This is a genomic window from Methylobacterium sp. BE186 (assembly GCF_031457035.1).
GTDB classification, from domain to species: Bacteria; Pseudomonadota; Alphaproteobacteria; order Rhizobiales; family Beijerinckiaceae; genus Methylobacterium; species Methylobacterium segetis.
The window spans coordinates 57,672-156,417 of record NZ_JAVDVV010000011.1 but is presented as its reverse complement, the minus strand read 5'-3'; the positions used below and the strand labels follow the sequence as shown (position 1 = coordinate 156,417).

At 70.9% G+C, this 98,746-nt stretch carries 82 protein-coding genes and 1 pseudogene (1 of these 83 running past the window's edge); 43 read left to right on the top strand and 40 right to left on the bottom strand.

Annotation, left to right across the window (positions count from 1 at the left end; genetic code table 11):
• A partial coding sequence (locus J2X36_RS13865; protein WP_310350575.1) for an autotransporter-associated beta strand repeat-containing protein occupies nt 1–6,955 on the bottom strand: 6,955 nt, incomplete at its 3' end.
• A gap of 722 nt (nt 6,956–7,677) precedes the next feature.
• Between J2X36_RS13865 and J2X36_RS13860 the strand changes: the two genes are divergently transcribed.
• The 4 genes from J2X36_RS13860 (at nt 7,678) to J2X36_RS13845 (ending at nt 12,130) form a co-directional block, all read left to right on the top strand.
• Nucleotides 7,678–8,496 (top strand): 2OG-Fe(II) oxygenase, encoded by an 819-nt coding sequence (locus tag J2X36_RS13860; RefSeq protein ID WP_310350574.1) that lies wholly within the window; start codon nt 7,678–7,680, stop codon nt 8,494–8,496.
• Nucleotides 8,497–8,501: 5 nt separating this feature from the next.
• Nucleotides 8,502–9,293 carry a methyltransferase domain-containing protein gene (locus J2X36_RS13855; RefSeq protein WP_310350572.1) on the top strand — a complete coding sequence of 264 codons (792 nt, stop codon included), beginning with the start codon at nt 8,502–8,504 and terminating at the stop codon, nt 9,291–9,293.
• A 153-nt stretch (nt 9,294–9,446) separates the two neighbouring features.
• Nucleotides 9,447–10,820: a B12-binding domain-containing radical SAM protein gene (locus J2X36_RS13850; protein ID WP_310350570.1), complete on the top strand. Its 1,374-nt coding sequence runs from the start codon at nt 9,447–9,449 to the stop codon at nt 10,818–10,820.
• Entirely contained in the window at nt 10,817–12,130 is a 1,314-nt protein-coding gene (locus J2X36_RS13845; protein ID WP_310350567.1) for a B12-binding domain-containing radical SAM protein, read from the top strand. Before J2X36_RS13850 ends, J2X36_RS13845 begins: the two co-directional genes overlap by 4 nt.
• Nucleotides 12,131–12,165: 35 nt before the next feature.
• Here J2X36_RS13845 and J2X36_RS13840 read toward each other — a convergent pair whose 3' ends face one another.
• A complete protein-coding gene (locus J2X36_RS13840; RefSeq protein ID WP_310350564.1) occupies nt 12,166–12,594 on the bottom strand; it encodes a hypothetical protein in 429 nt (142 codons plus the stop codon).
• Nucleotides 12,595–12,843: 249 nt separating this feature from the next.
• The gene (locus J2X36_RS13835) at nt 12,844–13,017 is read right to left on the bottom strand and encodes a hypothetical protein (RefSeq protein ID WP_165937950.1); all 174 of its coding nucleotides are present in this window, start codon (nt 13,015–13,017) and stop codon (nt 12,844–12,846) included.
• 143 nt (nt 13,018–13,160) lie between these two features.
• Between J2X36_RS13835 and J2X36_RS13830 the strand changes: the two genes are divergently transcribed.
• Nucleotides 13,161–13,943 (top strand): L,D-transpeptidase, encoded by a 783-nt coding sequence (locus J2X36_RS13830; protein ID WP_310350561.1) that lies wholly within the window; start codon nt 13,161–13,163, stop codon nt 13,941–13,943.
• 33 nt (nt 13,944–13,976) lie between these two features.
• Here the strand turns inward: J2X36_RS13830 and J2X36_RS13825 are convergent, their stop codons facing one another.
• Nucleotides 13,977–14,276 carry a hypothetical protein gene (locus J2X36_RS13825; protein WP_405029785.1) on the bottom strand — a complete coding sequence of 100 codons (300 nt, stop codon included), beginning with the start codon at nt 14,274–14,276 and terminating at the stop codon, nt 13,977–13,979.
• A gap of 270 nt (nt 14,277–14,546) precedes the next feature.
• On the bottom strand, nt 14,547–14,849 hold the full coding sequence (locus J2X36_RS13820; protein ID WP_132256064.1) for a hypothetical protein: 303 nt from the start codon (nt 14,847–14,849) through the stop codon (nt 14,547–14,549).
• A gap of 187 nt (nt 14,850–15,036) precedes the next feature.
• On the opposite strand from J2X36_RS13820, the gene J2X36_RS13815 reads away from it, so the two are divergent.
• A complete protein-coding gene (locus J2X36_RS13815) occupies nt 15,037–15,393 on the top strand; it encodes a hypothetical protein (RefSeq protein ID WP_310350558.1) in 357 nt (118 codons plus the stop codon).
• A gap of 12 nt (nt 15,394–15,405) precedes the next feature.
• Here J2X36_RS13815 and J2X36_RS13810 read toward each other — a convergent pair whose 3' ends face one another.
• The 3 genes from J2X36_RS13810 to J2X36_RS13800 all read right to left on the bottom strand — a co-directional run bounded on the left by J2X36_RS13810 (nt 15,406) and on the right by J2X36_RS13800 (nt 18,127).
• Nucleotides 15,406–15,981: a hypothetical protein gene (locus J2X36_RS13810; protein ID WP_310350557.1), complete on the bottom strand. Its 576-nt coding sequence runs from the start codon at nt 15,979–15,981 to the stop codon at nt 15,406–15,408.
• Between the two features lie 371 nt (nt 15,982–16,352).
• Nucleotides 16,353–16,613 (bottom strand): DUF6894 family protein, encoded by a 261-nt coding sequence (locus tag J2X36_RS13805; RefSeq protein ID WP_132256061.1) that lies wholly within the window; start codon nt 16,611–16,613, stop codon nt 16,353–16,355.
• A 329-nt stretch (nt 16,614–16,942) separates the two neighbouring features.
• Entirely contained in the window at nt 16,943–18,127 is a 1,185-nt protein-coding gene (locus tag J2X36_RS13800; RefSeq protein WP_310350554.1) for a hypothetical protein, read from the bottom strand.
• Nucleotides 18,128–18,241: 114 nt separating this feature from the next.
• On the opposite strand from J2X36_RS13800, the gene J2X36_RS13795 reads away from it, so the two are divergent.
• The 3 genes from J2X36_RS13795 (at nt 18,242) to der (ending at nt 21,155) form a co-directional block, all read left to right on the top strand.
• On the top strand, nt 18,242–18,850 hold the full coding sequence (locus J2X36_RS13795) for an NnrU family protein (RefSeq protein ID WP_132257246.1): 609 nt from the start codon (nt 18,242–18,244) through the stop codon (nt 18,848–18,850).
• Between the two features lie 113 nt (nt 18,851–18,963).
• Entirely contained in the window at nt 18,964–19,674 is a 711-nt protein-coding gene (locus J2X36_RS13790; RefSeq protein ID WP_132257248.1) for a tetratricopeptide repeat protein, read from the top strand.
• 131 nt (nt 19,675–19,805) lie between these two features.
• Nucleotides 19,806–21,155: a ribosome biogenesis GTPase Der gene (gene der, locus J2X36_RS13785; RefSeq protein ID WP_132257251.1), complete on the top strand. Its 1,350-nt coding sequence runs from the start codon at nt 19,806–19,808 to the stop codon at nt 21,153–21,155.
• Between the two features lie 15 nt (nt 21,156–21,170).
• Here der and J2X36_RS13780 read toward each other — a convergent pair whose 3' ends face one another.
• Nucleotides 21,171–23,156, bottom strand: a complete 1,986-nt coding sequence (locus J2X36_RS13780; RefSeq protein ID WP_310350550.1) for a cache domain-containing protein — start codon at nt 23,154–23,156, stop codon at nt 21,171–21,173.
• A gap of 391 nt (nt 23,157–23,547) precedes the next feature.
• On the opposite strand from J2X36_RS13780, the gene J2X36_RS13775 reads away from it, so the two are divergent.
• The gene (locus J2X36_RS13775) at nt 23,548–24,474 is read left to right on the top strand and encodes a sulfite exporter TauE/SafE family protein (protein WP_405029784.1); all 927 of its coding nucleotides are present in this window, start codon (nt 23,548–23,550) and stop codon (nt 24,472–24,474) included.
• A 7-nt stretch (nt 24,475–24,481) separates the two neighbouring features.
• Here J2X36_RS13775 and J2X36_RS13770 read toward each other — a convergent pair whose 3' ends face one another.
• From J2X36_RS13770 to J2X36_RS13700, 15 genes are all read right to left on the bottom strand, one after another.
• Nucleotides 24,482–25,624, bottom strand: a complete 1,143-nt coding sequence (locus tag J2X36_RS13770; RefSeq protein WP_132257257.1) for a carboxylate-amine ligase — start codon at nt 25,622–25,624, stop codon at nt 24,482–24,484.
• A gap of 91 nt (nt 25,625–25,715) precedes the next feature.
• Nucleotides 25,716–26,138 (bottom strand): type II toxin-antitoxin system VapC family toxin, encoded by a 423-nt coding sequence (locus J2X36_RS13765; protein ID WP_310350547.1) that lies wholly within the window; start codon nt 26,136–26,138, stop codon nt 25,716–25,718.
• A complete protein-coding gene (locus J2X36_RS13760) occupies nt 26,135–26,389 on the bottom strand; it encodes a type II toxin-antitoxin system prevent-host-death family antitoxin (protein ID WP_310350546.1) in 255 nt (84 codons plus the stop codon). The genes J2X36_RS13765 and J2X36_RS13760 overlap by 4 nt, the downstream gene beginning before the upstream one ends.
• Before the next feature lie 59 nt (nt 26,390–26,448).
• The gene (locus tag J2X36_RS13755) at nt 26,449–26,856 is read right to left on the bottom strand and encodes a dihydrofolate reductase (RefSeq protein WP_132257262.1); all 408 of its coding nucleotides are present in this window, start codon (nt 26,854–26,856) and stop codon (nt 26,449–26,451) included.
• Between the two features lie 60 nt (nt 26,857–26,916).
• On the bottom strand, nt 26,917–27,669 hold the full coding sequence (locus tag J2X36_RS13750) for an SDR family NAD(P)-dependent oxidoreductase (RefSeq protein WP_310350542.1): 753 nt from the start codon (nt 27,667–27,669) through the stop codon (nt 26,917–26,919).
• Nucleotides 27,670–27,679: 10 nt separating this feature from the next.
• Complete coding sequence (gene purF / locus J2X36_RS13745; protein ID WP_132257264.1) at nt 27,680–29,170, bottom strand: amidophosphoribosyltransferase; 1,491 nt, start codon at nt 29,168–29,170, stop codon at nt 27,680–27,682.
• Nucleotides 29,171–29,347: 177 nt separating this feature from the next.
• Nucleotides 29,348–29,971, bottom strand: a complete 624-nt coding sequence (locus tag J2X36_RS13740) for a CvpA family protein (protein WP_132257266.1) — start codon at nt 29,969–29,971, stop codon at nt 29,348–29,350.
• Between the two features lie 117 nt (nt 29,972–30,088).
• A complete protein-coding gene (gene radA / locus J2X36_RS13735) occupies nt 30,089–31,519 on the bottom strand; it encodes a DNA repair protein RadA (protein WP_310350535.1) in 1,431 nt (476 codons plus the stop codon).
• A gap of 55 nt (nt 31,520–31,574) precedes the next feature.
• Nucleotides 31,575–32,624 (bottom strand): alanine racemase, encoded by a 1,050-nt coding sequence (gene alr / locus J2X36_RS13730; protein ID WP_310350580.1) that lies wholly within the window; start codon nt 32,622–32,624, stop codon nt 31,575–31,577.
• A 294-nt stretch (nt 32,625–32,918) separates the two neighbouring features.
• Nucleotides 32,919–34,406, bottom strand: a complete 1,488-nt coding sequence (locus tag J2X36_RS13725; RefSeq protein ID WP_310350531.1) for a replicative DNA helicase — start codon at nt 34,404–34,406, stop codon at nt 32,919–32,921.
• Between the two features lie 254 nt (nt 34,407–34,660).
• The gene (gene rplI / locus J2X36_RS13720) at nt 34,661–35,227 is read right to left on the bottom strand and encodes a 50S ribosomal protein L9 (protein ID WP_132257276.1); all 567 of its coding nucleotides are present in this window, start codon (nt 35,225–35,227) and stop codon (nt 34,661–34,663) included.
• A 25-nt stretch (nt 35,228–35,252) separates the two neighbouring features.
• A complete protein-coding gene (locus tag J2X36_RS13715) occupies nt 35,253–36,251 on the bottom strand; it encodes a DUF2232 domain-containing protein (protein WP_132257279.1) in 999 nt (332 codons plus the stop codon).
• A gap of 127 nt (nt 36,252–36,378) precedes the next feature.
• Entirely contained in the window at nt 36,379–36,630 is a 252-nt protein-coding gene (gene rpsR, locus J2X36_RS13710) for a 30S ribosomal protein S18 (RefSeq protein WP_066921788.1), read from the bottom strand.
• Between the two features lie 3 nt (nt 36,631–36,633).
• Nucleotides 36,634–37,089 carry a 30S ribosomal protein S6 gene (gene rpsF / locus J2X36_RS13705; protein WP_310350512.1) on the bottom strand — a complete coding sequence of 152 codons (456 nt, stop codon included), beginning with the start codon at nt 37,087–37,089 and terminating at the stop codon, nt 36,634–36,636.
• 311 nt (nt 37,090–37,400) lie between these two features.
• The gene (locus J2X36_RS13700) at nt 37,401–37,775 is read right to left on the bottom strand and encodes a PH domain-containing protein (protein ID WP_132257283.1); all 375 of its coding nucleotides are present in this window, start codon (nt 37,773–37,775) and stop codon (nt 37,401–37,403) included.
• A gap of 137 nt (nt 37,776–37,912) precedes the next feature.
• Between J2X36_RS13700 and J2X36_RS13695 the strand changes: the two genes are divergently transcribed.
• From J2X36_RS13695 to J2X36_RS13665, 7 genes are all read left to right on the top strand, one after another.
• Nucleotides 37,913–38,680 (top strand): pyridoxine 5'-phosphate synthase, encoded by a 768-nt coding sequence (locus J2X36_RS13695; RefSeq protein WP_310350511.1) that lies wholly within the window; start codon nt 37,913–37,915, stop codon nt 38,678–38,680.
• Nucleotides 38,677–39,090, top strand: a complete 414-nt coding sequence (gene acpS / locus J2X36_RS13690) for a holo-ACP synthase (protein WP_310350508.1) — start codon at nt 38,677–38,679, stop codon at nt 39,088–39,090. Before J2X36_RS13695 ends, acpS begins: the two co-directional genes overlap by 4 nt.
• A gap of 140 nt (nt 39,091–39,230) precedes the next feature.
• Nucleotides 39,231–40,040: a signal peptidase I gene (lepB, locus tag J2X36_RS13685; protein ID WP_132257289.1), complete on the top strand. Its 810-nt coding sequence runs from the start codon at nt 39,231–39,233 to the stop codon at nt 40,038–40,040.
• 10 nt (nt 40,041–40,050) lie between these two features.
• Nucleotides 40,051–40,812 carry a ribonuclease III gene (gene rnc / locus J2X36_RS13680; RefSeq protein WP_310350505.1) on the top strand — a complete coding sequence of 254 codons (762 nt, stop codon included), beginning with the start codon at nt 40,051–40,053 and terminating at the stop codon, nt 40,810–40,812.
• 33 nt (nt 40,813–40,845) lie between these two features.
• Entirely contained in the window at nt 40,846–41,820 is a 975-nt protein-coding gene (gene era, locus J2X36_RS13675; RefSeq protein WP_132257293.1) for a GTPase Era, read from the top strand.
• Between the two features lie 83 nt (nt 41,821–41,903).
• Nucleotides 41,904–42,824: a class I SAM-dependent methyltransferase gene (locus tag J2X36_RS13670; RefSeq protein WP_132257295.1), complete on the top strand. Its 921-nt coding sequence runs from the start codon at nt 41,904–41,906 to the stop codon at nt 42,822–42,824.
• Complete coding sequence (locus tag J2X36_RS13665; RefSeq protein WP_310350502.1) at nt 42,821–43,594, top strand: pseudouridine synthase; 774 nt, start codon at nt 42,821–42,823, stop codon at nt 43,592–43,594. The genes J2X36_RS13670 and J2X36_RS13665 overlap by 4 nt, the downstream gene beginning before the upstream one ends.
• Nucleotides 43,595–43,601: 7 nt before the next feature.
• On the opposite strand, the gene J2X36_RS13660 is transcribed toward J2X36_RS13665, so the two are convergent.
• Both J2X36_RS13660 and J2X36_RS13655 read right to left on the bottom strand, forming a co-directional pair.
• Complete coding sequence (locus J2X36_RS13660) at nt 43,602–46,577, bottom strand: patatin-like phospholipase family protein (protein ID WP_310350497.1); 2,976 nt, start codon at nt 46,575–46,577, stop codon at nt 43,602–43,604.
• A 10-nt stretch (nt 46,578–46,587) separates the two neighbouring features.
• Entirely contained in the window at nt 46,588–47,223 is a 636-nt protein-coding gene (locus J2X36_RS13655) for a hypothetical protein (protein WP_132257301.1), read from the bottom strand.
• A 406-nt stretch (nt 47,224–47,629) separates the two neighbouring features.
• Between J2X36_RS13655 and J2X36_RS13650 the strand changes: the two genes are divergently transcribed.
• From J2X36_RS13650 to dxr, 7 genes are all read left to right on the top strand, one after another.
• Nucleotides 47,630–48,700, top strand: a complete 1,071-nt coding sequence (locus tag J2X36_RS13650; RefSeq protein WP_310350493.1) for a 30S ribosomal protein S2 — start codon at nt 47,630–47,632, stop codon at nt 48,698–48,700.
• Between the two features lie 121 nt (nt 48,701–48,821).
• Nucleotides 48,822–49,748, top strand: coding sequence for a translation elongation factor Ts (gene tsf / locus J2X36_RS13645; RefSeq protein ID WP_310350490.1), 927 nt, complete (start codon nt 48,822–48,824; stop codon nt 49,746–49,748).
• A gap of 146 nt (nt 49,749–49,894) precedes the next feature.
• The gene (gene pyrH / locus J2X36_RS13640) at nt 49,895–50,617 is read left to right on the top strand and encodes a UMP kinase (protein ID WP_310350485.1); all 723 of its coding nucleotides are present in this window, start codon (nt 49,895–49,897) and stop codon (nt 50,615–50,617) included.
• Nucleotides 50,618–50,763: 146 nt separating this feature from the next.
• Complete coding sequence (gene frr / locus J2X36_RS13635) at nt 50,764–51,327, top strand: ribosome recycling factor (protein ID WP_109891218.1); 564 nt, start codon at nt 50,764–50,766, stop codon at nt 51,325–51,327.
• Nucleotides 51,328–51,504: 177 nt separating this feature from the next.
• Complete coding sequence (locus J2X36_RS13630) at nt 51,505–52,278, top strand: isoprenyl transferase (RefSeq protein ID WP_310350578.1); 774 nt, start codon at nt 51,505–51,507, stop codon at nt 52,276–52,278.
• Complete coding sequence (locus J2X36_RS13625) at nt 52,278–53,150, top strand: phosphatidate cytidylyltransferase (RefSeq protein ID WP_132257409.1); 873 nt, start codon at nt 52,278–52,280, stop codon at nt 53,148–53,150. Before J2X36_RS13630 ends, J2X36_RS13625 begins: the two co-directional genes overlap by 1 nt.
• 12 nt (nt 53,151–53,162) lie before the next feature.
• The gene (dxr, locus tag J2X36_RS13620; RefSeq protein WP_310350480.1) at nt 53,163–54,341 is read left to right on the top strand and encodes a 1-deoxy-D-xylulose-5-phosphate reductoisomerase; all 1,179 of its coding nucleotides are present in this window, start codon (nt 53,163–53,165) and stop codon (nt 54,339–54,341) included.
• A 7-nt stretch (nt 54,342–54,348) separates the two neighbouring features.
• Here dxr and J2X36_RS13615 read toward each other — a convergent pair whose 3' ends face one another.
• Nucleotides 54,349–54,993 (bottom strand): TetR/AcrR family transcriptional regulator, encoded by a 645-nt coding sequence (locus tag J2X36_RS13615; protein ID WP_310350478.1) that lies wholly within the window; start codon nt 54,991–54,993, stop codon nt 54,349–54,351.
• A 215-nt stretch (nt 54,994–55,208) separates the two neighbouring features.
• On the opposite strand from J2X36_RS13615, the gene J2X36_RS13610 reads away from it, so the two are divergent.
• From J2X36_RS13610 to lpxB, 10 genes are all read left to right on the top strand, one after another.
• Nucleotides 55,209–56,435 carry an HlyD family secretion protein gene (locus J2X36_RS13610; RefSeq protein WP_310350474.1) on the top strand — a complete coding sequence of 409 codons (1,227 nt, stop codon included), beginning with the start codon at nt 55,209–55,211 and terminating at the stop codon, nt 56,433–56,435.
• Nucleotides 56,436–56,450: 15 nt separating this feature from the next.
• Nucleotides 56,451–58,022: a DHA2 family efflux MFS transporter permease subunit gene (locus J2X36_RS13605; RefSeq protein WP_310350473.1), complete on the top strand. Its 1,572-nt coding sequence runs from the start codon at nt 56,451–56,453 to the stop codon at nt 58,020–58,022.
• 181 nt (nt 58,023–58,203) lie between these two features.
• Entirely contained in the window at nt 58,204–59,361 is a 1,158-nt protein-coding gene (gene rseP / locus J2X36_RS13600; protein ID WP_132257317.1) for an RIP metalloprotease RseP, read from the top strand.
• A gap of 459 nt (nt 59,362–59,820) precedes the next feature.
• Nucleotides 59,821–62,397, top strand: a complete 2,577-nt coding sequence (bamA, locus tag J2X36_RS13595; RefSeq protein ID WP_310350470.1) for an outer membrane protein assembly factor BamA — start codon at nt 59,821–59,823, stop codon at nt 62,395–62,397.
• Nucleotides 62,398–62,447: 50 nt separating this feature from the next.
• Nucleotides 62,448–63,509 (top strand): UDP-3-O-(3-hydroxymyristoyl)glucosamine N-acyltransferase, encoded by a 1,062-nt coding sequence (gene lpxD, locus J2X36_RS13590; protein ID WP_310350468.1) that lies wholly within the window; start codon nt 62,448–62,450, stop codon nt 63,507–63,509.
• A gap of 340 nt (nt 63,510–63,849) precedes the next feature.
• Entirely contained in the window at nt 63,850–66,060 is a 2,211-nt protein-coding gene (locus J2X36_RS13585) for an ATP-binding protein (RefSeq protein ID WP_310350465.1), read from the top strand.
• Between the two features lie 126 nt (nt 66,061–66,186).
• Nucleotides 66,187–66,651 (top strand): 3-hydroxyacyl-ACP dehydratase FabZ, encoded by a 465-nt coding sequence (fabZ, locus tag J2X36_RS13580; RefSeq protein ID WP_132257328.1) that lies wholly within the window; start codon nt 66,187–66,189, stop codon nt 66,649–66,651.
• Entirely contained in the window at nt 66,648–67,460 is an 813-nt protein-coding gene (lpxA, locus tag J2X36_RS13575; protein ID WP_310350459.1) for an acyl-ACP--UDP-N-acetylglucosamine O-acyltransferase, read from the top strand. The genes fabZ and lpxA overlap by 4 nt, the downstream gene beginning before the upstream one ends.
• 8 nt (nt 67,461–67,468) lie before the next feature.
• On the top strand, nt 67,469–68,350 hold the full coding sequence (locus J2X36_RS13570; RefSeq protein WP_132257334.1) for an LpxI family protein: 882 nt from the start codon (nt 67,469–67,471) through the stop codon (nt 68,348–68,350).
• Nucleotides 68,347–69,504, top strand: coding sequence for a lipid-A-disaccharide synthase (gene lpxB / locus J2X36_RS13565; RefSeq protein WP_310350455.1), 1,158 nt, complete (start codon nt 68,347–68,349; stop codon nt 69,502–69,504). Before J2X36_RS13570 ends, lpxB begins: the two co-directional genes overlap by 4 nt.
• On the opposite strand, the gene J2X36_RS13560 is transcribed toward lpxB, so the two are convergent.
• The 3 genes from J2X36_RS13560 to gltX form a co-directional block, all read right to left on the bottom strand.
• Nucleotides 69,492–71,870: an EAL domain-containing protein gene (locus tag J2X36_RS13560; protein ID WP_310350452.1), complete on the bottom strand. Its 2,379-nt coding sequence runs from the start codon at nt 71,868–71,870 to the stop codon at nt 69,492–69,494. The genes lpxB and J2X36_RS13560 overlap by 13 nt on opposite strands.
• Before the next feature lie 422 nt (nt 71,871–72,292).
• A complete protein-coding gene (gene gltA / locus J2X36_RS13555) occupies nt 72,293–73,582 on the bottom strand; it encodes a citrate synthase (protein ID WP_132257341.1) in 1,290 nt (429 codons plus the stop codon).
• A 216-nt stretch (nt 73,583–73,798) separates the two neighbouring features.
• Nucleotides 73,799–75,226, bottom strand: a complete 1,428-nt coding sequence (gene gltX, locus J2X36_RS13550) for a glutamate--tRNA ligase (protein WP_132257343.1) — start codon at nt 75,224–75,226, stop codon at nt 73,799–73,801.
• Nucleotides 75,227–75,383: 157 nt separating this feature from the next.
• On the opposite strand from gltX, the pseudogene J2X36_RS13545 reads away from it, so the two are divergent.
• Nucleotides 75,384–77,641 (top strand): annotated as a pseudogene (locus tag J2X36_RS13545) (ComEC/Rec2 family competence protein).
• Here the strand turns inward: J2X36_RS13545 and lexA are convergent.
• From lexA to J2X36_RS13515, 6 genes are all read right to left on the bottom strand, one after another.
• Nucleotides 77,635–78,357, bottom strand: a complete 723-nt coding sequence (gene lexA / locus J2X36_RS13540; protein ID WP_310350447.1) for a transcriptional repressor LexA — start codon at nt 78,355–78,357, stop codon at nt 77,635–77,637. The pseudogene J2X36_RS13545 and the gene lexA overlap by 7 nt on opposite strands.
• 113 nt (nt 78,358–78,470) lie before the next feature.
• Complete coding sequence (glp, locus tag J2X36_RS13535; RefSeq protein ID WP_310350444.1) at nt 78,471–79,700, bottom strand: gephyrin-like molybdotransferase Glp; 1,230 nt, start codon at nt 79,698–79,700, stop codon at nt 78,471–78,473.
• Nucleotides 79,697–80,182 (bottom strand): cyclic pyranopterin monophosphate synthase MoaC, encoded by a 486-nt coding sequence (gene moaC, locus J2X36_RS13530; RefSeq protein ID WP_310350442.1) that lies wholly within the window; start codon nt 80,180–80,182, stop codon nt 79,697–79,699. Before moaC ends, glp begins: the two co-directional genes overlap by 4 nt.
• Before the next feature lie 13 nt (nt 80,183–80,195).
• Nucleotides 80,196–81,026: an indole-3-glycerol phosphate synthase TrpC gene (gene trpC, locus J2X36_RS13525; protein ID WP_245516776.1), complete on the bottom strand. Its 831-nt coding sequence runs from the start codon at nt 81,024–81,026 to the stop codon at nt 80,196–80,198.
• A 9-nt stretch (nt 81,027–81,035) separates the two neighbouring features.
• Nucleotides 81,036–82,049 carry an anthranilate phosphoribosyltransferase gene (gene trpD, locus J2X36_RS13520; RefSeq protein ID WP_310350440.1) on the bottom strand — a complete coding sequence of 338 codons (1,014 nt, stop codon included), beginning with the start codon at nt 82,047–82,049 and terminating at the stop codon, nt 81,036–81,038.
• Nucleotides 82,050–82,110: 61 nt separating this feature from the next.
• Nucleotides 82,111–82,740 carry an aminodeoxychorismate/anthranilate synthase component II gene (locus J2X36_RS13515; protein WP_132257360.1) on the bottom strand — a complete coding sequence of 210 codons (630 nt, stop codon included), beginning with the start codon at nt 82,738–82,740 and terminating at the stop codon, nt 82,111–82,113.
• 263 nt (nt 82,741–83,003) lie between these two features.
• Here J2X36_RS13515 and J2X36_RS13510 point away from each other — a divergent pair, with 263 nt between their 5' ends.
• Nucleotides 83,004–84,695, top strand: coding sequence for a methyl-accepting chemotaxis protein (locus tag J2X36_RS13510; protein ID WP_310350435.1), 1,692 nt, complete (start codon nt 83,004–83,006; stop codon nt 84,693–84,695).
• Between the two features lie 114 nt (nt 84,696–84,809).
• Here J2X36_RS13510 and trpE read toward each other — a convergent pair whose 3' ends face one another.
• Together trpE and J2X36_RS13500 are read right to left on the bottom strand one after the other, a co-directional pair.
• Complete coding sequence (gene trpE / locus J2X36_RS13505) at nt 84,810–86,330, bottom strand: anthranilate synthase component I (RefSeq protein ID WP_310350433.1); 1,521 nt, start codon at nt 86,328–86,330, stop codon at nt 84,810–84,812.
• Between the two features lie 7 nt (nt 86,331–86,337).
• The gene (locus J2X36_RS13500) at nt 86,338–88,239 is read right to left on the bottom strand and encodes a peptidyl-prolyl cis-trans isomerase (protein ID WP_310350430.1); all 1,902 of its coding nucleotides are present in this window, start codon (nt 88,237–88,239) and stop codon (nt 86,338–86,340) included.
• Nucleotides 88,240–88,424: 185 nt separating this feature from the next.
• On the opposite strand from J2X36_RS13500, the gene tpiA reads away from it, so the two are divergent.
• The 6 genes from tpiA (at nt 88,425) to J2X36_RS13470 (ending at nt 94,128) form a co-directional block, all read left to right on the top strand.
• Nucleotides 88,425–89,186 (top strand): triose-phosphate isomerase, encoded by a 762-nt coding sequence (tpiA, locus tag J2X36_RS13495; RefSeq protein WP_132257369.1) that lies wholly within the window; start codon nt 88,425–88,427, stop codon nt 89,184–89,186.
• Between the two features lie 151 nt (nt 89,187–89,337).
• On the top strand, nt 89,338–89,766 hold the full coding sequence (secG, locus tag J2X36_RS13490) for a preprotein translocase subunit SecG (RefSeq protein WP_310350427.1): 429 nt from the start codon (nt 89,338–89,340) through the stop codon (nt 89,764–89,766).
• 180 nt (nt 89,767–89,946) lie between these two features.
• Nucleotides 89,947–91,575: a CTP synthase gene (locus J2X36_RS13485; protein WP_310350425.1), complete on the top strand. Its 1,629-nt coding sequence runs from the start codon at nt 89,947–89,949 to the stop codon at nt 91,573–91,575.
• An 81-nt stretch (nt 91,576–91,656) separates the two neighbouring features.
• Entirely contained in the window at nt 91,657–92,109 is a 453-nt protein-coding gene (locus J2X36_RS13480) for a DNA polymerase III subunit chi (protein WP_310350423.1), read from the top strand.
• 58 nt (nt 92,110–92,167) lie between these two features.
• Nucleotides 92,168–93,757, top strand: a complete 1,590-nt coding sequence (locus J2X36_RS13475; protein WP_310350422.1) for a S10 family serine carboxypeptidase-like protein — start codon at nt 92,168–92,170, stop codon at nt 93,755–93,757.
• Entirely contained in the window at nt 93,754–94,128 is a 375-nt protein-coding gene (locus J2X36_RS13470) for a hypothetical protein (RefSeq protein WP_132257381.1), read from the top strand. Before J2X36_RS13475 ends, J2X36_RS13470 begins: the two co-directional genes overlap by 4 nt.
• Nucleotides 94,129–94,131: 3 nt before the next feature.
• Here J2X36_RS13470 and J2X36_RS13465 read toward each other — a convergent pair whose 3' ends face one another.
• The gene (locus J2X36_RS13465) at nt 94,132–95,925 is read right to left on the bottom strand and encodes a hypothetical protein (RefSeq protein ID WP_310350419.1); all 1,794 of its coding nucleotides are present in this window, start codon (nt 95,923–95,925) and stop codon (nt 94,132–94,134) included.
• Between the two features lie 216 nt (nt 95,926–96,141).
• Here J2X36_RS13465 and J2X36_RS13460 point away from each other — a divergent pair, with 216 nt between their 5' ends.
• The gene (locus tag J2X36_RS13460; RefSeq protein WP_310350418.1) at nt 96,142–97,644 is read left to right on the top strand and encodes an NAD(P)/FAD-dependent oxidoreductase; all 1,503 of its coding nucleotides are present in this window, start codon (nt 96,142–96,144) and stop codon (nt 97,642–97,644) included.
• Nucleotides 97,645–97,648: 4 nt separating this feature from the next.
• Here the strand turns inward: J2X36_RS13460 and J2X36_RS13455 are convergent, their stop codons facing one another.
• Nucleotides 97,649–98,746 carry the 3' portion of a GNAT family N-acetyltransferase gene (locus J2X36_RS13455; protein WP_310350417.1) on the bottom strand. It continues 27 nt past the right edge of the window, so the window shows 1,098 of its 1,125 coding nt (coding positions 28–1,125); its start codon lies off the right edge, out of view — the gene reads right to left on this strand; the stop codon is at nt 97,649–97,651.

The window sequence follows — 98,746 nt, the reverse complement described above, 5'->3', positions numbered from 1 at the left end:
AGCCGGCGCTGCCGGCATAGCTTCCCGTCAGCGCCAGCCGGTCCGTGGTCAGCCCGTTCTGAAGGCTGATCCGGCCCGTCCCCAGGTTGTTGAAGGTGCCAACCCCGAATGTGCCGCTGTTGGCGTTGCCCTGGGTGATGCTGAGGGTGCCGGCATTGTTGAGGGTGCCGATCCCGCTGACGCTGCTCGATGTCGCGAGGTTGAACAGCCCGCTGTTGTCGAGCTGGCCGATGCTGCCGCCGAGGTTGCCCAGGAGGTCGATCCGGCCGCTGTTGGTGACGGTGGCGGCGTTGAGCGTGCCGCTCGCCGCGAGCGTGCCGCTGTTGTCGAGCGTGCCCGCCCCGAGGCTGCCGCCCGCCATGATCAGGCTGGCGCGGTTGGTGAAGGTGCCGACGCCCGTCAGTGCGTTGCCGTTGAGTGCAACGGTGCCGTCGTTGACGAAGTCGGTGATCGGGCCAGCCAGCGACCCGTTCAGGCCGACGCTTCCGCCGGCGCGGTTGGTGAAGCGCTCGAGACCGTTGAGCGCCCCGCCCGCCGCCGTGACGGTGAACTGGCCGGCATTGTCGATCGCGTCGGTGCCCGCGAGCGTCGAGATCCCTTGGTATGTCCAGGTCGCGCTGTTGTTGATCGTGGTCGTCGAACCCGCCGCGCTCGCGATGTTGCCGAAGAACCTGCCGTTGTTGTTGACGGTGACGGTCCCGCCGCTGTTGCCGAACACGAAGCCGCCGGTGCCGACCGTGCCGGCATTCGTGAAGGTCGCTCCGCCGCCCGCGGCCTGGATCGTCAGGCCGTCCTGAATGAGGCCGTTCGCGCCGTTCTGCGTGGTCGTGTTGCCGCGCAGGTTTAGCAGGCCCTGGACGAGGCCCGTGTTGGTGAAGAGCGGCGTCGTGATGGTCGGCGTGAAGACAGGATCGCCCGAGGCCGCCGGGACGATGAGCGTGCCGCTGTTGGTGAAGGAGGTGGTCGCAGTGCTCGTGCCACCGGCCGTGAAGGTCCCGCTATTGACGGTCGTCGCCGTGTTCAGCGTCGCAGGTGTGCTCTGCGTATAGGTCGCAGCCGCGGCGTTGGTGAAGCTTCCGGCGTTGAGGATGCCGCCGCCGTGGTTGAACGAGCCTGCATTCCCCGCGGTCGGAGTCGTCACGACGCCGGCGAGAAGGTTGAAGGTCGCACCCGCGGTATTCGTCAGAGACGTCGTCGCGTTCAGCGTGCCCGACGAAGTGAAGGTGCCGTTGTTGGTGACGGTCGGCGTGGTCACCAGGCTTCCGGCCTGAAGCGTGGTGGTGCCGTTGTTGGTCAGGTTGCTGCTCCCCGTGATCGAGCCGCCGTTGAGCACGACGAGATTCGTGCCGGCGTCGACCAGGGTCTGCCCGGTGTAGGTACCGGTGCCCCCGAGCTGCAGCGTGCCGCTCCCGACCCGCGTGCGCAGGCCGCCGGCGCCATTCAGGGCCGAATTGATCGTCGCGGTGAGGCCGGCGCCCACGTTGACGAAGGTGCGGGCTGGGTCGGACGCGGAATCGCCGGTCAGGGTGAGCGTGCCGCCCGTGATCACGTAGCCGTCGGTCGTGAATTGCAAGCCTTCGGCCCCGACGGCACCCTGGATCGTCACGGTGCCGGCGGTCCCGCCGAACACGCCGACTTGGTTTCGCCAAGGCCCGTTGACCTCTCCGCCGCTCGCGCTGCCGGGCGTCGCCGCCGCGCCGGTATTGCTGCCGTCGTTGGTCCAGTTCGTGTTCGTCGCGTTCCAGGTTCCGGTCCCGCCCTGAGCGCCCGCGCCGGCCTGCGATCCCGCCGTCACGCCGGTCAGGTCGGCGCCATCCCAGAACTGGACGCTCTGCCCGCCCAGGGAGACCTGTGCGTTGACTTGCGTGGCCCCTCCCGGATTGGCAGCCAGATAGGTCACGGTGCCGGCCGGGCCGACGATGTTGGCTGCCGCGAAATTGCCGGTCACGGTCGCGGCGTCGAAGAGGCGGTAGACGCCGCTGACCGGCGCTCCGGTCAGAGTGAGGGCCGCATTCGTGTTGACGGTCAGGCCGCCGTTGACGACGACGAGGTCGCTCGTCTGGTTGCGGATGCCCGCTGCGCCCGAGAGGTCGAAGAGCGAGGCCGAGCCGGCGGCGAGGGAGAGGTTGCCGCCGATCGTCAGGGTACCCGCGCTTCCGGCGCCGTTGCCGGGAGCGAGCGTACCGCCCGCATTGACGAACACGTTCGCGTCGATGCGACCCGTCGTGGTCGAGGTGGCCGGGAAGGTCGTACCGCCGTTGCCCGATCCCTGCAGCGTGCCGTTCGCGTTGACGTTCACGGTCGCCGTCGGCGCGGCGGTCACGACGTCGCCGAAGCGGCCGTCTACCCGAAGCACGCCCGCGTTCACGTTCACGGTGCCCGTGTAGTTGTTGGTCGCCGTGTTCGACCCGGTCAGCGTAAAGGTGCTCGCGCCCACCTTGTTCAGCGTGCCCGCGCCGGCAAACTGGCCCGCGTAGACGGTGTCGGTCGTCCGGGCCCCGGTCGTGAGCGCGGCGCCGAGGGTGACGAGACCCTGTGCGTTCGCCGTGGCGGCGTTCGCTGCGCCCGCGAGGCTGGCCGCCGTGGGCTGAGCCACGCTCTCGAGTGATCCGATGGTCTCGGCCGAACTGACGAGCAATCGCGCGGTCGCATTGTTGTCGATCAGCACCCGGCCGGTTGCGACCCCGGTCGCGAAGTCCCGGATGGCGTCACCGCTGACCACCTGCAGCGTACCGGCGGCGATGCGGGTGTCGCCCGTGTAGGTGTTGATGCCCCCGAGCTGAAGCGTCCCTGCCCCGACCTTCAGGAGACCGGTCTGCACGCCTGCCGGACTCGCCAGCGGAACGTTGATCTGAGTGGTGTCGCCCGCGCCGATGACGTTGACCGAAGAGAGCACGGTGGTCGGGCCGGCTGCCGGAGCGGTCAGGCCGAAGGCGCCGATGCCGGTGTCGCCGGTCAGGACCAGAGTGCCGCCTGCCGCCGGGGCGAGCACATACCCGGTCTGCTCGAAGTCGAGCCGCTCGAAATTGAGCGGGCCGAGAGACCCGTTCACCGTCACGGTGCCGCCCGGTGCATTCACGCCGGAGGTGTTCGCGACGAAGATCCCGTATCCGCCCTGCCAGACGTCGTTTATGTTGCCCGCATTCCGGGCGTCACCCCAATTCGTGTTGCCCGTGGTCGCGTTGTTGCCCACCCACGTGCCGTCGCCGCCCTGCGCACCCGCTCCCGTTCCCGAGAGGTCGGTGCCGTCCCAGAATTGGGTAAAGCGGCCGCCGCCCGCCGCTCCGCCGATCCGCACGTCGACGCTGCCCGGGCCGTAGATCAGGCGCGCCGCAGAGCCGTTGCCGTCGATGGTGTAGTTCGCGGCCGTCGTTCCGCCGCTGCCCACCGTGAACAGCCGGTAGAGGCCGGCGCCGGCCGCGCCGGTCCCGGTCGCGTTCGTCAGCGTCAGCGTGCCGGCGGCGACGTTCAGCGCGCCGCCGACCTGAATGAGATCGTTCGCACCACCGACGAATCCGGCTTGAGCGAGGTTGAACACGGTGTTGGCGTTGGGGCCGCCGGCACTGGTGACGTTCAGGTTGCCGTTGATCGTCAGGGTTCCCGCGACGGCGGTCGGGGAGGTACCGAGGGCTGCCGAGGGCACCGGACCTGTAGGGGCGATCCCTCCGGCCGAGAGCGTGCCGCCGCCGATCAGGTTGACCGTTCCTGCGATCACTCCGTTGCCGCCCAGCGTCCCGCTATTGGGAGTGCCGTTGCCGAGGCCCACGTTGATGACCGAGCTGTTGGCTACGACAGGCGGAACAGCCAGGGGCTCCGCGACTGGGTTGCCGAACGTGCCGTCGACGAGGAGCGTCCCGCCGGTGACGTTCGTCGTGCCGCTGAACTGGGCGCTGCCCACGTTCGCGCTCGCGATGGTCAGCGTGCCCGCACCGAGCTTCAGCAGTTGAGCCGTCGTGTCGCCGGTGATCACGTTGCCGTTCGCCGCCGAGAAGGTCAGGAACTTGGACCGGTTGATCTCGAGCGTGCTGTTGGAGCCGATCGCAAGGCGGCCGGTGTAGGTTTCCGGTGCGCTGGCCCCCGAATCGGCGATCCGCAGGCGCCCCGAATCGATCTGGAGCGCGTTGCCGTTCGCCACGCTGGTCCGGATCGTGCCGTTGTTGGTCAGGGTCGTGATGCCGGCGAGGGTGCCGGCGATCCGCAGGCCGATCGCGCCCTCAATGATGTTCCCGGTCGCAACGGTGACGCTGTTGGCCGTGTTCGGGCCGGTGAGGAACAGGCCCGCATTGCCCGCGCCTCCCGCCGTGACGTTGCCGTTGGTACTGATCGTCATCACGCCGCTCGGCGCCGTGGCGACGATGCCCGAGCCGTTCGTGGTCGTCACCGGGCCGGCATTGATGGTGACGGCGCCCGTTCCAGCGGTGCTCGCGTTGATGCCGATCGTGCCGGACGTGACCTGCCCGGAGCGCGTCACGAAGATGTCGCCCGCGCCCGCACCGGTCACGCGCGCGTCGATGCCGATGCCGTTCGCGCTCGTCGTCGCGCCAGCCCCCGCGACGGTGATGCCGCCGGTCCCCGAGGCGAGCGCCACAATGCCGCCGGCCGTGCCCGACACGGCGCCTGCGCCCGTGATGGTGAGGAGCCCTGAGCCGGCATTGGAGGCGCCGACGCCGAGACCTTGCGTCGCGATGCCCGCGGCCGCGAAAGCTGCCGTGTAGGTCGGGCTGTTCGGGAATTGTGTTGTGATCGCGCCGTTGCCGGTCGTCGCGCCGCCGAGAGAGACCGTCGCGCCGTTGGCGTTCGCGCCGTTCGTCTGCGCGAGGAATGCGCCGTTCGAGCCTGTCACCACGGTGCCCGCGCCGGTCGTGATGCTGGTCGCGCCCGTACCCTGATTGCCGGCGAACAGCGCGTTGCCCTGGTAGGGGTCGGTCGGATCGATGCCCGCCGCGGTCACGGTGCCGCCGGTGCCGATCGCGATGGTGGCGAGACCGATGCCCGCCGCCGATTGCTGATCCACCACGACGCCGGAAGTGCCGGTCAGAACAGCGGTGTTGCCGAAGGTCTGAGTGGCGTCGCCACCGTTCGTGATCGAGGCGGCTGCGGGCTGGTCGCCGCGCACCGTCACGTTGTTGCCCGCGGTCAGGGTGGCCGCCCCGGAGCCGTTCGCCGTGAGGAGCACGCCCGCGCCGTGGTTCGCGCCGCCCGCGGTGGCGCCGCGTACGGAGACATTGTCCTGCAGGGTGACCGCGGCGCTGCCGGCACCGCTGGTGGTGACGGAGATGGCCGCTCCGGTCGTGCTGGTGACAGGGCCGCCGGCCACGATGCTGACGGAGCCGCCGTTGTCGGTGTTTGCCCGGATGCCGAAGGGGGCACCAGCGACGGTGCCGAGCGCCCCGCCTGCAGCGGTCGTGCCGAGCGTGATCGTGCCGGACCCGGTCTCGGCGAGAATGCCGCTGCCGGCCGTGCCGGTGATGGAGCCGCCCCCGGTGACGGTCAGACTTTGGGCGGTGCCCGGACGGGAGAAGAAGACACCGTCGCCGCCGCCAGTGATCGCGCCCGCGTTGGCGATGGTCCCGCCTGCTCGCGCGAAGACGCCCGACGTCTTCGCATTGACCGAGCCACTCGCGTCGAGCGTCAGGGTTCCCCCGTTCAGCTGCACGCCATCCACATCCCCTGCGGATGACGTCGCCGTGACGGCTCCGGACACGCCAATGCTCGTGCCGCCTCGATCGACGAGAGCGGCCGGGTTGCTGCTGTTGAAGCCGGTTCCAGCCGTGTTCAGGCTCCCGGAGATGATCACGCCGCCGGAAGCGACCTGCACGCCGCCATTGGTGAGAGCACCCGAGAGGGTGGTGGTGCCGGCTCCGGTCTGCGTGATCAGGCCCGTTCCCGAGACGTCGCCCGCATAGGTCAGCGCATTGTTGCGGTTGAAGGCGAGCGTGCCGGCGACGGCGGCATTCCCGACAATCGCGCCCGTGGCGCCTCCGCCGCCGATCTGCAGCGTTGTTCCCCCCGCAACCGTGGTCAGGCCCGTGTAGGTGTTGGCGCCGGTCAGCGTCAGGCCGCCGCCCGCCAGTGTGAGACCGCCGCCCGTACCGGTGGCGTTGCCCGCGTAGGTCGTCGAGCCGCTGGTGATGGTCAGTGTCTTGCCGCCGAGATTCACGCCGCCCGCGCCCGAGAGCGTGGTGACGGAGGTGCCTGCGGGGGTGACGCCTGAGATGTCGAAGGTGCCCGCGACGGCGACACCGCTCGATTGCGCGATCGTGCCGGCGCCCGACAGCGCCAGCGTTCCGCCCGAGATCGTGGTCGCGCCGGTGTAGGTGTTGACGCCCGAGAGAGTCAGCGTACCGGCGCCGTTCTGCTCGACGCCTCCCGTCCCGCCGATGTTGTTGCCGATAGAGATAGTGCCGGCGGTGGCACTGTTGGTGATCCCGGTCCCGCCGAAATCCACATTAGCGCCGGAGATCGAGTAGCTCTGAGCGTCCGCGTTGAACGTCCAGGCGCTTGGCGAAATTGCCGCGGTCACATCGACCGCTCCGACACCAGTACTGGAAAAAATTGCTGAGCTTCCTGCGCCTGTAGGCGCAGCGTTCGTGGTCCAATTCGCGTTGTTGTTGTAGTCGGCCGGTGCACCGGCGCCGATCCAGGTCTGAGCGTTGACCGGACTGGCAGCCCCCATGCCCAGCGGGGCGGCGAGGCTTGCGAGCACGAGCATCGAGCCCGCTGGCAGGCCCTTGGGCTGCAGCGCCGCTACGACCTTCGCGGCCGCCGCGCGCCAGCTCCGGCGGCGCCCAACACGAGCCGCCGGGCGGACCTTGGCGGTGCGCGCCCGCCGCGTCTCGATCAGGCGGGCGAGCAGGGAGGCCGGCGCCTCGACGGCCAGAACGAGGAGGCGAGCCAGCCGCTCCCGCACCAGCCCCGGCGAGGATGCGAGATGCAGGACGGTCGGGCCGTGCATCGGCCGGACGACGATCCCGACGAGCGCCGTGGAGGCATCGAGCGCGCGACGAAGCGGATGCAGCGCGTGACGAGACGCAAGACCGGCTTTAGACATCATTCCCCCAAGCATGCCTGCGGCAGCACGCATGTGTACAATCTTCGCTTGTATTGTTGATTAATGCCTCGCCGCGTTTCGGGCAAATTGGACTGATCTCAAGATCGATCAGTATTGATTTCACAATTTTTGAGACGTTGTCTCTCCCGCGGGCAGCCTTATGGCGTCACGCTGGCTAATATCGAGATGAGGCGCTTTATAAGTCTGATTGTTATGATCGAGTCTGCGCCGCAGGAGAAGCAGATTCCAACTCCTGTGTCGCCTCTCTGCAACAGAATCTCGGGCGACGCGCGCATCGTAGAAACTTGTGAAAATCGAAAGTTGAGGTCGAATTTTGCGAAGAATAAGACCTCGAAGAATGAATTACTGTGCGTTGAATTCGGCAAGAATAGCTTCGGGATGCAACTATTGATTACGGGCTCTACCGAGCCTGGTCGGCCAACCCGGATCGGTGGATGGATGGCGCGCTCTCAAAGCCCCGTCGGGCCGCCCCGAACGGTGTTCCGCTCCTTCCGACCTCAACGCCCTTCGCCGGGCCGGGGCGGAGGCACTTCTGGCCGCGCCTCGGATTGCGGGACGGCGCGCGGCCGCGCTATCCCGCGTGCGGTGGGTGGGACGAAGCCTCGATGACGTTTCTCCGGACGGTTGCCTTCGATGCGGGAGAGGCGGCATCTCACGCGACGGCGCTCGGCCGGCTGCGCGCCGACGAGATCCAAGCGGTCGTGGTGCGCAACGTCCTCGGCCGGGCCGAGTGCGCAGAGATCGTCGCGGATCTGGAGACGAACGCGCAGAACTTCCCGGCCACCGCGTTCCCGGCGCCGTTCCGCTCGTCCTTCTACGGCATGAACCTCAACCTCGCGGATCCGGATCTCGCCGCGTATTTCGCGATGGTCCCCCCGTTCACCGAGAGCCTCGCGGCGCTCATGGCGCCCTATGGCGGCTTCGAGTCGCGGATCACGGGGCTCCTCTCGGCGATCGATGGCGGCCGGCCCTACGGCCCGCCGCCGGGGCCGGGGCGCGCGGGCCCCTACATGGTCACGACCCTTCGCTCGCACCGCGAGGGCGGCTACATCCCGCCGCATTTCGACAACGAGCAGCGCATGCGGCCGAGCTACCGGCATCTCGAGACGCTGGTCGTGGGCGACATCTTCTCCTTCGTCCTCACCCTCTCCAGGGCCGAGCGGGGCGGGATGCTCGAAGTCTTCGACGCGAAGGCCGAGGCGTGGTCCGCCCGGTTCCTCAACCGGGACCGCCCGGCGCCGAAGCCGGACATCGCGACCTTCGCCCGGCACGCCTTCGACGTCGAGGCCGGAACGCTCGTGCTGCTGCGCTCGGGCCGCTACCTCCACCACGTCGCGCCGGTCGGCGGCGCGACCCGGCGCTGGACCGCCTGTTCCTTCATGGCCGAGACGCGGGCGAAGGACGGCGTCTATTGCTGGGGGTAGGGCGGATGGCGCGGGTCCCCGCCTATTTCGACGCGTTCCTCGCGGCGATCGCGGAGGGCGCCCGCATCGACCATGTCCATCTCGGCCACTGGGACGAGCCGGAGCGGGTCGGCCCCGAGGAGGCGCGCGCGACCTTCCCGGCGGCGCAAGCCCGCCTGAGCCAGCACCTCGTGGCCGAACTCGGCATCGCGCCCGGCCACCGGGTGCTCGATGTCGGCTGCGGCTTCGGCGGTACGCTGCGCGCGATGCGGCGCGGCCATCCGGGCGCCGAACTCTACGGCCTCAACATTGATGCCCGCCAACTCGCCGTCGGCCTGCGCGCCGAGGCCTCCCCGGCGAACGCGTCCTGGATCGCCGCCGACGCCTGTCGCCTGCCCTTCGCCGACGCGACGTTCGACCGGCTCCTCTGCGTCGAGGCCGCCTTCCATTTCCCGAGCCGCCTCGGCTTCCTCAGGGAGGCCCACCGCGTCCTGAGCCCCGGCGGCGTCCTCGTCATGAGCGACCTCCTGCTCCGCCAGCCGGCTCTGCCGCCCGCGACGCTCGCGGCCTTCGCCGACAGGCTCGAGCGGGATTACGGCCCCTGGCCGGCGATGTGGGCCACGGACGCGGAGATCGCGCACGATGCGGCGCGCGCAGGGTTCAGCCTTCGGACCCGGGATGCCACGCGGAACACCGGGCCGAGCTATCACGTCGTCGCGCCAAACGGCCGTCCGGGCCTCACGGGCGGCGTCGTGCTGCGCGAGCTGCATCGCAGCAACTGCCTCAGCTACCTCTACCTGCGCCTCGACAAGCGCTGATCGGCCAATTCGTCCGCGCCGGGCCCGAGTTGCGTCGGACCTGCAATGCAGAGGGACGAGGACGAGCCGATCGACAAGTCTCTTGCAATGCCATCACATTGCCCCTCTCCCTCTCGATAGAGTAGGACGGCCTGCCTACCGCCTTCGAGCCCCATGTCCGGATCGAATCCTGCCGCACGGCGCGTCGCGCTCGTCTGCCTGACCCCGCGCCCGGACGCGCAGGAGCTCGGCCCCTTGCGGCTGCCGAGCTTCGGCATCCGGCGCATCCACGCGTCCCTCCTCGCCGATCCCGACCTCTCCGGGATCCGGGTCGCCCTCGTCGACCGGCGGGCCGAGGACGTGGCGGGCTATGTCGAGGAGATCCTCGCCATCGAGCCCGATCTCATCGGCTTCTCGATCTACGTCTGGTCGGCGCCGACCCTGATCGCCGTGGCACGCGCCCTGCGCGAGCGCCGCCCCTCGCTCCCGATCGTGTTCGGCGGTCCCTCCGCGCGCTCGGCCTTCTTCGATCTGGAGCCCTATAGCCCGGCGCTTACTTATCTCGACGCTCTGGTCGAGGGCGACGGCGAGGAGATCATCCAAGACATCGCGAAGCTGCCCGCCTTCTCGCGCGCCACCTTCGAGAGCGTGCGCGGCCTGACCCTGCCCGGAGCCGCGGGCTGGGTCAGGACGGAGAGGCGCCCGCAGATCGCCTCGCTCGACCGCATCGCCTCGCCCTACGCGCACGGGCTGATGCCGCGGGGCGGCGTCGCCTACCTCGAGACGTTCCGCGGCTGCCCCCTGTCCTGCCGCTTCTGCGAGTGGGGCTCGAAGCAGAACACCAAGGCGGCCTTCTCCGCCGAGTACGTCGCCCGCGAGCTCGACGCCTTCCGCCGCCACGAGGCGCCGGCGGTGTTCCTGCTCGATGCGGGCCTCAACCTGAATATCGGCGCGTTCCGCAACTTGCGCTTGGCCAACCAGCGCTCGGGCTTCCTCAAGGAGACGCTGCTCTGGGCCGAGATCTATCCCTCGATCGTGCGCGACGAGCATCTCGCCTTCATCGAGGAGATCGGCACCGCCTATCTCGGCGTCGGCATGCAGTCGATGGATCCGGCGGTGCTGCGGCTGCACGACCGCCCCTCGGATTCACCCCGCTTCGAGGCCGCGGTGCGGGCGCTCGCCCGCGTCACCAACATCGAGCTGCAGATCATCGCCGCGCTGCCCGGCGACACGCCGGAGGGGTTCCGCCGGACGCTCGACTACGCGCTCTCCCTGCCCGCCGCCGTGCGGGTCTACCATTGCCTCGTCCTGCCCGACGCGCTGCTGACCCGAAGCCGGCCGGAATGGGACATCCGCTTCGACCCCGTGACGCTGACCCTGCAATCCTGCGCGGGCTGGAGCGAGGAGGCGGTGGCGCGCACGCGCGCGGAGCTGCGCGCCCGCGCCCTCGCGGCCGGCGGCAAGGCGGGCGAGTTCTGGTGGTCCTTCCCCCGGCAGCAGGAGCGCCAGCCGTCACGCCCCTCCTGGCGCCAGGCCGCCGGGCGGTGAGCGCATTCCGCCCGGGCCGGCGCGTCGCGCTCGTCGCGCAGTACCCGGAGCGCGATCCGGCGATGCCGAGCTTCGTGCCCAATCTCGGCCTGCGCATGGTCGAAGCCTCGATCCGCGCGGCCGGATTCCCCGATCTCGCCTGCCGGACCTGGGATCTGACGGGCGGCGAGGCGGGCGCCATCGCCCGCGAGATCCTGGCCTTCGACCCCGACATCGTCGGCTTCTCGGCCTATCTCTGGTCGCTGCCCTTCCTCTGCCGGGTCGCGCGGCTGATCAAGGAGGACGATCCCCGGCGCCTCGTCGTGTTCGGCGGCCCTTCGGCACGCCCGGTGATGTTCGCCAAGCCCCCCTTCTCGGGCTTCCGCGATGCGATCGACCTCCTCGTGATCAACGAGGGCGAGGAGACATTCCGCGAGGTCGTGTCCCTCACGGAGCGAACCCCGGTCGGGCTCGGCGCCCTGCGCGGTGTCGCCGTCAAGGACGGCCCAGGCTGGCGCGAGACCCCGGCCCGCCCGCTCGCCGATCTCGACAGCCTCGCCTCGCCCTACGCCCTCGGCCTCGTCCAGCACGGCGGGCTCGGCGTGCTGCAGACCTATCGGGGCTGCCCCTTCACCTGCTCGTTCTGCGAGTGGGGCACGATGGAATCGCCCAAGCGCGTCCGCGCGGTCGATCACCTCGACCGGGAGTTCGCCGCCATCGCGCGCCACGACGTCTACGCCGCCCTGCTCGTCGATGCGGGGCTCAACCTCAACCGCAACGCCTTCCTCAACCTGAAGCGGGCCGCGGAGGAGAGCGGCTTCTTCGAGACGCACGGCCTGATCTGCGAGGTCTATCCGGCGGCGGTCCGCCAGGAGCACCTGGATTTCCTCGCCTCGGTCAGCAACGCCTATGTCGGGATCGGCCTGCAGAGCTTCGACAGCGCGGTCCTCGCCCATGTCGACCGCAGCTACGACGAGCGGCGCTTCGACGAGACCTTCGGCAAGCTCGATGCGGTGGCGAGCCTCGCGGTCGAGATCATCCTCGGCCTGCCCGGCGACAATCCGGAGACCTTCCGGCGCAATTTCGAGCGCGCGCGCCGGCTCCCGTGCGCCCTGCGCGTCTATCACTGCGTCGTGCTGCCCTCGGGGCTGATGGTCCGCTCGCCGCCCGAGCACCGGCTCGACTACGATCCCGTCTCGCTCAAGATGCGCTCCTGCACCGGCTGGAGCGAGGCGGCCCTGGAGGCCGAGTGCCGGTTCCTGACCCGCCAGGCGACGCTCAGCGGCGGCCGCACCGGCGAGTTCTTCTGGACCTTCCCGCCGCCGCGCTGAAGCGTGGCCGCCGGGCTGAAGCGCGGCCGCCGGGCTCAGCGCGCCTTCTTCGTCTCGGCCGGCTTGATGCTGCCCGTCTCCGCCACGCGGTCCCGGGCCTGATCCAAGCGCTTCTTGAGGCTGGCCGTATCGCGCTGGGCAGCGGCGAGCTGCGCCTTCGCGGCCTCGCGCGCGGCGACCGCCTGGCCGAGTTCCTCCCGCAATCCCGCGAGCTTCTCCTGGCCGCTGCGCGCGATCTCGGCATTGGCCTGCTCGACCTGCCGGAGGCTCGCCGTCAGGCGCCCGCGATCCGCCTGCAGGAGCTCGACCTGCTCCGCGAGATCGCGCTGCGACCAGGCCTTGCCGGCGAAGGCGCCCCAGCCCGCGAGGGCCGCGAGCCCGAGAACGGCCGCAACCGCCGTCGTGGCATCCAGGCGGACCAGGGCGGCATGCGCCCAATGGGGGAGGGCGGGTAAGCGCCTCATGTAGAACTCCACAGCCATGCTCTCGGCAAGCAACAGGATCGGCCGATCAGCATCGGGAGAATGACGCGACAGGATTAAGGGAGGCTTACGGACCGGATGAGACGCCCGGAATTACTTCGCGGAACCGGTCCTTTGTCCGACCGAAGACGCTCGGACGTCCGATGCGACGGCGCGCGATTCTCGCGGCCGGGCCGCTTCGACAGGTTCGTCAACGCAGGCAGCCATCCTCGGCGCCGCGCCACCGGCCGATCAGCCGAGGACCAGCCAACAGGCCAATTCGGCCGTCAGCGCACCCATCGTGCAGGCCGCGATGAAGGCCCGGTCCGACACGAACGCGACGGGCGATGCCGCGATCCGTCCCGCTTCGAGCCGCCAGGACCGGGACAGCGGCAAGGATCGAGGGATGTACACGCGCGCCTCCATCGTTCGCCCACTCCGAAGGGAGTACGGGTTGCGCCGCTCGAAGGTTTCAGGCCTGTTCGGGAATGTGCACGGTCCGCTGCCGGAACCGCCCGAGCGTAGCGAGGCGGAGGCGGACCTTCGGCGTGGGATGCGGGAGGCGGTCCATGACACAGGCTCTACGGGGTCCGGGCATCGGTCGAGGCGCGGCAGGCGGCCTCGGGCGCCTCGCGGCAGGTCTCCTCCTCGGCTTGTCGCTGCCTCTCGCCGCCGCCGCCGAGGTCGTCATCCGGATCGACAAGGCGGGTCAGCGGATGTCCGTGTCGGTGAACGGCCAGGAGCGACACCTCTGGCCCGTATCGACCGGCGCCTCCGGCTACGACACGCCGAGCGGCACCTTTCGGCCCTCGCGCATGAGCCGGCACCATCTCTCGCGGGAATGGGACAACGCGCCGATGCCCTACGCGATCTTCTTCACCGCCGAAGGACACGCGATCCACGGGACGAACCAGAGCCGGCATCTCGGGCGGCCCGCCTCGCACGGCTGCATCCGACTCTCACCCGGGAATGCCAGCCGCCTGTTCGCCCTCGTCGGAGCGGAGGGGCTGGCGAACACGCAGGTGGTGGTGGAGGGCGAGGACGGGCTGATCGCGAGCCGCGGTCCGGGCATCGATCCGCTGGCGGCGCTTCAGCAATCGGCCGCGGCGCGAGCCCGGTGGCAAACGGACGGGACGAGCCTCGGCGGTGGGGCCGGCTCGGCGCGGGCGCCGAAGGCGAGCGCGCCGGAGGGCCTGGCGCCTGCGGCGGCACCTGCCCCGACGGTCGAGGCCGCCGTCGGTGCGGCGCCCGCCCCCTCGGTCCCCGCGCCTGTTCCCGAGCGCGACACCGTGCTCGGGAAGCTGCTCGACCGGGGCGCGAAGATGGCGAGGCCGATCTGCACGGCGTGCTGAGCAGGGCCGGGAACGGCCCGCCCGGGGATCGGCTCAGTAGCCGTATTCGTAGGGGCCGGGTCCGTAATAGCCGTAGGCCGGAGCCGGATAATAGTAGCGGGGCGCCTGGGACGCCGCGATCGCGCCGCCGATGATGCCGAGCGCCGCACCCGCGGCGAGCGCACCGCCCACGCCGGGGCCGCGGCGATAGCCGTGATGGCGATGGCCGCGATAGACGTAGCCGTTGTGATAGCCGCCCCGGTAACCCGGGCGCGCTTCCGCCGCCGGCGCGACGAGCAGGGACCCTGCGAAGGCCGCCGCGACGGCCGAAAGAGCCAATTTCCTCACGATCATTCCCTTCCTGCAAATCACGGCCGGATCAGAGCGTTGCTCCGCTGAACCGAGGCTGAACCTCGGACGATCCTGTTGAGCCATCGTTTCCGTCCGGTCGATTGCTGCGGGCAGCGTGAAGGAAGCGCAAATCGATCATCTCACCTTCTAGCCTTTGCTGAGGAGTTGCCCGGCCGGGCGCCGCCCCGCGGCAGCGATCACGCTGGCTCGCCCGCGATGACTGGCTCGGCCGCACCCGTTCCCGCGCCGCGACCGGACGGCGGCCGGGCCGGCTCACTCCTCCGGCGTCAGGGTCGACACGAAGGCATTGCCCAGGCGCGTCGTCGACCTGACCGTCGCGGAGGGCTCGATCCGCGCGATGATCTGCGATCCGTCCCCGTTGCAGAACATTTCCTTGATGTCCGCTTCGCCGAGCCCGAGGTCGCGCGCCAGCAGGTCGTTCACGACGGCGAAGTTCTCCTCCGTGTCGATCGTGAAGCCGAGCGACCGGTGGGGCTTGTAGAACAGCACCCGGTCGCCCGGGCACAGGAACCCCTTGATCGTCTCGAAATCGTAGGTCGGTTCACGCGCCAGCAACCTGCGAACCTCCAGCGTTGTCGAAAGCGTTATCGAAGCGGCGGGTTTGTTGCCGCGGCTCGGACCGACGTCAATGAGCGGTGACGCATGAATCCGAGCTGAGCCATTACTCGACATGAAAACGTAATGGGGCTCAACGCCTTGTGCCGTTCGATGTAAGGTCGTTCGCAAGGAGGCTTTTTCCTGGATGAGCAACAGTCAGAAACCGCTGCCCGAGCAACTCGACACGGTGGCCGAGCTGACGGCAAGGCTCGCCGATCAGGCGATGGCCGAGATGATGTCGCAGCGTGCCGTGTCGGATCGAACGGTCCGGTCCCTCGCGGACGGCGTGCTGCTGCTCGATCAGCATGCCCATCCCATCCCGCGCCTCGCCCTCGACCTGCTCATGCGCATCCACGGCGAGCGCTTCGCCGAGGGGGCGGCCGCGGCGGACGATCCCGTTCCCGAGGCGGGCGGTCACGAGCCGCGCCGCGACGGGGAATTGGGCCCCGGTCGCAAGGTCCTCAAGCTGTTCCGCTCGTTCCGCGCGAAGGGCCGCCCCTGAGAGCGGCCGGGATCAGGGGCCCGGCTTCTGCGCGTCGACGAGGCCGAGACCGCGCAGGATGTCTCCGAGCGGGCCGGCGAGGGCGACGGGCTGAGGAGCCGGCGCCGCCTGCGGCTCGTCCGCTTGCTTCTCCGCTTGCTTCGCGGCCGGCTGCACGGAGGCGACGGGCTTGCGCCCCGGCGCCTTGCGCGCGGCGTGGGCGGAAGGCGCGCGCTTCACCGGCAGGGCCGAGGGACCCGGCTCCCGCTTCAGGGCGGCATCCTGCACGAGAGGCAGATGAGCGGGCGTCTGCGGCCCGGAGGTCGAGGCCGCTGCCGACTGAACGAGGGTTCCGGTCGTCGCGGGCTCTGCCGAAGCGGGCATCGTCGGGGGAGGAGCGGCCTCGGCGCGCAGGCTCGGCTCGGGCTTCAGCCGGGCGGGCGGGTCGCTCCAGGCGCGGGCGGCGAGCGGTGCGGCGGCGACCGAGACGGCCGCGCTTCCCGGAGCGGCGCCGGCTCCCGGACCCGTGAGCGAGGCCGTGCGCGATCCCGCCGTCAGAACGAGCGCGGACAGGGCAGAGGCGCCGAGTATCGCGAAGCTCATCTTCATGATGGGACAACTCAAGGCCAAGCTTTCACGTTCCGTATTCGGTACTCTTCCGGACGCCCGACGAGCGAACGTCACGGCTCTAACCTCGGAACGGCCTGGGCCTCGGCTTCGGGATGGGGACGATCTGCCCGCTGATCGGATCGAGGATGGTCGCGCTCATCTCTGGTGTCCTGTCGCGTGATCGTTGGATCACAGGACGAAAAGGTAACCGGAGGGTTGAGACAGAAGGGACGTGCCGGGGATAACTCAGCCAGTACGGGACCCTACGGAGGGAACGAAGGGACGATCTTCGTTCCGGTCTCGGCCTTCTGATCGGCAGCCCACGAGGCTCGCGCGCGGCGTAGACGGCGTGGCGGCGAAGGCGATCCGCCTCAGGCGGCCGATCTCAGCGCGCTGCGCGCCCGCTCGATGGCGCCCAGCTGGATATGGCAGGAGAGGACGGATCGTTTCTCGTCGTCGAGGATCTCGATGCGCAGAGGGCGGCCGAGGTAGCGGTGCGGTTGATCCGCCGCCACTTCGCACAGGGTCCGCAACGCTTCGCCCAGGGCAGCGTCGTGGTCCGCGCATTCCGTTCCTTCGTCGTCGCTGATCAAGAATTCAGGATCCAAAAATTCAAAGAAATACAGGGCCATTGATTGACCTTTCTGCCAAACAGCTTGATGTGGAGGGAACCTGAACGCGGACACGCGACGAATCAGGTGCCGAAGTCATCTTATGAAGTATGTTAAGACGTAATCAACCGGTAGAGGCCGAAGAGAATTGTACTAATACCACCGATCTAATCCCCGCCGGTCCAGTCTCGCCGACAGCGGCGCGGCGAAAAGGTCAGTAGGGACCGAATCTTAGCCGGCGGGACTCGCGAAGGGGCCGCATCCACGGGCCGCGCGCGCCACGCCAAATGAGTCGCCCCGCGCCCTCCTGTGGCCTCCGGGATACGCCGGGTCGGGCTCAGCGGCGCGGGTCAGGGCCAAACCTTGATGGCGACCGGGCGGCGCAGCAGGTCGCGCTCGGAGGTGATGCGGCACCCCTCGGTGCGCAGGGTCGCGTAGGTGAGGATCGCGGTGTCGCCCGCATCGTCGAAATTGCGGCCCTCGGCGGAGGGGTCGAGCAGGGACGGATAGGCGATCAATCCCCCCGGCGCCGTGCAGGGATCGTCGTAGAGCGTCGCGCCGGCCATCAGGAGCCGGGGCTTGTCCCAGGCCAGGAGGTCGCGCGAGCTCGTCCAGTAGAAGCCGGATTGCGGGAATTCGCCCCCCGCCTTCGCCATGAACACGGCGATGAAGGCGCCCGTGCCGCGGTGGCGCACCACCGCGCCGACCGGGGCCGGGAACGGGGCCACCGGCCTGCAGGTGTCCGGCAACCTCGCCCGGGCGGCGTAGGGATCGGGGAAGGCCGCGGCGAAGCCCGCGCCCGTCCAGGCGCGCCAGCTTGTCGGGTCGTCCGGCGTCGCGGTCCGGAACAGGCAGACGCCGCTATCCTGATCGCTGCCCGGCCGGTCCCAGCCGGTCGTGGAGGCGAGCATGTAGCGCCAGCGCCCCTGGGCGACGATGTTCGAGGGATTGAAGAAGCCGCGGTGCCGGCCCTGGTCGACCTCCTGGCGGAAGGGGGCTGCGGCGACGACGGCGGGTGGGCTGGCGCGCCGGAAGCTGCGGCCCCCATCGCCGGAGGCGGCAGCCGTGATCGTGTTGTACCAGCACGCCATGTAGGTGCCGGCGGGGCAGCGGCCCTCGTGCTCGTTCGCCTGATACTCGTGGTGCAGGAGGGCCGCGACGGCCCGCCCGTCCTCGGTCCAGGTCGCCGTGATCCAGGAGCGGTCGTCGTAGAGGGCGGGATCCGATTTCTCGCCGGATTCGAGCACCACGGCGCAGTCGAGCTTGAGATGATCGAGGTCCGGACCCCGCAGGGCCCGGTTGCGGTAGTGCATCCCGAACATCGCCACCGCGCCGCCCGCGTCGCGGAAGGCGCGGGCCGGTGCGTCGGGAACGTCCGCCCCGTCGCAGGCATCGCGCCCCGCCTTGAAGATCGTGCGCGGCGGGCCGACGAGGGTGAGGCTGGAGAGCGGCGGCTCCTGTCCCGCCGCGGCGGGGCCGGGAAGCGTGAGGAGCGCGGCGAGGAGGAGTGCGGGAGGGGTCGGGCGGCGCGTCATCGGGTCGGCCTGGACAAGCGGCTCAGACTCGCTTCAGAACCGTTACGATGAGCTTGACCGGGCCCGCCCGTCCGGCGTCCTCCACACTTTGGTCCCGCCCGGCGAAGGCACATCATGACCCTCCTGATCCTCGGCCTCGTGCTCTTCCTCGGCACGCACGGCTTCTCGATGGCGCGGGCCAAGCGCGCCGAGCTCATCGGCCGCGTCGGCGAGGGGCGGTTCAAGCTCGGCTACACGCTGCTCTCGCTCGCCGGCCTCGTCCTGATCGGCATCGGCTTCCACGAATACCGGGCGTCCGGCTACATCCCGGTCTGGAACCCGCCGGTCTTCACGCGCCACCTCGCGGTGCTGCTCACCCTGTTCGCCTTCATCGCGCTGGCCTCGACCTACCTGCCCGGCCACATCCGGGCGCGGGCGAAGCACCCGATGCTGCTGGCCGTGAAGATCTGGGCAACCGCCCATCTCCTCGCCAACGGCGATCTCGGCTCGATCCTGCTTTTCGGCGGCTTCCTCGCCTGGGCGGTCATGGCTCGCATCAGCGCCAAGCGCCGCGCGCTCACGGCGGGGCAGGTCGCGGCCCAGCACGGAGGGGAGGCGGCGCGGCCGGCGGGCTGGCGCAACGACGCCATCGCGGTCGCGGTCGGCGTCGCCGTCTGGTTCGTGTTCGGGCGCTACCTGCACTACCCGCTGATCGGCGTGTACGCGTGGCCCGGCATGGCCTGACGGTCCGCCACGGCGCCCACGGGACGGTCGCCAAGCCGCGAGGTCTGTGCTAGGCGCGGGCGCTCACGAACCAGCTTAAGGCGGCCAGCCCCACGGGCCCGGCCTGAGAGACGATGGCCGACAACAACGAGTTCTTCCGCGAGGTCAACGAGGATTACCGTCGGGATCAGGTCGCGCAGATCTGGCGCCGCTACAGCGGCGTGATCATCGCGCTGGCGGTGCTCGTCGTGGCGGCCGTCGGCGGCTGGCGCTATTGGCAGAGCGCGCAGCGCCACGCGGCGGAGGCGGCCTCCGAGCAGCTCGACACGGCCAACCGCCTCGCCCGCGAGGGCAAGTCGGACGAGGCCGACAAGATCTTCACGGGCCTGGAGACGAACGGTCCCGCAGGATACCGGCTCCTGGCGCAGCTGCGCTCCGCGGTCGAGGCCGCCAAGCGCGACCCGGCCAAGGGCGCCGCCGAGTTCGACGCCATCGCCGCCGATACGGGCGCGGGCGACGGCCTGCGCGACCTTGCCCGCCTGCGCGCCGCGCTGCTGCGCCTCGATTCCGCCGATCCGGCGCCCGCGCTGGCGAGCCTGCAGGGCCTCGCGGCCGGCAGCCCCTTCCGCCACACCGCCCGCGAGATGCTCGGCCTCGTCGCGCTCAGGCGCGGCCAGTACGAGGAGGCGGGCCGCTGGTTCGACCAGCTCACCACCGACCCCGAGACGCCGCAGAACCTGCGCCAGCGCATCGAGGTCTACGCCGCCCTCGTCGCCGGCGGCCCGGTCACCGTCACGGACGCCAAGCCCGAGCCGGCCGCGCCGCCCCCGCCGATCACCCGCTGAGCGAACCGGCCGGCCGACCGGCCGGTTGAGAAGAGCGGGTTCCTGTCGAACCTCGAGACCGTTTCCGCCCCGGCGGAGCGGCCCCGGCGGGCCTCGCGATGCCCGCCCACCCAACGGACGAGACCTCAGTCATGGACCTGCCGACCGTCGCCATCGTCGGACGGCCGAATGTCGGCAAGTCGACCCTGTTCAACCGTCTCGTGGGCAAGAAGCTCGCCCTCGTGGACGACCGGCCCGGCGTGACCCGCGACCGGCGGGAGGGCGACGTCAATTTCGGCGGCCTCCTGTTCCGCATCATCGACACGGCGGGGCTGGAGGAGGCGGATTCCGGCTCGCTCCTCGGCCGCATGCGCGCGCAGACCGAGGCCGCGATCTTGGAAGCCGACGTCGTGCTCTTCGTCATCGACGCGCGGGCGGGCGTGCTGCCGGCCGACCAGCCCTTCGCCGAGATGGTGCGCCGGGCCGGCTGCCCCGTCATCCTCATCGCCAACAAGGCCGAGGGCGGCGCGGGGATGAGCGGCGCCTACGAGGCGTTCTCCCTCGGCCTCGGCGACCCGATCCCCTTCTCGGCCGAACACGGCGAGGGCATCGGCGAATTGCACGAGGCGCTCCGGGAGGCGCTGCCGAAGCCCGACCCGGAGGACGAGGACGAGGAGGGCGATCCCGCCGGTCGCTCCCTCAAGGTCGCCATCGTCGGCCGCCCCAACGCGGGCAAGTCGACGCTCATCAACCGGATGCTGGGCGAGGAGCGCCTCCTCGTCGGCCCCGAGGCGGGCATCACCCGCGACTCGATCTCCCTCGATTGGGAATGGCGGGGCCGCAAGATCAAGCTGCACGACACGGCCGGGATGCGCCGCCGCGCCCGCATCGACGACAAGCTCGAGAAGCTCGCCGTCTCGGATGGCCTGCGCGCCGTGCGCTTCGCCGAGGTGGTCGTGGTGCTCCTCGACGCCACGATCCCCTTCGAGAAGCAGGATCTGACCATCGTCGACCTCGTGGAGAGCGAGGGCCGCTCGGTCGTGATCGGCCTCAACAAGTGGGACCTCGTCGCCGACCAGCCGGGCCTCCTCAAGACCCTGCGGGAGGATTGCACCCGGCTCCTGCCCCAGGTGCGGGGCGTCGCGGTCGTGCCGCTCTCCGGGCTCGCGGGCGAGGGCATCGACCGGCTGATGAAGGCGGTGGTCGAGGCCGCCGAGGTCTGGAGCAGCCGCGTCTCGACGTCACGCATCAACGATTGGCTCAACGAGGCGACGAGCCGCAACCCGCCGCCGGCCGTCTCGGGCCGACGCATCAAGATCCGCTACGCCACGCAGGTGAAGAGCCGCCCGCCGCATTTCGCCCTGTTCGGCAACCAGCTCGACGCGCTGCCGAAATCCTATACCCGCTATCTCGTGAATGGCCTGCGCGACGCCTTCGACCTGCCCGGCACCCCGATCCGCCTCTCGCTGCGCACCTCGAAGAACCCGTTCGACAAGGGCTGAGCCCGAGACGCGCCCTCAGGCGGCGCGGACGGCCCCCAAAAAGTCGCCGACCTGACCGCGCAGGCGCTCGGCCTGCTCGGCCAGCTCGGAGGCGGCGGCGAGCACCTGCGTGGCGGCGCCCCCGGTCTCCTCGGCGGAGCGGGACACCCCCGCGATCGTCGCGCTCACATCGTCCGTGCGCCGCGAGGCCTGCGCAACCGAGTCGACGATCCGGCACGCGGCCTCGTCCTGCTCGCCCGCCGCCCGAGTGATGTCGAGGGCCGTCTCGTGAACCGAGCCGATCGTCCGGGCGATGCCGGTAATCGCCGCGACCGCACGGCCCGTCGCCGCCTGCACGGCGGCGATCTGCTCCCCGATCTCGGCCGTCGCCCGGGCCGTTTGGCCAGCCAGATCCTTGACCTCGGCCGCGACCACCGCGAAGCCACGCCCCGCATCTCCGGCGCGCGCCGCCTCGATCGTGGCATTGAGCGCCAGGAGGTTGGTCTGTGCGGCGATCCCCGAGATCAGGGCGATCACGTCGCCGATCCGGCTCGCGCCGTTGGAGAGGTCGGCCACGATCCCGGCCGCGGAGGTGGCTTCGTCCACGGCGGCCTGGGCGGACTCGGCCGAGAGCGCGATCTGCCGCCCGACCGTGCCGACCGAAATGCCGAGGGCGGAGGCCGAGGCGGTGACGAGCGAGACGTTCCCCGCGGCGTCCCGGGCGGCCTGCGCGACGTGGTGCGATTGCTCGGCCGTCGCGCCGGCCGTCGCCGTGAGCTGCCCGGCCGTGGCCTGCATCTCGACGGCGGCGGACGAGACCCGTGCGACGACGTCGCCGACCGAGCGCTCGAAGCCGCGCACGAGGTCGTCCACCACGAGCGCCCGCCGCTCGCGCGCGGTCCGGTCCGCGGCCTGCTCCGCCCTCAGCCGCTCGGCCTCGACGAGCCCGTCCTGGAATACCGCGACGGAGCGGGCCATCGCGCCGATCTCGTCGCGGCGCTCCGTGGAGGGAACCGTGCCGGCTAGGCGGCCCTCGGCGAGACCCCGCATCGTCCGGTTCAGGGCCGCGACCGGGCGTCCGAGATGGGCCGTCAGGCGCCACGCCACCGCGGCCGTGCCGGCGATGACCAGCGCGAACACGCCGAGGAGCAGGAGCAGCGCCCGCCTCTGCTCGGCCTTGAAGTCCGAGATGTCGAGGGCGACCTCCACTGTCCCGATCGCCTCGCCCGCGTAGTTGCGGAGCGGTCCGGCCAGAACCGCGCTCGGGCGTCCCTCCAGACGGGTTTCCTGCCATTCCGCGAGGCCGGCCCCGGCGGCGGCCGCGGCGTGGGCGGCCGGGGTCAGGAGCGTCTTCTCGGCGAAGGTCGCGGCGAGGGTGGCGGGGGTGTCGCCCTTCACGAGGTGCATCGCGATGTCGACGCCGAGTTCAGCCTTCATCCGCGCCAGGAAGGGGACGCCGAGGGCGCTCCCCATGTCGGCGATGCCGACGAAGCGATTGTCCTTGAAGATCGGAACGACCGCGAAGATGCCGAGCGTCTCGCGCGCCGGCTCGATGCCGGCCACGGTGCGATGGTCCCGGATCGTGTCACGGATCATCGCGCGCCGCGCCAGGATCGAATCGCCCCAGGTCTCGGGCGCGTGGATCCGCACGTAGGCGCGCCCATCCGGCAGGTGCAGGTTCAGGAAGGTGATCTTGAGGTCGTCCCGCAGCGGCGCGAGCGCCCCTCCGTAGCGCGACAGCAAGGCCTGGCGGTCCTGCCGGTCGAGGGCGTCCGCCACGCTCGGGTCGCGGGCGAAGAGGTGCGCTAGGGCGAGGCCCTTCGCGCCTTGGTCGTCCATCGCCTTCAGGACGGCCTGATACCGTTGGTTCAGCTCCGACCGGATCGCGTCCGCGCCGGCCGCCTGCTGCTGCCAGTAGGCGGCGAGCCCGACGATCGCGGCGGCGCCGAGCGAGCAGGCGAGCAGCGCGGCCGTGAGCTTGCTGCCGATCGAGGCCAGCATCGTGACGGAACCAAGTTTCATGGTCTGAAGTTTCCCGGTCTTGGCGCAGGACAGTCCGGGTCTATAGTGGCCAAGTTCAGTTAATTCCGGCTCATCGGCGGCAGAAACATTGGTCTTTGTCGGCGGCATCAGCCGGATTGATTGAGCAGATTTGCCGGAATGCCAAAGAGGCTTGCGTAGGAAATGTCCTCGCAGGTGGCCGCAGGCAGGGAAGGGCAGGACAGCGGTGGGGCGGAGGCGGCGGGCAGGCCACGCGCACCCGCAGCCGGAACAATCCTCCGAATTCCTCGTCTCCTCCGAGCGAGGATAAAAATATTCTCCTACAGACCGATGCATCATTGAAAACCGCGGCTCTTGCCTCGCGCCGGAGAGACTTTATCTCCCGCGGCCGACCGCGCCGAGCCGCACCCTGATGGTCCAGACCTCTCCCGCGCCCGCCGCGGCGTCCGGCAACCGCGCCAAGCTTCGCGCCGGCCCGTTCCGCCTGATCCTCGCCGGCCTTGCGATGGCCGCCCTCGCAGCGACGGCTTTCCTCGTCGACCGCTACGCGGGCGGGGACTGGGGCACGGCGTTCCACGCGGTGGGCGAGACCCTGAGCGGGCGCGACTTCTGGATCGCGGTGGCGGTCGGCCTGTTCGCGCAGGTGGTCGACGGTGCGCTCGGCATGGCCTACGGCGTCACCTCGACGAGCTTCCTCCTGTCCACGGGCGTGCCGCCGGCGGCCGCGTCCGCCTCCGTCCACATCGCCGAAATCTTCACGACCGGCTTCTCCGGCCTGTCGCATTGGCGGCTCGGCAACGTCGACAGGGGGCTCTTCAAGCGCCTGCTCATCCCCGGCATGATCGGCGCGGTGACGGGCGCCTACCTCGTCACGTCGATCGAGGGCGACGTGCTGCGCCCCTGGATCACCCTCTATCTGCTGGTGATGGGCCTCTACATCCTCGTGAAGGCGTTCCGGACGATCCGGCTGCGGACGAAGCCGCCGACCTACATCGCGCCGCTCGCCCTGGCCGGCGGCTTCGTCGACGCGGTCGGCGGCGGCGGCTGGGGGCCGGTCGTGACGACCTCCCTCGTCGGCGGCGGCCAGGACCCGCGCATGACGATCGGCTCGGTCAACGCGGCCGAGTTCTTCCTTGCGGTGACGAGCGGCGTCTCCTTCACCCTGTTCGGGGGCTTCACGCACGTCTCTGTCATCGCGGGCCTGATCATCGGCGGCCTGTTCGCGGCGCCCCTCGCCGCCCTGCTGGTGCGGACCCTGCCGGCGAAGGTGCTGATGATCACGGTGGGTCTGCTGATCGTCGGGCTGAGCGCCTTCAACCTCTGGACAATGCTCGCCTGAGGCGCATTCAGGCGGGGGAGGGGGGTGCCTCGCCCTTCGCCGTTCGGGCGAGCCAGTCGACGACCGCGTCGAGGGCCTGCCGGTTGGTGTGGCCGGCCTCGCGCGCCGCCTCGAAGGCCGCGATCTGGCCGTCCGCGCTCGTGCCCTCGGCGACGATGCGGCGGGCGTTGCCCACCTCGTCGACGCAGCCGAGGGCCTCGGCATCCTCCCCGATGAGGCCGAGGAGTCCCTCGAGCGCCTCCGCATAGGGCAGGGCCCGCTCGCTTTCCTCGTCGATCATCTCGGCGTCGGTGCCGCTGCGCTGCGCCCGCCACAGATTCTCTTCCGCGAGCGCCCGTGAGACGCCGTCGAGCCGCGCGTTCAGCTCCGGCCGCCGCACCACCAGGCGCACGAGGCAGCGGAACAGGGCGGCGATCGTCAGCGCATCCTCCAGACGCGTGCAGGAATCGGCGATGCGCAGTTCGAGCGTCGGGAACTTGATCGAGGGCCTGAGCGACCACCACAGGAAGCTCGCGTCCTGGATCGAGCCCGCCTTCGTCATGATGCGCAGGTAGCGCTCGTAATCGGCCGGGCTCGGGAAGAGTTCGGGAAGGCCGGTGCGCGGAAGTTCCCCGAAGGCGCTCAGGCGATAGGCTGTGAGCCCGGTCGGTTTGCCCTGCCAGAAGGGGGAGGAGGCCGAGAGCGCGAGCAGGATCGGCTGGAACGGCAGCAGGCGGTTCATCAGGTCGATGCGCGCCTCCGGATCGGGCACCTCGACATGGACGTGCATGCCGCAGATCAGGCTGCGCCGCCCGGCGAGCCCGACATCGCGCAGGATGCCCGTGTAGCGGTCGCCCTTCGTCGGCAATTGCCGCGCCCAGTCGGCGACGGGGTGCGTGCCGGCGGCGAAGACGAGGAGTTCGTGCCGGGACCCGATCTCGGCGAGCGCCGCGCGCTGGCGGCCCAGCACGGCGCGGGCCTGCGCGAAATCGGTCGAGGGCGGCGTGCACACCTCGACCTGGCACTCGAGAAGTTCGCGCCCGATCTCGGGCAGAGCTTCGGCCGCCTCGGCGTGGAACGCCTTCACCGAGTGTCGCGGCGTGCCACGGGTCTCGGCATCGGCCAGAAAATATTCTTCCTCGATGCCGAACCGGTAGGCGTGGGAATTCATGGCAATCCCTGCAGAGACGGCCGAGGGATGTAGGGCGCGCCCTGAGCGCGACGGCCTGCCATCCCCAATTTTTTGTGCGAAGCCGTTCCGCTCACGCGGCCACGACGTCGATGCCGAGAGCCTTCGCGCAGGACGCCATCTTCACGTCAAAGGTCATCAGAGCCGCCGAAGCCCTGCGGCACAAGGCGAGGTTCAGGTTGTCCGGCGTGCGAAGGGTCAGGTCGAGGCGCCGGAGAAAGGTGCCGGCTTCCGCCACGTCCGGGGCGGGCGTGTCGATGGCGCCGGCCACCATTGCGGCCCAAGTGTCGAGATGCCCGAAGGCTTCCCGCGCTGCGGACATGTCGAGACCGCCCGTCCGAAGGCGCCGCGCGATCGCCGAAGCGAATTCAGCTTTCGCGAAATCGCCGACGACAACGAGGGGTGCTTCGCGGGCGAGATAGGTTTCCGCACGTGCCGTGAGAGCATCGGCGGTGAGCAGCGCGACGAGAACGCTCGCGTCGAGATAGATCCTCACCGTTCCGCGTCATCGTCGCGCAGCCTGCTCAGGAGGCTGCCCGCGTCGCACTCGGCAGAGCGCCGTCTGTCTCGGCGTTCTCGCAGCCAAGCGAGGTCTGCCTCCGTTACCGGGTGGCCCCCTCCTCGGATCGGCTTCAGCTCGGCGGCGGGCCGGCCCGCGCGCGTGATCACCACGCCCTCGCCGGCGAGCGCGCGGTCGATCAGGTCGGATAGGCCTCTCTCGGCGTCGGAGATCGTGTGCTCGCTCATGGCATCCCTCGACAGGGCGCCTGAGTACCGGGCGACGCGTCGGTGCAAGTCCAGGGGCGTCAGGCGCGCAGCGGCCCGCCCACCAGCCATGCCGGGTCGAACCAGCGGTCGGCCTCGCCGTCGTAGGGGAGCCGGGTGACGTCCCAGTGCTGGATGTACGGCGCGTAGACGTTCCAGACCGCGATGCCGCCGCCGACGAAGATGCGCCGGCCCGGATAGCGGCTCAGCACCGCCTCCGGATCCTCGTGGGAGCGGATCACGTCGATCGTGCGGTCCCGGAAGGCGAATTCGGGCACGGAGGCCACCGTCTTCGGGCCGGCGATGAGCACGTGCCCCATGGTGAGCGCGAAGAAGCGCGTCACGTCCTCCACGAAGAGCGGGTCGGTGTTGCCCTCCCAGGGCAGGTGCCCGTTGAGGCCGAGTTGCCCGCGCTGCCCGATGGCGCAGATGCAGCGAACGTCGATCATGTCCGGTCCGTCTTCCCTTCCTACCGTCGTGTGGTCGAACCCGCGCCCGCCGCACGCGGTTCAGGCGGGCCCCTGCGGCGTCAGCACCGAGTCGGTCGGGAAGTCGTAGATCTTGCCCGTCTCCGTCCAGTCGGGATGCGCGAGGCGCACGAAATAGGGGGCGAGATCCTCCGGCGTGCGCAGGCTCTCCGGATCCTCGCCGGGGATCGCCGCCCGGCGCATGGCGGTGCGCAACGGCCCCGGGTTGAGGAGCATGGCCCGGACCGCCGTCGTCTCATTCTCGGCCGCGTAGGTGCGCACCATCGCGTCGAGAGCCGCCTTCGAGACGGAGTAGGGCCCCCAATAGGCCCGGCATTTCTGGGCGGCGCCGGACGTGACGAAGATCGCGCGGCCCGCATCCGACATCCGGAGCAGCGGGTCGAAGGAGCGCAGGAGCCGCCAGTTCGCGGTGACGTTGACGTCCATCACCTGCTGCCAGGTCTTGATGGGGATATGCCCCAGCGGCATCAGGCTGCCGAGGATGCCCGCATTGCCGACGAGGATGTCGAGCCGCTTCCAGCGCTCGTTGATGGCCGCGCCGAGCCGGTCGATCGCCTCGTAGTCGGTGAGGTTCATCGGCACGAGCGTCGCGCTCGACCCCGCCGCGCGGATCGCGTCGTCGAGCTCCTCGAGCGCGCCCTGCGTGCGGGCGAGGGCGATCACGTGGGCGCCCGCGCCGGCGAGCGCCACGGCGGCGGCGCGGCCGATGCCGCGCGAGGCGCCGGTGACGACGGCGATGCGCCCGTCGAGGGGCTTTGACGAGAGATCGCTCATGGCGGCGCGCTCAATCCGCCTCGGCCAGCATCGCGAGGCGCTTCGGGCCCGCGATGGCGAGATCCGTCAGGCTCGTCGGATAGTCGCCCGTGAAGCAATGGTCGGTGTATTGCGGGCAGGCGCCGTCGCGGCGCGCCTCGCCCATCGCCCGGTAGAGGCCGTCGATCGACAGGAAGGCCAGCGAGTCGGCGCCGATATATTGGCGCATGCCCTCGAGGTCATGGGTCGCGGCGAGCAGCTTCTCGCGCTCGGGCGTGTCGATCCCGTAGAAGTCCGGGTAGGTGATCGGCGGCGAGGCGATGCGGAAATGCACCTCGCGGGCGCCGGCCTCCCGCATCATGCGCACGATCTTCACCGAGGTGGTGCCGCGCACGAGGCTGTCGTCGACGAGGACGATCCGCTTGCCCTCGATCGCGGCGCGGTTGGCCGAGTGCTTCATCCGGACGCCGAGCTCGCGCACGGACTGGGTCGGCTGGATGAAGGTGCGCCCGACATAGTGGTTGCGGATGATGCCCATCTCGAAGGGCAGGCCCGTCTCCTGCGCGAAGCCCAGGGCCGCGGGCACGCCGGAATCCGGCACCGGCACGACGACGTCGGCGGGCGCTGCCGCCTCGCGGGCGAGCTCGATGCCGATGTTCTTGCGCACACCGTAGACGCTCTTGCCGTTCACGACGGAATCGGGCCGGGCGAAGTAGATGTATTCGAAGATGCAGGGCCGCATCGGCCGCTTCTCGGCGAAGCGGATCGACTCGATGCCCTCCTCCGAGATCACGACGATCTCGCCGTTCTCGACGTCGCGCACGAACTTGGCGCCGATGATGTCGAGGGCGCAGGTCTCCGAGGCCAGGATGTAGCGCCCGTCGAGCTCGCCGAGGACCAGGGGGCGGATGCCCATGGGATCGCGGGCGCCGATCAGCTTCTTGTTCGTCAGCGCCACGATGGCGTAGGCGCCCTCGATCTGGCGCAGCGCGTCGATGAAGCGCTCGATGATCCGCGGGGCGCGGCTGCGCGCGGCCAAGTGCAGGATCACCTCGGTGTCCGAGGTCGATTGCGTGATGGCGCCGTCGCGCACGAGGTCGCGGCGGATCGAGAGGGCGTTGGTCAGGTTGCCGTTATGCGCCACCGCGAGGCCGCCGCCGGCGAGTTCCGCGAAGAGCGGCTGCACGTTGCGCAGGATGGTACCGCCTGTCGTCGAGTAGCGGACATGGCCGATCGAGGAGCGGCCTTTCAGGCGCTCGATGGTCGAGCGGTCCGAGAAGGAATCGCCGACGAGACCCGGCCGGCGCTCGGAATGGAAGATCTCGCCGTCGAAGGAGACGATGCCCGCCGCCTCCTGGCCGCGGTGCTGCAGGGCGTGGAGGCCGAGCGCGACGACGGCGGACGCGTCCGGATGCCCGAAGATGCCGAAGACGCCGCATTCCTCGCGCAGCGTATCCCCATCGCGGTCGAGCCCGTCGACGACACCGAGAGGGTGGCGGGCGGGCGCGGAGCGGTCTGACATGCCTTTGGTGATCCCTCGTGGCCGCCGCCGCTGGCTACGCGCGCGATCCGACAGCTGAACGCGAACGATGCGGCAGGCAAGGCCCTAGGCCGGCATCGTCAAGAGACCGTTATCTAGTCGGCGATTCGGGCGCAACCAAGCCGCGGGGCGCGCGGAGCGGCCCGCGCGGCGAGCAGGTCAGCGCCGCGGTGCGGGCGTGGCTGCGGGCTGGCCGCCGGCCTCGGAGCGGCGCTGGGCCGGCGCGTCGGTCTCGGCGGGCGCCTCGACGGGCTCGTTCGGCGGCGTCTCGATCTTCGGCTTCTTGAACTGCTTGAGGAGCCCTTCCGGGTTCTCGGGCAGCTGCGCCACCAGGGCCTCGCCGGATTTCTCGAGCATCGGGCGGGTCTTGGCCTGCGCCGCCCAGTCCGGCACCTTGCCCTGCACCAGCCAGGCCAGGAACACCCAGCCGATCACGCAGATGAGGAAGCCGCGGGCCGCGCCGAACAGGAAGCCGAGGGAGCGGTCGACGGCGCCGATGCGCGAATCGAGCACCACGTCCGAGACCTTCACGGTGATGATCGAGACGACGATCAGCGTGCCGAGGAAGATCGCCGCGATCGAGGCGACGAGGGCGACGGTGTCGCTCGTCACGTGCTGCTTCACGGTGGGCAGGAGCAGGGGGTAGAAGGACCACGCCACCGCGGCCGCCGCCACCCAGGCGATGATCGCCAGCACCTCGCGGGTCACGCCGCGCACGGCCGCGAGCAGCGCGGAAATCACGACGATTCCGAGGACAACGAGATCGAGAACGGAGAACGGCATCGCGTCCTGTAAGCTACGCGGGGATATGCGAGGTCATCGCCGGATTCGTGCGGCTCCCCCGGACCGCGCCCTCTCTATACCCCGCGGAAACTCGGCCGTCACCCTGGCACGACGGGCTCAATCCTCCTCGACGAAGCGGCCCCGCCCGCGCTCCGATCCGGCCCGGCGGGGGGCGCCCGCGGCGATGCCGGAGACGAGATCGGCGATGTGGCGCAGGGCCTCCGTCGGGAAGGCGCGCTCGCCGGGCTCGCCGCGCCCCTGCGGGGTCAGCGCCTTCGAGAAGCCGAGCTTCTGCGCCTCCTTCAGCCGGGCGGTCGCCTGCGCGACGGGCCGGATCGCGCCGGACAGGCCGATCTCGCCGAAATAGACGCTCTCGTGCGGCAGCACGGCGCCTGACAGGGAGGAGACGAGGGCGGCGGCCACCGCGAGGTCGGCCGCGGGCTCGGTGATGCGCAGCCCGCCCGCGACGTTCAGGTAGACGTCGTGGGTGCCGAGGCGGATGCCGCCATGGGCCTCGAGCACGGCCAGCACCATCGAGAGCCGGTTCGGGTCCCAGCCCACCACCGCGCGCCGCGGCATGCCGAGGGCGGAGGGGGCGACGAGCGCCTGGATCTCGACGAGGAGCGGGCGCGTGCCCTCCATCCCGGCGAAGACCGCCGTGCCCGGCGCGGCGTGGTCGCGCGCCGCGAGGAACAGGGCGGAGGGGTTCGGCACCTCGGCGAGCCCCCCGTCCGTCATCTCGAAGACGCCGATCTCGTCGGTCGGGCCGAAGCGGTTCTTCACCGCGCGCAGGATGCGGAAATGGTGGCCCTGGTCGCCCTCGAAGGAGGCGACCGCGTCGACCATGTGCTCGACGACCCGCGGCCCCGCGATCTGCCCGTCCTTGGTGACGTGGCCGACGAGAATCACGGCCGTGCCCGTGGTCTTGGCAAAGCGGATCAGCGCCTGGGCGGAGCTGCGGACCTGCGTGACCGTGCCGGGGGCCGATTCCACCGTCTCGGTCCACATGGTCTGGATCGAGTCGATGATGGCGAGCGCGGGCGGGCGCCCCTGCGAGAGCGTCTCGACGATGTCCTCGACGTTGGTCTCGGCCGCGAGCTCGACGGGGTGCTGGGCGAGGCCGAGGCGCTCGGCCCGCAGCCGCACCTGGCCCACCGCCTCCTCGCCCGAGATGTAGGCGACGCGCTCGCCCGTGGCGGCCATGGCGGCCGAGGCCTGCATCAGCAGCGTCGACTTGCCGATGCCGGGATCACCCCCGAGCAGGATCACCGAGCCGCGCACGAAGCCGCCGCCCGTCACCCGGTCGAGCTCGGCGATCCCGGAGGCCACCCGCGGCGCCTCCTTGGCCTCGCCGGTCAGGCCCTCGAGCGGGAAGACGCGGCCGCGCGCCCGCGCGGGCCGGGTCGCCGCGGGGCCGGATTGCGGGCCGCCCCCGGGCACCTCCTCGACGATCGTGTTCCAGCCGTTGCAGGCCTCGCAGCGCCCGCGCCAGCGGTTGTAGACCGCGCCGCAGGACTGGCAGACGAAGGTCTGTTGGATCTTGGCCATGTCAGCGCGAGGTCACCGTGGGGCCGGGCCGCCGGGATGCGGCGCGAGGAGCGGGTCAGCCCCCAACATAGTGACGAACATAACGGGAACCTAGCCCTGTCAGGATCTCGTAGCCGATCGTGCCGGCTGCCGCGCCGACCGCGTCGACGTCGAGGCTGTCGCCGATCAGCGTCGCGGTCGCGCCCCGCACGGCGCCCGGCGCCTCGGTCACGTCGACGACGACGAGGTCCATCGAGATCAGGCCGAGGACGGGGCAGGGCACGCCGTCGACGAGGGCGCGGCCCGTGCCGCTCGCCGCGCGGGGATATCCGTCGGCGTAGCCGAGGGACAGGGCAGCGAGGCGGCGGCGGGCCGGCGCCGTCCAGCGCCCGTTATAGCCGACGCTCTCGCCCGCCTCGACGGTGCGGACCTGCGCGATGGCGGCCTCCAGACGTACGACCGGCCGCATCGGGTTCGGCCGGCCGGGCGTCGGGTTGCCGCCGAACAGGGCGTAGCCCGGCCGCAGGAGGTCGTGGTGTGCGTGGCGCCCGAGGAAGATGCCGGACGAGTTCGCGAGCGAGCCGGGAATGCCGGGCAAAGCCGCGCGGAGCGTCGCGAAATCGGCGATCTGGCGCGCGTTGACCGGGTCCTCCGGTCGCTCCGCGCTGACGAGATGGGTCATCAGGAGGTCGATCCCGGCTCGGGCGATCGCCGGCCCGGCGAGCGCCAGCGCTTCGGGAAGACGCAGCCCGAGACGGTTCATGCCGGTATCGACGTGGAGCGCCGCCGGATGCCGCCCGCGCGAGACCTCGCCCCACTCGTCGAGTTCCTCGCGCGAGCCGAGCACCGGCCGCAGCCGCGCCGCGGCGTGGGCCGGGCCGCTGCCGGGCAGGAGACCGTTCAGGACCGAGATCTCCGCCGCCGGCAGCAGGGCGCGCAGGCGCAAGCCCTCGGCGAGATGCGCCACGAAGAAGCTTCGGCAGCCCGCGCGCCAGAGGGACGGCGCGACGCGCGCCAGCCCGCAGCCATAGGCGTCGGCCTTGACGACCGCCGCGCAGGGCACGCCCGGCGCCTCGGCGGAGAGACGGCGCCAGTTGGCCGCGACCGCCCCGAGATCGACCGTCAGGCGGGCACCGTGAGCGGCCGGACCGGCATCGGGGCCGGAATCGGGGTCCGGAACTTCGCGAGGCGCCGCCTCGGCTGAGCGTTCGCGCGCGATGATCAGGGTCCCTCCGAGGCGGGCGGCCAGGGGATCTCGCGGGTCATCAGGTCCTCGAACCGGTAGGGGCAGGCATCCGTGCCGCCTGCTCCATCGCCCAGGCGGACAGATCCGCCTCGTAGGCCGTATTCGTGACGTCGATGACCGACGGCCTCAGGCTCGCCACCGCCATTCTCCTTCCCATCGTCCTGCCCGACCCTATCACATCCGCTCGGGCATCCGGTCGTCCTGCGCGAGGTTCGAGAAGCGGGTGATGTTGGCGTCGAATTGCAGCTCCACCGTGCCGGTGGGTCCGTGACGCTGCTTGCCGAGGATCACCTCGGCCTTGCCGTGGACGCGGTTCATCTCCGCCTCCCAGGCGAAGAACTCTTCCGTGCCCTCGCGGGGCTTCTTGTTGTTGACGTAGTATTCCTCACGGAACACGAACATCACCACGTCGGCGTCCTGCTCGATCGAGCCCGATTCACGCAGGTCCGAGAGTTGCGGGCGCTTGTCGTCGCGGTTCTCGACCTGACGCGAGAGCTGCGAGAGCGCGATGATCGGCACCGAAAGCTCCTTGGCGAGGGCCTTCATGCCGGTCGTGATCTCGGTCATCTCCTGCACGCGGTTGTCGCCCTTCTTCGAGGAGCCGGACAGGAGCTGCAGGTAGTCGACGATGAGGAGGTCGAGCCCCTTCTGCCGCTTCAGGCGGCGGGCGCGCGCGGCGAGCTGCGCGATCGAGATGCCGCCCGTCTGGTCGATGTAGAACGGGATCGTCTGCATGTCCCGCGCCGCATCGGTGATCTTGTAGAAATCCTCCGGCCGGATGTCGCCGCGGCGGATCTTGTAGGAGGGCACGCCCGATTGCTCGGCGATGATGCGGGTGGCGAGCTGCTCGGCCGACATTTCGAGGGAGAAGAAGCCGACGATGCCGCCGTTCTTGGTCTCGATCGTGCCGTCTGGCCGCTTCTCGCCCTGGTAGGCCTTGGCGATGTTGAAGGCGATATTGGTGACGAGCGAGGTCTTGCCCATGGCCGGGCGCCCCGCGAGGATGATCAGGTCGGAGGGCTGCAGGCCGCCCATCTTGGCGTCGAGGTCGGACAGGCCGGTGGCGATGCCGGAGAGCTTGCCGTCCCGCTGGTAGGCCTTGGCCGCCATGTCGACGGCCGCGGTCAGCGCGTCCGAGAATTTCTGGAAGCCGCCGTCGTACTTGCCCGACTCGGCGAGCTCGTAGAGGCGGCGCTCGGTCGCCTCGATCTGGTCGCGCGGCGCCGCCTCGACGGGCGCCTCGTAGGCGCCGTTCACGAGGTCCTCGCCGATCGTGATCAGGCGGCGCCGGATCGCGAGGTCGTAGATGGCGCGCCCGTACTCGCCCGCGTTGATCACCGTGGTGGCGTCGGCGGCGAGCCGCGCGAGGTACTGCATCACGGTCTGGCCGCCGAAATCGGCGTCGCCGAGATAGGTCTTCAGCGTGATCGGGGTCGCGAGCTTGCCGGCCTTGATCAGGCTGGTCGCCACCTGGAAGATCTGCTGGTGCGCCTCCTCCATGAAATGCTCGGGCAGGAGGAAGTCCGACACCCGGTAATAGGCGTCGTTGTTCACGAGGATCGCGCCGAGGAGCGCCTGCTCCGCGTCGATGTTGTGGGGCGCGACCCGGTACTCGGCCTGCACCGTCTCGAGCTTCGCCGTGAGGGCGTTCGGTAGGGCCATCGCCAACTCGCTCCGATTCTCGTGGCGGCTCGGCCGAGCCGTGATCCGACAACAGGGGCCGACCATGGCACCGTCATGGTTGACCGATGCTTTCGCCCATTCCGCCCGGGACGGCCCCGCGCAAAAAAGGTCGCCCGCCGCTCATGCAAGCGGCGGGCGACCATGCTGGAACAAATGTGGAACGTGTCAACCCTCGGTCCGAACGCTCCCCGTTCTCCACCGATCCGCGGTGGAGAACTCGCGGTGGAGCGCCCTCAGGCGGTCTCGTCCTCGCCGCTCTCGGCCAGCGCCGCACCGACCTCGAGGCCGAGGTCGTCGAGATTGAACTGCTCGCGCTCGGTCACCGACTCGCCGCGGGCCTGACGCTCGGCCTCTTCCGGGCTGCGGGCGACGTTCACGGTGACGCTCACCTCGACCTCGGGGTGCAGCACGACCGGGACCGTGTGCAGGCCGAGCGTCTTGATCGGCTGGTTCAGGGTGAACTGGTCGCGGGAGACCGAGAAGCCCTCCTTCGTCACGACCTCGGCGAGGTCGCGGGTCGAGACCGAGCCGTAGAGCACGCCCGTCTCGCCGGACTGGCGGATCAGGGTGAAGTTCTGGCCGTTCAGCTTCTCGGCGACGCTCTCGGCGTCCTTGCGGCGCTCGAGGTTGCGGGTCTCGAGCTGGGCACGCTGCGTCTCGAAGTGCTTCTTGTTGCCCTCGGTGGCGCGCAGCGCCTTGCCGCGGGGCAGCAGGAAGTTGCGGGCAAAGCCCGGGCGGACCTTCACGGTCTCGCCCATCTGGCCGAGCTTGGCGACGCGTTCGAGCAGGATCACATCCATTGGGGTCTTCCTTCTTGGTCTGGTGTCAGGATCTGGCCGCGCCGGCACGGCGCAGGTTCAGGGCGGTATCGGCGATGCCGAACAGGGTGAGGGCGAACAGGGCGATGCCCTGGGTGATGAACAGGATCAGGTAGAGGCCGAACAGCAGGGCCCCCCGGCCCGCGCGGCCGCGGCTGCGGTCGTGGAAGGCGGCGAGCCCCTGGAGGGCGAAGGCGGCGCTGAGCGAGCCCGCGAGCGCGGTGCCGAGCAGGCCCGGATAGCCCGGCAGGAAGCCGAGCAGCACCGCGGCCCCGAGGAGGGCGAGCACGGCGCGCGGCATCACCGTGGACGGCAGGTCCGGCCAGGGCCGGGGCAGGCGCCCCGAGATCTGCACGATGCGGGCGGCGGCCCAGAGATAGAAGGTCAGGAGCAGGGCGAGGCCCTGGGTCGCCAGGGCCGGAGCGATGCGGGCGAGGGCGTCGGCCACCTCCGCCTGCTGGGCGGAGGCCGGATCGGACGAGGGCGCCTGCCCACCCTCGGCGGGGGCCTGCTCAGCCGGGGCGGCGCCGTCCTTCGGGGGCGCCTGGCGCGGCGGCTGCGTGCGCACGATCGAGGCGCTCATGCTGCGCAATTGCGCGTGGAAGGTCTCGTAATTCGGCGAGGCGATCACGGCGATGGCGACGAAGGCGAGTGCCGCGGTGGCGGCCGTCCAGCCGAGGAGCCGGCCGGTCGGGTACCATTCGAGGCTGCCGTCCGCGCCGGGGCGGCCGAGCAGCGCGAGGTAGGCGAGCCACCACGCGGGCAGCGCCAGATAGGCGCCGAAGCCGAGGCCGAGGAAAGGGGTGACGACGAGGGCGAGCGCGAGGCTGCCCGTCGCGGCGGCGACGAGCGCGGCCTTGTGGCTCCAGCCGAGCCCGACGATCAGCACGGGCAGGGGTGCCAGGAGGTAGAGCACGATGGCGAGGGGCGTCGCCTTCAGCAGCACTCCGAACAGGAGCGCCGAGACGAGGCCCGCACCGATGCCGATGCCGAGATACTGTTTCATCGCTCCCGCTGTCCCGCTGTCCCGTTCCGGGCAGGGTTAGGGGCGGTCGTTCGCCCCAGCGTCCCGGCGGACGCTTCGGTCCGCCGGTCGGTTGGTCGTCCCGGCCGCAGGGCCGGGAGAGAATGCGCTACTTGATCACGTAGGGGAGCAGGCCGAGGAAGCGGGAGCGCTTGATCGCCTGGGCGAGCTCACGCTGCTTCTTGGCCGACACCGCCGTGATGCGCGACGGCACGATCTTGCCGCGCTCCGACACGTAGCGGGAGAGCAGCTTCACGTCCTTGTAGTCGATCTTCGGGGCGTTGGCGCCCGAGAAGGGGCAGGTCTTGCGCCGACGGAAGAACGGACGACGGCCACCGCCGCCACCAGCACCGAATGCCATGACTTAGTTCTCCCCGCCGAAATTGCGCTCGGGACGGTCGCCGCGGTCGCCGCGGTCGCGGTCGCCGAAGCCGCCGCCGAAACCCTCGTCGTCGCGACGCCGGCCGCCGCGGTCACGATCCTTGCGGTCGTCGCGGTCGCGCTTCTGCATCATCGCCGACGGCTCGCTCTCGAGCTCCTCGACGCGGATCGTCATGAAGCGCAGGACGTCCTCGGAGATCTGCATCTGGCGCTCCATCTCGGCGAGGGCCGCCGGGGGCGCCTCGATGTTGAGGAGCGTGAAATGCGCCTTGCGGTTCTTCTTGATGCGGTAGGCGAGGGACTTCACGCCCCACATCTCGATCTTGTCGACCTTGCCGCCGTTCTGCTCGATGACGCCCTTGTAGGTCTCGACCATGGTCTCGACCTGCTGGGACGTCACGTCCTGGCGCGCCAGGAAGACGTGCTCGTATAAAGGCATTGCGGGCCCTTCAGCATGAATGGGACCCGACCGCACGCGTGAGGGCACGGGGAGATCGGGCCGGTTGCATCACGCATCGCCCGGCGCCAAGCCCTTCGAGCCGAATGTTTCAGGCCCGAGCGGTTGATCGAAGGCGGAGACACGGGACGACGGGCGAGGCCCTGCGCCGCGAGCGGCACCGTCCGTTCAGCCCCCAGCCGGAGCGAACGCGAGGTGGGGCCTATAGCGGGGATGATCGCGATCTACAAGGGCACGTCGTCTTGATGATCGCTTCATGATCGCGTCCGGCTCCGGACGGATCGGCCGTGCGGCTACTTGAGGGAGGCCGCGATGGCCTGCTGGATGCCGAGGATGTTGGCGCCGCGCTTCAGCGTGCGCTGGATCGGATCCGGCCTGCCGGAGACCCAGATCTTGAGTTCCGAATCGAGATCGAAGCTGCCCGCGGTCTCGATCGAGAAGGCGGTGATCGCCCGATAGGGCACCGTCAGGTACTCGACCTTGCGGCCCGTCAGCCCCTGCCGGTCCACGAAGACGAGCCGGCGGTCGGTGAAGACGAAGAGGTCACGGATGACCTTGAAGGCGACGCGCACGCTCTCGCCCTCCGCGAGCACCCCGGCCATCTGGTCGCGCAGTTCGTCCGCGCTGAGGTCGCTGCCATGGCCGAGCAGCCCGTCGAGGAATCCCATCGTCGCCTGTCCTCCGCTCCGTCGGGGCATATGGGCCGGGCGGGGCCGCCTTGCACCCTCGGCGCTTTCAAGCCGCCGCCGCCTCGGATAGAGCAGCGCGGAGGCGGGAGCACCCGCCGCGCAACAGGAAACGACCCGTGTCCGTCTCCCGCCTCCGTCTTGGCGTCAACATCGACCATGTCGCGACCGTCCGGAATGCCCGCGGCGGCGCCTATCCGGACCCGGTGCGCGCGGCGCGCCTCGCCGTCGAGGCCGGGGCCGACGGCATCACGGCGCATCTGCGCGAGGACCGCCGCCACATCCGCGACGCCGACATGGACGCCCTCGCGGAGATCCTGACGGTGCCGCTCAACTACGAGATGGCGGCCACCGACGAGATGATCGGCATCGCCCTGCGCATCCGGCCGCACGCCGCCTGCCTCGTGCCGGAGAAGCGCGAGGAGCGCACCACGGAGGGCGGCCTCGACATCATCGGCGCCCGCGAGCACCTCAAGCCGCGCGTCCGGGCCCTGTCCGAGGCCGGCATCCGGGTCTCCCTCTTCGTCGAGCCGGAGGAGCGGGTGATGGAGGCGGCCCGCGCCCTCGGCGCGCCGGTCGTCGAGCTCCACACCGGCAGCTATTGCGAGGCGGCGACCGCGCGCGATGCGGAGCGCGTCGCTCAGGAACTGTCCCGCATCGCGCGCGCCGCCGAGTACGGCGCCGCGATCGGGCTGGAGATCCATGCCGGCCACGGCCTGACCGTCGACAGCGTCGGCCCGATCGCCCGGCTGCCCCAACTCGCCGAGCTCAACATCGGCCACGCCATCATCGCCGAGGCCATCTTCGTCGGGCTGCCGCAGGCGGTGCGCGACATGCGCGCGGCCATGGATGCGGCCCGCCGCGGGATGGCGGGAGCGCCGGCGTGATCCTCGGCATCGGCTCGGATCTCTGTGACATCCGCCGAATCGAGAAGTCCCTGGAGCGCTTCGGCGACCGCTTCACGCACCGGGTCTTCACGGACGGCGAGCGCGCCAGAAGCGACGCGCGCGCGGCCCGAGCTCCGTCCTACGCGCGGCGCTTCGCCGCCAAGGAGGCCTGCGCGAAGGCGCTCGGCACAGGCCTGAGCCTCGGCGTGTTCTGGCGGGACATGGAGGTCGTGAACCTGCCCGGCGGCCGCCCGACGCTGCGCCTCACGGGCGGCGCGCTCGCACGCCTCTCCGCGATGACGCCGCCCGGTCACGAGGCGCGCGTGCATGTCAGCCTCACCGACGACCCACCCCTCGCGCAGGCCTTCGTGATCATCGAGGGGGTGCCGTGCGGCACCTTGCGGGATTAGCCGGCGGCGCTCACGCGTTGCGGGCGCTCCCGGCTTAGTCTAGACCGCCGCACACAGCGGACAGGATCGCGGCACGCTCCCCACCTTGTGCATGCCGATGGGCCGGGCCGGGGGGCCTCGTCGAGGGACTGGACGAACCAATGGAACGCGCACGCGTGGATCACGACACGAAGCACGAGATTCGGGCGGCCGAGACCGGTTCCACCGGCACCTGGGCCAGCATCCGCGAGACCCTGAAGGTCGGCATCCAGGCGCTGCTCATCGCCCTCGTGGTGCGCACGCTGCTGTTCCAGCCGTTCAACATCCCGTCGGGCTCGCTGGTGCCGACGCTGCTGATCGGCGACTACCTGTTCGTCTCGAAATACTCCTACGGCTACTCGAAGTACTCGCTTCCTCTGAGCGAGTACATTCCCGTGAAGTCGGAGGGCCGCGTCTGGGCGGCGGAGCCGAAGCGCGGCGACATCGCCGTCTTCAAGCTGCCGAAGGACAACGCCACCGATTACATCAAGCGCGTGATCGGCCTGCCGGGCGACAAGATCCAGGTCGTCGACGGCGTGCTCAACATCAACGGCAAGCCGGTCAAGCGCGAGCGGATCGCCGATTACGAGACGATCGATCCCTACGGCCAGGCGACCAAGGTGCCGCAATACATGGAGACGTTGCCGAACGGTATCGTTCACCGTGTCATCGAGCGCGACGGCGATAACGGCTTCTGGGACAAGACCGAACTCTATACGGTGCCGCCGGGCCACTATTTCATGATGGGCGATAATCGCGACAACTCGACCGATTCGCGAGACCTCGCCAATGTCGGCTACGTGCCGTTCGAGAACTTCGTCGGCCGCGCCGAGATGATCTTCTTCTCGATCGACGAGGGTACGCCGGCCTGGCAGATCTGGAACTGGCCCGCCAAGGTCCGGTGGAACCGCATCTTCAACACGATTCACTGACGGTGGCACCTTGAACGACGCCGCGCGTCCCACGAGCCGCGCGCGGCGCGCGCACAAGCCGAAGCCGCCCCTCAGCGCGCTGGAGGATCGCCTCGGCCACACCTTCGCCGACCCGAATCTCCTCAGCCTCGCGCTCACCCATGTCAGCAAGGCGGCCGGCCGCACGGGCAGCTATCAGCGCCTGGAATTCCTCGGCGACCGGGTTCTCGGCCTCGCCATCGCGGACCTGCTCTACCGAACCTTCCCCGAGGCCGACGAAGGCGACCTGTCGCGGCGCCTGGCCGGCCTCGTCCGCCGGGAGACCTGCGCCTCCGTGGCCGCCGCCTGGGACGTCGGCCCGCATCTCGTGCTCGGGCCGGGCGAGGTGATGGGGGGCGGACGCCGCAACCAGACGATCCTCGCCGACGTCTGCGAGGCGATCCTGGGCGCCGTCTACCTCGATGCCGGATTCGCCCGCGCCCGGGACCTCGTGGAGGCGGCCTTCCGCCCCGGGGAGAAGACCGGCGCGCCGCGCGGGCGCGACGCGAAGTCCGCCCTGCAGGAATGGGCGATGGGTCGGGGGCTTCCCATTCCCGCCTACGAGGTCGTCGAGCGTTCCGGCCCCGACCACGCACCCCGCTTCCGCATCGCCGCCCGGGTCGAGGGCATCGAGCCGGGCTATGGCGAGGGCACGTCCAAGCGCCTCGCCGAGCAGGAGGCGGCCCGCAGCGTCCTCGCCCGCGAGGGCATCGGGGAGAGTGGGGCCGAAACCAACGCGACCGAGACCGGTTGATGGGGCACCTCGCCCCGCTGAGGAAATGACCCGATGGCCCGAGCGCCGCAGGACGACACCCCCGAACAGGGACAGGACGGCCCGCACATCCCGCCGCTCCCCGCGATGCCGGCGGATGCGCGCGCGGGCTTCGTCGCGTTGATCGGCGTGCCCAACGCCGGCAAGTCGACGCTGCTCAACAGCCTCGTCGGCACCAAGGTCTCGATCGTCTCGCGCAAGGTTCAGACGACCCGCGCGCTCGTTCGCGGCATCGCCATCGAGGGCAGCGCGCAGATCGTGCTCGTCGACACGCCCGGCATCTTCGCGCCCAAGCGCCGCCTCGACCGGGCGATGGTGCACTCGGCCTGGAGCGGCGCGGCCGACGCGGACGCGATCTGCCTGCTCATCGATGCCCGCAAGGGCGTGGACGACGAGGTCGAGGCGATCCTCGCCCGGCTTCCCGAGGTGCGGCGGCCGCGCATCCTCATCCTGAACAAGATCGACCTGATCCCGCGCCAGAGGCTCCTCGACCTCGCGTCCGGCCTCAACGGACGGATGGAGTTCGCCCACACCTTCATGATCTCCGCCCTGAACGGCGACGGCGTCGCCGACCTCAAGCGGAGCCTCGCCGCGATGATGCCGCCCGGCCCCTGGCTCTACCCGGAGGATCAGGTCTCGGACGCGCCGATCCGCATGCTCGCCGCCGAGATCACGCGCGAGAAAATCTACGACCGGCTGCACGAGGAACTGCCCTACCGATCGACGGTGGAGACGGACCAGTGGCAGGTGCGCGGCGACGGCTCGGTGCGCATCGAGCAGACGATCTTCGTGGAGCGCGAGAGCCAGCGCTCGATCGTGCTCGGCAAGGGCGGCCAGACCATCAAGGCGATCGGTCAGGCGGCGCGCCTCGAGATCGCCGAGGTGGCCGAGGCGAAGGTCCACCTGTTCCTTCACGTGAAGGTTCGCGAGAATTGGGCCGACGATCCGGCCCGCTATCGCGAGATGGGCCTCGAATTCCCGAAGGCCTGAACGCACCCGCGGCGCCCCCGCGCAGGCGCACGAGCCCGGCTCCCGATCGAAACGCCGCATCCCCGACCGATCTCCTGTCCCCGATGTCAGCCTCCCCGACGCCCTTCGCCGTCTACGGCCTGCCTCCCGCCGGCCTCGCTGAGGTGCCGGACGGCGCCCTGCAGCTCTCGCCCCTTCTGCCCGGCTCCGCGCGCCTGGAGGACCTCGAGGCAGAGAGCCTCGACAGCCTCGCGATGCTGGCGCCGCCCGGGACGATCGAGCGGCGCTTCGCGCTCGCCCATGCCCTTCGCGTCCTGCGGCCGGGCGGGCGCCTGACGGCTTTGGCCCCCAAGGACAGGGGCGGCTCGCGCCTCGCGCGGGAATTGCGGGATCTCGGCTGCGCGCCCTGCGACGAGCCGCGCCGGCACCATCGGATCTGCACCCTCGCCCGGCCGGAGGGCGAACTGCCCATCGCGGAGGCCATCGGCGACGGCTCGCCGCGGCACATCGAGAACCTCGCCCTCTGCACGCAGCCGGGCATCTTCTCGTGGGACCGGATCGATCCCGGCACCGCGCTCCTCCTCGCGGTCCTGCCGCCGCTCTCGGGGGCCGGAGCCGATTTCGGGTGCGGGCTCGGGATCCTGGCGCGTTCCGTTCTCGCCTCGGGAGCCGTGACGAGGCTCGCGCTCCTCGACATCGACCGGCGGGCCGTCGAGATGGCCCGCCGCAACGTCGGCGACCCGCGGGCCGCGTTCCTGTGGACGGACCTGCGTGCGCCCGTGCCGACGCTGGCGCGCCTCGATTTCATCGTCACGAACCCGCCCTTCCATGACGGGGGGGCGGAGGATCAGGCCCTCGGCCAGACCTTCATCCGGCGCGCGGCCGAGTGCCTGCGGCCGGGGGGCGTCCTCTGGCTGACGGCCAACGCCCATCTGCCCTACGAGGCGGTGCTCAAGGCCTCCTTCCGCAGCGTCACGCAGCGCGCCGCGGCGAACGGCTACAAGGTCTACGAGGCCAGGGCATGAGTGCCGCCGGACCCGCCTCCAAGCCGGCGACGCTGCGGCTCGACAAGCTCCTCGCCAACCTGGGCTACGGCTCGCGGCGCGAGATCGCCGGCCTCGCGCGCGCCAGCCGCATCCGCCTCGATGGCGAGGCCCTGCGCGACGCCGACCGCCGCATCGCCCTCACGCCCGACCTGCCGGACCGGATGACGATCGACGCCGAGCGTCTCGATCCCCCGCCGGGCGTCCTCCTCCTCCTCCACAAGCCGGAGGGGGTCACCTGCTCGCACAAGGAGGCGGGCCCCCTGATCTACGGGTTGCTGCCCGCGCGCTGGCGGCGCCGGGACCCGGCCATCTCGACGGTCGGCCGGCTCGACAAGGAGACGTCGGGGCTGATCCTCCTCACGGACGACGGCGCGCTCCTGCACCGGATCATCTCGCCGAAGGCCAGCGTGCCGAAGCGCTACCAAGTGAGCCTCGACCGTCCGTTGCGGGGCGACGAGGGCGCGATCTTCGCCTCGGGCACGCTGATGCTGGAGGGAGAGGACAGGCCGCTGCTGCCCGTCGCGATGCAGGTCCACGACGCGACCCACGCCGCGGTGACCCTCACGGAGGGGCGCTACCATCAGGTCCGCCGCATGTTCGCGGCAATCGGCAACCACGTGACGGCCCTTCACCGGGACCGGATCGGCGCGCTGGACCTGTCCGCCGAGCTCGCGCCCGGTGCCTTCCGCCTCGCGGGTGAGGAGGATGTCGCGGCGATCTTCGCCGCGCCCGGGGCCGGCCCCGCCTGATCCGCGCTCATCCCGCCTCGGCGTGCCGGGCGTGCCGGGCGGGCCGGTCGGCCAGAACCTCGGCGCCGTTGAAGACCCGGTGCAGGTCGGTCTCGGCCGGGTCCATCGCGTCGTCCCGCGTGTCGGGTGCGCGGGCGGCGGCATCGAGCATCGCGTCGGTGATCCAGGCGCCGAGCCGCCGGTAATTCTCGAAGTCGCTCTCGCTGAAGAACTGGTTCAGCGTCGGGTCGTGCGGGAAGGTCTTGCGCCGCGCGGCGCAGGCCGCGACCTCGATCGGCAGCGGGTCCGAGAGCCACGGCTTCAGGTACAGGAGGCGGCCCTTCGCCGCCGGCTCGTCACCGCGCGCCGGGTAGGTGATGCGGGCGAAGGCGCCCTCGCTGCGCAGGCGGCTCTGGTCGACCTCGATCGGGCGGGGAAATTCGACGGCGACGCCGAGGTCGATCCCCGCATACTGGATCGCCCGCGCGAGGTCCCCGTAGGCGTAGGCCTCGTCCTGCCCGGCATCGACGACGACGATCAGGCTGCAGCGCCGCCGCAGCATCTCGTAGAGCCCGAGATTGTCGAAGTGGCCGCCATCCGACAGGTACACGAAGGCGTTGTCGTCCCGGGACCGGCCGATCAGCTCGGACAGGAGCGCGGGGAGGGCGTGGCGCGGGCCGGCCCGCTTCAGCGCGCCCCGTGTCAGCCCGGCGCCGGGATTGGGCAGCCAGGCCCCGAGCCGCACGTTGAAGAGCGTCATCACGAAGGCGGTCAGGGCGGAGGAATGGTAGCCCATGTTCGGGCTCGCCGCCGCACCCGAGATCGTCATCGCCGTGCCGAGGCTGATCCCCTTCGGCTCGTCGTAGAGGCCGGTCTGGCGCTCGTCGCCGGCGTAGAGATCGGTCGGCACGTAGGCGCCGGTCGCCGCGCCGCCGTTCGCGGAGCGGCGAAGCTGGGCGGAGCCGCAATGCAGCGGCGTGATCGTGAAGGAATCCGCCTTGCGCTCGGCCTGGGCCGGGTCGAAGCCCCGGGTCCGGTTGAGGGCCACGTTGATCACGGGGAACAGGCGGGGCGGAACGCGGCGCGTGAAGGCGTCGGTCACGCGGAGGTTGTCGAGGGGGTCGAAACCCGTGAAGCGGTCGGGGCGCTGGTCCGCGGGCCGGCGCGCCGGGCCGAGGAATCCGCGGATCAGGCGGCTCCGGTAGACGGCGTGCATCGAGAAGCGGTTCAGGTTGATCACCCGTCCGAGGATCCACGCGAGGAGGATCGATGCGATCACCGTTGAGACACATGCGACGTTGATCGCGATCATCGACGGATCCGCGTCGAGGAGCCTCGCGATCCGGCCGATGCCGAGGGCGGTCCCGTGCCCGATCAGCACCAGCAGCACGGTGCCGAAGGCGACGATTCCGAGGCTGGTCAGGACCGAGAGCGGGACGAGGGGCGGCTTCCGCTCCGTCCCGTGCGCGGCGAAGGCCGTCAGCGCGCTGCGGCCGATCCAGGCGACGAGGCCGCCCGACGCGGCGCCGCCGCCCGCGAGCGCGGCGATGGCCGTGTCGCTCCATCCCGACAGGTGCGAGCCGCCGATCACCACGACGATGCCGGCGAGGCAGAGGCCCAGCACGATGATCAGCTTCGTGCCGTTGAGCCGGGCGAGCCATTCCCGGTCGAGGTCGCCCCGCAGGGCGTTGCGGCGCAGGGCCACGAACGCCGTGGTCCGCAGGGTCTCGGCGAGGGCGAACCAGAGGGGGCCGAGCAGGACCAGCCAGTGGATGTCGAGGTCCTGCGCGAGCCAGATGCCCCACCACAGGAGGCCCGCCGAGGCGAGGGCGCTGACCACCCAGGGGACGAGGCCCTTGCGGAACAGGCCGACATGCGCCCTGCGCGCCCGCGCCTCCTCCGCCGCGTCGCGCCCCTCGTAGCGGCGCCCGGCCTCCCAGAGGAAGGCGAGGGCGTAGGCGAGCAGGCAGAGCGCGAGGCTGAGCGCCGGAACGAGCAGGATGCCGGCCTCCAGGGCGCCGGTCCGCCGGGAATCGGGCGTTGTGGGGCAGGGCTGCGGCTTGTCCGGCAACTTGGCCGCCGACTTGTCCGGCATCTTGGCCGCGGGGCAGGAATCGGTCGGGGAGGCCGCCCGCTGGCGGCAGGGGCCCGGCGGGCAGATCGGGGCTTCCCCCGTGCCGAAGACCGGGTGGAGCGCCCTCGCGTGATGCTCCTCGAAGATCCGCGGCGCCACGGCCAGGGGGACGGCGAAGCACCAGACGAGGATCGGCACGATGATACGGATCCGGATCCGCCCCGCATCCGGCCCGAGGGGAGGGCCGCGGTCGCCCGCCCCGATTCGGGAGGCCGGCAGGTCGGGATGGCTGTGGCTCGGAACGCCGAGGATCGTCCCATACACGGCGGCGAGCAGGCCGGCGCCGCCGAGCCACAGCAGCACGAACTCGGCCGCGGCGTTCGGCCGGACCACCAGGGCCGCCGTCGTGGCGGCGTAGGTGAGGAAGGCCGCGGCCAGAGCCACGAAGACGGGCAGCAGCACGAACCAGTTGATGAGCGTGTTGCGCAGCCAGAGCAGGATTCCCGTCAGGGTGTCGAGCGAGAGGAGGCCGGGCTCGGGCGCCAGGAAGCTCGTGAAGCGCCGCAGTGCGTGGACCGGGCCGCCGGGCCGGTCGCCGCCGGGACCGCTGATCGCGGACTCGGCCTGCGCGACGCTGGCCGTCCGCGCTTCGGCCGCCGCGTCGTCGAGCTGCCCGGAGATCAGCCGGGTCAGGAACGCGCCGATATAGCCGCCGCCGGAGACCGTCGAGAGGTAGTGGAACCGCCCGAGCAGCCCGCGCGCGGCCAGCGCCTGCAGCACGCCGAGGCAGAAGGCGGCGCTGCGCACGCCGCCGCCCGACAGGCAGAGGGCGGCCGGCTGCTCGCCCTCCGCGAGCCCCAGGGCGTCCCGCTCGGCGGCCAGCGCCTCGGCGGTCGAGAGCGGGGCGACCGGATCGGCGTCGCTCGGCATCGCGCGCCCCTCAGGACCGGGTCAGGGCGTAGCTCAGGCCCTGGTTCAGCACGCGGCGGCAGAAGCGGTCGTCGAGGAGGGCGTTGCGGGCGGCCGGCAGGCGGGTCCGGTCGCTGGCGCTGATGCAGGTCACGAGCATCGCGGCGAGCGCCGCCCGCTTCTCGGATCCCGGGGCGAGCGCGCCGTCCGGCTTGCTGACGAGGGCGACGAGGAGCGTGCCGTACTGGCTGAGGATCATCGCGTAGGCGTCGTGGCCGATCACGCCGTTGGAATAGGCCTGGCAGGCGGCGTAGAGCCCGTCGCGCAGGGCGAGGACGGCCGGCGTCCGGCCATCGAGCTGGGTCACCTTCTCCGTCTGGGTGAACCCGCCCGCGATGCTGCCGCTGCCCTTCTCGGCGATGGTGACGCTGGCATTGGCGTTGGCGTTGCGCCCGAACTCCACGGCGTAGTCCGGGCTCGGCTCCGTGCAGACGATGGGCTGGACGAAGCCGTCCGGCCCCGGCCGCGGGCGCTCGGTGACGAGGCGTAGGTTGCCCGTCGTCGCCAGGGTGTTCGAGGTGCCGTATTGGAGCTGCGTCACCTTCAGGCTGGGCGAGTCGCAGGCCGCGAGCAGGCACAGGGACAGGATGGCTGCCGGAACGCGCATGGATGCCCCCATCGTTCGCGCGGCCCGCTCGGACCGCGTCTGACCCGCCGCCCGTCTTCGGGGCGTGACCGATCGAGGCCGGCCGGCGCTCAGCTCCCGGCTCCATCGCCTCGTTAAGGTTGATTTAATGCACTTGAAGTTGATTTTGAAAAGGGCAAAAGCGGCCCGTCGCCCCGGTTTTCCCCGATGCGTGGCGGCGCCCGTTTCGGATCGCGCAGGGGCATCCCCGCACGCCCGAGGGTGCGCGCCGCCGGGGCCGCCTTGCCTTCAGGCGGGGGCTCTGCTAAGGCCGCGCCCATTCCACACGCGGAGCCGGCCTCATGCCTGAATGAGGCGTTTCCGGTGGCCGGTCCCTCGCGGCCGGTCGCTTCCTCCGCGGCGGTATCAACCGGAGAGCATACCCATCATGGCCGTCGATTTCTCTATGCGTCAGCTCCTCGAAGCCGGCGCTCATTTCGGTCACCAGTCCCACCGCTGGAACCCGAAGATGCAGCCCTACATCTTCGGCACTCGCAACAACATCCACATCATCGACCTCGCCCAGACGGTGCCGGCGATGCACCAGGCGCTGCAGGCGGTGAGCGACACCGTCGCCAAGGGCGGCCGCGTGCTGTTCGTCGGCACGAAGCGGCAGGCGTCGGACACGATCGCCGAGGCCGCCAAGCGCTCGGCCCAGTACTACGTCAACTCCCGCTGGCTCGGCGGCATGCTGACCAACTGGAAGACCATCTCGGGCTCGATCCAGCGCCTGCGCAAGGTCGACGAGACCCTCGAGGGCGGCGGCCAGGGCCTGACCAAGAAGGAGCGCCTGATGCTGTCCCGCGAGAAGGACAAGCTCGAGAAGGCGCTCGGCGGCATCAAGGACATGGGCGGCGTGCCGGACCTCCTGTTCGTGATCGACACGAACAAGGAGCAGCTCGCCATCAAGGAGGCCCAGCGCCTCGGCATCCCGGTCGCCGCCATCGTCGACACGAACTGCAACCCGGACGGCATCACCTACGTGGTCCCGGCCAATGACGATGCCGGCCGCGCCATCGCGCTCTACTGCGACCTCGTCGCCCGCGCCGCCATCGACGGCATCTCGCGCGCCCAGGGCTCGTCGGGCATCGATCTCGGCGCGTCCGAGGCCCCGGTCGCCGAGGAGCTGCCCCCGGCCAACGACGATCGCGGCCCGGCGGTCGACGCCGAGGCGCTGAGCCCGGCCGACGTCGCGGCACTCGCCGAGTCGACGGAGCATTTCGAGCTCCTCGCCGCCCCGCGCGGCGCGCCGGACGACCTGACCAAGCTCAACGGCGCCGGCCCGCAGATCGTGCAGAAGCTCAACGATGCCGGCATCTACCATTACTGGCAGATCGCCGCGATGAGCGCCGAGGACATCGCCCGCGTGGACGGTGACCTGAAGCTCAACGGCCGCATCGGCCGCGACGGCTGGGTCGAGCAGGCCCGCGCCTTCGCCGAGGCCGCCGCCGCCGCCTGAGCACGCCGCGCGGCCCGTCACCGGGCCGCGCCGGACGGCCTGCGAAACCCTTCGGGCCCGGTGCTCAGCCCTTGAGCGCCGGGCTCATTCTCATTGGAACACGTCACAGGAAGGACCGGCCATGGCCAACATCACCGCCGCGATGGTGAAGGAGCTCCGCGAGAAGACCGGCGCGGGCATGATGGATTGCAAGGGCGCCCTCAACGAGACGAACGGCGACCTCGAGGCCGCCGTCGACTGGCTGCGCAAGAAGGGCCTCGCCAAGGCCGCCAAGAAGGCCGGCCGCACCGCCGCCGAGGGCCTCGTCGCCGTCGAGTCCTCGGGCCACCACGCCGCCATCGTCGAGGTGAATTCCGAGACCGACTTCGTCGCCCGCAACGACAATTTCCAGGCCTTCGTCCGCGAGGCCGCCAAGCTCGCCCTCAACACGGACGGCACGCTGGAGGGCCTGCAGGCCGCCCCGTTCCCCGGCGAGTCGACTACCGTCGGCGAGCGGCTCCAGAGCCTGATCGCCACGATCGGCGAGAACATGAACCTGCGCCGCGTCGCCAAGCTCGACGTCACGAAGGGCGTGATCGCGAGCTACGTCCACAACCAGGTCACCGAGGGCCTCGGCAAGATCGGCGTGCTGGTCGCGCTCGAATCCGAGGGCAGCGTCGACGGCCTCTCGGCGCTCGGCCGCCAGATCGCCATGCACGTCGCGGCGACGAACCCGGTCGCCCTCGACGCCTCGGGCGTCGACGCGGCGACGCTGGAGCGCGAGAGCAACATCCTGCGCGAGAAGAACGCCGGCAAGCCGGACCACGTCCTCCAGAAGATCGTCGAGAGCGGCCTGAAGACCTACTACAAGGAGGTCACCCTCCTGGAGCAGCCCTTCGTCCACGACGGCTCGAAGTCGGTCGCGCAGGTGCTCAAGGAGGCCGAGGGCAAGGTCGGCGCGCCGGTCAAGCTGACGGGCTTCGTCCGCTACGCGCTCGGCGAGGGCATCGAGAAGGAAGAGGGGCCGGACTTCGCGACCGAGGTCGCCCAGCAGGCCGGCCGCGCCTGAACCCCGCGCCCTCTCCCCGAGACGGGGAGGGGCCACCTTCCGGGCGCGCGCCCCTCGACGGCGCGCGCCCGCTTAAGTAGAAGCCCCCTCGGTTCGCGTGCAGGCCGGCGCGGTCTTCGGAACGCCGGCGACGAGGGGATGGGCTGATGCCGGAGACGACGCCGTTTCGCCGCGTGCTCGTGAAGCTCTCCGGCGAGGCGTTGGCCGCACCGGACGGCTACTGGCTGCACCCCCCGACGCTCGCCGGCCTCGCCGAGGACATCGCCCGCACGATCGAGGCCGGCATCGAGGTCGCCCTCGTGGTCGGCGGCGGCAACATGATCCGCGGCGCCCGCATCTCGGCCGCCGGCTTCATCGACCGGGCCACCGGCGATTCCCTCGGCATGATGGCGACGGTCATGAACTCGCTGGCGCTGGAGACGGCGCTCAACGCGACCGGCGTGACGGCGCGCACCATGTCCGCCGTCTCGATGCCGACGATCTGCGAGACCTACGCCCGGCAGCCGGCCCTGCACCACCTCGACAAGGGGCAGGTCGTCGTCCTCGCCGGCGGCACGGGCAACCCCTACTTCACGACCGACACCGCCGCGGTGCTCCGGGCGGCGGAACTGCGCTGCGACGCCGTGCTGAAGGCGACGCAGGTCGACGGCGTCTACTCGGCCGATCCGAAGCAGGACCCGTCGGCGACGCGCTACGACCGCATCACCCACGACGAGGCCATCGCCCGCGACCTCAAGGTGATGGACACCGCCGCCTTCGCGCTCGCCCGCGAGAGCCGGCTCTCGATCGTGGTCGGCTCCGTGCACGCCCCGAGCTCGATCACCGCGATCCTCACCGGGCAGGCGCCCTCGACCCACGTCGTGCCCTGAGGCGCGCGGCGGGCGGCAGCGGCCCCGTTTTCCTTGCGCGATAGGCATTTGCGGCGCTGCCGATTTTCGTTCATTGAAGCCCCGGACGGGCGGCCCCAGGGGCGCCGCCCCGGCATGCAATCGGGACGCGTCGGGAACCGCAGGACATGGCCACACCGGACTTCGATCTGAACGACCTCAAGCGCCGCATGCAGGGCGCCGTGACCTCGCTCTCGAAGGATCTCGGCTCGCTGCGCACCGGCCGCGCGACGCCGAGCCTCCTGGACCCGATCCAGGTCGACGCCTACGGCGCGATGATGCCGATGGCGCAGGTGGCGACCGTGAGCGTGCCGGAGCCGCGCCTCCTCAGCATCTCGGTCTGGGACCGCAGCATGATCACGGCCGTCGAGAAGGCGATCCGCGAATCCGATCTCGGCCTCAACCCGCAGACCGAGGGCCAGACCATCCGCCTGCGCATCCCCGAGATGAACGAGCAGCGCCGCAAGGAGATGGTCAAGGTCGCCCACAAATACACCGAGGAGGCCCGCGTCGCCGTGCGCCACGTGCGCCGCGACGGGCTCGACCATCTCAAGAAGCTCCTCAAGGACAGCGCGATCAGCGAGGACGACGAGAAGCGTCAGGCCGCGGAGGTCCAGAAGGCCACCGACCACCACATCGCCGAGATCGACGGCGTGCTCGCCTCGAAGGAGAAGGAGATCATGCAGGTCTGAGCCGGACCTGCGGCGGGCGAGGGGCGGTTCCGCATCGACGCGGGGCCCGCGCGCTCTCGCGGGGCAGGACCTGAAATTGCCCCAAGGATGCGCCAGAGAGGCCCCGGTGCGGGACCGGCGCGAGCGATGGAGAGACGCGTGGAGCAGGCGGAGCGCGCGCGTCAGGCCGAGGCGGGCATGACGAGCGACGGCCAGACGGCGGCACGATCGGGCCAGGGGAGCGTCGCATCCGCCCCCTGTCCGGCCCCGGGGCACGTCGCCATCATCATGGACGGGAACGGGCGCTGGGCCGCGCGCCGCGGGCTGCCCCGCGTCGAGGGGCACCGGCGCGGCGTCGAGGCCGTGCGGCGCGCCGTGCGCTCGGCCATCGACCTCGGCATCCGCTACCTCACGATCTACAGCTTCTCCTCCGAGAATTGGCGGCGCCCGCCGGCCGAGGTCTCCGACCTGATGGGCCTCCTCAAGCTGTTCGTGCGCCGCGACCTCGCGGATCTCCAATCCAACAACGTCCGCATCCGCATCATCGGCGAGCGCGAGGGCCTGAGCCCCGACATCGCCGCCGTCCTGCGCGAGGCCGAGGAGCGCACGCGCGCCAATACCGGGCTCACCCTCGTCGTCGCCTTCAATTACGGCGGGCGCCAGGAGATCCTGAGCGCCGTGCGCCGCCTCGCCGCGGCGGTCGCCGAGGGCCGCCTCGCGCCGGAGGCGATCGACGCCTCGCGGATCGCCGACGCCCTCGACACGGCCGGCATCCCGGACCCGGACCTCGTGATCCGCACCTCCGGCGAGCAGCGCCTCTCGAACTTCCTGACCTGGCAGACCGCCTACTCGGAATACGTCATCGTGCCGGAATTCTGGCCGGACTTCGACCACGCGGCCTTCGCGGCTGCGATCGACGAGTTCCACCGGCGCGACCGACGCTTCGGCGGCCTCAGCCAGAAGGCCGGATGATGAGCGCCGCCGGCGAGGTCCGCCCGAGCCCGGTTTCGGGCCGCCCCCGCCTGGGCGGGCGCGAATTCGTCCTCCGCGTCGTCTCGGGCGTGATCCTGGCCGGCATCGTCGTCGCGACGCTCGTCGAGGGCGGCTGGCCCTTCGCCCTGGTCTGGCTCGTGGCGGGCATCGTCGGCGCGGCCGAGTGGATCGGCATGAGCCGCACCCGGCCGGGCGGCTTCCTGATCGTCCTGATCGGCGCGACGCTCGGCGGCCTCGCGCTCTGCGCGCAGTCGGGCACGTCGCCGCTGGCCTCGCTCGCCGTGTTCGTCGCCGGCGCCGCGGCCGTGCTCGCGGTCGCGGCCGGGGGTTGGGGGCGCCTGCGCGCGCTGGCGGCCCTCGCCGCGGCGGCCGTGATCGTGCTGGTGCCCTCGGCCCTGCGCGACGATCCCGCGATCGGCATCGTCGGGCCGGCCTGGATGTTCGCCGTCGTCTGGTCGACGGACATCGCCGCCTACTTCACCGGCCGCAGCCTCGGCGGCCCCAAGCTGATGCCCCGGGTCTCGCCGAAGAAGACGTGGTCGGGGGCGATCGGCGGCCTCCTCGCCGCGGTCGCGGCCGGCACCGGGCTGATGGCGCTCGCCCGGCTCTACGGCTGGAGCAGCCTCGCCGAGGCGCCCCTGGAGCAGATCGCCCTCGCCAGCGCCGTCGCCTCGATCCTCAGCCAGGCCGGCGACCTCGTCGAATCGGGCCTGAAGCGGGTCTACGGCGTCAAGGATTCCGGCCGCTCGATCCCCGGCCACGGCGGCGTCATGGACCGGCTCGACGGCTTCTTCGCCGTCGCCCTCCTCGTCGGCCTCTACCTCGTCCTGCGCCGCCTCGCGGCGGCCTGAAGGAGCCTGCCCGTGTCTCTCACCGTCACCATCCTCGGGGCCACAGGCTCGATCGGCCGCTCGACCGCGGATCTCCTCGCCCAGCACGACGGCCGCTTCCGCGTCGGCGCCCTCGTTGGCGGGAAGGACGCGGCAGCGCTCGCCAAGCTCGCCCGCGAGATGCGCGCCGAGTTCGCCGCGCTCGCCGACGAGAGCGCCGGCCCGGCCCTGCGCGAGGCGCTCTCCGGCTCCGGCATCGCCTGCGGCGCCGGCGAGAGCGCGGTGCTGGAGGCGGCCTCCCGCGAGGCCGACATCGTGGTCGCGGCGGTGAGCGGCGCGGCGGGCCTCAAGCCGACCCACGCGGCGCTGCGCCTCGGCCGCACCATCGCGCTCGCCAACAAGGAGAGCCTCGTCTGCGCGGGCCACGCCTTCATGCGCGACGCCGCCCGCTACGAGGCGCGCCTGCTGCCCGTCGATTCCGAGCACAACGCGCTCGCCCAGGCCCTCGGCGACGGCCGCGTCTCGGACGTGGCCAAGATGACCATCACGGCCTCCGGCGGCCCGTTCCGGACCTGGACGCGCGAGCGCATCCAGGCGGCCTCGCCGGCCGAGGCGGCGGCCCATCCGACCTGGTCGATGGGCATGAAGATCAACATCGATTCCGCCTCCCTGATGAACAAGGGGCTGGAGCTGATCGAGGCGCACCACCTGTTCGCGATCGAGCCGGAGCGGCTCGACGTGATCGTGCACCCGCAATCGATCGTGCACGGCCTCGTCTACTGGCGCGACGGCGCCGTGACCGCGGGCCTCGCCATGCCCGACATGCGGGTGCCGATCGCCCATTGCCTCGGCCTGGGCGACCGGCTCTCGATCGCGCGCGGGCGGAATCTCGACCTCGCGGCGGCCGGCAGCCTCACCTTCGAGCCCGCCGACGAGACCCGCTTTCCCTGCCTCGCGATCGCCCGCGCGGCGCTGGCCGAGGGCGGGGCCGCGCCGACCGTGATGAACGCGGCCAACGAGATCGCGGTCGCCGCCTTCATCCGCGGCGAGATCGCTTTCTACGGCATCGCCGATCTGGTGGGGCGGGCCTGCGAGCACTTCGCCGGCACCTACCGGACGGCGCCCGCCGACGTCGAGGAGGCGCTGGCCATCGACGCGCATGTGCGCGCCTGGAGCGGCAAGGCCCTGCCGCAGCAGCGCGCCGCGGGCTGAGGCAGGCTCAGGCCGCCGGGCCGTAGGCCGCGAAGAAGACGCGCACCGCCTCCTCGACCCGGTAGCGCATCTCGGCCTCCGTCACGGGTCCGCCGGCGCAGAACAGGAGCCGGGTCAGCAGGCCGGCCTGCGTCAGGTGGAGGAAGTGCTTGGCCGCGAGGTCGGGATCGGCGATCACCAGCCGCCCGGCCGCGACCTGCGTCCTGAGATAGGCCGCGAGCCGCGCCGCCCCCTGCGCCGGGCCCGCCTCGAAGAAGGCTTGACCGAAGCGGGGAAACTTCTCGCTCGCGCCGATCACCATGCGGATCACTTGGACGTGCTCAGGCCGGATCATCTCGGTCAGGTAGGTGAGGCCGAGGCGCATCAGCACCGCGCGCACGTCCGGATCGTCCGCGTCGAGGCGGAACAGGGCCTCGGCGAGGCAGCGCTTCTCCTCCAGAGTCAGCGCCTCGAACAGCGCCTCCTTGCTGTCGAAGTAGACGTAGAGCGTGCCCTTCGAGACGCCGGCCGCCCGGGCGATCTCGCCCATGCTCGCGCCGTCGAAGCCGGAGCCGAGGAACACGGCGCGCGCGCCGTCGAGGATCTGCCGGCGCTTGTCGCCGTCCGCAGAGGTGCGACCGGCAGGCTCCAGGATCGCGGCGTCGCTCGTCATCGTCGTCTCACTCACGCACCAAACCGGCATTCTGGCGGATTCGCTCACGGCGCGAAATCCGGGCGGCCCGCCGTCGCGTCGCGACGGCCGCGCTGTCCGAGAATGCATTGACCGAACCGTTCAGTCATCATAGATATGTCCTGTCGCTCCGTCTGGGTCAACCTGCGCGGAGGCTTGACCGAACGGTTCGGTCAGAGATTGCAACGGGTGAGCCGATGTCCCTGCGCGAGGACGAGACCGCGAGGCACGAGACGATCACGACGAGCCCCGACGAGGCGGCGGACGAGGTCCCCGCATCGCGCGTGCCCGGAACCGTGCCGGCTCTCGCCACAGCTCCGGCCCCGGTCGTCCTCGCCCCGAGCCCGCCTTCGCGCCGCCGCCGCGTGCGCAGGCTCGCGCTCCTCCTGCTGCTCGCGGCGGCGCTCAGTGGCGGCGGCTACAAGGCCTACGATTGGTGGACGCTCGGCCGCTTCTTCGTCTCGACGGACGATGCCTACGTGCAGGCCGACATCTCCGTTCTCGCGGCCAAGGTCCCCGGCTACCTCGCCGCCGTTCCCGTCCGCAACGGGCAGTCGGTCCGCAAGGGCGACGTGATCGCGACGCTCGACGACGGCGATTACCGCCTCGCTCTCGAGGCGGCGCACGACAAGCTCCTGACCCAGCAGGCGACGATCGGCCGGATCGGCCACCAGATCGAGGCGGCTCAGGCGCAGATCGCGCAAGGCGTCGCCCAGATCGACGCCGCCAGGGCCGACGCGGTCCGCGCATCCGCCGATTACGGGCGCCAGCAGGCGCTGGAGAAGTCGGATTTCGTGGCGAAGTCGCGCATCGAGCAGGCCCGCGCCGACCGCGACCGCACGGATGCGGCCGTGAAGGGGGCCGAAGCCTCGCTCGCGGCCACCAAGGCCAATGTCGAGGTTCTGCGCGCGCAGCAACGCGAGGCGGAGAGCCTCGCGGTGGAACTGAAGAACGCCGAGGAGAGGGCGGCCCGCGACCTCGCCTTCACGACGATCCGCGCGCCCTTCGACGGGGTCGTCGGCAACAAGGCGGTTGAGGCGGGCGCCTACGTCTCGCCGGGCTCCCGCGTCGCGGCCCTGGTACCGCTGCAGAGCGTGCGCGTCGACGCGAACTTCAAGGAGACGCAGCTCGCCCGGATGCGCCCCGGCCAGCCCGTCCACATCGCGGTCGACGCGTATCCGGACCGGGACATCGTCGGCGAGGTGGAGTTCCTGTCGCCGGCCTCGGGCTCCGTCTTCAGCCTGCTGCCCCCCGACAACGCCACCGGCAACTTCACCAAGATCGTGCAGCGCCTGCCCGTGCGCATCCGCGTGCCGGTGGCGGTCGCCCAGGAGGGCCTGCTGCGGCCCGGACTCTCCGTGACGGCGCGCGTCGACACGCGCGAGGCCGGCGAGGGACGCGTCCGCACCGCGGGCCACGAGTAGGAGGCGGGACCCGCCATGGCCGCACCGGCAGCATCGACCGCCCCCGCCGAGCCGACCCTCGACCGGCGCCGCATGGTGGCGTTCCTCTGCATGGTGTTCGGGATGTTCATGGCGATCCTGGACATCCAGATCGTCTCGGCCTCCCTGGCCGAGATCCAGGCGGGCCTCTCGGCCTCGGCCGACGAGATCCCCTGGGTGCAGACGAGCTACCTGATCGCGGAAGTGATCATGATCCCGCTCTCGGGCTTCCTGTCGCGGGTGATCTCGACGCGCTGGATGTTCACGATCGCGGCGGGCGGCTTCACCCTGATGAGCCTGATGTGCTCGACCTCGACCACGATCAACGAGATGATCGTCTGGCGGGCGCTGCAGGGCTTCATCGGCGGCGGCATGATCCCGACCGTCTTCGCCTCGGCCTTCACGATCTTCCCGCCCTCCAAGCGCCCGATCGTCTCGCCGATGATCGGCCTCGTGGCGACCCTCGCCCCGACGATCGGCCCGACCGTCGGCGGCTACCTGACCGACCTGTTCTCCTGGCACTGGCTGTTCCTCATCAACATCGTGCCGGGCATCTTCGTCACGGTCTCGACCTACCTCCTCGTCGATTTCGACAAACCGAACCTCGACCTGTTCAAGCATTTCGACTGGTTCGGCCTCGCCTTCATGGCGGGCTTCCTCGGCTGCCTCGAATACGTCCTGGAGGAGGGGCCGAACCACGATTGGCTCGCCGACGAGGCCGTGCTCACCTGCGCGATCGTCTGCGCCGTCTCGGGGCTCGCCTTCTTCTGGCGCGCCTTCACGGCCCGCGAGCCGATCGTCGACCTGAGGGCCTTCGGCGACCGCAATTTCGCGGCGGGCTGCGTCTTCAGCTTCGTGATGGGCATCGGCCTCTACGGCCTGACCTACCTCTATCCCGTCTATCTCGGGCGGGTGCGCGGCTACTCGGCGCTGCAGATCGGCGAGACGATGTTCATCTCCGGCCTCGCCATGTTCGCGACCGCGCCGATCGCCGGCCGCTTCTCGGGGCGCGCCGACCCGCGCGTCCTGATGGCGATCGGCTTCGCGGGCTTCGCCGCCGGCACCTGGATCGTGACCGGGCTCACCAAGGACTGGGACTTCTGGGAGCTCCTGCTGCCGCAGGTCCTGCGGGGCTGCTCGCTGATGCTGTGCATGATCCCGATCAACAACATCGCGCTCGGCACCCTGCCGCCGGCGCGGATGAAGAACGCGTCGGGCCTCTACAACCTGACGCGCAATCTCGGCGGCGCCGTCGGGCTTGCCCTCATCAACACGCTGCTGAACGACCGCTGGGACCTGCATCTCGCCCGGCTCCACGAGCGCTTCACCTGGACGAACGCGGCCGTGCTGGAGCGCCTCGACGCGATGCGCCGCCAGTTCGAGGTGCTCGGCGGCGACGCCAACGCGCAGGCGCTGAAGGCGATGGCCAACACGGTGCGGGTGCAGGGCCTGCTGATGAGCTTCTCGGACGTGTTCCTCGTGCTGACCGGGCTCTTCCTCGCCATGGCCTGCGCGACGCCCCTGATCCGGCGCCCGCGCGCCGCGGGGCCGGCCGGGGCCGGCCATTGAAGCGCCGCGAATAGCGGGGAAAACGGGCGCTCCCGGAGCGGGGCGCTCGCCTGCCGGTGCGGCGCGTGCGACCTTCCCGCCCCCTCACGCGGGTTTGCGTTGGCTTGGCGGCCTCCCGATCTGCTAGACGGATGCCGACAGGCAAGGATGCGGCCCGGCGCGGGCCCCGAGGAACGACGGCATGGACTTTCTGAACGCCATGGTCGGCACGGCCGGCGGCTTCTTCGGCGCGGTGATCCCCTTCCTGATCGTGCTGACCATCGTGGTCTTCGTGCACGAGATGGGGCACTTCCTGGTCGGGCGCTGGTGCGGGGTCGGCGTCAACGCCTTCTCGATCGGGTTCGGGCCGGAGATCGTCGGATTCAACGACCGGCACGGCACCCGCTGGAAGCTCTGCGCAATCCCGCTCGGCGGCTACGTGAAATTCTACGGGGACGCCAACGGCGCCAGCATCCCGGACCCGGAGGCGGTGGCCCGGATGAGCCCGCGCGAGCGGGCGATCAGCTTCCCGACGCAGCCCGTCGCCAAGCGCGCGGCGATCGTCGCGGCCGGCCCGGTCGCGAACTTCATCCTGGCGATCGCGCTCTTCGGCGGCGCCATCTGGCTCGGGGGGCGCTACGAGCTGCCGCCGCGCGTCGAGGCGGTGATGCCCAACAGCGCCGCCGCGCGCGCCGGCTTCCAGCCGGGCGACGTCATCAAGGCGATCGACGGCAAGCCGGTCGGCAACTTCATCGCCATGCAGCGCACGGTCTCGGCGAGCGCCGACTCGACCCTCACCTTCACGGTGGAGCGCGCGGGCAGCGAGACGCAGGTCGTCGCGACGCCCGAGGTCTACGAGGAGCGCACGCCCTTCGGCCGCCACCGGCTCGGGCGCCTCGGCATCCAGGGCCCGAAGGGCAGCGAGGCGAAGCTCGTCGAGTACGGCCCGGTCCAGTCCCTCGTGCTCGGCGTGCAGGAGACCTATTTCGTGGTCGACCGCACCTTCGACTATCTCGGCAAGCTGGTGACGGGCCGCGAATCCGCCGACCAGCTCTCGGGGCCGATCGGCATCGCCCGGGTCTCGGGCGAGGTCGCCAAGGCCGGCGGCGTCGGCGGCCTCGTCGGGCTCGTCGCGCTCCTGTCGGTCTCGATCGGCCTCCTCAACCTGTTCCCGGTGCCGCTCCTCGATGGCGGGCACCTGATGTTCTACGCCTTCGAGGCCGTGCGCGGGCGGCCCTTGAGCGAGCGCGCGCAGGAGATCGGCTTCCGCATCGGCCTCGCGCTGGTGCTGATGCTGATGCTGTTCGCCGCCTGGAACGACATCCTCAATCTCGGCGCCTCCTGGGGCCGCGGCACCTGAGCCGAACCCCGACGCGTCCGCCGCGAGGGCCCGCCGCGATCCGGCGGGCCTTTCGCGTTTCGAGGGAGATGAATGCATTCCCAGCAACCGGCGGTCGCACGGGCGCCGCGCGCAGGGCGGATTTCGGCCATATTCGGACGGCGCCGGGCTGCGCGCGCCGGCGCCGTCAAGGTTGACGAGCCGTTGACGTGATCGCGCACCGTTTTGAAAAGCCTCGCGAATTCGCGAATTTACGCGCCGTTCACCCTGATGCGCGATGCTGAGGAAATCTCCCGCATCGTTAAGTGGCGCGAAGGCCACGACCCTCCAAAATCCCAAGGAGCGGGTTCCTCGGAGCGTTTGCTTCGGTAGGGAATCCCGCTAGAAGCTGGGCTGGGACCAGATGGCAGGACGGTCGGGCAACGGCTGCCTGCCTACGGGTGCGAACCCGTGCCGATAAAAACACAGACGGGCGATTACATGATGTCGATGACGGGGAAGCGCCGGCGGAAGTCGGTGGAACGGGCCATCGTCCTAGTCGCCGCCGCAGCCGCCGGTGTCGCGCTGGGCGGGACCGCGCAGGCGCAGCAGATCGTCGTCCAGGGTAACAGCCGCGTCGATTCCGACACGATCCGCTCCTACGTCACGGGGACGGCCTCCGGCTCCGCGGAGGAAGCCCGGCGCAACCTGCTCGCCAGCGGCATGTTCTCCGAGGTCCGTGTCTCGCAGGGCGGCGGTCGCACGGTCGTCACGGTCCGCGAGAACAACCTCATCAACCGCGTCGTGTTCGAGGGCAACAAGAAGGTCGAGAAGGGCACCCTGGAGGGCGTCGTCGAAGCCAAGGCCCGCGGCCCGTTCAGCTTGAACACCGTCAACGCCGACATCCAGCGCATCCGCGAGGTCTACCGCCGGGCCGGCCGCGGCGGCGCCAAGGTGAGCTACCGGACGGTCGACCTGCCGAACGGCCGCATCGACGTGATCTACACGATCGACGAGGGCGACAAGACCGGCATCGTCGCCATCAACTTCGTGGGCAACAACGCCTATTCCGAGGGCAAGCTCAAGGAGCTGATGAGCTCGTCGGAGATGAACCTCCTGAGCTTCGTCAAGACCTCCGACGTCTACGACCCGGACCGCATCGCGGCCGATGTCGAGCTCGTCCGCCGCTACTACCTCAAGAACGGCTACGCCGATTTCCGCGTCGTCAACGCGGATGCCCGCTACGTCGAGGCGCCCGAGGGCGAGAAGTCCGGCTGGATCGTCACCGTGACGATCGAGGAGGGCGCCCAGTACCGCGTCGGCGCCGTGGCGATCGATTCCCGCCTGCCGGGCGTCGACACGGCCGGCCTCGAGAGCGAGATCCGCGCCTCGGTCGGCGACGTCTACAATGCCGAGGACGTCGAGAAGACCCTCACCGGCGTGACCACCCAGATCGCCCGCCAGGGCTACCCCTTCGCGCAGGTCCGCCCGACCGGCCAGCGCGACCGCGGCACGCAGCAGGTCTCCCTCGGCTTCGTGGTCGAGGACGGCCCTCACGTCTACGTCGAGCGCATCAACGTCCGCGGCAACACCCGCACCCGCGACTACGTCATCCGCCGCGAGCTCGATATCTCCGAGGGCGACGCCTACAACCGCGTCCTGACCGACCGGGCGGAGCGCCGCCTGAACGGCCTCGGCTTCTTCAAGAAGGTGCGCTTCTCCAACGAGCCCGGCTCCGCGCCGGACCGCGTCATCATCAACATCGACGTCGAGGATCAGCCCACCGGCTCGTTCTCCGTCGCGGGCGGCTTCTCGACCCAGGACGGCATCATCGGCGAGGTCTCGATCTCGGAATCGAACTTCCTCGGCCGCGGCCAGTACGTCCGCGTCGCCGGCACCGGCGGCCAGTACACGCGCGGCTTCGACTTCTCGTTCACCGAGCCGTACTTCCTCGGCTACCGCCTCGCCGCGGGCTTCGACGCCTTCTACAAGTACAGCGACCTGACCCGCTACTCGCGCTACGAGACGACGGTCTACGGCGGCCAGCTCCGCCTCGGCCTGCCGATCACGGAAGAGTTCGGCGTCACGCTCCGCTACTCGCTCTACAACACCGAGCTCGCGATCCCGAACTCGATCAAGCGGCCCTACAACGACTGCTCGAACCCGATCCCGGGCTTCACCCAGACCTATGCGCCGGGAACCATCCTCAACGGCCAGAACGTCGGCGGCCTCGCGGTCTACGGCTTCAACAACGTCTCCAACACGAACTGCGCCCTGAACGGCGAGGCCTCGATCGCGCTCAAGGGCTCGACGGGCAACACGCTCACCTCGCTGGCCGGCCTGACGCTGGCCTACTCGACCCTCGACAACGTGGGCGCGCCCCGCAACGGCGTCTACGCCGAGCTGAAGCCGGACGTGGCCGGCCTCGGCGGCGACTCGAAGTTCTTCCGCGTGACGGGCGAGGCCCGCTACTACAAGGAGATCTGGGAAGACGTCGTCGGCTTCGTCCGCTTCCAGGGCGGCCACATCTCCGCCCTCGACGGTAACCCGCTGCGCATCACGGACCAGTTCTTCCTCGGCCCGTCGCTCGTCCGCGGCTTCGCGCCGAACGGCATCGGTCCGCGCGACGTCGGCATCTCCGACAGCCGCTCGAACGCGATCGGCGGCTCCACCTACGTGGGCGGCACCCTCGAAGTGCAGTTCCCGATCTGGGGCGTCCCGCGCGATCTCGGCATCAAGGGCGCCGTCTTCGCCGATGCCGGCACGCTGTTCGGCTATCACGGCCGCCGCACCTTCAACGTCAACGGCGACGCCTTCATCAACGGCATCGCGCCCGGCGGCGCCTGCAACTACAACGCGCTCACCATCGGCGTTGAGCCGGAATGCGTGAACGTGCGCGACAACGCGAAGATCCGCTCCTCGATCGGTGCCTCGATCCTGTGGAACTCGCCCCTCGGTCCGATCCGCTTCGACTACGCCTACGCCCTCACCAAGGACGAAGGCTTCGTCACGCCGCTCGGCCGCGTCGGCAAGGACCAGATCCAGGCGTTCCGCTTCTCGGGCGGCTCGCGCTTCTAAGACAAAGGGTCGCGCGCCATCCGGCATCCCCGGGTGGCGCGTTGTCCGGCATGTCCGATCCCGTCTTCTTCACCGCGAACGGCACGCTGAGCCTCGGCGACATCGCTGAGGCTGCCGGTCTCTCCCTGCCCGAGGGGGCTGACCCGGCCACGCTCCTGACGGGCGCCGCGCCGCTGGAGAGCGCCGGTCCCGCCGATCTCGCCTACATGGACAACGCCCGCTACGGCGACGCGCTCGCCGCGACGCGCGCCGGCGTCTGCCTCGTCTCGCCCCGCTTCGCCCCGCGCGTGCCGGCCGCGACGGTCGCCCTCGTCACCCGCGACCCCTACCGCATCTACGCGAACCTTCTGGCCCGCCTGCACCCGGACGCGATGCGCCCCGCCTCGCTCTTCGGCGGCCGCGGCGTCTCACCCGGCGCCCATGTCCATCCCGAGGCGCATCTGGAGGAGGGCGTGCGGGTCGATCCCGGCGCGGTGATCGGGCCCGGCGCCGAGATCGGTTCCGGAACGGTGATCGGCCCGGGTGCCGCCATCGGCCCGAACGTGCGGATCGGCCGGGATTGCAGCATCGGGGCTGGCGCGACGCTGACGCACGCCCTCGTCGGCAATCGGGTCATCGTGCATCCCGGCGCCCGCATCGGCCAGGACGGATTCGGCTTCGCCATGGGCGCGAGCCACATCAAGGTGCCGCAGATCGGCCGCGTCATCGTGCAGGACGATGTCGAGATCGGCGCCAACACCACCATCGACCGGGGCGCGAGCCGCGACACGGTGATCGGCGAGGGCACCAAGATCGATAACCTCGTGCAGATCGCCCACAACGTCGTGATCGGGCGTCACTGCGTCATCGTCTCGGGCGTCGGCATCTCCGGCTCGACGACGCTGGAGGATTACGTGGTGCTCGGCGGGCAGGTGGGCGTGGTCGGGCATCTGCGCATCGGCCAGGGCTCGCAGATCGCGGGCTCCTCGAACGTCAACCGGGACGTTCCGCCGGGCAGCCGGTGGGGCGGCACGCCGGCCAAGCCCGTCCGCGCCTGGTTCCGCGAGATGACCACGCTCGCGAGGCTCGCGGAGCGCTCCGCCCGCGGCGAGCGGGACGAATCCGCCGACTGAGCCGCCGCGCCGAGAGGCCCCCACCCGAAGCGCGGCCCGACTGGATCCCGACCGGTGCATCGATCGAGGCGGGCTCGCCGCCCCCTCGACGACCTGCCGCATCACGAACGCGCGGATGCGTCGGATTGGACCGATCGCGGTGACCGCGCGGGAAGGCGCCGGGCGGCATGGCTCTGCGACACCATCGCCGCGCCGGGGGATGGCGCGAACGAGCAATCCGATCGTGCGCCATCTATCCGCGACCGCGCGCATGGCTAAGGTCAGGCAGCTTGCATGAGCATCGATTCGGCGGGGGCCATACGATACCATGGGCTCGAGCAAGGCCTCGGAGGTGCCCTCGGTGGCCGCTCCCGTTGAGGCGCCGCCCGCCGGCGCCGAGATCCGGGCCGGCCGCGCACTCCTCGTCGTCTCGCTCCTGCTTCCCGCCCTGCTCCTCGCGCTCGCGAGCTGGCAAAGCCGCCGCGAGGTGCTGCGCGAGGCGGACGGGCGCGTCGAGCGCACCCTGCGCGTGCTGCACGAGCACGCGATCAAGGTCTTCGAGACCCAGAAGCTGATCATCGACCGGGTGAACGGGCGCCTGCGCTTCATCGACTGGTCCCGGGAGGAGGACCGCCTCGACCTCCACCGCTTCCTCGCCGACCTGCAGAAGAGCTACGATCAAGTCGCCACGGTCACGATCACGGACGCGCAGGGGCGGCTGCGGGCGAGCAGCCGCGCCCATCCGGCCGATACGTCCATCGACTTCACCGACCGCGACTGGTTCCAGGCCCTCACCGGCGCGGACGAGAGGGACTTGTTCGTCTCGCGCTCCTATCTCGGCCGGCAGTCGCGCCAGCCGATCTTCAACGTGGCCCGCCGGGTGCAGAGCCCGGACGGAACGTTCCAGGGCGCCATCGCCCTCTCGGTGGACCGGAGCTACTTCGAGACCTTCTACCGGGAGGTCGACCCCGACCTCGAGCACAATGTCGTGCTGATTCGCGCCGACGGGGAGATCCTCGCCCGCGAGCCGAAGACGGACCTGACCGCCCTCCCGCCGAACGCGCCGATGATGCAGGCGATCACCCGCGGCGACGCCGGGCCCTACCGGGCCGTCTCGGCCGTCGACCGGGTGCCGCGCATCTTCGCCCTTCGGCGGGTCGAGCCCTACCCGGTCTATATCGGCTTCGGCCTCAGCGAGGCCGGAATCCTCGAAGTGTGGTGGCGCCACGTGACCGGCTACGCCGTGGTGGCCGCCCTCGCGGCGGGCTGCCTCCTCGGCCTCTCGCTCCTCGCGCTGCGGCAGATGCGGCAGGAGAAGCTCGCCTCCCGCCGATGGCGCGCGGCGGCCGACGCGCTCACCGCGGAAGCCGCCGAGCGCCGCCGGGCCGAGGAGCAGCTCCGGCAGGCGCAGAAGATGGAGGCGGTGGGCCGCCTCACGGGCGGCGTGGCGCATGATTTCAACAACCTGCTGACCGTGGTGATCGGCAATCTCGAGATGGCCCAGCGCCGCGCGGCGGATATCGACGCCCGCGTCCTGCGCGGCATCGACAACGCGATGGAGGGCGCGCGCCGGGCCGCGACCCTGACCCACCGCCTTCTCGCCTTCTCGCGCCAGTCGCCCCTGAGCCCGGAGACGGTCGACGCGAACCGCCTCGTCTCCGGCATGTCGGACCTCTTCCGCCGGACCTTGGGCGAGCCGATCGCGGTCGAGACCGTGCTCGCGGGCGGCCTCTGGCTGACGCAGGCCGACGTGAACCAGATGGAGAGCGCGATCCTCAACCTCGCCGTCAACGCGCGGGACGCGATGCCGGAGGGCGGCGCGCTCACGATCGAGACCGGCAACGCCTATCTCGACGAGGCCTATTCCGCCAACCACGAGGAATTGCGGCCGGGCCAGTACGTGATGATCGCCGTCTGCGACACGGGCGTCGGCATGCCGCCGGAGGTGCTGAGCCGGGTCTTCGAGCCCTTCTTCACGACCAAACCGCCGGGCAAGGGCTCCGGCCTCGGGCTCGCCCAGGTCTACGGCTTCATGCGCCAGAGCGGCGGTCACGTCGCGGTCTACTCGGAGGTCGGCCACGGCACCGCGATCAAGCTCTACTTCCCCCGTCTTGCCAGGGCCACCGGCGCCTCCGGCGATCCGGCCCAGCCGATGGAGACGCCGACGCTGATCCCCGGCGTGCTGGAGCGGGCACCCCAGCCCGGCCTCACCGTTCTGGCGGTGGAGGACGACCCGATGGTGCGCGCCTTCACCGTCGCCGCTCTGGAGGAGGCGGGCTACCGCGTGCTCCAGGCGGCGGAGGGGCCGCAGGCGCTGCGCCTGATCGAGAGCGAGCCCGACATCGCGCTCCTCTTCACCGACGTGGTGCTGACCGGGCCCCTCGATGGCCGCAGGGTCGCCGACGAGGCCCTGCGCCTGCGCCCCGCCCTCAAGGTGCTCTTCACCACGGGCTACACCCGCAACGCCATCATCCATCACGGCCGGCTCGACGAGGGCGTCGACCTCCTCGTCAAGCCGTTCACGGCCGCGAGCCTCGGGCGCAAGGTGCGGGCCGTACTGAGCCGGGCCTGAGGGCGGCCGTCACGCTCGGGTCTTGCGTCCGCCCCTTTTTCTGACGAAGACGCTCTCAGCTTCGATGAAACGGCGTGCAGGGCCTGCGACGGCCGCCTGTTTGAGCGTGATGAGGTGCAAAAACCGATGAGCGAGACGGCGCGCGAACTCGGCTCGGCCGATATTCAGAAGGTCCTGGAGCTGCTTCCCCACCGCTACCCGTTCCTGATGATCGACAGGATCATCGAGATCGACCGGGACGAGAGCTGCATCGGCATCAAGAACGTGACGATCAACGAGCCTCAATTCACGGGGCACTTCCCGGACCTGCCCGTTTTCCCCGGGGTGCTGCTGATCGAGGGCATGGCCCAGACCGCGGGCGCCATCTGCTGCCGGCACATCATGACGGACGATCTGCGCACCAAGCAGGTCTTCTTCATGACCATCGACAAGTGCAAGTTCCGCAAGCCCGTCGTGCCCGGCGACACCGTGCGCTATCACATGAAGAAGCTGAACCAGCGCCGCACCATGTGGTGGTTCCGCGGCGAGGCGCGCGTGGGCGACACCCTCGTGGCGGAGGCCGAGATCGGCGCCATGCTGGTGACGGAGTGAGCGGCCCGATGATCCACCCGAGCGCCATCGTCGAGGACGGAGCCAGGATCGGCGAGGGCGTCAGGATCGGACCGTTCTGCCATGTCGGGCCTCAGGTCGTGCTCGGCGAGGGCTGCGAACTCGTCAGCCACGTCGTGGTGGCGGGCGACACCGCGATCGGCGCCCGCACCCGGATCTATCCCTTCGCCTCGATCGGCCACCCGCCCCAGGACCTGAAATACCGCGGCGAGCCGTCGACGCTCCGGATCGGCGCGGAATGCCTGATCCGCGAGGGCGTCACCATGAATCCGGGCACGGCCGGGGGCGGCCTGGAGACGGTCATCGGCGACCAGTGCACCTTCCTCGCCCATTCCCATGTCGGCCACGATTGCCGGGTGGGCAACGGCGTCGTCTTCTCCAACAACGTGATGCTCGCTGGCCACTGCACCGTCGGCGACTTCGCGATCCTGGGCGGCGGCGCGGCGGTCATCCAGTTCGCGCGCGTCGGCGCGCACGCCTTCGTCGGCGGCCTCTCGGGCCTGGAGAACGACTGCATTCCCTACGGCATGGTGCTGGGCAACCGCGCCTACCTGTCGGGCCTCAACATCATCGGCCTGCAGCGCCGCGGCTTCGCCCGCGAGGACATCCACGCCCTGCGCCGGGCTTACCGGGCCCTGTTCGCCCCGGAGGGCACGCTGATGGAGCGCGTCGAGGACGTCGCCGCCGAGTTCGAGAAGCACGCGGCCGTCAACGAGATCCTCGCCTTCATCCGCGAGGGCGGCAGACGCTCGATCTGCACGCCCCGCGAGACGCCCGCGAGCGTGGCCTGAGCGCGGCGATGGCCGCCGACCGCGCGCAGGCTGCCGGCGCGGCGGCGCAGGCGGGCTGCCTCGTCCTGATCGCGGGCGCGGGGCGGCTGCCGGAACTGGTGGCGGATTCGCTGGAGCGGACCGCGCGTCCCTTCAAGGTGCTGAGCGTGCGCGGCTTCACCGACCGGCGGTTGCGGGCGCGGGCCGACGCCACGGTCGACCTCCTCGACATTGCCGGCACCCTCAGGATCCTGAAGGAATGGGGGCCGGCGGCGATCGTGCCGGCCGGCGGCGTCGCGCGGCCGAGCCCGGCCGCGATCTTCAACGCGGCGGCGGCCGTGCGCAACCGCGACGCCCTGCGCGCCATCGCGGGCGGCGGGGACGACCGGCTGCTGCGCGCGGTGCTCGCGCTGCTGGAGGAGAACGGCCACCGCGTGCTCGGCGTGCACGAGGTCGCGCCGGACCTGCTCAGCCCGGAAGGCCGCCTCGGGCGGTTCGGGCCCGACGAGGCGGCCCGCGCCTCGATCGCGACCGGCCGCGCCCTGATCGAGGCCCTCTCGCCCTTCGATGTCGGCCAGGCGGCCGTCGTCGCGGCCGACCGCGTTGTCGCGGTGGAGGGGCCGGAAGGAACCGACCGCATGCTCGCCCGCGCCCGCGCCGTCATCCGCAAGCCGTTCGGGCTCGGCCGGCCCCTTCCCGCGACGATCCTCGTCAAGCTCGCCAAGCTCGGCCAGGACCTGCGGATCGACCTGCCCGCGATCGGCCCCCGCACGATCCGCAACGCGTCGTCCGCGGGATGCTCCGGTCTCGCCATCCAGGCGGGGCGCACCCTCGTCATCGACCGGGCCGAGACGGTCGCGGCCGCCGACCGCCTCGGCCTGTTCCTGATCGGACTGGACGGCGCCCGGTGAAGATCTGGCTGGTAGCGGGCGAGGATTCGGGCGATCAGCTCGGGGCCAAGCTGATCCGGGCCCTGCGCACCCTCGCGCCGGAGCCGATCCGGTTCGGCGGCGTCGGCGGCGAGGCGATGGAGGCGGAGGGCTTCGCCTCGCTCTTCCCGATCGACGACGTCGCGGTCATGGGCTACCTGCCCGTTCTCGCGCGCGCCCGCACGCTGCTGCGCCGCATCCGCGAGACCGTGGACGACGTGGTGGCTGCCGCGCCCGACGTGCTCGTCATCATCGACAGCCCCGGCTTCACCCACGCGGTGGCCCGTCGCGTCCGCCAGCGCCGGCCCGACCTGCCGATCGTCGACTACGTCTCGCCGAGCGTCTGGGCGTGGCGCCCGTGGCGGGCCGCGAAGATGCGCCCCTTCATCGATCACGTGCTCGCCCTCCTGCCCTTCGAGCCCGAGGCGCATCGCCGCCTCGGCGGGCCGGCCTGCACCTATGTCGGCCACCCGCTGATCGAGCGGCTGGACGAGCTGCGACCGGGGCCGGCGGAGCGGGAGCAGCGGGCGCGCGCGCCCTGGCGGCTCGCCGTGCTGCCGGGGTCGCGCCGCTCGGAGATCGAGCGGCTGATGCCGGTCTTCGGCCGGACGCTCGCGCTGATCGCCGCGGGAGGCGGGCCGGTCGAGGCGCTGCTGCCGGCGGTGAGCCGCCACCGCGCCCTCATCGAGCGCCTCGCGACGGCCTGGGAGGTTCCGGTCCGGCTCGTGCACGGGGAGGCGGGCAAGCACGCGGTCTTCCGGCAGGCGCGCGCGGCGCTCGCGGCCTCCGGCACGGTGACCCTCGAACTCGCCCTCGCCGGCGTCCCGATGGTGGTGGCCTACAAGGTCTCGCGCATCGAGGAGGTGATCGCCCGCCGCCTGATCCAGGTGCCGACGATCGTGCTGCCGAACCTGATCCTCGGCGAGAACGCGATGCCCGAATATGTGCAGGCGGCGTGCCGGGCGGAGACCCTTGCCGCGGCTCTGCTGCCGCTCCTGCGCGACGGCCCGGAGCGCGGGCGCCAGATCGCGGCTTTGGAGCGCCTCGACGACCGGATGCGGCTGCCCGGCGGGGCGGCGCCGAGCCACGAAGCCGCCCGCCTCGTCCTGGCCGTGCGGGCCGGTCAGGCGGCCTGAATGCGGGGCGCGCCGTCTCCCGCGATCCGCGCCTCCAGGCTGCGGATCAGCGCGGGGATCTCCCGGGCCGGCCGGGCGCCGCTGTAGAGGAAGCCCTGCGCCGTGTCGCAGCGCTTCCGGCGCAGGATCTCGCACTGCTCCTCGGTCTCGACGCCCTCGACGGTCACGTCCATCGAGAAGGCGCGCGCCATCCCCATCATGGCCTCGACCAGCGCCGTCCGCTCCGGCCGCGTATCGAGATCGCGCACGAAGGAGCGGTCGATCTTGATCTTGTCGAAGGCGAACAGCGTCAGGTAGCTGAGGCTGGAATAGCCGGTGCCGAAATCGTCGAGGGCGACGCGCACGCCGAGATCGCGCAGGCGCGCCAGATTCTCGAGCACGACGGTCTCCTGGTCGAGCAGGATCGATTCGGTGATCTCGATCTCCAGGCGATGCGGCGCGAGGCCCGTATCCGCCAGCGCGGCGGCGACGTCCGCATGGAAGCCCGGCATCCGGACGTGAAGCGGCGAGATGTTGACGGCAACGCGGAGGCCGTCCCAGCCGATCGCGTCCGAACAGGCCCGGCGCAGGGCCCATTGCCCGATCTCGACGATGAAGCCCGTCGATTCCGCGATCGGGATGATCTCGCCCGGCGCCACGAATCCCTCATCCGCCCGGAACCAGCGCAGCAATGCCTCGAAGCCGGCGACGCGCCCATTCTCGAGATTGACCAAGGGCTGGTAGTGCAACTCCAGTTCGCCGTCCTGCAGGGCTCTGCGCATCTCGACGTCGAGCCGGCGGCGGCGCTCCATCCGCGCCTCCAGCGCGGGCTCGAAGGCGCGCCAGCACCCGCGGCCGCCGTTCTTCGCGCTGTAGAGGGCGAGGTCGGCACGGTGCAGCAGCTTGGCCGGATCCTGCGCGTCCGGCGACGTCCAGGCGATCCCGACGCTGACGCCGATCTCGACGTGCCGCGCGTCGATCCGGTACGGGCGACCGATCTCGGCGACGATGTGGGCCGCAAGCCGCAGCGGCGCGTCCGCATCGGCATCGGGAAGTAGGAGGGCGAACTCGTCGCCGCCGAGCCGATACACCCGAGCCCGACCTGCGGCGAGGCCGGTGAGGCGGCCGGCGACCTCCTCCAGCAGCCGGTCGCCGGTGCTGTGCCCGGCACTGTCGTTCACGGCCTTGAAGCCGTCGAGGTCGAGGTAGAGCAGCGCGTGCGGCTCGGCGCCGGCGCCGCAGGCCGCCGTCAGCGCCTCCTGGAAGGCCGCGCGGTTGGCCAGCCCGGTCAGCGGATCGTGCGTGGCGAGGTAGCCGATGCGGGCCTCGGCTTCGCGGCTCCGGGTCGTGTCCGATCCGACGATGCGGTAGCCGGCGAAGAGGCCGTCGCGATCGAGGAACGGCTTGCCGTTGATCGTCCAGTGCCGCCGCCCCTCATCCGTCCGGAGATGCAGCGTCACGGATTGGAAGGGCACCTGCCGCGCGATCGCGGCCCGCAACTCCTCGGCCGCCCCGGCCCCGGGGCCGGGGATGACGTGGCTGGCGAGCAGATCCTCCAGCGGCAGCCCCGGCAGGGTCGCGAGGGGCCGCGACAGGGCGGCGGCCATGCGGGCCGGCACATGCCGCAGCCGACCCTGCGCGTCCGTTTCCCAGAGCCAGTCGCTGGCGCCCTCCTCGAACTCGTTGAGGAGCAGGCCGATCGTCTGGCTCTGGTCCTGCACCACGACCCGATCGAGCAGGCGCTGATAGGAGAGCAGGCTCGTGCGCCACGTGATCGCGATCACGAAGGCCGCGTAGACCGTGAGCATGACCGAGAGGTAGGCGCCGGTCGGCGGCTCGAAGCCGAAGAGGCCGATATAGGCGCCGGCGACGATCGGCAGGACGAGGGCCAGGGAGACCGAGAAGATCGGCCCGACGCCGTAGGCATCGGAGATCAGGCCGGCGGTCGTCGCGATCGCGATGTAGCGCGTGCTGCTGTCCGGATGCCCCATCAGATAGGCCGGCATGGAGCCCCAGGCGGACCCGATCCCCACCGCGAGGGCCTGGGAGACCCGGTACGCGCAGCGAACCTTCGCCTCGGAGACGTCGCGGCGGAACGTGTTCCGGAACGCCATCGTCGAGCCGAATGTGGCGCCGACCAGGAGGACGATCGCGCCGACGAGGCAGATCAGGTAGGTGTGGCTGACGGCGGACCACAACATGGCCGCGACGGCCAGGACCGCGACGATGTGCGCCGCTGCCGAGTAGTTCGCGACCTGCAGCGTCTCGTTGATGAGGGCGCCCTGCACGTCGAGCCGGTAGCGGCCTTGCGGCCCGCCCGGAGCCCCGCGGCCGCGCGGGGCGGCCGCGGCCCGGATCCGGCCCATCACGGTCGCGTGCCCGCCCATGTCAGGCCAGCGCCCGCCGGCGATCAGCGCTCACCACGGTGACGTGACAGGACCTCATGCGCGCCTCGCCCTTCGGAGCCCGGCACGGCGGCGATCCCGGTTCGATCACGCGCTGCCCCGTACCCGGCCCGCCTCACCGGACCGACGGGCGGCCGACGCCGTTCAGAGCGGGGCGCGGCACCGTGGGTCCGGGAAATATTGATACCGGCGCTCATCTGAAGATTTCGACAACATTCGGACGATGAGTTGAGGATCGGCGCAGATTATCTGTGATAGATCTTGCGGTTCTGCGCTTATCGCAGGTTGCACAAGATCGGCAACGGAGCGAATGTCGGCCGTCACCTCCGATGAGGCCGGCGACCGGACGCCTCAAGAAAAAAGGGGCGCCGAAGCGCCCCCTGTTCCGTCCTGCCGACCGGGCTTCAGCCGCGGCTGTTGATCGGCACGTATTCGCGCTGCTCCGGCCCGATATAGAGCTGGCGCGGCCGGCCGATCTTCTGGGACGGGTCCTCGATCATCTCGGCCCACTGGGCGATCCAGCCCACGGTGCGGGCCAGCGCGAACAGCACCGTGAACATGTCGGTCGGGAAGCCCATCGCCTTGAGGGTGATGCCCGAGTAGAAATCGATGTTCGGGTAGAGCTTCTTCTCGATGAAGTACTCGTCCTTGAGGGCGATCTGCTCCAGTTCCATCGCCACTTCGAGCAGCGGATCGTCCTTGAGGCCGAGCTCGCCGAGCACCTCGTGGGTGGTCTTCTGCATGATCCGCGCGCGGGGATCGTAGTTCTTGTAGACGCGGTGCCCGAAGCCCATCAGGCGGAAGGGATCGTTCTTGTCCTTCGCCTTGTCGACGTACTGCTTCACGCGGTCCGGCGTGCCGATCTCCATGAGCATCTTGAGCGCCGCCTCGTTGGCGCCGCCATGGGCCGGCCCCCAGAGGCAGGCGATGCCGGCCGCGATGCAGGCGAAGGGGTTGGCGCCCGAGGAGCCGGCGAGACGAACGGTCGAGGTCGAGGCGTTCTGCTCGTGGTCGGCATGGAGGATGAAGATCCGGTCCAGCGCGCGGGCGAAGATCGGGTTGATCTGATACTCCTCGCACGGGACCGCGAAGCACATCCGCAGGAAGTTCGAGGTATAGTCGAGCTCGTTCTTCGGATACACGAAGGGCTGACCGATCGAGTATTTGTAGGCCATCGCCGCCAGCGTCGGCATCTTGGCGATCATGCGCATGGAGGCGACCATGCGCTGCTTCTCGTCCGAGATGTCGGTCGAGTCGTGATAGAAGGCCGAGAGCGCGCCGACGCAGGCCACCATCACCGCCATCGGGTGGGCGTCGCGGCGGAACCCCTGGAAGAAGCGGTTCATCTGGTCGTGCACCATGGTGTGGCGCGTGACCCGGTAATCGAAATCGGCCTTCTGCGAGGGCGTCGGCAGCTCGCCGAACAGCATCAGGTAGCAGGTCTCGAGGAAGTCGCCGTGCTCGGCGAGCTGCTCGATCGGGTAGCCGCGATAGAGCAGCACGCCGGCGTCGCCGTCGATATAGGTGATCTTCGACTCGCAGGAGGCGGTCGAGGTGAAGCCCGGATCGAAGGTGAAGACACCGGTCTTCGCGTGAAGCTTGCCGATATCGATGACGCTCGGCCCGATCGTCCCGGTCTTGACCGGCAACTCGATCTGCTTGTCGTCCACGGTGATCGTGCTGGATGCGCTCATGGAGGCGTGGACCTTTCCTGGCAACGGGGCGGCGCCGCCCCGGGCGTCGGCTGAGCCGGAGGCCCGGGTTCGGTGCGGAACGGCAGCATTGCTGCAGTTGCTCACAGGACCATCGGGTTAGCGGATCAGCCGAGCGCCATCAACGGGGCGGGTGACATCCGCCGGGGAACGGCAAGCGAAAACCGGGCCGAAGCCCGTATGCCGCAGGCGCGGCGTTCAGGCGTCCGAAAGCCGATCCCGCAGCCGCCCGAGGCTCTCGTCGCGCCCGAGCACGGCCATCACGTCGAAGAGCGGCGGTGAAGTTGTGCGGCCCGTGAGAGCAGCCCGCAGAGGCTGTGCAATCTGGCCGAGCTTCAGCCCCTGGGCCTCCGCGAAGGCGCGCACGGCACCCTCGGTCGCCGCGGCATTCCACTCAGTCAGCGCCTCCAGCGCCGGCAAGACGGCGGCGAGGCGCGCGCTTCCGTCCTCGCCGAGCAGCGCCTTCGCCTTCTCATCGAGGACGAGCGGTCGCTGCGCGTAGAGGTAGTAGGCGCTGTCGAGGAGATCAACGAGCGTCTTGGCCCGCTCCTTCAGCCCCGGCATCGCCGCGGTGAGGCGCTGGCGCAGGTCCGGCGGGAGCGGGGCCGCGAGACCGCGCTCGGCGCCGACGCTCGGCACGATGGTCTCGACCGCGTCGACGAGGGCCGCATCGTCCGAGCCGCGGATGTAGAGGCCGTTCAGGTTCTCGAGCTTGGCAAAGTCGAAGCGCGCGGGCGAGCGCCCGATCGCCTTCAGATCGAAGGCCGCGACCATCTCCTCCGTCGAGAACACCTCCTGGTCGCCGTGGCTCCAGCCGAGGCGGACGAGGTAGTTGCGGAGCGCCGCCGGCAGGTAGCCGAGGTCCCGGTAGGCGTCGACGCCGAGCGCCCCGTGGCGCTTCGAGAGCTTGGCGCCGTCCGCCCCGTGGATCAGCGGGATGTGGGCCATGCTCGGCACATCCCAGCCCAGCGCCTGATAGATCTGGCCCTGGCGGGCGGCGTTGGTGAGGTGGTCGTCGCCGCGGATCACCTGGGTCACGCCCATGTCGTGGTCGTCGACGACGACGGCCAGCATGTAGGTCGGGTTGCCGTCCGAGCGCAGCAGGACGAGATCGTCGAGGTCCCGGTTCTGCCAGACGACGCGGCCCTGCACCGCGTCCTCGACCACGGTCTCGCCCTCGGTCGGAGCCCGCAGCCGGATCACCGGCTTCACGCCCTCCGGGGCCTCGGACGGATCGCGATCGCGCCAGCGCCCGTCGTAGCGCAGCGGGCGCCCCTCCGCCCGGGCGCTCTCCCGCATCTGCGTCAGCTCCTCGGGCGTGGCGTAGCAGCGATAGGCGCGCCCCGAGGCGAGGAGGCTCTCGGCCACCTCCCGGTGCCGCTCGGCCCGGGCGTATTGGTAGATCACGTCCCCGTCCCAATCGAGGCCGAGCCAGCGCATCCCGTCGAGGATCGCGTCGATCGCGCCTTGCGTCGATCGCTCGCGGTCCGTGTCCTCGATGCGCAGCAGCATCCGGCCGCCGTGCCGACGGGCGTAGAGCCAGTTGAACAGGGCCGTGCGGGCGCCGCCGATATGCAGGTAGCCCGTGGGCGAGGGTGCGAAACGCGTGACGACGGCAGAGGACATCGGGCCGGCTGATGTTCGAGTGGACGGGCGGGCGACGTTCGGGCGGGAAGGATCGACCGGCCCGGCCGCGGGCCTGTAGCATGCGCGGGCGGACGCGTTAAGAAATCGTCGCACGGGAGGGACTTTCCAATCCCGCGCGCGGACGGTGCGGCAAAGGATGGCGCAGGGGGCGGCAGGGAAGGGGATCGTCGCGATCCGCGCGCCTGGGCGCCTGCTCGCTCCTGGCCTGTGGGTACCGGCACTCCGCGGCTGGGTGGGCGCGGAGCTGGCGCAGGAGGCGGGGCAACGGCGCCTGTTTCCCTGGCTCGCGGTCGCCTTCGGGACGGGCATCCTCGTCTATTTCGCTCTCACCGACGGCGAGCCGGCGCTCGCCGCCGCGCCCATCGCCGCCGGCCTGTGCCTTGCGCTGACGCCCGTCCTCGGTGCGAGGCCCGCCGCGCTCGCGCTGACGCTCGCGCTCGCCGCCGCCTTCCTCGGCTTCGGGGCGGCGGCGTGGCGCGTCGCCCGCGTTTCCGGCCCGATCCTCGCGCGGACCACCATCGCGCCCCTCACGGGGCTGATCGAGGCCCTCGACGAGCGGGAGGAGGGCGCGCGCCTCGTGGTGCGCCTCACGAGCTTCGGAACCCTGGCACCCGAAGCGCGCCCCTTGCGGGTGCGCGTGACCTACCGGACCCGGCAGGCCCTGAAGCCCGGCGATTTCATCGCGGCCAAGGCGCGCCTCCTGCCGCCGCCCGAGCCGGCGCGTCCCGGCGGCTACGATTTCGGGCGCGACGCCTATTTCCGCGGCATCGGCGCCGTGGGCTCCCTCGTCGGGACGATCGAGGTGAGGTCACCGCCCGAGCCCCTGCCTCTCGCCCTTCGCCTCGCGGCCGGCATCGACGACGCGCGCAACGCGCTCACGCGGCGCATCACCGACGCGAACGGGGGCAGGCCGGCGCCGTGGCCGCCGCGCTGGTGACGGGCAAGCGCGGCCTCATCGCACCGGAGACCAACGACGTGCTGCGGGCGGCGGGCATCTACCACGTCGTCTCGATCTCCGGCCTGCACATGGTGCTCGCGGCCGGCGTCGTCTTCTGGCTGGTGCGCTCCGCGCTGGCGCTGGTGCCGCATTGCGCCCTGCTGTGGCCGATCAAGAAGATCGCGTCCGGCTTCGCGATGGTGGGCGTCACCGCCTATTGTGCGTTCTCCGGTTGGGACGTCGCCGCCGAGCGGGCTCTGATCATGACCCTGATCATGCTCGGCGCGATCCTCGTCGACCGCCCGGCCCTGAGCATGCGCAACCTCGCGCTCGCCGCCCTCGTGGCGCTCGCCCGCGAGCCCGAGGCGTTGCTCGGCCCGAGCTTCCAGATGTCGTTCGGGGCGGTGGCCGGCCTGATCGCCTGCGCCCGCTTCATCGACGGGCGCCTCTTCCGGCGCGAGGGCGCCGGGCCGGTCGGGCGGTCCGTCGCCCTGGCCGCGGGCGCCGTGATCGGCACCTTGCTGACGACGCTCGTGGCGCAGATCGCCACAGCCCCCTTCGCGACCTACCATTTCCAGACGATCCAGCCCTTCGGCCTCGTCGGCAACGCCCTCACGCTGCCGCTCGTCTCCCTCGTGGTGATGCCGGCCGCGGTGCTCGGGATCCTCGCCTACCCGTTCGCGCTCGATCAGCCGGTCTGGTGGCTGATGGGGCAGGCGGTGCGCGGCATGCTCGCGATCTCGGGCTGGATCGGCGGTCTCGGGCAGGCGAATGTCGGGGTGCCGGCCTTCGGCACGGGCGCTCTCGCGCTGCTGGCCGCCGGCCTCCTCGTCGCGGTCCTACCCGCCTCGCGCCTGCGATGCCTGTGCGTGGTGCCGCTCGGCCTCGGCCTCCTCCTGGCCGCATCGCCCGAGCGCCAGGACATCTTCATCGATCGCGAGGGGAGGGGCGCGGCGGTGCGGGGCGAGGAGGGCCGTCTCGTCGCTCTTGGCCGGCCCTCCTCCTTCGTCCTCGAGCAGTGGATGAAGGCGGACGGCGATGCGCGGAAGGCGTCGGAGGCCGGGGAAGGGGGACGCTGCGACCGGCTCGGCTGCACCCTGCGGGCCTTCGACGGGCGCCGGATCGCGCTGGCGCGTGACAAGCGCGCGCTCACCGAGGATTGCGCGCGCGCCGACATCGTCATCACGTCGCAAGTCGCCCCGCCGGGCTGCGCGGCGGGGCTCGTCATCGACCGCGCCTATCTTGCGCGGTCTGGCGCCGTCGCGATCCGCCTCACCGGTTCCGGCCCAATCGTCTCGACGGCCCGCGGTCTCGGTGGATCCTCGCCCTGGCGCCCGGCCGCGGCGCCGCGCGCCCAGCAGATTCCGGGCTCTCCGACCGCTCGGGCAAGCCCGGACGAGGCCGCTCCGGAGGAGGGTGCCGCGTCTGCGGAGACGGGCCCCGAATCGCTTCAGTAGCGGCGCACGAGGCTGACGAGGCGTCCCTGGATGCGGACCCGGTCGGGACCGAGCACGCGGGTCTCGTAGGACGGATTCGCGGCCTCGAGGGCGATCGAGGAGCCGCGGCGGCGCAGGCGCTTGAGCGTCGCCTCCTCGTCGTCGATGAGGGCCACGATGATGTCGCCCGTGTTGGCCGTGTCCTGCTTGCGGATCACCACGAGGTCGCCGTCGAGGATGCCGGCCTCGATCATCGAGTCGCCGCGCACCTCGAGCGCGTAATGCTCGCCGCCCGCCAGGAAATCCGGCGACAGGGTGATCGACGCGCTCTGGTTCTGGATCGCCGAGATCGGCGTGCCCGCCGCGATCCGCCCCATCACGGGGATCGTCATGGCGCGGCCGTTCTCGTCGGTCGCCTGCGTCGTCGGCAGCTTCGCGGCCGGCGCCCGCGTGCGGCCGCCCTCGACGACGCTCGGCGTGAAGCGGCGCACCTCGCTGCCCGACCCGGCCGGCTGGCCGAGGCTCTCGGGCATGCGGATCACCTCGATCGCCCGTGCCCGGTTCGGCAGGCGGCGCAGGAAGCCGCGCTCCTCAAGCGCCGTGATGAGGCGGTGGATGCCGGATTTCGACTTGAGATCGAGGGCATCCTTCATCTCATCGAAAGACGGCGGGACGCCGCTCTCGCGCATCCGCTGCTGGATGAAGCGGAGCAGATCCAGCTGTTTACGCGTCAGCATGGGGCAGTCTCATCTCTCGGGGCGACGCGGCGGGCGGTCGCGGAAACAAAGCGCGAACACGTTAAACGTTCCGCAAGTGTTCCGCAAGCGCAGCTTGGCGATACTGATCGAGATCAGAGGATCGAGCGGTCGAGACGCAGGATGCGGCAGGATTCGCCAGCCTTCGCGGCCGGCGCGTGCGGCGGGCGCACGAGAAGGGCCTCGGCTTGACCGAGCACCGAGAGCATCGAGGAATCCTGCCGCGCCTCGGGATGCGCGACCGGCAGACGATCGGGCGCCGTGTCGAGGCGGGCCCGCATGTAGTCGGCCCGGCCGTCATTCGCCGGCAGATCGCGGCCGAGCGTCGCCGGCTCGTCGCGGTCGGCACCCGCCCGCGGATCTCCGACGAGCGCGCGGATCGCCGGGACCACGAAGAGCATCCCGCAGACGATGGCCGAGACCGGGTTGCCCGGCAGGCCGATGACCAGCATCTCGCCGAGCCGGCCATGCATCAGCGGCTTGCCGGGTCGCAGCGCGACGCGCCAGAAGCCGAGTTCGAGCCCCTCGCGGGCGAGCGTCGATTGCACGAGGTCGTGGTCGCCGACCGACGCGCCGCCGAGGGTGACGAACAGGTCTGCGCGCACCTCGCGGGCCCGGCGGATCGCGTCCTCCAGCGCCGGCAGGCTGTCGCCCGCGATGCCGAGGTCGATCGGGTCCGCTCCGGCCGCGCGGGCGAGAGCGGCGAGCGCGAGCGCGTTCGAGGCGACGATCTGGTCCCAGGCGACCGGCGCCCCCGGCGCCACCAACTCGTCGCCGGTGGCGAGGATCGCGACCCGGGGACGGCGTCGCACGGCGACCTCCGCGTGGCCGGCCGCGGCGGCGAGCGCGAGCCGGCGCGCGTCGAGGCTCTCGCCCGCCTGCAGGAGCGCGTCGCCTTCCCGGAAATCGAGTCCGGCGGGCCGGACGAAGCGGCCCGCGGATACGCCTTCCCGCGCGGTCACCGTGTCGCCCTCGGCCTCCGCGTTCTCCTGGATCAGGATCACGTCGGCTCCCTCCGGCACGGGCGCGCCGGTGAAGATGCGCACGGCCTCGCCGGGGCCGACCCGGCCGGCATAGCCATGTCCGGCGGCGCTCGTGCCGACGAGCCGCAGCCGGGCGGGGATGCCGGCGAGGTCGGCGCCGCGCACGGCGTAGCCGTCCATCGCGGAGGCCGGGAAGGGCGGCTGCGTGCGCAGCGCGGCGACCGGTTCCGCGAGCGTCCGCCCGGCTGCGGCGGCGATCCCGAGGCGCTCCGCCTCGACGGGCCGGGACACGCTGGAGAGGATGCGCCCCAGCGCCTCCGCGACGGGCAGGAGGCCGCTCACGCGCCGGCTTTCGCGCGATAGCTGCCCGAGCGGCCGCCATCCTTGGCGAGCAGCCGGATGCCCTCGATGCGCATGCCGCGATCGACCGCCTTCACCATGTCGTAGACGGTGAGGCAGGCGATCGAGACCGCGGTCAGCGCTTCCATCTCGACGCCGGTCGGACCCTGCACGCGCACCTCCGCGGTGAGCCGAAGGCCGGGGAGCGCTTCATCGACCTCGCAGGTCACGTGGACCTTCGAGAGCAGGAGGGGATGGCAGAGCGGGATCAACTCGTGCGTGCGCTTGGCCGCCATGATGCCGGCAAGGCGCGCGGTGCCGATCACGTCGCCCTTCTTCGCGTCCCCCTCCCGGATGAGCCTGAGCGTCTCGGGAAGCATCACCACGGCCCCTTCCGCCAGCGCCGTGCGGGTGGTCGCGGCCTTGTCGGTGACGTCGACCATGTTGGCCGCGCCGGTGGCGTCGAGATGGGTGAGGCCGGTCATCCGCGGGTCCGGGTCACGCCGTCTCGCCGAACAGGAGGCTGCGCGTCGCCTCCGTCAGGTTCGCCTGCCGCATCAGGCTCTCGCCGACGAGAACCGTGTTGAGGCCGTTCTCCGCGAGGCGGACCACGTCCGCATGGCTGGCGATGCCGCTCTCGGCGACGGGAATGCGGTCCTTCGGGATGCCGGGCGCGAGGCGGATCGCGGTCTCGAAGGAGACCTCGAAGGTCTTCAGGTTGCGGTTGTTGATGCCGATGAGACGCGTGCCGAGCGGAATCGCCCGCTCCAGCTCCTCGGCGTCGTGCACCTCCACCAGAACGTCCATGCCGAGGTCGTGCGCCGCCTCCACGATCGCCGCCGCCTCCTCGTCGTCGAGGCAGGCCATGATCGCGAGCACGCAATCCGCGCCCCATGCCCGCGCTTCGAGCACCTGATAGGGCTCGAACATGAAGTCCTTGCGCAGCACCGGCAGGGCGCAGGCGGCCCGCGCCTCCACGAGATATTCGGGGCGCCCCTGGAAGGACGGCTCGTCGGTCAGCACCGAGAGGCAGGTCGCGCCGCCGGCCTCGTAGGCTTCAGCCAGCGCCGCCGGGTTGAAATCGGCCCGGATCAGCCCCTTCGAGGGCGAGGCCTTCTTCACCTCCGCGATGAGGGCGGGGCGACCGGCCGCGATATGGGCGCCGATCGCGTCCGCGAAGCCCCGGGGCGGGGATTGTGCGGCGGCGCGCGCCTCCAGTTCCGACTCGGAGACCCGCAGCTTCGCCTCGGCGATCTCGCGCCGCTTATAGGCCTCGATGCGGGCCAGGACGGTCTGTCCCGTGGCGCCCGTGGTTGCGGTCTCGGACATCGGCATCCCTCAGGCGTTCGAAACCTCGACGAGGCGGGCGAGCGTCGCCCGGGCCGCCCCGCTGGCGATGGCCGCATCCGCGCGCGCGACGCCCTCGCCGAGCGTCGGAGCGGCCCCCGCGACCACGAGGCCGGCCCCAGCATTGAGAACGGCGATGTCCCGGTAGGCGTTGCGGGCTCCGTCGAGGACGGAGGCGAGGGCGCGGGCATTGTGGTCCGGATCGCCCCCCCGCAGATCCTCGAGGGTCGCGAGCGTCAGGCCGACCTCGCGCGGATCGATGCGGAAGCGGGTGATGTGCCCGTCCTCCAGGGCCACGACGGCGGTCGGCCCCGTCACGGTGATCTCGTCGAGCCCGTCCGAGCCGTGCACGGTCCAGACCCGGCGACTTCCGAGCGCCGAGAGCACCCGGGTCAGCGGCTCCGCCCAGTCCGGCGTCGAGACGCCGAGAAGCTGGTGCGTGACGCCCGCCGGATTCGAGAGGGGGCCGAGCAGGTTGAAGATGGTGCGCACCGGCAGTTGCGAGCGCACGGGCGCGACGTGGCGCATGGCGCCGTGATGCGTCTGCGCGAACATGAAGCAGAGGCCGGCCTGATCGAGGCAGCGGCCGAGGCCCGCCGGGTCGAGGCCGAGCTTCACGCCCAGGGAGGCCAGCACGTCCGCGGCGCCCGAGCGCGAGGTCGCGGCGCGATTGCCGTGCTTGGCGACCGGCACGCCGCAGGCGGCCGTGACGATCGCCGCCAGCGTCGAGACGTTGTAGCTGCCGGAATGGTCGCCGCCGGTGCCGACGATGTCGACGGCACCCGGGACGGAGGCGACCGGGAGCATCCGGGCGCGCATGGCCTCCACGGCGCCCGTGATCTCCTCGACCGTCTCGCCGCGGACCTTCAGCGCGACGAGGAAGGCCGCCGCCTGGACCGGCGTCACATCGCCGGAGAGGAGGTCGTCGAAGGCGGCGCGCGCCTCGTCGCGGCTCAAGGACTGCCCTGAGGCGACCTTGGCCAGGGGGTGCTTGAAGGATTCCATGCGCCGGACGCGGTCTGCCGATGCGGGCGCGCCGCGCGTCGGCGCGTCCCGGTCTGACGCGTCAATGCACGTCGTGCGCGCGCTTGTCACGCTCCGCGTTCCAGGCCGCGGCGATCTCCAGGAAATTGCGCAGGATCTGCGTTCCATGCTGCGAGAGGATGCTCTCGGGATGGAACTGCACGCCGTGGACCGGCCGCGACCGGTGCTCCAACCCCATGATCAGCCCGTCGGCCTCGGCCGTCACGGCGAGATCGCCGGGGCAGCCGGCGCGATCGACGACGAGGGAGTGGTACCGGGTGGCCTGGAGCGGCCCGTTGATGCCGCGGAAGACGCCGGTGGCGCCGTGCTCGATGGTCGAGACCTTGCCGTGCATCGGCGCGGGCGCCCGAACGACGTCGCCGCCGAAGGCCTGCCCGATCGCCTGCAGTCCCAGACACACACCGAAGATCGGCGTGTCGGCGGACAGTTCGCGGATCACGTCGAGGCAGATCCCCGCCTCGTTCGGCGTGCAGGGGCCCGGCGACAGGATCACCGCGTCGGCCTTGCGCGCCCGGACCTCCTCGACGGCGAGCGCGTCGTTGCGCACGACCGAGATCGATCCGCAGAGCGGGCCGATCAGGTGCACGAGATTCCAAGTGAACGAGTCGTAATTGTCGATCACGAGGACGTCGGATTGCGCGGCCGGCTTCATGGATCAGGGACTTGAGGCCTCGGGCCGCGCCGGTCAAGTGTCGGCGCCGCACAGCGGACGCTGTGCCGCTTCCATCGACGACGTTTTGAGCACATTCAGTTCAAGATGGAGTTCGTCGACAGGGGTTGAGCTCAAATGGGCCGTCAATCACGCGTCTGATTGGCGAACATTGGCCATTATGACGGCCAAGACCGAGATTTAATCGATGTTTAACCATGAAGGCCCCACTTCATAGGAGCTAGTCGGACCTTGGAGAGGCGGTTATGCGAGGCTTGGACAATGTGAAGCTCCTGGGGAAGATCGCGATCCCCCTCGCGATCTCGCTGGTCGTCACGCTCGGCGTCGTCGTCTTCGCGCGCTCAGCGCTCTCCGGCCTGTCTCGGCAGATCGACGGCCTGATCGACGTCCAGGTGGCGCGGCAGGAGAACGTCCTTCGCCTCGCGGTCGATCTCACGGAGGCGGCGCTTCAGAACCGCAACATCATCATCGAGAGCGACCCCGAGAAGATCGGGGGCTACAAGATGCGCCAGGACAAGGCGAAGGCTGGGGTCGTCGCGGCGATGGACAAGCTGACGGCCCTCGCCAACACCCCTGAACGCCGGGCGATGAACCAGGAAATCCGCTCGCTCATCGACGGGTATTTCATCATCCTCGATCGTTCGACCGCGCTCGGCCTCAAGGGGGAGGACAAGGCTGCCATGGCCGTCGCGCAGAACGAGGCGTCGCCGGCCCGCCGAGCCATCAGCGAGCGCGTCGCGCAGCGGATGGAGGCCATCGGCCGGGAGCTTGCCGATGCCCGGGCGCAGGCGGAGGAGACCGCGAGCCGCGCGTCCCTGGAATTCATGGTTGCGGCGGGAAGCGGCCTCGTCGTCGCCCTCGGCCTCGCCGCCGCCATCGTGATCGGCGCGATCGGGCGTCCGCTCGGGCGCATGACCGCAGCGATGGGCGCGCTCGCGGCCGGCGATCTGGACGTCGCCGTCGAGGGCGCCCAGCGCCGGGACGAGATCGGCGCCCTGGCGCGGGCGCTCACCATCTTCAAGGAGAACGCGCTCGAGGCGCGGCGCCTCGCCGCGATCCAGGCCGACGAGGACGCCGCGAAGATGCGCAGGGCCGAGCGCCTCGACGGACTGACCCAGGCTTTCGAGCGCGAGGCTGGCAGCCTCACCGACAGCCTCACGGCGGCCGCGACCGAGATGGAGGCCACCGCCCATTCCATGACGGGCATCGCCGAGCAGACGAACCGGCAGGCGGTCACCGTGGCCGCGGCGGCCGGCCAGACCTCGAGCAACGTCCAGACCGTCGCGACCGCAACGGAGGAACTCTCGACCTCGATCCAGGAGATCACGCAGCAGGTCTCCCGCTCGGCGGAGATCGCCGGCACGGCGGTCGCCAGCGCCCGCGACACCGACGCGACGATCCACGCGCTCGCCGTGACCGCGGAGAAGATCGGCGCCGTGATCGCGATGATCTCGAACATCGCGGGACAGACGAACCTGCTCGCGCTCAACGCGACGATCGAGGCTGCGCGCGCGGGCGAAGCGGGCCGCGGCTTCGCGGTGGTCGCGACCGAGGTGAAGGAACTCGCGGCCCAGACGAGCCGGGCGACCAGCGAGATCGCGGGGCAGATCGACGCGATCCAGGGCGCGACGCGCGGGGCGGTCGACGCGGTGCGCGGCATCGGCACCACCATCGACGGCATGGCGGACATCGCGACGCAGGTCGCAGCGGCGATGGAGGAGCAGGGCGCCGCGACGCGGGAGATCGCGCGCAACGTGCAGGAGGCGGCGCGCGGCACGGAGCAGGTCACCGGCAGCATCGGCGACGTGCGCAAGGGGGCCGGCGAGACGGGCTCCGCGGCAACGCAGGTCCTGGGTGCCGCCCGCGAACTCGCCACGCACTCGGCGACCCTGAGCCAGACGGTCCGGGGCTTCCTGGCCGACGTCAAGGCGGCCTGAGCGTCGCTCACGGAACACCTTCCGGCGTCGCCGCGCCCGGAAGTGGGCATCCGGGAACCCGAAGTTTCGTGAGCCGTATCGACCCGGGCGGCCGCCCCCGAGGGGGTCGGCCTCCTACTGCCCGCGCCTCGCCTGGGCGGCGAAGCGCACGGCGTCCTCGGCGGCGCGGAACAGGGCTTTCGCCTTGTTCACGCATTCCTGCTGCTCGGCGGCCGGATCGGAATCGTAGACGATGCCCGCGCCCGCCTGGACGTGCATCCGCCCATCCTTCACGATGGCCGTGCGCAGGACGATGCAGGTGTCCATCTCGCCCCGGGCCCCGAAATAGCCGATGCAGCCGCCATAGGGACCGCGCTTCTCGCGTTCCAGCTCGTCGATGATCTCCATCGCCCGCACCTTCGGCGCGCCCGACACCGTTCCGGCAGGAAATCCCGCCGCGAGCGCGTCGAGGTTGTCGCGGGCCGGGTCGATCTCGCCCTCGACGTTCGAGACGATGTGCATCACCTGGCTGTAATATTCGAGGAAGAACGAGCCGGTGACGGTGACGGTGCCGATCCGCGAGACGCGCCCGACATCGTTGCGGCCGAGATCGAGCAGCATCAGGTGCTCGGAGCGCTCCTTCGGATCGGCGAGCAGCTCCTCGGCCAGCGCCTTGTCCTCCGCGGGCGTGGCTCCGCGGCGGCGCGTTCCGGCGATCGGCCGGATCGTCACCGTGCCGTCCCGCACCCGCACCAGGATCTCCGGGCTTGAGCAGACGACCTGAAATTCCTCGAAATCGAGGTAGCAGAGGAACGGCGCCGGGTTGGTCCGCCGGAGGGAGCGGTAGAGGGCGAAGGCCGGCAGCGTGAAGGGCGCCTCGAAGCGCTGCGAGAGCACCACCTGGAAGATGTCGCCCGCGACGATGTACTCCTTCGCCCGCGCCACCATGCCCGCATAGTCGGCGGGGGGCGTGTTCGAGACGGGCTCGGGCGGCGGGACGTTGCTGAGGTCGGCCCGCGCCTCGATCGGCAGCGGCCCTTCGAGGGCGCCCGCGATCTGTTCGAGACGCGCCTGCGCCGCTTCGTAGGCGGCGCGCGCGGAGATTCCCGCGACGGGCCGCACCGGGCTCACGACCGTGATGAGGTCGCGCACCGCGTCGAAGACCACCATCACCCGCGGCCGCACCAGCACCGCGTCCGGCACGCCGAGCGGGTCCGGGTTCGGCTCCGGCAGCACCTCCATGGCCCGTACCATGTCGTAGCCGAGATAGCCGAACAGGCCGGCCGCCATCGGCGGCAGCTCGGCGCCGGCCTCTTCGCCGATCGCGCTCTCGGCGATCAGCGCGCGCAGGCTGTCGAGGGGGCCTCGGTCATCGGGGCTGAAGGCCGAGAGATCCGCGCCGCGGGCGATCTCGGGCCTGCCGTCCCGGCAGCGCCAGATCAGGTCCGGGTCGAGGCCGATCATCGAGTAACGCCCGCGTACGGCGCCACCCTCGACGGATTCGAGAAGGAAGGCCGCGCCGGCGTGGCGGGCCCGCAGCTTCAGGAAGGCCGCGACCGGTGTCTCGAGGTCCGCGACGAGCGTCAGGTTGAGGAGGGCCGGGCGGCCGGCCTCGTAGCCGGCCGCGAAGGCCTCGTAGGGATCGTCGGAGGCCATTGCCGCCTCAGTACTCGCCGCCGATCGCGCGCCGGAAGGCGGCCTGATTGACGCTCACCCCGGCCTTCTTCTGCACCTCGGCGATGTACTCGCCGAGCACGTCGTCGGCGAGCGCCGTGCGGAAGTTCGACTCGATCGTCTTGTCGCTCGGACTGCCGGGCACGTAGGCCGACATCGTCGCCGAGGTGACCTTGAACAGGACGCGCGACTCGCCCGACGGGGCCGACCCCGGCTTGTCGACGAAGGTCGCGAAGATGCGATTGACAACGTCCGCGTCGAGATCGTCCTTCGATTGGTTGCGGGCGAGGTCCTCGGCCGTCTGGACGTTGAGGCCGACCGAGCCCGCGACGGCTTCGAGGCTTTCGCCCTTGTCGAGCCGCTCCTGCAGCTCCCGCGCCTTGGCGGCGAGGCGATGCGATACCTCCGCCGCCTTCCAGCCGGCGACCGCCTGCTCCCGCACCTCTGCCAGCGGCTTGTCGTGGGCGGGATCGATCTTGGTCACGTCGAACCAGACGTAGCCGCCGGTCTTCGTGCGCAGCGGTTCATTGTCGCCGCCGATCTCGGCGCGGAACACGGCGGGCAGGGTCGTGTCCGGGTCGGGAATGCCGGCAACCGGCTGGCCGCCCGGGTCCTTGCCCTGCGCATCGATCGCCTCGGCCGCGACGAGGGGCAGGCCGCGCTCCTTGGCGATGTCGGCGAGCGGCTTCGCACTCGCCCGCTGGTCCTCGATCGCGTCGTGGGCCGCATCGATGCCGCTCCGGGCGCGCTGATCGGCAAGGGCCTTCCGGATCTCGGGCGCGACCTCGGCGAACGGCTTGCGGGTCTCCGGCTCGATGCCCGTGACGCGCAGGAGCACGGTGCCGAAGCGGCCCTTCACGGGCGGGCTCAGGGCGCCCTGCTGCAGGGAGAAGGCGGCGTCGGCAACCGCGGGGTCGAACAGCTCGGCCTTCGTCAGGGTGCCCAGCGAGAGGCTCTTCGGGTCGACCCCGCGCTCCACGGCCACGGCCTCGAACGGCTTCTCGCCGCTCTCGATCTGCTTGCGCGCGGCCTCGGCCGCCGCCTCGTCGGGGAAGACGATCTGCTGGATCGTGCGGCGCTCGGGCGAGCCGAAACGCTCCTTCTGCGTGTCGTAGACCTTGCGCAGCTCCTCCTCGGTCACCGCCTCGGGCTTGGCGAGCGTCTCCGGGCTGAGGACGAGGAGGTTGGCGCTGCGGCGCTCGGGCGCCCGGTAATTGGCCTTGTTCGCGGAGTAATAGCCTTCCAGCTCCGCATCGGTCGGCGCCGGGACCTCGCCCGCGACGGAGGGCGCGAGGCGCAGATAGGCGGCGGCACGCCGCTCCGTGGAGTAGCGGTGCACGGCCTCGCGCATCGCCTGAGGCACATGGATGTCCGCCGCGACGGCTTCGGCAAGCTGGAGCCGGGCGATCACCGCCCGCTGCTCGCGCACGAACAGGGCCTCGTTGAGCCCTGCGCGCTGCAGCGTCTGGTAGAACAGGGACGGGTCGAACTTGCCCTCCGCGTTCTGGAACGACTTCTCCTCGTGGATCGCGCGTAGCACCGCCGCGTCCGGCACCGCGAGGCCGAGGTCGCGGGTCTTCTGGTCGAGCGACGCTTCCGTCACGAGCTGGGACATGACCTGGCGGTCGAGCCCGAGCGCCCGCGCCTGATCGGGCGTCAGGTTGCGGCGAAGCTGCTGCTGATAGCGCTGGAGCTGGTTCTGATAGGCGGCGCGCACGGCCTCGGCCGAGATCTGCGTCTTGCCGACGGTCGCGACCGTGTTGCTCGATCCGCCCCGGAAGAACTCCTCGACGCCGAAGATCGCGACACCCGCGATCAGCAGCGTGAACACGATCGTCAGAACGATCTTGCCGAGCCAGTGCTGGCTGGCATTGCGCATGTTCTGGAGCATCGGGGCGCGGGCCTGTCTGTCGTCCTTCCCGCGCGGGCAGCGCTCGCGGCGGGCGTGTCGGCGTTATGAAATTGCGGTTGCCCGCGATAGACCATCCGCGGGCGTCAGCAAAGGGCGGAGGCGGTTTGCACGCCCAAGCTTGCTCTGATAGGCCCGGCAATCGTTGCGTACCGCGAAGGACACCGATGACACGGCAGGGACGGCGCCCTCTGGTTGCAGGCAATTGGAAGATGAATGGCACCCGCAGCTCGGTTGCCGTGGTCGAGGCCGTCCGCCGCGGATTGTCGCCCGCCCTCATCGAGGGCATCGACCTCCTGATCTGCCCGCCCTCCACTCTGATCGCGTCCTGCGTCGCCGCCGCCTACGGCTCCAACATCGCCATCGGCGGCCAGAACCTCCACGCCAAGCCGAGCGGCGCCTTCACGGGCTCGATCTCGGCCGAGATGCTGGCCGACCTCGGCGCCTCCTACGTGATCGTGGGGCATTCGGAGCGGCGCGCCTACCACCACGAGACGGATGACGGCGTGCACGCCAAGGCACTCGCCGCCCGGCGGGCGGGATTGTGCGGGATCATCTGCGTCGGCGAGACGAAGGACGAGCGCGAGGAGGGCCGCACCCTCGACATCGTGCGCGCCCAGCTCGCCATCGGCGTGCCGAAGGGTGCGACCGGCGCCGACACGGTGATCGCCTACGAGCCGGTCTGGGCGATCGGCACCGGCCTCACGCCGACGCCCGCCGACATCGCCGAGGTGCACGCCTCGCTGCGCGAGATGCTGGAGCGGCTCGTCGGCCCCGAGGCGGCGCGCATCCGCATCCTCTACGGCGGCTCCGTGAAGCCCGGCAACGCGCGCGAGCTGATGTCCGTCGACAATGTCGACGGGGCACTCGTCGGCGGCGCGAGCCTCGTCGCGGAGGATTTCCTGGGGATCGCGGCCGCCTATGCCTGAGCCTGCACCGCGCGGTTGCGCGGTTGGCGGCAGGTCATATCTGGTGTAAGGCCCCGCGGGTTACGCGGCCGGCGTCTCGGGATGCCGGCTCTGCCTGCGTTCCCGAAGCCCGTCAGGCCGCCGGGCAGCGCGCGCCGCTTCTGGAAATCCGATGCAGACCGTCCTGATCGTCGTACATCTTCTCATCGTGCTCGCGCTCATCGCGGTGGTGCTGCTGCAGCGCTCCGAGGGCGGCCTCGGCCTCGGCGGCGGGGGCAGCGGCGGCGTCTCCGGCTTCATGACCGGGCGCGGACAGGCGAACGCCCTGACGCGGGCAACCGCGATCCTCGCCGCCCTGTTCTTCGTGACCAGCATGACGCTCGCCGTCCTGTCGCATCGGAGCGCGGCGCCGAAATCGATCCTGGAGGGCACCGGGACGGGACAGCCCGCGCAGCAGGCCCCGAACGCCGACAACCTGCTCGACACGCTTCGCCGCCAGGGCGGCGGCGAGGGCGGTGCTCAGGCTCCCGCCGCTCCGGCCTCGCCCGCACCCGCGCCCGCCGCCCCCTCGGGTCCGCCGGACGCGCCGCAATCGCGCTGAGCGCCGGGCAGGCGCTCCCCCCGGCGCCGGCGCATGGCCCTCGGGTCGCGCCGACGTCGGCTTCGAATTGCCCTTCCCCTTCAAGGCCGTAACCTTGCGTTGCGCGTTCCACAAGGATCGCGCGGCGCGAGCATTTTGCGGTTTGGCAAATCACCGAGCATTCGTTAAGGACCGAGGCCCATGACGCGGTACGTTTTCATCACCGGCGGCGTGGTTTCCTCGCTCGGAAAAGGTCTCGCCTCGGCGGCGCTCGCGGCCCTCCTTCAGGCCCGGGGCTACAAGGTCCGGCTCCGCAAGCTCGATCCCTACCTGAACGTCGATCCGGGCACGATGAGCCCGACGCAGCACGGCGAGGTCTTCGTCACCGACGACGGCGCCGAGACCGACCTCGACCTCGGCCATTACGAGCGCTTCACGGGCGTCCCCGCGACCCGGGCCGACAACATCACGACGGGCCGGATCTACCTCGACATCATCACCAAGGAGCGGCGCGGCGACTATCTCGGCGCCACGATCCAGGTGATCCCCCACGTCACCAACGCCATCAAGGCGTTCGTCCTCGACGGCAACGAGGACTTCGACTTCGTCCTCGTCGAAATCGGCGGCACGGTGGGCGACATCGAGGGCCTGCCCTTCTTCGAGGCGATCCGCCAGCTCGGCCAGGAACTGCCCCGGGGCGCCACCGCCTTCGTGCACCTGACGCTCCTGCCCTACATCCCCTCGGCCGGCGAGTTGAAGACGAAGCCGACGCAGCATTCCGTGAAGGAGCTGCGCTCGATCGGTATCCAGCCGGACATGCTGCTCTGCCGCTGCGACCGGCCGATCCCGGCCGACGAGCGGCGCAAGCTCGGCCTGTTCTGCAACGTGCGCGAGACGTCCGTGATCGAGGCCCGCGACGTGGATTCGATCTACGACGTGCCGCTCTCCTACCGCGAGGCGGGCCTCGACCGGGAGGTGCTCGCTCATTTCGGCATCGATGCGGACACCGAGCCGAAGCTCGAGAAGTGGCGCACCATCTCGGAGCGGGTGAAGAACCCCGAGGGCGAGGTCTCGATCGCGATCGTCGGCAAGTACACGGGGCTGAAGGACGCCTACAAGTCGCTCACCGAGGCGTTGACCCACGGCGGCATCGCCAACCGGGTCCGGGTGAACCTCGAATGGATCGAGTCCGAGGTCTTCGAGCGCGAGGATCCGGCACCCTTCCTCGAAGGGCTCAACGGCATCCTCGTGCCCGGCGGCTTCGGCCAGCGCGGGGCGGAGGGCAAGATCCGGGCGGCCCGCTACGCCCGCGAGCGCAAGATCCCCTATTTCGGCATCTGCTTCGGCATGCAGATGGCGGTGATCGAGGCGGCGCGCTCGCTCGCCGGGATCGCGGATGCCAATTCCACCGAGTTCGGGGAGACGTCCGAGCCGGTCGTGGGCCTCCTCACCGAGTGGCTGCGCGGCAACGAACTGGAGCGGCGCGCGGCCGAGGGCAATCTCGGCGGCACGATGCGCCTCGGCGCCTACAGGGCGAACCTGAACCCCGATTCGAAGATCGCGCAGATCTACGGCTCGACGGACATCTCGGAGCGGCACCGGCATCGCTACGAGGTCAACATGGCCTACCGCGAATGCCTGGAGGCCAAGGGCCTGCGCTTCTCCGGCACCTCGCCGGACGGCCTCCTGCCCGAGACGATCGAGCATGTCGGCCATCCCTGGTTCATCGGCGTGCAGTTCCACCCGGAATTGAAGTCTCGGCCCTTCGAGCCGCACCCGCTGTTCAAGGGCTTCATCGCCGCGGCGATCGAGCAGAGCCGGCTGGTCTGAGCAACCCTGCGACGCTGCGTCGTCGCGGCCGGGGCCGGCTCCGGTTGGGATTCGGGGCGCCGCAGCCTAAATCTCTGCGTCGTGACCGAGATCCTGTTCTACCACATGCAGCGCCAGCCCCTCGAGAAGGTGCTGCCGAACCTGCTCGAGCGCTCGCTGGAGCGGAAGTGGCGGGCCGCCGTCCAGGCCGCCAGCGAGGAGCGCCTTCAGGCCCTCGACGACCAACTCTGGACCTTCAGCGACGACAGCTTCCTGCCCCATGCCACGGACTGCGACACGGATGCGGCGAGCCAGCCCGTGATCCTGACGCTGCGCGACACCAATCCGAACGCCGCCTCGATCCGTTTCCTCGTCGAGGGCGCCGAGCTTCCCCCGGATGCGGGCAGCTACGAGCGGATCTGCATCCTGTTCGACGGCACCGACCAGGATGCGCTGCTGCGCGCCCGCGAGCAATGGAAGCAGGCCAAGGAGGGCGGCCACGCGGTCGCCTACTGGCAGCAGGACGAGAGCGGCCGCTGGCAGAAGAAGGCCTGAGGCCCCGAACCCGATCGAGACACGCGACCGCGGGCCGCCGCGGCACCGGAGGAACGCCATGACGCGCTTCGCAGCCTGGGCCGCCGCTTTGGCCCTCGTCCTCGCCGGGCCCAATCCGCTGCTCGCGCAGGGCGGGCCGCCCGGGGCGGCACCGCAGCGGCAGGCCGAGCAGCGCGGTCCGGAAGGGCGCAAGTTGCCGCCCGATTCGACCACCGAGCACAGCGTCACCCTGCCGGACGGGCGCAGCCTCGCCTTCACCGCCGTCGCGGGCAGCCTGCCGCTGGTCGACGAGGCGGGCAAGCTCCAGGCCGAGATCGCCTACGTCGCCTATACCCGCCCGGCCCGCGAGGGCGAGGCGGAGCGCCCCGTCACCTTCGCCCTCAACGGCGGTCCCGGGGCGGCCTCCGCCTATCTCAACATCGGCGCGATCGGCCCCTGGCGGCTGCCCGCGGACGGAGCGAGCATCAGCCCCTCCCAGGGCGTTGGCCTCGTCCCGAACGACGGGACCTGGCTCGACTTCACCGACCTCGTCTTCATCGACCCCGTGGGCACCGGCTACAGCCGCGCGGCGGATGGGGACGCCAAGAAGTATTGGAGCATCGAGTCCGACGCCTCGGTGCTGGCGGCGGCGATCGCCCGATACCTGCGCATCAACGACCGCACGGGGGCACCGAAATTCTTCGTCGGCGAGAGCTATGGCGGCTTCCGCGGGCCGCTCATCGCCGCGAAGCTGCAGGAAGATGTCGGGATCGGGCTGTCCGGCATGGTGCTGCTCTCGCCGGTCCTCGATTTCGGCTGGCTGCAGCCGCCGCGCACCAATCCCTGGGGGCACGTCACGCGCCTGCCGTCCTTCGCGGCGGCGGCCCTGGAGCGGCGCGGCACCGTTCCGACGCGCACCCAGCTCGCGGACGCCGAGAGCTACGCGACCGGCGCCTATCTCGCCGACCTCTTGAAAGGCCCGGCCGACGCCGTGGCGGTGGCGCGGCTGTCGGACAGGGTCGCGGGGCTGACCGGCCTCGATGTCGGCTTCGTGCGCGCGCAGGCCGGTCGCCTGACCTCGCACAGCGTGCAGCGGGAGATCGACCGGGCGGGCGGCCGCGTCGCCAGCGCCTACGACACCGGCGTGACCGGCTGGGACCCGGAGCCGAACGCCCCGCATTCGGGCTTCGAGGATCCGCTCCTCACCGCGATCCAGGCGCCGCTGACGAGCGCGATGATCGAGCTCTACGCCAAGCGGCTCAACTGGCGCGTGCCCAACATGCGCTACGAACTCCTCAACGGCGCGGTCAATCGCGGCTGGAGCTGGGGCGGGGGCCGCAGCGCGCCGGAGGCCGTGGGGGCGCTGCGCGGGGTGCTCGCCCTCGACGGCAATCTGCGCGTCCTCGTCGCCCACGGCTTCACGGACCTCGTGACGCCCTACTTCACCTCCAAGCTGATCATCGACCAGATGCCGAGCTACGGCAGCGAGAAGCGGCTCAGCCTCGCGGTCTATCCCGGCGGGCACATGTTCTACTCGCGTCCCGACGCGCGCGCCGCCTTCCGGCAGGACGTCGCGGATCTCTACGCCGCCGCCCTCCGGGCGCGGGCGAGCGCGCCGCAGCCGCAAGGGGCGAGACCCGCAGCCGAGACGCACAAGGATATGCCGTGAGCCGACCGAGACGCCTGCCGCTCCTCCTCGTCGCGGCCGCGCTCGCCGGCTGCCAGAGCACCGAGCGCGCCGCGCCCGCAGCCCCGCCTGCCGCGAGCCCGCCCGTGGCCGCGGCGCCTGCTGCACCGACCTATAGCGGCCCCGTGCTCGGTCCGGACGGGCAGTGCACGGGCCCGGCTCCCACGGCGGCGGCCGCCATCGAGCCCGGCATCGGCGAGTGCGATCTCGTGCGCCTGAAGGGCAAGACGCCGACGGACGTGCTCGTCGGCGAGGGACGGTCGGGGCGCGAGGTCCAGGTGCTCTACAACGAGCCCGGCGCGAAGGAATTGTACTTCTTCGTCAACAACCGCCTCGACCGCATCGTCCGGTAACGATCAGCGGACCCGCCAGACCTTCAGAAAGGTTCCGGGCACGTCCACGGGCTCGAGCCAGGACGCCGCCGCCGTTCCCTCGGCGAGCCGCGTCGCGAAGGCCGTCTCGGGGCCGGTGTCGGGGGCCGGCTGCCCGGGGCAGGCCACGACGTAGGTGATCCCGCGTGCCTCGACATGGCGCCACAGGTCGCCCTCGTCCCCTCCGAGCCCCTCGATCCCGGCCAGCAGCCCCGAGGTCGCCCGGTGATAGGGGGCGGCCACGATCGCGTGCGGGGTGTGGAGGAGGATCGCCGGACCCATCCGGATCAGGGCGAGCATCGTCCCGCTCGGCACCTGGGCGAGCGGCGCCACCGCCTCCGGCGTGAGGCAGCGCAGGTTGTTCTCCGCCTGCGCCGCGATGGGGCTCGGGCGGATCAGGGCGGCGACGTAGAGCGGCAGCGTCCAGACGGAGCTGACGAGGCCGAGGGCGAGCGCCGCGAGGCCGGCGCGCTGCCCCGCCGGGACTGTCAGCTGCCCAACGCGCGCGATCGCGCGCGCGATCACGGGCGCGGCCGCCAAGGGGAGGATGCCCATGGGAATGTAGGTCCCCCGGAACTGGACGCAGCCGAGGATGAGGCCGGGCCAGAGGAGGAGGGCCGCGACACCGAACAGGCGCCGATGCTCCGGCGCGCCGCGCAGCGCCTCCACCGTCGCGACGAGGCAGGCCAGCAGGAGCGAGGGGTAGAAGGCGAAGCTCTCCCAGCGGCCCTTCACGATGAAGCCCCGGAGCGAGGTCATCTCGTTGACCGTGTAGAGCCACTTCTCGCGCACGAGCTCCGGCATGCCGGTGAAGGGACCGTCCAGGCAGGCCGGGAACAGGCTGACGAAGCCGGCGATCAGGAGGAGCCCCGGAACTGCCACGGCGGTGAGCCGCCAGACTGGCGTCGCGAGGCGGCGGTGCAGGCCGGCGCAGGCGAGGGCGGTGCCCCCCCCGCCCACGGCGAGCCAGAGCCAGGGCGGCGAGAGCGCGTCGCAGGCGGAAACCGCCCAGAGCCGGGGTGCGGTCTGGAGCCCGAACAGGAGCGGTGCGGCGAGCCCGAGCCCGAGGCCGAAGCCGAGGAAGGCGGGGAGGCGCCCGCGCAGCACCCAATCGAAGATCAGGAACAGGGCGGCGGCGCCGATGAAGGGCAGCGACTCGAGCCCGACCGCCAGGGAGAGCGCGGTGATCGCGCCGCCTGCGAGCCCCGCGCGCAGCCCCCCCCGCGCGACGCAGAGCGCGAGGCCGAGCATCGCGACGAGCTGGACGTTGTGGTGGTCGACGCGCCCGGGCGAGAATTGCAGGGTGAGACCGAGCGTGTGCAGAGCCACGAGGACGGCGATGATGGCCGTCTGCGCGCCGAACGCGGCACGGACGCCCCTGTACAGCACGAGGGCATAGAGGAGCAGCAGCAGCGGAGGCCAGAGCGCCGCGGTGAGCCCGAGCGCCAGCCCCTTGCCCACGAAGGGCGTGAGCCCGAGCACGAGCAGCGCCATCGGCGCGTCGACGAGGCGCGACCAATGGCTCGCCACCCCGTCCGGCGGCACGAACCGGTACTGCGTGTTGTCGAACCAGCCCTGGCCGGCCACGAGGTCGCGCACCGCGACGAGGCGCATGGCGTCGTCGGTGTCCCGCACGCGCAGGTGCTCGATCGTCGCGAGAATGTCGCCGGGTGATTCGAGGGTCACGACCGAGAACGCGACGAGCAGCCAGAGCAGCAGCGCCGGGCTGAGGCTCGTCGCGCGCGTGGCGCCCGGGTGAGACGCTGCGGTGCTCAGCATGGTTCGCTCGCCGCGCGAGTCCTGATCGTTCCCATCACCCGTCCCTCGACAATCCGGGCGAGCGTAGGGCCACCGGGTTAAGCCGCGGTCAAACCTGCCGGACTTCGATCGCGTGCCGGCGCTTCAGAGCTTCCTTAACCATCCGGGCTGCAAGGTTCGCGCTGCAACTGCGCCGTGCCGGCGCTGAGCCGTGCGGCCCGGATGCCGGAGCAGGGAATGAGCTATCACACCGAGACGCTGATCATCGGCGCCGGTCCCGCGGGCCTCACCGCCGGCTACCTGCTCTCGAAGAAGGGGCGGGACGTGGTGGTCCTCGAACGCGATCCGCAGCAGGTCGGCGGCATCAGCCGCACCGTGTCGCACAACGGCTACTTGTTCGACATCGGCGGCCATCGGTTCTTCTCGAAGGCGAAGGCGGTGGTCGATCTGTGGGACGAGATCCTGCCCGACGACTTCATCGAGCGCCCGCGCCTGTCGCGGATCTACTACCGGGGCAAGTACTACGCCTATCCGCTCAAGGCCTTCGAGGCGCTGAGGAACCTCGGCCTCCTGCAGAGCGCGGCCTGCGTCGCCTCCTATCTCTACGCGCGGGCGCGGCCGATCCCGGAGCCGAAGAGCTTCCACGACTGGGTGCGCAACCAGTTCGGCGAGCGGCTGTTCTCGATCTTCTTCAAGACCTACACCGAGAAGGTGTGGGGCATGTCCTGCGACGCGATCTCCGCCGACTGGGCGGCGCAGCGGATCAAGGGGCTCGATCTCGGCGCGGCGATCCGCGACGCGCTCGTGCGCTCGCTCGGACTGAAGGCCAAGGCGAAGCCCGGCGAGCCGGTCATCAAGACGCTCATCGAATCCTTCCGCTACCCGCGCCGCGGCCCCGGCATGATGTGGGAGGCGGCCGCCGCGAAGATCGCGCGGCAGGGAGGCCGGGTCCTCCTCGACCGCGGCGTCGACGGGCTGAGCTACGATGCGGCGACCGGGATCTGGACGGTCTCGGTGCAGCGCGGCGACGGATCCCGCGAGACCTACACGGCGCGCAACCTGATCTCGTCGGCGCCGGTGCGCGAGCTCGTAGAGGCGATCAAGCCGCGGCCGATGAGCACCTTCCACGCCCGCGCCCTGCAATACCGCGATTTCCTGACCGTGGCGCTGATCGCGCGCTCGCGGCGCGAATTCCCGGACAACTGGATCTATATCCACGACCCGTCCGTGCAGGTCGGCCGCGTGCAGAATTTCCGCTCCTGGTCGCCGGAGATGGTGCCCGATGCCGACTACACCTGCCTCGGGCTCGAATATTTCTGCTTCGAGGGCGACGGTCTCTGGAACGCCTCGGACGCGGATCTCGTCGCGCTCGCCAAACGCGAGATCGGCACGATCGGCCTGATCGCTCCCGAGGACGTCGTCGACGCCTGCGTCGTGCGGCAGCCGAAGGCCTATCCGGTCTACGACGACAATTATCGGCAGAACGTCGCGATGGTGCGCATGGAGCTGGAGCGGGATTTCCCGTCGCTCCACCTCGTCGGCCGCAACGGCATGCACAAGTACAACAATCAGGACCACGCGATGATGACGGCGATGCTGACCGTCGAGAACATCATCGAAGGGCGGCGGCGCCACGACATCTGGCGCGTCAACGAGGATGCCGAGTACACCGAGGCCGGGCTCTCCGGTGCCGAGCAGGCGCTGGGCAGCGAGCGCCTCGTGCCGCGCAGGGTGGCCTGAGGTTTCAGCGCCTGAGGAGCCGCTTCGCCTCGGCGCGGGCGGCCTCCTCCAGGCGGGCAAGGCGCAGGCGGCGCTCAAGCGAGAGCCCGCCGCTTCCAGGCGGAAAGGCGATGATGTCGGCGACCGTCTCCCGGTCCCGGTAGAGGCTCTCCAGGGCCGAGCCGGACAGCGTCGCCGAATCGAGCCGCTCCGCGAAGCCCGTCTCGTGGATCGCGCGCACGATCCGCTCCTCCAGCAACAGGCCCGGCGCGAGCGCCCGGTGGCGCTCGTCGTAGGCCGTTTTCAGGAGCGTCGCCGTGCCGCCCGCCACGAGGGCGAGGCTGATCGCGATCGGCGTCCCGTCGAGGCTCAGGATATCCGCGCGTGCGCGCACCGGCCCGTCCGAACCCGAGAAGAGCGCGCGGGCGAGCCTGTCCGTCGCCGGGCGGCAGGCCATCGCCGTCCCGGAGTCCCCCTTCCAGCCGGCCTGCTCCAGGGTGAGGAAGGCCTCGATCACGCGCGTCAGGTCAGCGCCTTCGGTGGCGGTCGTGAAGGCGACGGCGCCGAGTTCCGCCAGACGCCTCTCGCGGCGGCGGAGATCCTTCAGGCGCGAGCGGTGCGGGTGCCCATCGAGGAAGGCCTCGTAGCTCGCCCGCCGCTGGAGGACGGGGCGCTCGAAGGCGGAGACGGCGGCCACCGACCAGCCGGCGGATTCGAGGGCCCTCATCAGGGCGGATCCCGCCGGCGAGCCGGTCGGCAACAGCGGCCAGCGCCACGCGCCGTTGGCGGCGAGCCCGTTGACGAGGGCCGCGACAGCCTCGCCGTCTCCGGGTGTCACGAGCGGTGCGGTCGCCGTGACGAGGGGCGAGAGGAAGGGGCGCGCCATGCGGCCGCCGAGGCCGACGATGTCGCGCCTCAGCTCGAACGGCAGGGCGGCCTCGAGCCGGTGCCCGCGCCAGGCCGTGACGAACCGGAGCGAGCCGCCCGCGAGATCCGCCGCCCGATGCGCGGCGAGGGCGTGCCGGCTGAGATGGGGGTTCGGCTGCTCGGCGCGGCGCAGCAGATCGTCCCAGGCCTCGCCGGAGCGTTCGAGCTCGGCGAGGGTCGAGATCCCGACGGCGAT

What these genes read in the sequence shown, in the direction of transcription:
- rpsR (WP_066921788.1), bottom strand. Translation starts at nt 36,630, where the DNA reads ATGGCATTCGGTGCTGGTGGCGGCGGTGGCCGTCGTCCGTTCTTCCGT.
- era (WP_132257293.1), top strand. Translation starts at nt 40,846, where the DNA reads ATGGCCCGAGCGCCGCAGGACGACACCCCCGAACAGGGACAGGACGGC.
- J2X36_RS13625 (WP_132257409.1), top strand. Translation starts at nt 52,278, where the DNA reads ATGAGCGCCGCCGGCGAGGTCCGCCCGAGCCCGGTTTCGGGCCGCCCC.
- pyrH (WP_310350485.1), top strand. Translation starts at nt 49,895, where the DNA reads ATGCCGGAGACGACGCCGTTTCGCCGCGTGCTCGTGAAGCTCTCCGGC.
- J2X36_RS13760 (WP_310350546.1), bottom strand. Translation starts at nt 26,389, where the DNA reads ATGAGCGAGCACACGATCTCCGACGCCGAGAGAGGCCTATCCGACCTG.
- J2X36_RS13835 (WP_165937950.1), bottom strand. Translation starts at nt 13,017, where the DNA reads ATGGAGGCGCGCGTGTACATCCCTCGATCCTTGCCGCTGTCCCGGTCC.
- J2X36_RS13650 (WP_310350493.1), top strand. Translation starts at nt 47,630, where the DNA reads ATGGCCGTCGATTTCTCTATGCGTCAGCTCCTCGAAGCCGGCGCTCAT.
- J2X36_RS13485 (WP_310350425.1), top strand. Translation starts at nt 89,947, where the DNA reads ATGACGCGGTACGTTTTCATCACCGGCGGCGTGGTTTCCTCGCTCGGA.
- J2X36_RS13475 (WP_310350422.1), top strand. Translation starts at nt 92,168, where the DNA reads ATGACGCGCTTCGCAGCCTGGGCCGCCGCTTTGGCCCTCGTCCTCGCC.
- lpxD (WP_310350468.1), top strand. Translation starts at nt 62,448, where the DNA reads ATGTCCGATCCCGTCTTCTTCACCGCGAACGGCACGCTGAGCCTCGGC.
- trpE (WP_310350433.1), bottom strand. Translation starts at nt 86,330, where the DNA reads ATGGCCTCCGACGATCCCTACGAGGCCTTCGCGGCCGGCTACGAGGCC.
- J2X36_RS13670 (WP_132257295.1), top strand. Translation starts at nt 41,904, where the DNA reads ATGTCAGCCTCCCCGACGCCCTTCGCCGTCTACGGCCTGCCTCCCGCC.
- J2X36_RS13815 (WP_310350558.1), top strand. Translation starts at nt 15,037, where the DNA reads ATGAGCAACAGTCAGAAACCGCTGCCCGAGCAACTCGACACGGTGGCC.
- J2X36_RS13805 (WP_132256061.1), bottom strand. Translation starts at nt 16,613, where the DNA reads ATGGCCCTGTATTTCTTTGAATTTTTGGATCCTGAATTCTTGATCAGC.
- J2X36_RS13615 (WP_310350478.1), bottom strand. Translation starts at nt 54,993, where the DNA reads ATGACGAGCGACGCCGCGATCCTGGAGCCTGCCGGTCGCACCTCTGCG.
- J2X36_RS13810 (WP_310350557.1), bottom strand. Translation starts at nt 15,981, where the DNA reads ATGAAGATGAGCTTCGCGATACTCGGCGCCTCTGCCCTGTCCGCGCTC.
- der (WP_132257251.1), top strand. Translation starts at nt 19,806, where the DNA reads ATGGACCTGCCGACCGTCGCCATCGTCGGACGGCCGAATGTCGGCAAG.
- rpsF (WP_310350512.1), bottom strand. Translation starts at nt 37,089, where the DNA reads ATGCCTTTATACGAGCACGTCTTCCTGGCGCGCCAGGACGTGACGTCC.
- J2X36_RS13755 (WP_132257262.1), bottom strand. Translation starts at nt 26,856, where the DNA reads ATGATCGACGTTCGCTGCATCTGCGCCATCGGGCAGCGCGGGCAACTC.
- radA (WP_310350535.1), bottom strand. Translation starts at nt 31,519, where the DNA reads ATGGCCAAGATCCAACAGACCTTCGTCTGCCAGTCCTGCGGCGCGGTC.
- frr (WP_109891218.1), top strand. Translation starts at nt 50,764, where the DNA reads ATGGCCACACCGGACTTCGATCTGAACGACCTCAAGCGCCGCATGCAG.
- J2X36_RS13465 (WP_310350419.1), bottom strand. Translation starts at nt 95,925, where the DNA reads ATGCTGAGCACCGCAGCGTCTCACCCGGGCGCCACGCGCGCGACGAGC.
- lepB (WP_132257289.1), top strand. Translation starts at nt 39,231, where the DNA reads ATGGAACGCGCACGCGTGGATCACGACACGAAGCACGAGATTCGGGCG.
- J2X36_RS13800 (WP_310350554.1), bottom strand. Translation starts at nt 18,127, where the DNA reads ATGACGCGCCGCCCGACCCCTCCCGCACTCCTCCTCGCCGCGCTCCTC.
- J2X36_RS13825 (WP_405029785.1), bottom strand. Translation starts at nt 14,276, where the DNA reads ATGATCGTGAGGAAATTGGCTCTTTCGGCCGTCGCGGCGGCCTTCGCA.
- gltA (WP_132257341.1), bottom strand. Translation starts at nt 73,582, where the DNA reads ATGAGCGCATCCAGCACGATCACCGTGGACGACAAGCAGATCGAGTTG.
- J2X36_RS13840 (WP_310350564.1), bottom strand. Translation starts at nt 12,594, where the DNA reads ATGAGGCGCTTACCCGCCCTCCCCCATTGGGCGCATGCCGCCCTGGTC.
- J2X36_RS13610 (WP_310350474.1), top strand. Translation starts at nt 55,209, where the DNA reads ATGTCCCTGCGCGAGGACGAGACCGCGAGGCACGAGACGATCACGACG.
- lexA (WP_310350447.1), bottom strand. Translation starts at nt 78,357, where the DNA reads ATGCTGACGCGTAAACAGCTGGATCTGCTCCGCTTCATCCAGCAGCGG.
- rseP (WP_132257317.1), top strand. Translation starts at nt 58,204, where the DNA reads ATGGACTTTCTGAACGCCATGGTCGGCACGGCCGGCGGCTTCTTCGGC.
- J2X36_RS13860 (WP_310350574.1), top strand. Translation starts at nt 7,678, where the DNA reads ATGACGTTTCTCCGGACGGTTGCCTTCGATGCGGGAGAGGCGGCATCT.
- J2X36_RS13660 (WP_310350497.1), bottom strand. Translation starts at nt 46,577, where the DNA reads ATGCCGAGCGACGCCGATCCGGTCGCCCCGCTCTCGACCGCCGAGGCG.
- J2X36_RS13460 (WP_310350418.1), top strand. Translation starts at nt 96,142, where the DNA reads ATGAGCTATCACACCGAGACGCTGATCATCGGCGCCGGTCCCGCGGGC.
- J2X36_RS13605 (WP_310350473.1), top strand. Translation starts at nt 56,451, where the DNA reads ATGGCCGCACCGGCAGCATCGACCGCCCCCGCCGAGCCGACCCTCGAC.
- J2X36_RS13780 (WP_310350550.1), bottom strand. Translation starts at nt 23,156, where the DNA reads ATGAAACTTGGTTCCGTCACGATGCTGGCCTCGATCGGCAGCAAGCTC.
- J2X36_RS13700 (WP_132257283.1), bottom strand. Translation starts at nt 37,775, where the DNA reads ATGGGATTCCTCGACGGGCTGCTCGGCCATGGCAGCGACCTCAGCGCG.
- J2X36_RS13715 (WP_132257279.1), bottom strand. Translation starts at nt 36,251, where the DNA reads ATGAAACAGTATCTCGGCATCGGCATCGGTGCGGGCCTCGTCTCGGCG.
- J2X36_RS13500 (WP_310350430.1), bottom strand. Translation starts at nt 88,239, where the DNA reads ATGCTCCAGAACATGCGCAATGCCAGCCAGCACTGGCTCGGCAAGATC.
- J2X36_RS13665 (WP_310350502.1), top strand. Translation starts at nt 42,821, where the DNA reads ATGAGTGCCGCCGGACCCGCCTCCAAGCCGGCGACGCTGCGGCTCGAC.
- trpD (WP_310350440.1), bottom strand. Translation starts at nt 82,049, where the DNA reads ATGGAATCCTTCAAGCACCCCCTGGCCAAGGTCGCCTCAGGGCAGTCC.
- moaC (WP_310350442.1), bottom strand. Translation starts at nt 80,182, where the DNA reads ATGACCGGCCTCACCCATCTCGACGCCACCGGCGCGGCCAACATGGTC.
- gltX (WP_132257343.1), bottom strand. Translation starts at nt 75,226, where the DNA reads ATGTCCTCTGCCGTCGTCACGCGTTTCGCACCCTCGCCCACGGGCTAC.
- J2X36_RS13790 (WP_132257248.1), top strand. Translation starts at nt 18,964, where the DNA reads ATGGCCGACAACAACGAGTTCTTCCGCGAGGTCAACGAGGATTACCGT.
- J2X36_RS13560 (WP_310350452.1), bottom strand. Translation starts at nt 71,870, where the DNA reads ATGGGCGGGCACGCGACCGTGATGGGCCGGATCCGGGCCGCGGCCGCC.
- J2X36_RS13570 (WP_132257334.1), top strand. Translation starts at nt 67,469, where the DNA reads ATGGCCGCCGACCGCGCGCAGGCTGCCGGCGCGGCGGCGCAGGCGGGC.
- fabZ (WP_132257328.1), top strand. Translation starts at nt 66,187, where the DNA reads ATGAGCGAGACGGCGCGCGAACTCGGCTCGGCCGATATTCAGAAGGTC.
- J2X36_RS13770 (WP_132257257.1), bottom strand. Translation starts at nt 25,624, where the DNA reads ATGAATTCCCACGCCTACCGGTTCGGCATCGAGGAAGAATATTTTCTG.
- J2X36_RS13795 (WP_132257246.1), top strand. Translation starts at nt 18,242, where the DNA reads ATGACCCTCCTGATCCTCGGCCTCGTGCTCTTCCTCGGCACGCACGGC.
- bamA (WP_310350470.1), top strand. Translation starts at nt 59,821, where the DNA reads ATGATGTCGATGACGGGGAAGCGCCGGCGGAAGTCGGTGGAACGGGCC.
- trpC (WP_245516776.1), bottom strand. Translation starts at nt 81,026, where the DNA reads ATGTCCGAGACCGCAACCACGGGCGCCACGGGACAGACCGTCCTGGCC.
- secG (WP_310350427.1), top strand. Translation starts at nt 89,338, where the DNA reads ATGCAGACCGTCCTGATCGTCGTACATCTTCTCATCGTGCTCGCGCTC.
- J2X36_RS13855 (WP_310350572.1), top strand. Translation starts at nt 8,502, where the DNA reads ATGGCGCGGGTCCCCGCCTATTTCGACGCGTTCCTCGCGGCGATCGCG.
- J2X36_RS13630 (WP_310350578.1), top strand. Translation starts at nt 51,505, where the DNA reads ATGACGAGCGACGGCCAGACGGCGGCACGATCGGGCCAGGGGAGCGTC.
- J2X36_RS13725 (WP_310350531.1), bottom strand. Translation starts at nt 34,406, where the DNA reads ATGGCCCTACCGAACGCCCTCACGGCGAAGCTCGAGACGGTGCAGGCC.
- tsf (WP_310350490.1), top strand. Translation starts at nt 48,822, where the DNA reads ATGGCCAACATCACCGCCGCGATGGTGAAGGAGCTCCGCGAGAAGACC.
- J2X36_RS13750 (WP_310350542.1), bottom strand. Translation starts at nt 27,669, where the DNA reads ATGAGCGATCTCTCGTCAAAGCCCCTCGACGGGCGCATCGCCGTCGTC.
- J2X36_RS13850 (WP_310350570.1), top strand. Translation starts at nt 9,447, where the DNA reads ATGTCCGGATCGAATCCTGCCGCACGGCGCGTCGCGCTCGTCTGCCTG.
- tpiA (WP_132257369.1), top strand. Translation starts at nt 88,425, where the DNA reads ATGACACGGCAGGGACGGCGCCCTCTGGTTGCAGGCAATTGGAAGATG.
- J2X36_RS13740 (WP_132257266.1), bottom strand. Translation starts at nt 29,971, where the DNA reads ATGCCGTTCTCCGTTCTCGATCTCGTTGTCCTCGGAATCGTCGTGATT.
- purF (WP_132257264.1), bottom strand. Translation starts at nt 29,170, where the DNA reads ATGTCAGACCGCTCCGCGCCCGCCCGCCACCCTCTCGGTGTCGTCGAC.
- J2X36_RS13775 (WP_405029784.1), top strand. Translation starts at nt 23,548, where the DNA reads ATGGTCCAGACCTCTCCCGCGCCCGCCGCGGCGTCCGGCAACCGCGCC.
- rplI (WP_132257276.1), bottom strand. Translation starts at nt 35,227, where the DNA reads ATGGATGTGATCCTGCTCGAACGCGTCGCCAAGCTCGGCCAGATGGGC.
- J2X36_RS13515 (WP_132257360.1), bottom strand. Translation starts at nt 82,740, where the DNA reads ATGAAGCCGGCCGCGCAATCCGACGTCCTCGTGATCGACAATTACGAC.
- J2X36_RS13510 (WP_310350435.1), top strand. Translation starts at nt 83,004, where the DNA reads ATGCGAGGCTTGGACAATGTGAAGCTCCTGGGGAAGATCGCGATCCCC.
- J2X36_RS13830 (WP_310350561.1), top strand. Translation starts at nt 13,161, where the DNA reads ATGACACAGGCTCTACGGGGTCCGGGCATCGGTCGAGGCGCGGCAGGC.
- J2X36_RS13655 (WP_132257301.1), bottom strand. Translation starts at nt 47,223, where the DNA reads ATGCGCGTTCCGGCAGCCATCCTGTCCCTGTGCCTGCTCGCGGCCTGC.